The sequence below is a fragment of the Micromonospora sp. WMMD1120 genome, from assembly GCF_029626235.1.
GTDB lineage: Bacteria > Actinomycetota > Actinomycetes > Mycobacteriales > Micromonosporaceae > Micromonospora.
In genome coordinates, this window is record NZ_JARUBO010000005.1 from 4367314 (window position 1) to 4482656 (window position 115343).

The 115343-nt window shown below is 72.8% G+C and carries 98 protein-coding genes and 1 pseudogene (2 of these 99 only partly in view); 71 read left to right on the plus strand and 28 right to left on the minus strand.

All coding sequences use genetic code 11. The features are described 5' to 3' along the window. Positions 1–529, minus strand: partial view of an aldo/keto reductase gene (locus O7634_RS20475; protein WP_278151727.1) — the 5' portion only. 455 nt of this gene lie to the left of the window's left edge; the window shows 529 of its 984 coding nt (coding positions 1–529); it begins with the start codon at positions 527–529; its stop codon lies off the left edge, out of view. An 83-nt stretch (positions 530–612) separates the two neighbouring features. On the opposite strand from O7634_RS20475, the gene O7634_RS20480 reads away from it, so the two are divergent. Beyond that, complete coding sequence (locus O7634_RS20480) at positions 613–1407, plus strand: trans-aconitate 2-methyltransferase (RefSeq protein WP_278151728.1); 795 nt, start codon at positions 613–615, stop codon at positions 1405–1407. Beyond that, positions 1404–2429 carry an adenosine deaminase gene (locus O7634_RS20485; protein ID WP_278151729.1) on the plus strand — a complete coding sequence of 342 codons (1026 nt, stop codon included), beginning with the start codon at positions 1404–1406 and terminating at the stop codon, positions 2427–2429. Before O7634_RS20480 ends, O7634_RS20485 begins: the two co-directional genes overlap by 4 nt. 248 nt (positions 2430–2677) lie before the next feature. On the opposite strand, the gene O7634_RS20490 is transcribed toward O7634_RS20485, so the two are convergent. Further along, positions 2678–4081 carry a HAMP domain-containing sensor histidine kinase gene (locus O7634_RS20490; protein ID WP_278151730.1) on the minus strand — a complete coding sequence of 468 codons (1404 nt, stop codon included), beginning with the start codon at positions 4079–4081 and terminating at the stop codon, positions 2678–2680. A 29-nt stretch (positions 4082–4110) separates the two neighbouring features. Next, complete coding sequence (locus O7634_RS20495; protein ID WP_203151090.1) at positions 4111–4800, minus strand: response regulator transcription factor; 690 nt, start codon at positions 4798–4800, stop codon at positions 4111–4113. A gap of 73 nt (positions 4801–4873) precedes the next feature. Here O7634_RS20495 and O7634_RS20500 point away from each other — a divergent pair, with 73 nt between their 5' ends. Beyond that, positions 4874–5794, plus strand: coding sequence for an ADP-ribosylglycohydrolase family protein (locus O7634_RS20500; protein WP_278151731.1), 921 nt, complete (start codon positions 4874–4876; stop codon positions 5792–5794). A 97-nt stretch (positions 5795–5891) separates the two neighbouring features. On the opposite strand, the gene O7634_RS20505 is transcribed toward O7634_RS20500, so the two are convergent. Then, entirely contained in the window at positions 5892–6902 is a 1011-nt protein-coding gene (locus O7634_RS20505) for a DUF1775 domain-containing protein (RefSeq protein WP_278151732.1), read from the minus strand. 188 nt (positions 6903–7090) lie between these two features. On the opposite strand from O7634_RS20505, the gene thrS reads away from it, so the two are divergent. Then, on the plus strand, positions 7091–9100 hold the full coding sequence (gene thrS, locus O7634_RS20510) for a threonine--tRNA ligase (protein WP_278151733.1): 2010 nt from the start codon (positions 7091–7093) through the stop codon (positions 9098–9100). Between the two features lie 245 nt (positions 9101–9345). Here thrS and O7634_RS20515 read toward each other — a convergent pair whose 3' ends face one another. Continuing rightward, the gene (locus tag O7634_RS20515; RefSeq protein WP_278151734.1) at positions 9346–10074 is read right to left on the minus strand and encodes a D-Ala-D-Ala carboxypeptidase family metallohydrolase; all 729 of its coding nucleotides are present in this window, start codon (positions 10072–10074) and stop codon (positions 9346–9348) included. A 173-nt stretch (positions 10075–10247) separates the two neighbouring features. Here O7634_RS20515 and O7634_RS20520 point away from each other — a divergent pair, with 173 nt between their 5' ends. Both O7634_RS20520 and O7634_RS20525 read left to right on the plus strand, forming a co-directional pair. Then, a complete protein-coding gene (locus O7634_RS20520; protein WP_278154030.1) occupies positions 10248–10760 on the plus strand; it encodes an HIT domain-containing protein in 513 nt (170 codons plus the stop codon). A gap of 240 nt (positions 10761–11000) precedes the next feature. Beyond that, entirely contained in the window at positions 11001–12056 is a 1056-nt protein-coding gene (locus tag O7634_RS20525) for an aldo/keto reductase (protein WP_278151735.1), read from the plus strand. 532 nt (positions 12057–12588) lie between these two features. Here the strand turns inward: O7634_RS20525 and O7634_RS20530 are convergent. Continuing rightward, complete coding sequence (locus O7634_RS20530) at positions 12589–14745, minus strand: elongation factor G-like protein EF-G2 (RefSeq protein WP_278151736.1); 2157 nt, start codon at positions 14743–14745, stop codon at positions 12589–12591. A 252-nt stretch (positions 14746–14997) separates the two neighbouring features. Between O7634_RS20530 and pgsA the strand changes: the two genes are divergently transcribed. From pgsA to O7634_RS20575, 9 genes are all read left to right on the plus strand, one after another. After that, complete coding sequence (pgsA, locus tag O7634_RS20535) at positions 14998–15627, plus strand: phosphatidylinositol phosphate synthase (RefSeq protein WP_278151737.1); 630 nt, start codon at positions 14998–15000, stop codon at positions 15625–15627. A 46-nt stretch (positions 15628–15673) separates the two neighbouring features. Then, positions 15674–16606 carry a phosphatidylinositol mannoside acyltransferase gene (locus O7634_RS20540; protein WP_278151738.1) on the plus strand — a complete coding sequence of 311 codons (933 nt, stop codon included), beginning with the start codon at positions 15674–15676 and terminating at the stop codon, positions 16604–16606. Positions 16607–16622: 16 nt separating this feature from the next. Continuing rightward, positions 16623–17783 carry a glycosyltransferase family 4 protein gene (locus O7634_RS20545; protein WP_278151739.1) on the plus strand — a complete coding sequence of 387 codons (1161 nt, stop codon included), beginning with the start codon at positions 16623–16625 and terminating at the stop codon, positions 17781–17783. Positions 17784–17867: 84 nt separating this feature from the next. Then, positions 17868–18371 carry a hypothetical protein gene (locus O7634_RS20550; RefSeq protein WP_278151740.1) on the plus strand — a complete coding sequence of 168 codons (504 nt, stop codon included), beginning with the start codon at positions 17868–17870 and terminating at the stop codon, positions 18369–18371. 139 nt (positions 18372–18510) lie between these two features. Beyond that, on the plus strand, positions 18511–19428 hold the full coding sequence (gene pdxS, locus O7634_RS20555) for a pyridoxal 5'-phosphate synthase lyase subunit PdxS (RefSeq protein WP_278151741.1): 918 nt from the start codon (positions 18511–18513) through the stop codon (positions 19426–19428). Continuing rightward, a complete protein-coding gene (pdxT, locus tag O7634_RS20560) occupies positions 19425–20051 on the plus strand; it encodes a pyridoxal 5'-phosphate synthase glutaminase subunit PdxT (protein ID WP_278151742.1) in 627 nt (208 codons plus the stop codon). The genes pdxS and pdxT overlap by 4 nt, the downstream gene beginning before the upstream one ends. A 242-nt stretch (positions 20052–20293) precedes the next feature. Continuing rightward, positions 20294–21046 carry a YebC/PmpR family DNA-binding transcriptional regulator gene (locus O7634_RS20565; RefSeq protein WP_278151743.1) on the plus strand — a complete coding sequence of 251 codons (753 nt, stop codon included), beginning with the start codon at positions 20294–20296 and terminating at the stop codon, positions 21044–21046. A 656-nt stretch (positions 21047–21702) separates the two neighbouring features. Further along, complete coding sequence (locus O7634_RS20570) at positions 21703–22440, plus strand: GntR family transcriptional regulator (RefSeq protein WP_278151744.1); 738 nt, start codon at positions 21703–21705, stop codon at positions 22438–22440. A 37-nt stretch (positions 22441–22477) separates the two neighbouring features. Next, positions 22478–23098, plus strand: coding sequence for a DUF402 domain-containing protein (locus tag O7634_RS20575; RefSeq protein ID WP_278151745.1), 621 nt, complete (start codon positions 22478–22480; stop codon positions 23096–23098). A 67-nt stretch (positions 23099–23165) separates the two neighbouring features. Here the strand turns inward: O7634_RS20575 and O7634_RS20580 are convergent, their stop codons facing one another. The 7 genes from O7634_RS20580 to O7634_RS20610 all read right to left on the minus strand — a co-directional run bounded on the left by O7634_RS20580 (position 23166) and on the right by O7634_RS20610 (position 29303). Then, positions 23166–24227, minus strand: coding sequence for an ABC transporter permease (locus O7634_RS20580; RefSeq protein ID WP_278151746.1), 1062 nt, complete (start codon positions 24225–24227; stop codon positions 23166–23168). Next, on the minus strand, positions 24224–25117 hold the full coding sequence (locus O7634_RS20585; RefSeq protein ID WP_278151747.1) for an ATP-binding cassette domain-containing protein: 894 nt from the start codon (positions 25115–25117) through the stop codon (positions 24224–24226). The genes O7634_RS20580 and O7634_RS20585 overlap by 4 nt, the downstream gene beginning before the upstream one ends. A gap of 81 nt (positions 25118–25198) precedes the next feature. Next, positions 25199–25888 (minus strand): response regulator transcription factor, encoded by a 690-nt coding sequence (locus O7634_RS20590; RefSeq protein WP_278154031.1) that lies wholly within the window; start codon positions 25886–25888, stop codon positions 25199–25201. Positions 25889–25908: 20 nt separating this feature from the next. After that, on the minus strand, positions 25909–27249 hold the full coding sequence (locus O7634_RS20595; protein WP_278151748.1) for a sensor histidine kinase: 1341 nt from the start codon (positions 27247–27249) through the stop codon (positions 25909–25911). An 83-nt stretch (positions 27250–27332) separates the two neighbouring features. Continuing rightward, a complete protein-coding gene (locus O7634_RS20600) occupies positions 27333–28283 on the minus strand; it encodes a permease prefix domain 1-containing protein (protein WP_278151749.1) in 951 nt (316 codons plus the stop codon). Continuing rightward, positions 28280–28621 carry a PadR family transcriptional regulator gene (locus tag O7634_RS20605; RefSeq protein ID WP_278151750.1) on the minus strand — a complete coding sequence of 114 codons (342 nt, stop codon included), beginning with the start codon at positions 28619–28621 and terminating at the stop codon, positions 28280–28282. Before O7634_RS20605 ends, O7634_RS20600 begins: the two co-directional genes overlap by 4 nt. Before the next feature lie 115 nt (positions 28622–28736). Next, positions 28737–29303 carry a hypothetical protein gene (locus O7634_RS20610; RefSeq protein ID WP_278151751.1) on the minus strand — a complete coding sequence of 189 codons (567 nt, stop codon included), beginning with the start codon at positions 29301–29303 and terminating at the stop codon, positions 28737–28739. Between the two features lie 112 nt (positions 29304–29415). Here O7634_RS20610 and O7634_RS20615 point away from each other — a divergent pair, with 112 nt between their 5' ends. After that, on the plus strand, positions 29416–30795 hold the full coding sequence (locus O7634_RS20615) for a serine/threonine-protein kinase (RefSeq protein WP_278151752.1): 1380 nt from the start codon (positions 29416–29418) through the stop codon (positions 30793–30795). A gap of 24 nt (positions 30796–30819) precedes the next feature. Here O7634_RS20615 and O7634_RS20620 read toward each other — a convergent pair whose 3' ends face one another. From O7634_RS20620 to O7634_RS20630, 3 genes are all read right to left on the minus strand, one after another. Then, positions 30820–31374 carry a hypothetical protein gene (locus O7634_RS20620; protein WP_278151753.1) on the minus strand — a complete coding sequence of 185 codons (555 nt, stop codon included), beginning with the start codon at positions 31372–31374 and terminating at the stop codon, positions 30820–30822. A 41-nt stretch (positions 31375–31415) separates the two neighbouring features. Beyond that, positions 31416–31961, minus strand: a complete 546-nt coding sequence (locus tag O7634_RS20625; protein ID WP_278151754.1) for an RNA polymerase sigma factor — start codon at positions 31959–31961, stop codon at positions 31416–31418. Positions 31962–32049: 88 nt separating this feature from the next. Continuing rightward, complete coding sequence (locus tag O7634_RS20630; RefSeq protein ID WP_278151755.1) at positions 32050–32670, minus strand: L-threonylcarbamoyladenylate synthase; 621 nt, start codon at positions 32668–32670, stop codon at positions 32050–32052. A 147-nt stretch (positions 32671–32817) separates the two neighbouring features. Here O7634_RS20630 and dnaE point away from each other — a divergent pair, with 147 nt between their 5' ends. Continuing rightward, positions 32818–36348: a DNA polymerase III subunit alpha gene (dnaE, locus tag O7634_RS20635; RefSeq protein ID WP_278151756.1), complete on the plus strand. Its 3531-nt coding sequence runs from the start codon at positions 32818–32820 to the stop codon at positions 36346–36348. Between the two features lie 52 nt (positions 36349–36400). Here the strand turns inward: dnaE and abc-f are convergent, their stop codons facing one another. Continuing rightward, on the minus strand, positions 36401–38038 hold the full coding sequence (abc-f, locus tag O7634_RS20640; protein WP_278151757.1) for a ribosomal protection-like ABC-F family protein: 1638 nt from the start codon (positions 38036–38038) through the stop codon (positions 36401–36403). 367 nt (positions 38039–38405) lie between these two features. Continuing rightward, entirely contained in the window at positions 38406–39200 is a 795-nt protein-coding gene (locus O7634_RS20645) for an NAD-dependent protein deacylase (protein ID WP_278151758.1), read from the minus strand. Between the two features lie 61 nt (positions 39201–39261). Here O7634_RS20645 and O7634_RS20650 point away from each other — a divergent pair, with 61 nt between their 5' ends. Continuing rightward, the gene (locus O7634_RS20650) at positions 39262–39714 is read left to right on the plus strand and encodes a hypothetical protein (RefSeq protein ID WP_278151759.1); all 453 of its coding nucleotides are present in this window, start codon (positions 39262–39264) and stop codon (positions 39712–39714) included. On the opposite strand, the gene O7634_RS20655 is transcribed toward O7634_RS20650, so the two are convergent. Further along, positions 39711–40709, minus strand: a complete 999-nt coding sequence (locus O7634_RS20655; RefSeq protein WP_278151760.1) for a helix-turn-helix domain-containing protein — start codon at positions 40707–40709, stop codon at positions 39711–39713. The genes O7634_RS20650 and O7634_RS20655 overlap by 4 nt on opposite strands. A gap of 154 nt (positions 40710–40863) precedes the next feature. Beyond that, entirely contained in the window at positions 40864–43836 is a 2973-nt protein-coding gene (gene fxsT / locus O7634_RS20660) for an FxSxx-COOH system tetratricopeptide repeat protein (RefSeq protein ID WP_278151761.1), read from the minus strand. 118 nt (positions 43837–43954) lie between these two features. Between fxsT and O7634_RS20665 the strand changes: the two genes are divergently transcribed. From O7634_RS20665 to O7634_RS20680, 4 genes are all read left to right on the plus strand, one after another. Beyond that, on the plus strand, positions 43955–46105 hold the full coding sequence (locus tag O7634_RS20665) for an FUSC family protein (RefSeq protein WP_278151762.1): 2151 nt from the start codon (positions 43955–43957) through the stop codon (positions 46103–46105). An 81-nt stretch (positions 46106–46186) separates the two neighbouring features. Beyond that, the gene (locus O7634_RS20670; RefSeq protein ID WP_278151763.1) at positions 46187–46798 is read left to right on the plus strand and encodes a permease-like cell division protein FtsX; all 612 of its coding nucleotides are present in this window, start codon (positions 46187–46189) and stop codon (positions 46796–46798) included. Further along, on the plus strand, positions 46798–47334 hold the full coding sequence (locus O7634_RS20675; protein ID WP_278151764.1) for a SigE family RNA polymerase sigma factor: 537 nt from the start codon (positions 46798–46800) through the stop codon (positions 47332–47334). The genes O7634_RS20670 and O7634_RS20675 overlap by 1 nt, the downstream gene beginning before the upstream one ends. Positions 47335–47395: 61 nt before the next feature. Then, the gene (locus tag O7634_RS20680; RefSeq protein WP_278151765.1) at positions 47396–48433 is read left to right on the plus strand and encodes an aminotransferase class V-fold PLP-dependent enzyme; all 1038 of its coding nucleotides are present in this window, start codon (positions 47396–47398) and stop codon (positions 48431–48433) included. A 49-nt stretch (positions 48434–48482) separates the two neighbouring features. Here O7634_RS20680 and O7634_RS20685 read toward each other — a convergent pair whose 3' ends face one another. After that, positions 48483–49655 carry an acyl-CoA dehydrogenase family protein gene (locus tag O7634_RS20685; protein ID WP_278151766.1) on the minus strand — a complete coding sequence of 391 codons (1173 nt, stop codon included), beginning with the start codon at positions 49653–49655 and terminating at the stop codon, positions 48483–48485. A 95-nt stretch (positions 49656–49750) separates the two neighbouring features. On the opposite strand from O7634_RS20685, the gene O7634_RS20690 reads away from it, so the two are divergent. From O7634_RS20690 to O7634_RS20700, 3 genes are all read left to right on the plus strand, one after another. Then, the gene (locus O7634_RS20690) at positions 49751–50407 is read left to right on the plus strand and encodes a TetR/AcrR family transcriptional regulator C-terminal domain-containing protein (protein WP_278151767.1); all 657 of its coding nucleotides are present in this window, start codon (positions 49751–49753) and stop codon (positions 50405–50407) included. Between the two features lie 51 nt (positions 50408–50458). Beyond that, on the plus strand, positions 50459–51913 hold the full coding sequence (locus tag O7634_RS20695; RefSeq protein ID WP_278151768.1) for an aldehyde dehydrogenase family protein: 1455 nt from the start codon (positions 50459–50461) through the stop codon (positions 51911–51913). A gap of 98 nt (positions 51914–52011) precedes the next feature. Further along, entirely contained in the window at positions 52012–53049 is a 1038-nt protein-coding gene (locus O7634_RS20700) for a zinc-binding dehydrogenase (protein WP_278154032.1), read from the plus strand. A gap of 217 nt (positions 53050–53266) precedes the next feature. On the opposite strand, the gene O7634_RS20705 is transcribed toward O7634_RS20700, so the two are convergent. Then, positions 53267–54124 (minus strand): SPFH domain-containing protein, encoded by an 858-nt coding sequence (locus tag O7634_RS20705; protein WP_278151769.1) that lies wholly within the window; start codon positions 54122–54124, stop codon positions 53267–53269. A gap of 154 nt (positions 54125–54278) precedes the next feature. On the opposite strand from O7634_RS20705, the gene O7634_RS20710 reads away from it, so the two are divergent. The 3 genes from O7634_RS20710 to O7634_RS20720 all read left to right on the plus strand — a co-directional run bounded on the left by O7634_RS20710 (position 54279) and on the right by O7634_RS20720 (position 57208). After that, complete coding sequence (locus O7634_RS20710; protein ID WP_278151770.1) at positions 54279–54938, plus strand: transcriptional regulator; 660 nt, start codon at positions 54279–54281, stop codon at positions 54936–54938. An 81-nt stretch (positions 54939–55019) separates the two neighbouring features. Then, positions 55020–56588, plus strand: a complete 1569-nt coding sequence (locus O7634_RS20715) for an MFS transporter (RefSeq protein ID WP_278151771.1) — start codon at positions 55020–55022, stop codon at positions 56586–56588. Positions 56589–56599: 11 nt separating this feature from the next. After that, positions 56600–57208, plus strand: a complete 609-nt coding sequence (locus O7634_RS20720) for a TetR/AcrR family transcriptional regulator (protein WP_278151772.1) — start codon at positions 56600–56602, stop codon at positions 57206–57208. A 276-nt stretch (positions 57209–57484) separates the two neighbouring features. On the opposite strand, the gene O7634_RS20725 is transcribed toward O7634_RS20720, so the two are convergent. Beyond that, on the minus strand, positions 57485–59404 hold the full coding sequence (locus tag O7634_RS20725) for a helix-turn-helix domain-containing protein (RefSeq protein WP_278151773.1): 1920 nt from the start codon (positions 59402–59404) through the stop codon (positions 57485–57487). A gap of 14 nt (positions 59405–59418) precedes the next feature. Continuing rightward, positions 59419–60201, minus strand: coding sequence for a 3-hydroxybutyrate dehydrogenase (locus O7634_RS20730; protein ID WP_278151774.1), 783 nt, complete (start codon positions 60199–60201; stop codon positions 59419–59421). A gap of 453 nt (positions 60202–60654) precedes the next feature. On the opposite strand from O7634_RS20730, the gene O7634_RS20735 reads away from it, so the two are divergent. From O7634_RS20735 to O7634_RS20775, 9 genes are all read left to right on the plus strand, one after another. Next, on the plus strand, positions 60655–62061 hold the full coding sequence (locus O7634_RS20735) for an IS4 family transposase (RefSeq protein ID WP_278150502.1): 1407 nt from the start codon (positions 60655–60657) through the stop codon (positions 62059–62061). 373 nt (positions 62062–62434) lie between these two features. Next, the gene (ruvC, locus tag O7634_RS20740; protein ID WP_278151775.1) at positions 62435–62962 is read left to right on the plus strand and encodes a crossover junction endodeoxyribonuclease RuvC; all 528 of its coding nucleotides are present in this window, start codon (positions 62435–62437) and stop codon (positions 62960–62962) included. Then, positions 62959–63561 (plus strand): Holliday junction branch migration protein RuvA, encoded by a 603-nt coding sequence (gene ruvA / locus O7634_RS20745; RefSeq protein ID WP_278151776.1) that lies wholly within the window; start codon positions 62959–62961, stop codon positions 63559–63561. Before ruvC ends, ruvA begins: the two co-directional genes overlap by 4 nt. A gap of 146 nt (positions 63562–63707) precedes the next feature. Next, on the plus strand, positions 63708–64775 hold the full coding sequence (gene ruvB / locus O7634_RS20750; protein WP_278151777.1) for a Holliday junction branch migration DNA helicase RuvB: 1068 nt from the start codon (positions 63708–63710) through the stop codon (positions 64773–64775). A 121-nt stretch (positions 64776–64896) separates the two neighbouring features. After that, complete coding sequence (yajC, locus tag O7634_RS20755; protein WP_278151778.1) at positions 64897–65253, plus strand: preprotein translocase subunit YajC; 357 nt, start codon at positions 64897–64899, stop codon at positions 65251–65253. 265 nt (positions 65254–65518) lie between these two features. Further along, positions 65519–67417 (plus strand): protein translocase subunit SecD, encoded by a 1899-nt coding sequence (gene secD, locus O7634_RS20760; protein WP_278151779.1) that lies wholly within the window; start codon positions 65519–65521, stop codon positions 67415–67417. 1 nt (position 67418) lies between these two features. Beyond that, positions 67419–68612, plus strand: a complete 1194-nt coding sequence (gene secF / locus O7634_RS20765) for a protein translocase subunit SecF (RefSeq protein ID WP_278151780.1) — start codon at positions 67419–67421, stop codon at positions 68610–68612. 89 nt (positions 68613–68701) lie between these two features. Further along, positions 68702–69268, plus strand: coding sequence for an adenine phosphoribosyltransferase (locus O7634_RS20770; protein ID WP_278151781.1), 567 nt, complete (start codon positions 68702–68704; stop codon positions 69266–69268). A gap of 169 nt (positions 69269–69437) precedes the next feature. Beyond that, complete coding sequence (locus O7634_RS20775; protein WP_278151782.1) at positions 69438–71957, plus strand: bifunctional (p)ppGpp synthetase/guanosine-3',5'-bis(diphosphate) 3'-pyrophosphohydrolase; 2520 nt, start codon at positions 69438–69440, stop codon at positions 71955–71957. A 117-nt stretch (positions 71958–72074) separates the two neighbouring features. Here O7634_RS20775 and O7634_RS20780 read toward each other — a convergent pair whose 3' ends face one another. Next, positions 72075–72911 carry a peptidylprolyl isomerase gene (locus O7634_RS20780; protein ID WP_278151783.1) on the minus strand — a complete coding sequence of 279 codons (837 nt, stop codon included), beginning with the start codon at positions 72909–72911 and terminating at the stop codon, positions 72075–72077. Between the two features lie 60 nt (positions 72912–72971). Beyond that, positions 72972–73850, minus strand: a complete 879-nt coding sequence (locus O7634_RS20785; protein ID WP_278151784.1) for a peptidylprolyl isomerase — start codon at positions 73848–73850, stop codon at positions 72972–72974. A gap of 272 nt (positions 73851–74122) precedes the next feature. On the opposite strand from O7634_RS20785, the gene O7634_RS20790 reads away from it, so the two are divergent. From O7634_RS20790 to O7634_RS20805, 4 genes are all read left to right on the plus strand, one after another. Further along, complete coding sequence (locus O7634_RS20790; RefSeq protein ID WP_278151785.1) at positions 74123–74833, plus strand: MBL fold metallo-hydrolase; 711 nt, start codon at positions 74123–74125, stop codon at positions 74831–74833. 74 nt (positions 74834–74907) lie between these two features. Continuing rightward, a complete protein-coding gene (gene hisS / locus O7634_RS20795; protein ID WP_278151786.1) occupies positions 74908–76236 on the plus strand; it encodes a histidine--tRNA ligase in 1329 nt (442 codons plus the stop codon). Positions 76237–76325: 89 nt separating this feature from the next. After that, positions 76326–77249, plus strand: a complete 924-nt coding sequence (locus O7634_RS20800) for an acyl-ACP desaturase (protein WP_278154033.1) — start codon at positions 76326–76328, stop codon at positions 77247–77249. Between the two features lie 698 nt (positions 77250–77947). Continuing rightward, positions 77948–78994 carry a S1 family peptidase gene (locus O7634_RS20805; RefSeq protein WP_278151787.1) on the plus strand — a complete coding sequence of 349 codons (1047 nt, stop codon included), beginning with the start codon at positions 77948–77950 and terminating at the stop codon, positions 78992–78994. Positions 78995–79056: 62 nt separating this feature from the next. Here the strand turns inward: O7634_RS20805 and O7634_RS20810 are convergent, their stop codons facing one another. Next, positions 79057–79776, minus strand: coding sequence for a DUF998 domain-containing protein (locus O7634_RS20810; protein ID WP_278151788.1), 720 nt, complete (start codon positions 79774–79776; stop codon positions 79057–79059). A 154-nt stretch (positions 79777–79930) separates the two neighbouring features. Between O7634_RS20810 and aspS the strand changes: the two genes are divergently transcribed. The 26 genes from aspS to O7634_RS20940 all read left to right on the plus strand — a co-directional run bounded on the left by aspS (position 79931) and on the right by O7634_RS20940 (position 111516). Continuing rightward, positions 79931–81754, plus strand: a complete 1824-nt coding sequence (gene aspS, locus O7634_RS20815) for an aspartate--tRNA ligase (RefSeq protein WP_278151789.1) — start codon at positions 79931–79933, stop codon at positions 81752–81754. Positions 81755–81838: 84 nt separating this feature from the next. Next, positions 81839–82651, plus strand: coding sequence for a sugar nucleotide-binding protein (locus O7634_RS20820; protein WP_278151790.1), 813 nt, complete (start codon positions 81839–81841; stop codon positions 82649–82651). A 71-nt stretch (positions 82652–82722) separates the two neighbouring features. After that, the gene (locus O7634_RS20825; protein WP_278151791.1) at positions 82723–83331 is read left to right on the plus strand and encodes a helix-turn-helix domain-containing protein; all 609 of its coding nucleotides are present in this window, start codon (positions 82723–82725) and stop codon (positions 83329–83331) included. Beyond that, the gene (locus tag O7634_RS20830) at positions 83328–84620 is read left to right on the plus strand and encodes an MFS transporter (protein WP_278151792.1); all 1293 of its coding nucleotides are present in this window, start codon (positions 83328–83330) and stop codon (positions 84618–84620) included. Before O7634_RS20825 ends, O7634_RS20830 begins: the two co-directional genes overlap by 4 nt. 134 nt (positions 84621–84754) lie before the next feature. After that, positions 84755–84967, plus strand: a complete 213-nt coding sequence (locus tag O7634_RS20835; RefSeq protein WP_278151793.1) for a hypothetical protein — start codon at positions 84755–84757, stop codon at positions 84965–84967. A gap of 74 nt (positions 84968–85041) precedes the next feature. Next, positions 85042–86580 carry a replication-associated recombination protein A gene (locus O7634_RS20840; protein WP_347404275.1) on the plus strand — a complete coding sequence of 513 codons (1539 nt, stop codon included), beginning with the start codon at positions 85042–85044 and terminating at the stop codon, positions 86578–86580. A gap of 2504 nt (positions 86581–89084) precedes the next feature. Next, entirely contained in the window at positions 89085–89780 is a 696-nt protein-coding gene (locus tag O7634_RS20845; RefSeq protein ID WP_278154034.1) for a hypothetical protein, read from the plus strand. A gap of 157 nt (positions 89781–89937) precedes the next feature. Continuing rightward, positions 89938–90402, plus strand: coding sequence for a DUF948 domain-containing protein (locus tag O7634_RS20850; RefSeq protein ID WP_278151794.1), 465 nt, complete (start codon positions 89938–89940; stop codon positions 90400–90402). 25 nt (positions 90403–90427) lie between these two features. After that, positions 90428–90733 carry a hypothetical protein gene (locus O7634_RS20855; protein WP_238648898.1) on the plus strand — a complete coding sequence of 102 codons (306 nt, stop codon included), beginning with the start codon at positions 90428–90430 and terminating at the stop codon, positions 90731–90733. Then, the gene (gene alaS, locus O7634_RS20860) at positions 90730–93408 is read left to right on the plus strand and encodes an alanine--tRNA ligase (protein ID WP_278151795.1); all 2679 of its coding nucleotides are present in this window, start codon (positions 90730–90732) and stop codon (positions 93406–93408) included. Before O7634_RS20855 ends, alaS begins: the two co-directional genes overlap by 4 nt. 72 nt (positions 93409–93480) lie before the next feature. Beyond that, complete coding sequence (gene ruvX, locus O7634_RS20865; protein ID WP_278151796.1) at positions 93481–93939, plus strand: Holliday junction resolvase RuvX; 459 nt, start codon at positions 93481–93483, stop codon at positions 93937–93939. Continuing rightward, entirely contained in the window at positions 93939–95135 is a 1197-nt protein-coding gene (gene mltG, locus O7634_RS20870) for an endolytic transglycosylase MltG (protein WP_278151797.1), read from the plus strand. The genes ruvX and mltG overlap by 1 nt, the downstream gene beginning before the upstream one ends. Next, positions 95135–95962, plus strand: coding sequence for a shikimate dehydrogenase (locus O7634_RS20875; RefSeq protein ID WP_278151798.1), 828 nt, complete (start codon positions 95135–95137; stop codon positions 95960–95962). The genes mltG and O7634_RS20875 overlap by 1 nt, the downstream gene beginning before the upstream one ends. A gap of 245 nt (positions 95963–96207) precedes the next feature. Continuing rightward, positions 96208–97908, plus strand: a complete 1701-nt coding sequence (locus O7634_RS20880; protein WP_278151799.1) for a glycosyl hydrolase — start codon at positions 96208–96210, stop codon at positions 97906–97908. 222 nt (positions 97909–98130) lie between these two features. Continuing rightward, entirely contained in the window at positions 98131–100068 is a 1938-nt protein-coding gene (locus O7634_RS20885; protein WP_278151800.1) for a hypothetical protein, read from the plus strand. A 134-nt stretch (positions 100069–100202) separates the two neighbouring features. Further along, positions 100203–100718, plus strand: a complete 516-nt coding sequence (locus tag O7634_RS20890) for a DapH/DapD/GlmU-related protein (RefSeq protein WP_278151801.1) — start codon at positions 100203–100205, stop codon at positions 100716–100718. Then, positions 100711–102312 carry a lipopolysaccharide biosynthesis protein gene (locus O7634_RS20895; protein WP_278151802.1) on the plus strand — a complete coding sequence of 534 codons (1602 nt, stop codon included), beginning with the start codon at positions 100711–100713 and terminating at the stop codon, positions 102310–102312. Before O7634_RS20890 ends, O7634_RS20895 begins: the two co-directional genes overlap by 8 nt. 2 nt (positions 102313–102314) lie before the next feature. Continuing rightward, positions 102315–103679 carry an O-antigen ligase family protein gene (locus O7634_RS20900; protein ID WP_278151803.1) on the plus strand — a complete coding sequence of 455 codons (1365 nt, stop codon included), beginning with the start codon at positions 102315–102317 and terminating at the stop codon, positions 103677–103679. Further along, positions 103676–105280, plus strand: a complete 1605-nt coding sequence (locus O7634_RS20905) for a polysaccharide biosynthesis C-terminal domain-containing protein (RefSeq protein ID WP_278151804.1) — start codon at positions 103676–103678, stop codon at positions 105278–105280. The genes O7634_RS20900 and O7634_RS20905 overlap by 4 nt, the downstream gene beginning before the upstream one ends. A gap of 8 nt (positions 105281–105288) precedes the next feature. Beyond that, positions 105289–106191 carry a sulfotransferase domain-containing protein gene (locus tag O7634_RS20910; RefSeq protein WP_278151805.1) on the plus strand — a complete coding sequence of 301 codons (903 nt, stop codon included), beginning with the start codon at positions 105289–105291 and terminating at the stop codon, positions 106189–106191. Continuing rightward, positions 106188–107450 (plus strand): hypothetical protein, encoded by a 1263-nt coding sequence (locus tag O7634_RS20915; RefSeq protein ID WP_278151806.1) that lies wholly within the window; start codon positions 106188–106190, stop codon positions 107448–107450. Before O7634_RS20910 ends, O7634_RS20915 begins: the two co-directional genes overlap by 4 nt. 202 nt (positions 107451–107652) lie before the next feature. Beyond that, positions 107653–108144: a UDP-N-acetylglucosamine--LPS N-acetylglucosamine transferase gene (locus O7634_RS20920; RefSeq protein ID WP_278151807.1), complete on the plus strand. Its 492-nt coding sequence runs from the start codon at positions 107653–107655 to the stop codon at positions 108142–108144. Next, entirely contained in the window at positions 108141–108809 is a 669-nt protein-coding gene (locus O7634_RS20925) for a glycosyltransferase (RefSeq protein WP_278151808.1), read from the plus strand. The genes O7634_RS20920 and O7634_RS20925 overlap by 4 nt, the downstream gene beginning before the upstream one ends. After that, a complete protein-coding gene (locus O7634_RS20930; RefSeq protein WP_278151809.1) occupies positions 108806–109729 on the plus strand; it encodes a glycosyltransferase family 2 protein in 924 nt (307 codons plus the stop codon). The genes O7634_RS20925 and O7634_RS20930 overlap by 4 nt, the downstream gene beginning before the upstream one ends. A 105-nt stretch (positions 109730–109834) precedes the next feature. Beyond that, entirely contained in the window at positions 109835–111013 is a 1179-nt protein-coding gene (aroC, locus tag O7634_RS20935) for a chorismate synthase (protein ID WP_278151810.1), read from the plus strand. Continuing rightward, a complete protein-coding gene (locus tag O7634_RS20940) occupies positions 111013–111516 on the plus strand; it encodes a shikimate kinase (protein WP_278151811.1) in 504 nt (167 codons plus the stop codon). The genes aroC and O7634_RS20940 overlap by 1 nt, the downstream gene beginning before the upstream one ends. Positions 111517–111612: 96 nt before the next feature. Here O7634_RS20940 and O7634_RS20945 read toward each other — a convergent pair whose 3' ends face one another. Then, entirely contained in the window at positions 111613–112341 is a 729-nt protein-coding gene (locus O7634_RS20945) for an alpha/beta hydrolase (RefSeq protein ID WP_278151812.1), read from the minus strand. 79 nt (positions 112342–112420) lie between these two features. Between O7634_RS20945 and O7634_RS20950 the strand changes: the two are divergent. The 4 genes and pseudogenes from O7634_RS20950 to efp form a co-directional block, all read left to right on the plus strand. Continuing rightward, positions 112421–113418 (plus strand): annotated as a pseudogene (locus O7634_RS20950) (YafY family protein). A 10-nt stretch (positions 113419–113428) separates the two neighbouring features. Then, positions 113429–114505, plus strand: coding sequence for a 3-dehydroquinate synthase (gene aroB / locus O7634_RS20955; RefSeq protein WP_278151813.1), 1077 nt, complete (start codon positions 113429–113431; stop codon positions 114503–114505). Further along, positions 114505–114930 (plus strand): type II 3-dehydroquinate dehydratase, encoded by a 426-nt coding sequence (gene aroQ, locus O7634_RS20960; protein ID WP_278151814.1) that lies wholly within the window; start codon positions 114505–114507, stop codon positions 114928–114930. Before aroB ends, aroQ begins: the two co-directional genes overlap by 1 nt. A gap of 86 nt (positions 114931–115016) precedes the next feature. Continuing rightward, a protein-coding gene (gene efp, locus O7634_RS20965) for an elongation factor P (RefSeq protein WP_203150565.1) crosses the window boundary here: on the plus strand, positions 115017–115343 show its 5' portion. The gene runs 231 nt beyond the window's last position; 327 of the gene's 558 nt are visible here — the first part of the coding sequence; its start codon is at positions 115017–115019; its stop codon lies beyond the right edge, outside the window.

Below are 115343 nucleotides of genomic sequence, written 5' to 3' on the forward strand. Positions count from 1 at the left end.
CGTTCAGGATGATCTGGACACTTGCCACCCCGGGCCGGGCGATGGCGGTGAGGGCCTGGTCGCAGGTCTCGACGCTGACCCCGTACCCGGCGATGGCCTTCTCCGCGACCAGGGTGTCCAGGGCGTCGAAGACCTCGTCGGAGGAGAAGACCTCGGTGGGCGGGCAGTGCAGCTGGACCAGGTCCAGGGTGTCCATCCCCAGGTTGGCCCGGGACCGGTCGGTCCACTGCCGGAAGTTCGCCAGTGTGTACGCCTCCGGTCGCTGCTCGACGCGGCGCCCCATCTTGGTGGCGACGGTCAGCCCCGCGTCGGGCCGGGTGCGCAGGAAGCGGCCGATGAGCTGCTCGCTGCGGCCGTCGCCGTACACGTCGGCGGTGTCGAGGAAGGTGACCCCGGCGTCCACGGCGGCGGCGAGCACCGCCATCGCGTCGGTTTCGCTGACGGTGCCCCAGTCGGCGCCGAGTTGCCACGCGCCCAGGCCGACCGCGCCAACGGTCCGACCGAGCCGGTTGAAGCTGCGCTGTTCCATGGCCCCGAGCCTAGTGACCGGGTTGCCGCCGGGCCAGGCGAGCCGTACCGTAACAGTACGTACGTACGGTTTGGGAGGCGATCATGTGGGACCCGACGACCTACCTCCGCTTCGGCGACGAGCGGTCCCGACCGTTCCACGACCTCGTCGCCCGCGTCCCGGCCGAGCGGCCCCGGGCCGTGGTCGACCTCGGCTGCGGCCCCGGCCAGCTCACCGCCACCCTGGCCGAACGCTGGCCGGCGAGCAGAGTACGCGGCCTCGACTCGGCGCCCGAGATGATCGAGCGGGCCAGGGCGCTCGGCGCTCCCGTCGACTTCTCGGTCGCCGACCTGCGCGACTGGCGTCCGACCGGGGACGAGGACGTTGTCATCAGCAACGCCGCGCTCCAGTGGGTCCCCGGCCACCAGGCGTTGCTGCGCCGCTGGGCCGCCGAGCTGCCCGCAGGGGCGTGGCTCGCCGTCCAGGTCCCCGGCAACTTCGACGCGCCGTCACACCGCGCGCTGCGCGCTGTCGCCGAGCGGCCGGCCTGGCGCTCCGACGTCGCCCCGCTGCTGCGCGCGGAACCGGTCGACGACCCCACCGACTACGCGGAACTGCTGACCGCCGCCGGCTGCGCGGTGGACGCCTGGGAGACTACCTACGTGCACCTGCTCCCGGCTCGACCTGCCGCCGAGCACCCGGTGCTGGCCTGGATGGACGGCACCGCGCTGCGCCCGGTCCGGGCCGCGCTGGACGCCGCCGGCTGGCACGCCTTCCGGGCCGAGCTGGGGGTACGCCTCGCCACCGCCTACCCGGCGCGGCGGGGTCAGGTGGCCTTCCCGTTCCGCCGCGTCTTCGTCGTCGCCCACACCGGCGGCCCCGTACAGGAGAACAAGTGACCGACCTTTCCGCCTTCATCGCCGGCCTGCCCAAGGTGGAGCTGCACGTGCACCACGTCGGCTCCGCCTCGCCCCGGATCGTCGCCGAGCTGGCGGCCCGGCACGAGGGCCGCACTCCGGTGCCCGCCGACCCGGAGGCGCTCGCCGACTACTTCGAGTTCCGCGACTTCGCGCACTTCATCGAGGTCTACCTGAGCGTGGTGGACCTCATCCGCGACCCGGAGGACGTCTGGCTGCTCACCCACGAGGTGGCCCGGGAGCTGGCCCGTCAGCAGGTCCGGTACGCGGAGCTGACCATCACCCCGTACTCGCACGTCAGTCGGGGCATTCCCGCGCCCGCGTTCTGCGAGGCCATCGAGGACGCCCGCAAGCGGGCCCTTGCCGACTTCGGCCTGGACCTGCGCTGGTGCTTCGACATCCCGGGCGAGGCCGGTCTGCCCGCCGCCGAGGAGACGCTGCGCATCGCCCTGGACGAGCGCCCGGACGGGCTGGTCAGCTTCGGCCTCGGCGGTCCGGAGATCGGCGTGCCCCGGCCGCAGTTCCGGCCCTACTTCGACCAGGCGCGCGCCGCCGGCCTGCGCTCGGTACCACACGCGGGGGAGACCACCGGGCCGCAGACGATCTGGGACGCCATCAACGAGCTGGGCGCCGAGCGGATCGGGCACGGCATCTCGGCCGCGCAGGACCCGGAACTGCTCGCGTACCTGGCCGAGCGGCGGATCGGGATGGAGGTCTGCCCGACGTCGAACGTCCGGACCCGGGCCGTGGCCGACCTGGACCAGCACCCGCTGCCCCGGCTGGTCGAGGCCGGACTTCTGGTCACCATCAACTCCGACGACCCGCCGATGTTCGGCACCACCCTCAACGACGAGTACGCGGTGGCGGCCCGCCTGCTCGGCGCCGGTCCCGAGGGCCTGGCCGGGCTGGCCCGTAACGCGGTGACCGCGTCCTTCCTCGACGCCGCCGGCAAGCAGCGCATCACTGCCGAGATCGACGCGTACCTCGCCGGCGCCGCGCACTGAGCCGGTCGGCCGAATCGGGAGAGCGGGGCGGGAGAGCGGGGCGCGCGGCGGGAGCGTGGGTGTGGGGGGACCTGAAACTCCCGCCGCGCGCGCGACTCCACCGGCATTGGACGCGTGCGGCGCCCGGCCGGTAGAACTGGTGGGTTCGCGCTGTGATCCTGTCAGTCCGCCGCCGGTCCGAGGCCGTCGTTAACCCTGATCTAAGGAAGACTTGCGCCGGCCCACAACCGGCGGGTTGGTCGGGCCGGTCAGTCGTCGGTCGGGCGCTGGCGCGGCCAGCGGCGACCGTTGGCCTTCGTCTCCCGGGCCTCGCGGGCCATGCGGCCGACCAACCCGAAGCGACTGACCTGCCGGGGCGTCGCCTCCGGGTCGGCGAGCAGCATCACCACGCTCGCGCCGCCCAGCCGCGCCCGGTCGATGCTCACCGAGCCGTTCGCCTGCAACGCCACCCGTTTGGCGATGTCCAGCCCGAGCCCGGTCGAGCCCTGGTCGCTGGCCCCCCGGCGCAGCGCCCGGTCCGGGTTGGCGATGCCGGGACCGGCGTCGTCGACCCGGATCGCCACGTACCCGTCGCGCCGGGAGACCGCCACCTCGAACGCGGTGCCCTGCGGGGTGTAGCGGAAGACGTTGCCGATCACCGCGTCCAGCGCGGCGGCCAGCTCGGCGCGTGGCACCGGAGCGGGAATGCGCAGCTGCGCGCCGATCACCCGCTGCGGCCGGTTCTGGTCGCCGGCAAGCGCCGCCCAGAACACCATCCGGTCCCGGACCACCTCGCTGACGTCGCACATCGCCGGTCCGGCCTCGTGCGCCACCGCCTTGCGGGTGGTCTTGATCAGCACGTCGATCTCGCCCTCCAGGGTGACGATCGCCTGCCGGATCCGCCGGATGCCCCGCAACCGGTCCAACTCCGCCGGGCTGAACGAGCCCACGCTGGTGTCGTCGGACTCCAACGCCTCCGCGTCCAGCCGCAGCACCGTCAACGGGGTACGCAGCCGGTGCGACAGGTCCGCCACCAGCTCCCGTTCGTCGGTGCGGGCCGCGTCCAGCCGGTCGGCCATCCGGTTGAAGGCGTGCCCGGCCTCGGCCAGCTCGCGGGGACCGGTCGGCTCGACGCGTACCCCCAGATCGCCGTCGCCGACGGCGAGCGCGGCCTGCACGAGACCCCGGGTCGCGTCCACCGCGCGGGCCGCCACCCGGTCGACCACCAGCACGGCCGCGCCGGCCATCGCCGCACCGACCGCGAACAGCAGCAGCCAGGTGCCGCCACCGCCCTCGCCGAGCGCCGAATCCGGCAGGAACACCTCGACCACCGCCGTCCGGTCACCGAGGACGACCGGGTCGAGCCGGAGCACGCCGCCGTCCACGTCGACGATGAGCGACCGCTTGTCGGCGCGGGCCCGGTCCAGGTCGTCGCCGCCGGCCCGACCGGTCGACTCGTCCAGCCCCAACCCGTGCACCACGGTCCGGGTGTCGGACCCCTCGGCGCTGGCCACCACCGCCCGTTCGACGACCGCCGGGTCGGTGCTCACCGCCAACGCGCCGGTCACCAGCGCGCTGCGCCGGGCCGCGTCGGCGATCGCCTCGTCCCGGCTCTGCTCGCGCAGGCTGAGGCCGAGGGGGATGAGGAAGGCGAGCGCGACGAGACTGGACATGCCGGCCGTGAGCAAGGCCAGCGCCGTCCTCAGTCCGGTGCCACCAGCCGGAAACCGACCCCCCGCACGGTGCGCAGGTAGCGCGGCTTCGCCGCGGACTCGCCCATCTTTCTGCGGAGCCAGTACAGGTGAACGTCGATGGTCTGATCCTCGCCGACCGATGGCTGACGCCATACCTCCTCCAAGAGTTCCCGGCGGGACACCACCCGCCCCGGTCGTGCGGCGAGATACGCCAGCAGGTCGAATTCCTTGCGGGTCAGCGCCAGGGGCTCCCCGTCGAGATGGGCGCTGCGCTCGCCGACGTCCACCCGGAGCCCGCCGACGCTGTGCACGGCGGGCTGCACGGTCCGACTGGCCCGGCCGGCCCGGCGCAGCACAGTGGTGATCCGCGCGTCCAGGTGCGCCCCGGTGAACGGCTTGACCATGTAGTCGTCGGCGCCGGCGCGCAGCAGCTTGACCACCGACTGCTCGTCGTCCCGGGCGGTGGCGATGATGATCGGCACGTCGGTGATGCCACGCAGCATCCGCAGCGCGTCCGAGCCGTCCAGGTCGGGCAGGCCGAGGTCCAGCACCACCAGGTCAGGTGTCTCCGCGGCCACCCGACGCAGCGCGTCCAACGCCGTACCCACGGCGTGCACGGCGTGCCCCCGGTCGGTGAGGGACCGCAGCATCGCGCCGCGTACGACGTGATCGTCTTCGACCAGGAGCACGGAGGCCACGACAAGACCGTACTTGGCCTGGCAAGTTGATCGCGTTGCGACGTGCCTGGGGACGGGGCAAGCTGGTACGACGATGTCGTTCACCCTGTTCGCCGACTCCCGCCTGGCCCTCGCCCGGGACAGCCTCGCCGGTCTCTCCACCGGCGACGCGCTCGGTGAGCGGTACGCCGGGTCGGTGCCGGCCCCGGTGGATCTCGGCGCCGACGCGCTACCGCCGGCGCCCTGGGAGTGGACCGACGACACCGAGATGGCCTGCTCGGTCCTCGCCGAGCTGGCCGACTCCGGCGCCGTCAACCGGGACCGGCTGGCCCTGGCCTTCGCCTCCCGGTGCAGCCCGCGTCGCGGCTATGGAGCAGGTGCGGTGCTGATCCTGCGGCTGATCCGTAGCGGCACCCCGTGGCCGCTGGCCGCCGCCTCCGCCTTCGACGGCCAGGGCTCCTGCGGCAACGGGGCGGCGATGCGGGTGGGCCCGCTCGGCGCGTACTTCGCCGACTCGACCACGCGCGCCGCCGCGCAGGCCCGCGCCTCGGCCGAGGTGACGCACGCGCATCCCGAGGGCATCGCCGGCGCGGTCGCGGTGGCCGTCGCCGCCGCGCTGGCCGCCCGCGCCCGCCTGGACGGGCACCGGCCGGCTCCGGACCGGCTGCTCGCCGGGATCGCCGCCGCGCTGGACCCGGGCACCGAGGTGCACCGTGGCGTGCACCGGGCGGCCGGGCTGCTCGGCCGGCCGCTGCCCCGGGTGGTGGCGGACCTCGGCAACGGCTCCCGGGTGACCGCCCAGGACACCGTCGGGTTCACCCTCTGGGTGGCGGCCACCCACCTCGACGACTACCCGGCGGCGATCCAGACCTGCCTGCGGGCCGGCGGGGACGTGGACACCACGGCGGCCATCGCCGGGGCGGTGGTCGCCGCGTACACGGGTGTCGGCACCCGCGGCGGCGTGCCCGAGGCGTGGCTGTCCGCCCGCGAGCCGCTACCCGCCTGGGCGCCCTGACCGGTCCGGCCGGCCCCCGGCGTTGATCAACTCGGCTTCCTGGAAGTCGGGCCCTCCGCGCCGAATGGATGCCGCACCTTCCAGAAGCCCGAGTCGATCATCGAGTAGCGGCCACCGGTTCGGCCGGCGTCGTGGACTGGGCGGCCTTCGTCGGGCTCTCGGCGGCCTTCGTCGGGCTTCCGGCGGGCTCTGCCGGGCTCTCGGCGGCCTTCGTCGGGCTCTCGGCGGCCTTCGTCGGGCCCTCCGTTCGGCCGGTCACCTCGGCCAGGGTGGCGGGCCTGTCGGTGGCGCCGGTGACCTCGGCGAGCGCCGCGGCCTCGTTCGGGTCACGTCGACGCAACCGGCTGACCAGCCAACCGATGGCCGCGCCACCGCCCAGCCCGGCGAGCAGGCCGGCGGCCAGCAGCCCGTCGGCGTTCCCGGACTCCTCGCCGCCGCCGTCCGCACGGCCGGCCGGATCGCCGTTGCCGCCGTTGCCGCCGTCGCCGTTGCCGCCGGCGGGCGCGCCGCCGGCCGGCGCCCCGGCGGCCGGAGCGCCGTGACCGCCGCCGTGTGCGGCCGGTCCGGCGGCGCCCGGGGCCGCCGGCAGCAGGGTGAGCGCCGGCGCCCGGCGCGCCCCGCTGGCGTCCGCCCACCGGACGACGGTGCCGTCGGCGTACGTCTGCACGACCTCGAAGGTGAGCCGCTCCACCTGCGGCAGCGGCCCCATGGACAGCGGCAACCGGGCCGGGCCGGGGCCGATGTCGCCCACCCGGACCCAGGTCACCGCGGTGGTCACCGTGCTCACCCCGGAGGAGTGCAGGCCGGCCACCGGCTTGTCCAGCTCACGGGAGCTGATCCGGGGCGCCCACCCGTCCACCGACATCGGGTAGACCTCGGCGATCGGCGCGCCGGCCGGCAGCCTGATCTCCACCTGGGTGGTCTTCGTGCCGGGTCGATCCTCGGCGACGGTGAACTCCAGCCGTACGGCGTCGCCCTGCCTCGCCTCGCTCGGCGTGGTCGTCACGTCCGCGTGCGCCGTCCCGGGCCAGAGCAGCAACCCGACGGCGGTCAGCGCGGTCACCGCCGCGATCCGCCGTCGGCGCTCGCCGCCGTGCGTGCTCCCCATGTCGTGCCCCCATCCGTGTCCGCGCGGCCGGCACCGGTTTCCGGCCACACCCTCTAGTTCGGCTGTACGGCGGGAAAGGTTCAACGCGGCCGGTAGGAAGGTGCCCTTCCGGACCCCGGGTGGGTGGCCCGATAGCATCGGCAGGGGCCGAGGATCGGCGCCGTTTCGTACCGCTTGGAGGAGTCACCGTGTCCGCACCCCGTACCCCCGCCGTGGCCGACCCCGTCGTCGTCGCCGCCGGGACGACGGCGGCCGACGCGGTGGCCGCGGCCGGACTGCCCGCGAACGGCCCCAAGGCGATCGTCGTGGTCCGCGACCCGCAGGGCCAGCTCCGTGACCTGGACTGGACGCCCGCCGAGGAGACCGTTGTCGAGCCGGTCAGCCTGGACTCGCCGGACGGGCTCAACGTGCTGCGGCACTCCACCGCGCACGTGCTGGCGCAGGCCGTGCAGGACGTCTTCCCCGAGGCGAAGCTCGGCATCGGGCCGCCGATCGAGAACGGCTTCTACTACGACTTCGCTGTCGACAAGCCGTTCCAGCCCGACGACCTCAGCAAGCTCGAGAAGCGCATGCAGGAGATCGTCAAGTCCGGGCAGCGGTTCCGTCGTCGCCGCTTCGGCAGCCTGGACGAGGCCCGCTCCGAGCTGGCCGACGAGCCCTTCAAGCTGGAGTTGATCGAGGTCAAGGGCGAGGGCCTGGACACCGACGAGGTGATGGAGGTGGGCGGCGGCGAGCTGACCATCTACGACAACCTCGACGCCAAGGAGGACAAGGTCTGCTGGTCGGACCTGTGCCGCGGGCCGCACCTGCCGACCACCCGCCTGATCGGCGCGTTCAAGCTGATGCGCTCGGCCGCCGCCTACTGGCGGGGGTCGGAGAAGAACCCGCAACTCCAGCGGGTGTACGGCACCGCGTGGCCGACCCGCGACGAGCTGAAGGCGTACCTGAAGCTGTTGGAGGAGGCCGCCCGGCGCGACCACCGCAAGCTCGGCGCGGACCTCGACCTGTTCAGCTTCCCCGACGAGATCGGCTCCGGCCTGGCGGTCTTCCACCCCAAGGGCGGCATCATCCGCCGGGAGATGGAGCACTACTCGCGGCGGCGGCACGAGGAGGCGGGGTACGAGTTCGTCAACACCCCGCACATCTCCAAGGCGCAGCTCTTCCACACCTCCGGTCACCTGCCGTACTACGCGGACACCATGTTCCCGCCGATGCAGTTGGAGGGCGCTGACTACTACCTCAAGGCGATGAACTGCCCGATGCACAACCTGATCTTCAGGTCGCGCGGGCGGTCGTACCGTGAGCTGCCGCTGCGGATGTTCGAGTTCGGCACCGTCTACCGGTACGAGAAGTCCGGCGTGGTGCACGGCCTGACCCGGGTCCGGGGCCTGACCCAGGACGACTCGCACATCTACTGCACCCGCGAGCAGATGGCCGGTGAGCTGTCCGCGCTGCTCAGCTTCGTGCTGGACCTGCTGCGCGACTACGGGCTGGACGACTTCTACCTGGAGCTGTCGACCCGGGACGACTCGCCCAAGTTCATCGGGGCCGACGAGGACTGGGCGGAGGCCACCGAGGCGCTGCGCACCGCCGCCGAGACCTCCGGCCTGGAGCTGGTGCCCGACCCGGGCGGCGCGGCGTTCTACGGGCCGAAGATCTCCGTGCAGGCGCGCGACGCGATCGGCCGGACCTGGCAGATGTCCACCATCCAGGTCGACTTCAACCAGCCGGAGCGGTTCGGGTTGGAGTACCAGGCCGCCGACGGCAGCCGGCAGCGCCCCGTGATGATCCACCGCGCGCTGTTCGGGTCGATCGAGCGGTTCTTCGGGGTGCTCACCGAGCACTACGCGGGCGCGTTCCCGGCCTGGCTGGCGCCGGTGCAGGTGGTGGGCATCCCGATCCGCGAGGACCACACCGACTACCTGCACGGCTTCGTGGCGGCGCTGCGCGCCGAGGGCATCCGGGCGCAGGTGGACGCGGGTGACGACCGGATGCAGAAGAAGATCCGTACGGCGCAGCAGCAGAAGATCCCGTTCATGGTGATCGCCGGTGACGACGACGTGGCCGCCGGCACGGTGTCCTTCCGCTACCGGGACGGCTCGCAGCGCAACGGCGTGCCGGTCGCCGAGGCGGTGACCCACGTGCTCGACGTGGTCAGCTCCCGGACCAACATCGGCCCGTCCGCCGCCGCGGAGTAGACACCCGACGCGCCCGGCGTGCGCCCGCCCGGCGTGCGGCGTGCGCCCGCCCGGCGTGCGTTCGCGCCCGGCACGATCGTGCTCGATCCATGAAGTAGTGGCCTCCCCGTCGGGGGAGGCCACTACTTCCATGTTCGTGCGCGATCTTCGTGCGTAAGTCCGCCTGCCGCCTGCCGCCTACGGGCCGGGTGTCGCCTGCGGGCCGGGTGTCGCCTGCGGGCCGGGTGTCGCCCGCCGGTCGGGGGTCAGATGCCGCAGTTCGGCGCGGACCAGCCGCCGACCGCCGCGACGTGGGTGTGGTCGTTGTGGTCCGGGTAGCCGGGGCCGAGGATCTGCCCGAAGCCGTGGTTGCGGGCCTGCTGCGCGAGTCGGCAGAGCGACGGTGAGCCGGTCAGGTCCACGCCGTCGCCGTACAGGTGCCGGCTGTTCGACGCCCCACCGACCGCGCTGTTGCAGGCGTAGCTGCGGAAGCCGCTGCTGATCGAGATGGCCACGTCGCCCAAGGCGTGTCGCATGGCCTGGAGCTTCCACATCGAGACCAGCGCGTTGGCCCGTGCCGTGCTCGCCGAGACCGCGCCGCCGGACCAGTCGCCGTTGCACTTGTTCAACTCGGCGTAGCTGAAGTTGGCCGGGGTGCAGTCGTTGTCCTGGAGCGCGTAGAGGCGGTTGAATGTCTGCGGGCCGGCGATGCCGTCGGCGGGCAGCCCGTACGCCTGCTGGAAGCGGATCACCGCCGACCGGGTGGCGGGGCCGAACGCGCCGTCGATCCCCAGCACCGCGCCGTAGCCGGGGTAGCCGGCGACCCGGATCTGGAGTTGCCGGACGTCCTCGCCGGATGCCCCCTGGGACAGGGTCCGTCCCCAGGTGTAGCAGCCGTCCGCCTGTGCCGCGCCGGCGGTGAGGGTGACGCCGACCACTGTGGTGGTGGCGGTCAGCGCAAGTGCCGCGAGGAACCTGCCGAGCCGTCGGATCATCTCGCCCTCCATATGGAAGCTCGTGGATGCATGGAATCTTCAAGCCTTGGAATTGATCCGTCAAGAACTTGCATCCATGGGTTTTTCGTGCCGGTGGGGTGTCGCGGCCCGCCCGGCCGGCTCCGTAGGATCGGCTCGTGACAGGGGCGGATCGGCACACGGACAGCGGCGGCATGGCGGACGGTCTGGATCGGCTCTGGACGCCGCACCGGATGACCTACATCTCCGGCGAGGACCGCCCGGCCGAGGGCTACGAGAAGCCCACCGGCTGCCCCTTCTGCCGGGCGCCGAAGCTGCCGCCGGAGGAGAGCCTGGTGGTGGCCCGGGGCGAGCACGTCTTCGTGGTGCTCAATCTTTATCCGTACAATCCGGGTCATTTGCTGGTCTGCCCCTACCGGCACGTGGCCGACTACACCGACCTGGACGTGCCGGAGACCACCGAGCTGGCGTCGTACACCCAGACGGCCATGCGGGTGATCCGCAAGGTCAGCAACGCGCACGGCTTCAACCTGGGGATGAACCAGGGCGGGGTGGCCGGCGCCGGCATCGCCGCGCACCTGCACCAGCACGTCGTTCCGCGCTGGGGTGGCGACGCGAACTTCATGCCGGTGATCGGCCGCACGAAGGTCCTGCCGCAGCTCCTGCACGACACCCGCGACCTGCTCGCCCGCACCTGGCCGTCCTGACCGCCGGGCGGGCGGTCGCGGCGCGGCGTCCGCGTCGGTCCGGCTGGTCGGCCGGCAGCGGGTCAGCTCCCGGTGGCGCGCCGAAGAACGACGCGTCGGCGTCGTCGGCCGGTTCGACGGACGCCCGCGCCCGCCGTCGCCTGGCGTCTCCATGCCGTACGGCACCTGCCGCCACGTGCCGCGTCACCACCTCCCGTCGATCCGCTACGCCCCGACCGGTCCAGGTGGCACGATCGGCCGATGGCAGTCACGACACGGATGTTGGGGCGCAGCGGAATCGAGGTCAGCGCCCTCGGCATGGGGTGCTGGGCGATCAGCGGGCCCTGGGCGGAGGGCGGCCAGCCACTCGGTTGGGGTGCTGTCGACGACGACGAGTCGGTGCGGGCCGTACGGCGCGCGCTCGACCTCGGTATCACCCTCTTCGACACCGCCGACACGTACGGGGCCGGACACGGTGAGCGGGTGCTCGGCCGGGCGCTCGCCGGCCGCCGGGACCACGCCGTGATCGCCACCAAGTGGGGTTACACCTTCGACGAGGCCAGTCGCCAGGCCACCGGCGAGGACGCCTCACCCGGGTACCTGCGGCGGGCCGTGACCGCCTCGCTGCGCCGGCTGGGCACCGACCGGATCGACCTCTACCAGCTACACCTGGCCGACCTGCCGGTGCCGAGGGCGCAGGCGCTCATCGGAACCTGCGAGGACCTGGTCGCCGAGGGCCTGATCCGCGGGTACGGGTGGAGCACCGACCGTCCCGACCGGGCCGCCGCGTTCGGGCACGCCACCAACGCGACAGCCGTCCAGCACACCCTGTCGGTGCTGCGCGACGCCCCCGACCTGCTCGCCATCTGCGACAAGTACGACCTGGCCAGCGTCAACCGGGAACCGCTCGCCATGGGGCTGCTCACCGGCAAGTACTCGGCCGGCTCGACACTGCCCCGCGACGACGTACGCGGGTCGACACCGGGATGGTTGGAGTGGTTCCGGGGCGGCCGGCCGGCGCCGGAGTGGCTGCGCCGGGTCGGTGCCGTCCGGGCCGCCCTCACCGCCGACGGGCGCACCCTCGCCCAGGGCGCGTTGGGCTGGATCTGGGCGCGCAGCGGTCGTACCGTCCCGATCCCGGGCTGCCGGACCGTCGCCCAGGTCGAGGAGAACGCCGGGGCGCTACGCCGAGGCCCGCTCCCAGCGGACCAGTTCGTCGAGGTGGAACGCCAACTGGCCGCCCTCCGTACGGCGGCCCTGCGCGACGCCGACCGCCCGCACTGGCCCCGCCCCACCACCCCCACAGTCCACCCCTGACAACCCGCCCGCCCCTCGCCCGCCCCTCGCCCGCCCCTCGCCCCGGCACCCCTCACCCCGGCACCCCTCGCCCCGCCGATCTTGCACTTACTGTCGCGACATAAGCCGCAGGAGCGACATAAGGGCGACCGAAAGTGCAAGATCGCGAAGGTGGGAGGCCCATCGCGCCCCCCGGGTCATCTCCAGCGCGCCGTGCCCGACCACCCAGCCCCAGCGCGCTCTCCCCAACCCACCCCGCCCGTTCCGCCGCGCCCCGGGCCGCCGAGTCCCAACGATCTTGCACTTTGTGTCGCGGCATATGCCTCGGAGGGGGCATAACGCCGACACAATGTGCAAGATCGCCGGGCCGGGTTGGGGCCGAGGGCCGAGGGCCGAGGGCCGGGCCGGGCCGGGTTGGGGCCGAGGGCCGGGGGCCGGGGGCCGGGTCGGGGGCCGGGCCGGGCCGGGTTGGGCCGAGGGCCGGGCTGGGCGGGCCGGGCCGGGGCGGGGCGGGGCGGGGCGGGGCGGGGAGGAAAGGGGGCAGGGGCCTCGGTCAGGGGGACTGTTCTTTGCGAACCTGGTCGGCGAGGTGGGTGGGCATGGGGTCGTGGCGGACGAAGTGGCGGCGGAAGGTGCCGGTGCCGGCCGTCATCGAGCGCAGCTCGACGGCGTAGCGGAGCAGTTCGGTGGCGGGCACCTCGGCGCGTACGAGGGTACGGCCCTCGGTGTCCGGGTCCGGCTCGGTGCCGAGGACCCGGCCGCGCCGGCCGGACAGGTCGCCGAGCACGGTGCCCACGGAGCCGTCCGGCACCCGGATGGTGACCTCGTCGATCGGCTCGAGCAGGACGGGCTGAGCGCGTTCGGCGGCGTCGCGCAGCGCCAGCGCGCCGGCGGTCTGGAAGGCCGCGTCGGAGGAGTCGACGCTGTGGGCCTTCCCGTCGACGAGGGTCACCCGCAGGTCCACGACGGGGTGGCCGGCGACCAGGCCACGGGCGAGTTGGGCGCGGACGCCCTTCTCCACCGACGGGATGTAGTTGTGCGGCACCGCGCCGCCGACGACCCGGTCGGCGAACTCGAAACCGCTGCCTCGGGGCAGGGGCTCGACCTCGATGTCGCAGACCGCGTACTGGCCGTGGCCGCCGGACTGCTTGACGTGCCGGCCGTGCCCGCGCGCGGGGGCGGTCAGCGTCTCGCGCAGCGACACCCGCACCGGCTCGGTGTCCAGCTCGACGCCGCCGGCGCGCAGCCGGTCGAGCACCACGTCCGCGTGTGCCTCGCCCATGCACCAGAGCACCAGTTGGTGGGTCTCCGGGTTGCGTTCCAGCCGCAGCGTCGGGTCACCGGCGACCAGGCGGGCGAGGTTGCGGGCCAGGGCGTCCTCGTCGGCGCGGCTGCGGGCGACGATCGCCACCGGCAGCAGCGGCTCGGGCATCTCCCAGGGGGCGATCAGCAGCGGGTCGCTCTTGGCCGAGATGGTGTCGCCGGTCTCGGCGCTGCCCGACTTGGTGATGGCGCAGATGTCGCCGGCCGCGCAGAGTGGCACCTCGCGCAGTGTGGCGCCGAGCGGGGTGTAGATGTGTCCGACCCGCTCGTCGGCGTCGTGGTCGGGGTGCCCGCGTTCGGCCATGCCGTGCCCGGAGATGTGCACCGTCTGGTCGGGGCGCAGCGTGCCGGAGAAGACCCGGACCAGGGAGACCCGCCCGACGTGGCGGTCGACGGTGGTCTTGACGACCTCGGCGACGAGCGGGCCGTCCGGGTCGCAGGTCAACGGCGGCCGGGGTGAGCCGTCCACGCCGGTCACCGCCGGCAGATCGTGCTCCGGGGGCGACGGGAACGCGGCGGTCAGCACCTCCAGCAGCACGTCCAGGCCGACGCCGGTCGCCGCGCAGACCGGCACCACCGGGTAGAAGTGGCCCCGGGCGACGGCCTTCTCCAGGTCGTCGATGAGCACCTCGGTGCTGATCTCCTCGCCGTCGAGGTAGCGATCCATCAGGGTCTCGTCCTCGCTCTCGGCGATGATCCCCTCGATCAGCTCGTTGCGGGACTCGTCGATGGCCGGCTGGTGTTCCGGGTCGGGGTCGCGGACGTCGGCCGGGAGCCCGGCGCTGTAGTCGAAGACCCGGCGGGTGATCAGACCGAGCAATCCCTCGGTGGACACCCCGTCGTCGCCGAGCATCGGCAGGTAGAGGGGCATCACGTTGTCGCCGAAGAGGCGCTGGCAGAGCGCCACCGTCTCGTCGACGTCGGCGCGGGGCTGGTCCAGTCGGGCCACCGCTACCGCCCGGGGCATGTCGACGGCGGCGCACTCCTCCCACAGCGCCACGGTGGCGGCGTCCATGCCACCGGCGGCGGAGACGACGAACAGCGCGGCGTCGGCGGCCCGCAACCCGGCGCGCAGCTCGCCGACGAAGTCGGCGTAGCCGGGGGTGTCCAGCAGGTTGACCTTGATGCCGTTGTGCAGCAGCGGTGCGCAGGACAGACTCACCGAGCGCTGCTGGCGTACCGCCGCGGGGTCGTGGTCGCCGACGGTCGTGCCGTCGGCGACGGTGCCGGCGCGGCTGATCGTGCCGGTCGCCGCGAGCAGGGCCTCGACGAGCGTCGTCTTGCCCGCGCCGGAGTGCCCGACGAGCACCACGTTGCGGATCCGCTCGGGCTCGGTCACCACCGGCGTGCCGCCGGCGGAACCCTTCTCCTGACTTTTCTGCGCCATCGGGCGCACCTCCCTCGGCCGGTGGTGGGTGGCGACCGCCGCGCGACAGGGAAGCGGCCCGGGGCGAGTGCGCGGCGCTATCCTCCGGTGGTCTGCTGTCCAGCGGGAACGGGACGGGCGGTCGGGTGAGCTGGCTCACCCTCCCGGCTCGATCTCACACCCGTTGCCGGACCGGCACAAGCCTTTCCCGGGCGGGTCGGCGGGACCGGCCGTATCGCCGGACCTGGGCGGACCGTTACTGTGGGGACCGCCATGGCGAAGATCTTCCAAGTGTCGGCCCGCGCGGGGATGACCCGCGTCGTCGAGCCGATCGCCCGCGCCCTGCTGCGCGCGGGCGTCACCCCCAATGCCGTCACCGTCGCGGGCACCGTCGGTGTGCTCGTCGGCGCTCTCGGCTTCGGTGCCCGCGGCCACCTGGTCGCCGGCGCGTTGATCGTGACAGTGTTCGCGCTCACCGACCTGCTCGACGGGACGATGGCCCGGATGAGCGGCGGCTCGACCCGGTTCGGCGCGTTCCTCGATTCGAGCATGGACCGGGTCGCCGACAGCGCTGTCTTCGGCGCTGTCGCGTACTGGTTGGCGACGCGGGGTGATCACTCCGGCGTCGCGGCGGCGCTGCTCTGCCTGGCCGCCGGTGGCCTGGTCTCCTACGTGAAGGCCCGCGCCGAGGGGCTCGGCATGACCTGCAACGTGGGCATCGCCGAGCGCACCGAACGCCTGCTGATCGTGGGCGTCGGCGGGATCCTCACCGGCGTCGGTGTCCGGCCGGCCCTGGAGATCGCGCTCTGGCTGCTCGCTGCGGTGTCGATCTTCACGGTGGGGCAGCGGGTGACGCACGTCTACCGCCAGGCTCAGCAGCTCCAGCCGGACGGCCGGGCGTGAGCGGGGCGTCGGCGACCCGGCGTCGGCCGACCGGCGGCCGAGCCGCGTGAACCTCACCGAGCTGGGCTTCGTCGCCGGCTGGCGGGTCGTCCGCGCGCTACCCCGGCCGCTGGTGGCCGCGGCGTTCCGGGCGGGCGCGGACCGCGCCCACCGACGCGGCGACGGGGGTACGGCGCGACTGCGCGCCAACCTGCGCCGGGTGGTCGGCCCGGACCTGCCCGAGGCCGAGCTGGACGATCTCGTCAAACGTGGGCTGCGCTCGTACGCCCGGTACTGGATGGAGGCGTTCCGGCTGCCCGCGTTGAGCCGGGAGCAGATCCTGTCCGGGTTCCGGCTCGACGGCGCGGAGCTGCTGGCCGCCGACGTGGCGGCCGGCCGGGGCGCGGTGGTGGCCCTGCCGCACTCCGCCAACTGGGACGCGGCCGGCGCCTGGGTGGCGGCCACCGGCTGGCCGATCACCACGGTGATGGAGCGACTCAAGCCGGAGGGCGTCTACGAGCGGTTCATCGCCTTCCGCGAGGGCCTGGGAATGGAGATCCTGCCGACCCACGGTGGCCCCCGTCCGGCGTTCGAGGTGCTGCTGGACCGGGTCCGCGCGGGTGCGGTGGTGCCGCTGCTGGCCGACCGCGACCTCTCCGCCCGGGGGGTCGAGGTGAACTTCTTCGGTGGCCGGACCCGGATGCCCGCCGGGCCGGCGTTGCTCGCGCTGCACACCGGCGCGCCGCTCTACGTGGCCTCGATGTGGTACGAGGCGGACGCGGCCTGCGCGTCGCTGTCCGGCCCGCTGCCGGTGCCGGGGCCCGAGACGGGGCCGCTGGACCAGCGGGTCCGGTCGCTGACCCAGATGATCGCCGACCGTCTGGCGGCGGGCATCGCCCGGCATCCGGAAGACTGGCACATGTTGCAGCGGATGTGGCTGGACCAGGGCAGGGCGGGGGAGGGCGCGGCGCTGCCCTCGTCGGCCCCCGGTCCGGCCTGAGGAGGTGGGCTGACGCATGCGGATCGGCATCGTGTGCCCGTACTCCTTCGACGTTCCGGGTGGGGTGCAGAACCACGTCGTGGATCTCGCCGAGGCGTTGATCGCGCTCGGCCACGAGGTCAGCGTGCTCGCACCCGCCGACGAGGACGCGGCGCTGCCGGAGTACGTGGTGTCCGCCGGCCGGGCCGTGCCGCTGCCGTACAACGGTTCGGTGGCGCGGATCGCGTTCGGCCCGGTGTCGACCGCCCGGGTCCGTCGGTGGATCACCAATGGTGACTTCGACGTGCTGCACGTGCACGAGCCGTTGACGTTGAGCCTGTCGCTGCTGGCGGTGCTCTCCGCGCGGGGACCGGTGGTGGCCACGTTCCACACCGCGATGACCCGGTCGCGGGTGCTGGCGGCGGCGCAGGGCGTGCTCCAGATCGTGTTGGAGCGGATCACCGCCCGGATCGCGGTCAGCGCGCTGGCCCGCAAGGTGCAGGTGGAGCACATGGACGGCGGCGCGGTGGAGATCCCCAACGGGGTGGCGGTGGCCAAGTTCGCCGACGCCGAGCCGTTGCCGGGGTGGCCGGGGGAGTGCGCGGTGGGCAGCGGGGGCACGCTGGGCTTCCTGGGCCGGTTCACCGAGGCGCGCAAGGGTTTCCCGGTGTTGCGCGACGCGTTCGTGGCGTTGGCCGCCACCCGACCCGGGCTGCGGTTGCTGGTGGCCGGGCCGGGGGACCCCGACGACCTGTACGGGCAGTTCCCCGCCGACCTGCACGAGCGGGTGACGTTCCTCGGTCTGGTCAGCGAGCCGGACAAGGCGCGGATGTTGCGCAGTGTGCACCTCTACGTGGCGCCGAACACGGGTGGCGAGTCGTTCGGGATGATCCTCACCGAGGCGCTGGCCGCGGGTACGACGGTGGTCGCCAGTGACCTGGACGCGTTCCGGCGGGTCCTCGACGGCGGGCGCGCCGGTCGGCTGTTCCGCACCGGCGATCCGGTGGGGTTGCGCGACGCCCTGGCCGAGCTGTTGGACGATCCGGCGGCACGGGCGACGCTGAGTGCCTGCGGTGACCAGGTGGTGGCGAATTTCGACTGGCCGGTGGTTGCTCGCCGCGTTCTGGAGGTATACGCAGCGGCGATCGAGGCGACCGACGGGCGGGTCATCGACCAGGAGTGGGTGGGGTTGGGCTGAGCCGGGTGTGACGGACGGCGCGGATGTGACCCGGGTGACCGGTCGGGCCGCGCCCAATCTCGGACGAAACGGAGCAGCACTACGATGCCGCACATGTGGTGGGTGGTGGCCGCGAGCGTGCTCGTGGGGCTGGTCGCGGCGTACCTCATCTGGACCGCCGGCCGGGTGGAGCGCCTGCAGGGCCGCGCGGAGCTGGCGGCGCGGGCCCTCGACGCCCACCTGCTGCGCCGGGCGGCGGCCGCCGCGGTGCTGGCCGAGCGGCGTTTCGGCGTCGAGCTGTACGCGGCGGCCCGGATCGCCCTGGACGCCGGCCCGGACGAGCGGGAGGCGGCGGAGAACGACCTCACCCGGCAGCTGCGCGGGGTCCAGCTCGACCCGAACGATCCGGACAGCGCGGCGGTCATCGCCGCCAGTCGCCGGCTCGCGCTGTCCCGGCAGGTGCACACGGACCTGGTCCGGGACGCCCGCTCGGCGCGCAGCCGGCCACTGGTGCGGCTGTTGCGGATGGGGCGGGGCCGGGAGTGGCCACGCTACTTCGACATCGACGATCCGACGCTGATCGTGCCGGCGGACGTGCCCGCCGCCTGAGCCACCGGGTGGCCGGCGGGTCGGTGACCACTGCCACAGCGCAGGCCACCGGGGGTCTGATTGGCTGTCGGTGCGGTGTTGTCCCGCGCGTAGCATTTTCGCTGCCACCCCCCGGAGCGCGTCCAAGGAGCGATGAATCGTGCCCGACAACACCGCCTCGACCGCTGCTACCGCCCCCGTCGTCGGCACCGCCCGCGTGAAGCGTGGCATGGCCGAGATGCTCAAGGGCGGCGTGATCATGGATGTGGTCAACGCCGAGCAGGCCAAGATCGCTGAGGACGCCGGCGCGGTGGCCGTTATGGCGCTGGAGCGGGTGCCCGCCGACATCCGCGCCCAGGGCGGCGTGTCCCGGATGAGCGACCCCGACATGATCGACGGGATCATCAGCGCGGTCTCCATCCCGGTGATGGCCAAGGCCCGCATCGGTCACTTCGTGGAAGCCCGGATCCTCCAGTCGCTCGGCGTGGACTACGTCGACGAGTCCGAGGTGCTGACCCCGGCCGACTACGCGAACCACATCGACAAGTGGGCGTTCACGGTGCCCTTCGTGTGCGGCGCGACGAACCTGGGCGAGGCGCTGCGCCGGATCACCGAGGGCGCGGCGATGATCCGTTCCAAGGGCGAGGCCGGCACCGGCGACGTCTCCAACGCCACCACCCACATGCGCCGGATCCGGCAGGAGATCCGCCGGCTGTCCGCGCTGCCGGCCGACGAGCTGTACGTCGCCGCCAAGGAGTTGCAGGCCCCGTACGAGCTGGTCAAGGAGGTCGCCGAGAGCGGCAAGCTGCCGGTGGTGCTGTTCACCGCCGGTGGGATCGCCACCCCGGCCGACGCCGCGATGATGATGCAGCTCGGCGCGGAGGGGGTCTTCGTCGGCTCCGGCATCTTCAAGTCGGGCAACCCCGCCCAGCGGGCCGCCGCGATCGTCAAGGCCACCACCTTCCACGACGACCCGGACGTGCTGGCCAAGGTCTCCCGTGGTCTCGGCGAGGCGATGGTCGGCATCAACGTGGACGAGATCCCGCAGCCGCACCGGCTGGCCGAGCGCGGCTGGTGAGCGGGCCCGACGTGGCGGGCGGCGGCGCGCCGGTGATCGGTGTGCTCGCGCTCCAGGGGGACGTCCGCGAGCACCTGGCCGCGCTGACCGCGGCGGGCGCGGACGCCCGCCCGGTCCGCCGTCCGCGGGAGTTGGACGCGGTGCACGGTCTCGTCATCCCGGGTGGCGAGTCCACCACCATCAGCAAGCTCGTCGACATCTTCGAGCTGCGCGAGCCGATCGACAAGCGGATCGCCGACGGCATGCCGGTGTACGGGTCGTGCGCCGGCATGATCATGCTGGCGACCGAGGTGCTCGACGGGCGTCCCGACCAGCGGGGCTTCTCCGGCATCGAGATGACCGTCCGGCGCAACGCGTTCGGCCGGCAGGTCGACTCGTTCGAGGCGCCGGTGACCATCGCCGGGGTGCCGGGCGGGGCGTTCCACGCGGTGTTCATCCGCGCGCCGTGGGTCGAGCGGGTCGGCGCCGGCGTCGAGGTGATCGGCACTGTCACCGGTGGTCCGGCCGCCGACCGGGTCGTGGCGGTCCGGCAGGGCAATCTGGTGGCCACCTCGTTCCACCCGGAGTTGACCGGTGACCTGCGCGTGCACGCGTACTTCGTGGACCTGGTCCGGAACCGGTAACCGAAGCCGTACATCTGTGGGGTTGTGCACCTTTGGTCCCGCTGTGCGGAGCCACCGTGCCGTGACCGCGCGCGGTGGCTGACAGCGACCCGGGGGTCGCCGGTAGGATTGCGGGGATTCGGCAGGGCCAGCTGCCCGCCACGGCCTCCACCAGAGCTGACCGGCGCCTCCGCGTGCGCCGTCGGAAGCGGGGCGTGGGCGGGGCGGTCGATGCAGACGGCGGGTAGCAACGGAGGTAGGAGATGTCCGGCCACTCAAAGTGGGCGACGACCAAGCACAAGAAGGCCGTCATCGACGCCAAGCGCGGCAAGATGTTCGCCAAGCTGATCAAGAACGTCGAGGTGGCCGCACGCACCGGTGGCGGCGACCCCTCCGGCAACCCGACGCTGTTCGACGCCATCCAGAAGGCGAAGAAGAGCTCGGTGCCGAACGACAACATCGACCGCGCCGTCAAGCGCGGCTCCGGCCTGGAGGCCGGCGGTGCCGACTGGCAGACGATCATGTATGAGGGGTACGGCCCGAACGGCGTGGCCATGCTCATCGAGTGCCTCACCGACAACCGCAACCGGGCGGCGACCGAGGTGCGCACGGCGCTGACCCGCAACGGCGGCTCGCTCGCCGACGCCGGGTCGGTGTCCTACATGTTCTCCCGCAAGGGCGTGGTGATCGTCCCCAAGGAGGGCACCACCGAGGACGACGTGATGATGGCCGTCCTGGACGCGGGCGCCGAAGAGGTCAACGACATCGGTGAGGCGTACGAGGTGGTCTCCGAGCCGACCGACCTGATCGGGGTGCGCACGGCGTTGCAGGACGCCGGCATCGAGTACGAGTCGGCGGAGTCGTCCCTGATCCCCAGCGTCAACGTGCCGCTTGACGAAGAGGGCGCGCGGAAGATCTTCAAGCTGATCGACGTCCTGGAGGACTGCGACGACGTGCAGAACGTCTACGCCAACTTCGACGTCAGCGACGACGTGATGGCGGCGGTCGACGCCTGAGCGTGCGAGGGGCCGCGGGGGCGGCGGGCTTCAAGAGCGGTGACGGAGAGGGCTGGCGTAGGCCCCCTCCGTTTCTGCATCAGAGCGTGTTCCCGCGTTGAGCCTCCTCGGCCCTGCGCCTCTCTCTCCATCTGTTCAGGTGATCACTGGCCTCCACCAGGCGAGGGCATGATCCGTCGGGTGTGCACCTCGGGCAGACGTTGCGATGGTGAAAATCGATGACGTAACCAGCCATGGTGACGAGAACGGGGGTTCGGGTCGCGGCTCCTCAGGCATCATGGCGGTTGTCCCGCTGGTTGCGGAGCTTCGCGGCCTGGCGCTTCGGTTCCGTGCCCTGCCCGGGTCGCTGAACCGAGCGGTACGCGCCTGTCCGGCCCGGAAAGCTCGTCGTCTCGACGATGTCGGTCGGTTTCTCTGGCCTCCTGCTGAACCACGTCCAACGACGCACACAAGCCTCCCTGGCGTTAGGGGACCGACACGAGTGCCTACCCCTAGATCACTCTCTGTGTCGATCCCGCTGCCACCGTAAAACCTGTCCAGGCAGCCTGTCTAGACAGGTGTCGGCGTGTCGTGGCGCGGGAAGAGGCCCCAGGAAGATCGGTAGTACGGTGACGGACGTGCCCACCCCGCGCCAGCGACCCCGTCGATATCGACAGGTGGCCGAGGAGCTACGCCACCGCATCGCGGCCGGCGCGATTGCGGCTGGCTCGCTGCTGCCGAGTGAATCAGCGTTGATGGCTGAGTTCTCAGTCGCACGCGGAACCGTGCGTGAAGCTCTGGCGCTGCTGCGCACTGAAGGCTTGGTCATGACGGAGGTGGGACGAGGCACCTACGTACGCCCGATCGTGCCGGTACGTCGGTTGGCCTCGGAGCGCTACCGCAAGGAGCTTGAGCAGGTCCGCTCCGGCGAGCTGGGAACGTCCTTCACTGCGGATCAGCAGGTCGAGTGGTCCGCTTACAGCCTCGACAAGGACTTCCGCGAGGTCCCGGCCTCGGATGCGGTAGCCGAACTGTTCGGTGTCGAGCCAGGGACGATGATCCTGGAACGGCACTTTCTCTTCCGCGCGCATGGCGTACCGCAGCAGATGTCCGTCTCGCGTCTGCTGCTGGAGATGGTCGCCGGCACGCCGGTAGCGGACCCTGACAACGAGCCCTGGCCCGGTGGCAACACGTCGCAGCTCTACAGCCTCGGGCACACCATCACCAGCATTCGTGAACGTCCACGGTGGAGGATGCCGACGGCTGACGAGACCGAGGCGTTGCGCATCCCGGGCGGAGTGCCGGTAGTCGTCATCACGAGGCAGACGTACGTCGGCGACTGGGTGGCTGAGGTGGCGCACATCGTGATGCGGGCGGACCGGGTTGAGCTGGACTATCTGCTCGACCTCACCTGAGCCGTCAGGCCCGGTGGCAGCGGGACAGGAGGCTGACGTGGTGGTGGATCGGTTCGCGCCGGGGGACGTGGTCGTCCGGCGTGAGGTGTTGCGCGGCGAGGTGTGGTTCGGCTGTCCGACGATCTGCGTGTGGGACACACCCGATCTGCTCGCCCTCTACCTACCGCAGGGGGCCGAGTTCGGCTTCCCGCCCACGGGGGTGTTCCCGTGCGGGCGGCACCCGTGGCAGACCGCCGGGCATCGCGCCTGGTCCGGGCACGGCAAGCTGATGCTGCACCGTCCCGGCGAGGCGCACTCGATCGACGTGTTCTGGGCCGGCCCGGAGCGCGAGTTCGCCGGGTGGTACCTCAACCTCCAGGACCCGTTGCGGCGTACCCCGATCGGGGTGGACACCCTGGACCACGAGCTGGACCTGTGGTGGGGCGCGGACGCCGAGCGGTACGTCTGGAAGGACGTGGAGCTGTTCGCCCAGCGCCTGGTCGAGGGGCGCTACCCGGGGATGGAGGACGCCATCCGGGCCGAGGGTGACCGGGTCGCCGCGCTCCTGGACCGGGGTGAGCGCTGGTGGGACCCCGGGTGGGCGCGGTGGCGGCCCGACCCGGCGTGGACGGCGCCGAGGCTGCCCGCCGGCTGGGACCGGGTGCCCCCGGCCCGCTGATCCGCGCCGTCGTCAGGGCGTCGGCGTCCGTCGGGGACACCGACGCCCGCGTGGGACGCGCCTCGGCTCAGCCGATCGTCTCCCGCTCCCGCCAGGCTGTGCGCAGTGAGGTCCGTCCGTTGGTGCGCAGCAGCGACCCCTCGTACACCCGGGCGCCGGAGAGCAGGAACGCGGCGGTGGCCAGCAGCAGGATGACGAGCGAGACGATCGGCTCCCACCCGGCGGCGTCGCCGGTGAACAGCCGCAACGGCATCGCCGTGGACGACGAGAACGGCAGGTAGGACAGCACCCGCATCGCCGTGGCGTTGTCGTTGAGGAAGATCACCGCGAAGAACGGCAGCATGACGGCGAGCTGCACCGGCGTCGACACGGCGGCAATGTCCTCCTGCCGGTTCGCCAGCGAGCCGGCGGCTGCCCACATGGCGGCGAGCAGCACGAAACCGACGACGAAGAACGGCACGAACCAGCCGATCGCCGGGGCGAGCAGGCCGAGCAGTTCGCCGGTGTCGCCGAGCTGGAGCCCGAGGACCGCCACCACAGCGATCAACGCGATCTGTCCGAACGCCAGGATGGCCCCGGCCACCACCTTCCCGCCCAACAGGGCCCGCACCGGCACGGCGGCGACCAGGATCTCCACGATCCGGGTCTGCTTCTCCTCGATGACGCTCTGCGCGATCTGCACCCCGAACGTCTGCGAGGTGATGAAGAAGACGAACGCGAAGACGAACGGCACCAGGAACGCGACCACCGGCTCGACGGCGTCCGGGTCGAGCAGGCGTACGGCCGGTTGGGTGCTCAGCGCGCGTACCACGTCGTCGGGGGCGTCGTCCATGGCCAGCACCGCCGGGCCGGAGACCACGGCGGCGTCCACGTCGTCGTCGCGGACGGCCTGTTCGGCGGCCCGGTCGTCGGGCACGATCCGGACCTCCAGCCCGGCGGCGCGCAGCGGCCCGGCCGCGCTCTCGGTCACCGCGACGGTGGACGGCCCGCCGGAGAACAACGGCGGCAGGATGGTTGCCGCGGCGGCGATCAGCAGGAAGAACAGCGTGCCGAACAGGAACGTCCGGTCACGCAGCTTGACCCGGATCTCGCGTTCGGCGACCAACCGGGTGGCCTGGGTGACGTTCACTGGGTGACCTCTCGGAAGATCTCGGTGAGCGAGGGGCGGACCGGGCGGAAGGCACGGACCGGGCCGCGCGCGAGGGCCGCCTGCAGGACGGGCTGTTCGTCGGCGCCGGCCGGCAGGTCGAAGATGACCCGCGCGCCGTCCAGCTCGACCACCGTCACCCCGGGCTGGTCGCGGACCCAACCGGCGTCGGTGCCCACCACCAGCTCGTAGCGGGGCACCGTGTACGACTCGCGTAGCTGCTGGCGGCTTCCGGCGGCCCGGATCACGCCATCGTTGATGATCACCAGGTCGTCGCAGAGGCGTTCCACGACGTCGAGCTGGTGGCTGGAGAAGAGCACCGGCGTGCCGGCCGCGGCCCGTTCCCGCAGCACGCCGACGACGGTGTCCACCGCCAGCGGGTCGAGCCCGGAGAACGGCTCGTCGAGCACCAGCACCTCGGGATCGTGCACCAGCGCGGCGGCGATCTGCGCCCGCTGCTGGTTGCCCAGCGACAGCGTCTCCAGCAGGTCGTCGCCGCGCTCACCGAGCCCGACCCGCTCCAACAGCGCGTCGGTGGCGCGCCGGGCCGCGGCGGCGTCCAACCCGTGCAGCCGGCCCAGGTAGATCACCTGCTCCCGGGGGGTCATCTTGGGATAGAGCCCGCGCTCCTCCGGCATGTAACCGAAGCGCCGACGGTCCTGGCGGGTCAGCCTGGCGCCGCCCCAGCTCACCTCGCCGGCGTCGGGGGCGAGCACACCCAGGATGATCCGCATGGTGGTGGTCTTACCGGCGCCGTTGGCGCCCACGAAACCGGTCATCCGGCCGGCGGCCACCTCGAAGGACACGTTCCGGAGCACCTGCCGGCCGCCGAAACCGCGGTCGACGCCGTCGAGGCGAAGCGTTCTGGTCACCGGTCCACGCTAGATCGAAAACGACGCGCCGCCGTCCGCCGGTCGGCGGACCGGGCAGGTCCACCTCGCGACGGACGCCGCTCATCCGCCGGGTCGGACCACCCCGTTCTCGTACGCGAACACCACCGCCTGCACCCGGTCGCGCAGGCCGAGCTTGGCCAGCACCCGGCTCACGTGTGTCTTCACCGTCGCCTCGCCCAGGTGGATGCTCGCGGCGATCTCCGCGTTGCTCGACCCGCCGGCGAGCAGGACCAGCACCTCCCGTTCCCGCGGGGTCAGCTCGGCCAGCGCGGCGTCGGCGTGCCGGCCGAGATGGGCGGTCCCCGCCGGGTCACCGGGGCGGGCGAACGTGGAGATCACCCGGCGGGTGATCTCCGGCGCGAGCAGCCCGTCGCCCCGGGCCAGCACCCGGATCGCCTCGATCAGCTCCTCCGGGGTGCCGTTCTTGAGCAGGAATCCGCTGGCCCCGGCCCGCAGCGCGGCGAACAGGTAGTCGTCGCGGTCGAAGGTGGTGAGGATCAGCACCGCGGGCGCCCCGGGCCCGTCGGCGACGATCTGCCGGGTGGCCTCCAGGCCGTCCATCCCGGGCATCTCCACATCCATGAGTACGACGTCGGGGCGGGTGACCCGGGTCATCCCGACCGCCCGTTCACCGTCGGCGGCCTCGCCGACCACCTCGATGTCGTCCTCCACCTCCAGGATGACCCGGAAGCCGGTGCGGACGAGGTGCTGGTCGTCGGCGAGCAGCACCCGGATCGTCCGGCCCGGCACCGGGTCGGCTGGCGCCCCGTTCACGCCGAACGCTCCACGCCGGCGGGCGCGCGGTGCCGGTCGACCGCGCCCGGCTGCGCACCGACCGGCGGTTCCGCCGACGCTGCCAGCGGGAAGCGGGCGCGCGCCCGCCAGCCGCCGCCCGCCCTCGGCCCGGCCTCCAGGTCACCGCCGTGAGCGGTGACCCGTTCCCGCATCCCGATCAGACCCAATCCGGCGCTGGAGATCCGGCCGCCCGCACGTCCGTCGTCGCTCACGTCGACCTCCAGTTCCCGGGCCAGGTAGCGGACCCGTACGTCCACCACTGTGGCGTTGGCGTGCTTGAGGGTGTTGGTCACCGCCTCCTGGGTCACCCGGTAGGCCGCCTGCGAGACCGATTCGGGCAGCGGAACCGGATCGCCGTACACCCCGAGGGTGGCCGTCAGCCCGGCGGCGCGGGCCCGCTCGACCAGCTCGTCGATCCGCTCCACGCCGCCGCCGCCGGCCGCCGGCGTGGCCTCGGCGTCGGCGGAGGTGCGCAGCACGCCGAGCATCCGGCGCAGCTCGTCGACGGCGGTGCGGGCGCTCTGCTCGATCGCGCTGAGCGCGGTGCGGGCCTTGCCGGGGTCGCGGTCGAACACCCGGCGGCAGGCGGATGCCTGCACCCCCATCACGGACACGTGGTGGGCGACCACGTCGTGCAGCTCCCGGGCGATCCGGACCCGTTCGCCGAGCACCGCCCGTTCCCGGGCCTCGGCCTGCGACCGGCGCAGCTCCGCGGCCTGCTCGCGGAGCTCGTGTTCGCGTCGCGCGGCCACCCACGACGTCTCGCCGAAGAAGTACGCGAACCCGAAGAACAGACCGTTGACCAGCACGCCGCTGACCATCGCGGCGACCACCGGCGGCACCGGCCCGACCGCGTCATCGAAGGTGCCGGGTGTGATGTTGTCGAGCGTCACGCTGTAGGAGACGCCCAGCCAGACGAACATCGTGACGATCACGCCGATCCGGAGCCGACGGGCGAGCCGACGGTCGGTGCTCCAGGCGCCCACAGTGTAGATGGTGGTGAACAGCGCCCCCGAGGAGATCTGGTGTTCGGGGGCGGACCGGGCCTGCGCGGCGATGTACGCCACCGAGACGATCAGCAGGGTCGCCGCCGGGAAGCGCCGCCGCCAGATCAGCGGCACTGTCACGGCGACGGTCCAGAACAGCTGCTCCAGCCCGGAGGGCGGCGGACCCAGCAGGAACATCCCGGCGCTGCGGGCCAGGGTGAGGCTGACCACCGCCAGCCCGGTCACCGCCAGCCCGATCCAGAGATCGATCCGGCGCTGCTCCGCCGTCGGACCCGGGCGACGCCATTCCTCTCGTGCTGCCTCGGTCATCCGGGAACGATGCCACGTCGTCCACCGGCAGCGCCACGCGGCCCGACGCGGGGTACGCGCCGGGCCGCCGTCTCGGGTGTCGCTCACGCCGCCGTCTGCTGGCGGGTCTTCCGGGCGGTGTCGATCAGGTCCCACACCACGATCGCGGCAGTGCCGAGCGCGATGGCCAGCCCGAGCGACTCCCGGTTCTCTGCCTCCGCCAACCAGCTCAGACGCTCGCCGAGGGCCGGGTTGAGCAGTCGGTCGGCGGCCGCCAGCCAGGCCAGCGGCACCGCGAACGCCAGGTTGAGCAGGGCCTTGACGCCGAACAGGCGCCAGGTCCAGCGGCCGGTCCGGTACTTGACGATCTCGAAGACGACGCTGGCGACCAGCACCGCGATCAGCGCCGGCAGCCAGAACGACCACAGGGCCGGGTCGAGCACCGGGATGTTCGCGCCGTCGTCGCCCTCGACCCAGGAGTGGTAGTGCTGCACCAGCGCGTACGCGATGGTCAGCACCAGCATGATCACCGACGCGATGGTGTCGGCGAGCGGGATGCCCCGGCGGACCGGGGCGTCGGGCAGTTGGTCGACGGTCCACTCGGGCAGGTCCACGGTCGTCTGGGTGCGCTCGATGACGGCGAAGGTCACTGTCAGCCAGAAGGCGATCTGCACGGCCACCTGCATGGCGGCGACGATGCCGGGCCCGATGCCGCCGAAGCCCTTGCCCTCGGTCGCCTCGACGATGGTGACGATCGTGCCGACGAGCGCCGGGATGAAGCTGAGCAGCAGCTTCAGCAGGCGCAGCCACACCAGGTAGTAGGTCGGGCCGATGAGCTGGAGCCGGCGGTCGGCGTACCGGGCGGCGAGCAGGTCGGGGTTGCCCAGCTCGGTGAGCACCGCCCGCTCGGCGGTGGCCGGGTCCGTGCCGCCGTCGGTGCGGCCCTCGATCATGTCCTCGATCGAGGCGCGCAGCTCGGTGGCGATCTCCTCGCGCCGCTGGGTCGGCACCGAGCGCAGGGTCGCGGCGAGATAGCGGTCGGTCAGGGTGTTCATCGGTCCACTCCTTGGATCAGCCCGGTGATCGAGGTCTGCACGGCGGCGAGGTCGTCCAGCAGCCGGCCCAGCATCGACTCGCCCTCGTCGCTGGTCCGGTAGAACTTGCGCGGTCGGCTCTCCTCGGTGTTCCACTCGCTGGTCAGCAGGCCCTGGTCCTCCAGGCGGCGCAGCAGCGGGTAGAGCGTGTTGGCGTCGACCGGAAAGCCGTGGTCGGTGAGCCGTTGCAGCAGTGCGTAGCCGTAGTCCGGTCGCCGCAGCGCGACCAGGCTGGCCACCACGACGGTGCCTCGACGCAGCTCCTGTAGGTGCGTCTTCAGAACGTCCTCGCTAACCATGCGTCACACCATACTGTGTGGCACACACTGTTGTCCACACTGGCTTCATCGTGTGCGACGCGACAATGTGAACGGGGCGCCCGGGAAGCCCTCGGGCGCCCCGCATCGGCGCTGCTCAGCAGGACGCGCCCTGCCGGAAGTTCCGCTCCACGAAATCCGCCGGTCCAACCTGGAAGTAGCCCACTCCGGCCCGGATCGGGTGCCCGGTGAACAGCTCCACCCGCGAGCCGACCCGGACCAGGTACGCCTCGGCGTCGCCCGCGTTGTTACTGATCAGCGCGCCCCGGGGCCCGTAGATCGCCTCCAACTCGTCGAAGGTCATGCCGACGGCGGCGCCGGCGGGGGAGTACGGCGGCGCGGTGGCCGTACCGACCTCCACCAGGCGGCCGTCCCGGAAGGCGAGCAGCACCACGCCGGCCCAGGGCCCGGTCGCGCCGGCGTGCACCACGCCGCCGCACGCCGACACGGTCCAGTCGATGTGCCCGGCCGCGGTGAGCGCGGCCAGGCTGGCGCCGATCCGGTACACGCCGGCGCCGCCGACGCTGAGCAACCGCGGGTGGTGGTGTCCGGCGGTCGGCGCGACGCCGCCGGGAGCGGCCGCCGCCGGGCCGGCGACGACGGCCGGGCCGAGCGTGCCGAGCGCCAGCAGCGCGGTGGTGAGGATGATCGGGGTACGTCTCATCGTGGGCTCCTTCGGTGACGGGTCTCCTGCCCTGTTAGTCACCGCGCCGGAGCCGACGGTTCGCGTCCGATCCGGTCTACTGTGCAGAGAAACGCCGGTCGGGGGTGACACCGTGACGGCTCCGCTGCGGATCGGGCCGTACGCCGTCGAGCGACTGCTCGGCGTCGGTTCGTTCGCGACGGTCTGGCTGGGCCGCGACGCGACGCTCGACGCGTACGTGGCGATCAAGGTGCTGGCCGAGAACTGGAGCCACGACCTGCGGGTCCGGGAACGCTTCCTGGACGAGGCCCGGCTGCTGCGCCGGCTGGAGCACGAGCGGCTGATCCGGGTGCACACCGTCGGCGAGCTGCCCGACGGCCGCCCGTACGCGGTCCTGGCCTGGGCCGACCGGGGCAGCCTGCGCGACCGCCTGGCCGTCGGCGAGATCCCCCCGCACGCGGCGCTGCGGCTGCTCGGCGAGGTCTGCGCCGGGGTCGCCGTGCTGCACCGCCACGGCGTCGTGCACCGCGACCTCACCCCCGGCAACATCCTGTTCCGCTCCACCGGCCCGGACACCGAACGGGTGCTGATCGCCGACCTCGGCCTGGCCAAGGCGCTCGCCGCCGCGTCCGGGCTGACCGCGCGGGCCGGCACCCCCGGGTACATGGCGCCGGAACAGGACGACCCGGGCGCCGTGGTCGACACCCGCGCCGACGTCTACGGGCTCGGTCGGCTCGGCATCCGCCTGCTGGCCACCACGCCGCCGACCGACGCCGGACCGCCGCCACGGCCCGCGCGGATCCGGCTCCGCCACGGCGTGCCGGCGGCGGTCGGAGCGGTGCTCGCCCGGGCCACCGCGTACCACCCGGCCGACCGTTACCCGGACGCCTCGGCGCTGCGCCACGCGCTGACCCGCGCCAGCGCCCCGCAGGGGCGGACGCCCGGTCCGCCGCCGGTCCGCCGCCGGCACGGGTGGCGGCTGGCCGGGGCCGCCGTCGCGACAGTCGTCGCTGTCGGTCAGGTGGCCGCCGAACCCGGTGGCGCGGGGTCGGGTCGGCCGGCCGTCGGCACGTACACGACCGGGCCGTTGACAGTGCTGCTGCCAGCCGGCTGGTCGGCCGCGGGCAGCACCTGGGCGGGCCTGTTCGACGCCGGCGGCGAACCGGAGCCGGCGCTGGTGATGTCGCCGCGACCCCGCCGCTGGGCCGCCGACCCCCGACTTCCCGGCGCGTTCGTCGGGCTCTCCACCGCCACGGCGGCCCGCACCACGCCGGCCGGTTTCCTCGCCGAGCGGGCGCACGGCGACTGCGCGGCCGCCCCGGCCCGCACCACGAGACAGGCCGGCGTCGAGTGGACGGTGGTCGCGTACCGCTGCGACCGGGGCCGGCCGCGCATCGTCGAGTCCGCCGGCCTGCCTCCCGGCCGCGGCGCCCTGGTGTACGTGCAGATCACGCCCCCGGACGACAACACCCGGTTCGTGGACACCCTGTTGGCCGGCGTGCGGGTGCGGTGACGGCCGGCGGAGGCCGTCGCGCGCCTAGCGGACCACGACCGTGATCGTGTACGTGCGCTCGTCCTTGGGGATCATGACGTCGACGGTGCCGGGCCGGAGGAACCGGACGTCCACCACACCGGCCTCGTAGTGCTGCGCGACCAGCTCCGGCCGGTCCACGGTGACCAGGCCGGGCCCGATGCCCTGGATGCGCAGCACCGCGCCGGTGGCGACACAGAGCGAGCGCAGCAGCTCCAGCTCGGTGTCGGCCACCGGCAGGTCGTAGCGGACCGCCCCCAGGCAACTGCTGGTCGGCGTGGACGGCGCCGGGGTCGGTCGCGGCGGCGTACCCCGGGTTCTGGTCGGCGCGGGCGGTGCCGGCAGCCCGGCGGCCGGCGGCGGTCGGGTGGGCGGCCGGCTGGTGTCGGGTGTCACCGACGGCGTGGGCGGGGTCGGCGACGGAGACGGCGACGCCGACGGGGTCGGGGCGCCTGGCTGTGCGGGCAGCGGCGCGACCGCGTCGGCGCCGCAGGCGGTGACCGCCACGCCGGCCACGAAGACGATGGCGACCCGTCCGACCGCCCGACGCCACCGGATCATCCAGGCCCCTTCCCGGTCATCGCCGCCGCCGTCGCTCCGACTCAGCCGCTGTCGCCGCCGAGTCGTTGCCGGACCTGCCGTCGGGCCAGGTGCAGCCGGGACTTCACGGTGCCCACCGGCACGTCGAGCGCCGCTGCGATCTCGGGATAGCTCAGCCCGAGCACGTCGCGCAGGGCCACCACCTCGGCGAGGTCGGGATGGACCGCGTCGAAGGCGTCGAGCAGATCGAGCCGGGTGCCCGCGACCACGCTCGTGCGGCGCGGGTCGGCCCGTTCGGGCACCGGCACGCCCTCGGCCTCCAGGCGGCAGCGGCGGCGCAGCGTCCGGTACGTGCTGCGGGCCCGGTTGGCGGCCAGCCGGTGCAGCCAGGTGGGGAACGACGAGCGCCAGTCGAACCGGTCGATGCCGCGGGCGAGCGCCAGCAGCGTGTCCTGGCAGGCCTCCTCGGCGTCCTCCCGGTTGGGCAGGAACCGGGCGCACAGCCGCAGCACCTGCGGGCGGACCGCGACCAGCAGGGCGTCCAGCGCCGCCGGGTCGCCGCGTGCGGCGGACCGGGCCAGCGCGTCGATGTCGTCCGCGTCGGGCATGCCGGATGTCCAATGCTCGCCGGTGCCGATCCCCGAGCGTACGACCGGCGACGGCGACGCGGCCCCCTTCGGTCCGGGACCCGACGCGCTACTCGAAGCGGGACACGTCCCCGGCGCCCCGGCGCAGGATCTCCGGCTCCGGGCCGGACAGGTCGATCACCGTCGTCGGCTCCATGCCGCACTCACCGGCGTCCAGCACCGCGTCGAGCTGGTGGTCCAGCCGTTCCTTGATCTCCCACCCCTGGGTCATCGGCTCGTCCTCGCCGGGCAGCGTCAGGGTGCTGGACACCAGCGGCTCGCCCAGCTCGGCCAGCAGCGCCTGGGTGACGGTGTGCCGGGGGACCCGGACGCCGACGGTGCGCTTGCGCGGGTGCTGCATCCGGCGCGGCACCTCCCGGGTGGCCGGCAGGATGAAGGTGTAACTGCCCGGGGTGGACGCCTTCACCAGCCGGAAGACCGAGTTGCTGATCCGGACGAACTGGCCGAGCTGGGCGAAGTCGCGGCAGACGAGCGTGAAGTGGTGCTTGTCGTCGAGGTGGCGGATCTGACGGATCCGGTCCAGCCCGTCCTGGTTGCCCAACCGGACGCCGAGGGCGTAGCAGGAGTCGGTCGGGTAGGCGACCAGCCCACCGTCCCGGATCAGGTCCGCCACCTGGTGGACGACCCGGGGCTGCGGGTTGTCCGGGTGGACGTCGTAGTACCTCGCCATCCCGCGAGCCTAGGCGCACTCGGCGGCGTCGCCGAGACGAGGGCCACGGCCGTCGGCGCGGACGGTGGAGCCGTCGAGATCACCTCGGTAGGGTAGGTGCCGGTCGGCTCCGACCAACAAGATCCACACAGCCGGGGGGCGCCAGGCATGGCTGATTCGTTCGCGCATCTGCACGTACACACCGAGTACTCGATGCTCGACGGAGCGGCCCGTCTCAAGGACCTGTTCGCCGAGGCCAAGCGGCTCGGCATGCCCGCCGTGGCGATCACCGACCACGGCAACATGCACGGCGCTAACGACTTCTACAACCAGGCGATGGCCGCCGGGGTCACCCCGATCCTGGGCGTCGAGGCGTACGTGGCGCCGGAGTCGCGCTATCACAAGGCGCGGGTCAAGTGGGGTCGGCCGGAGCAGAAGAGTGACGACGTCTCCGGTAACGGCGCGATCACCCACAAGACCATGTGGGCGCGCGACGCCCGGGGGCTGAAGAACCTCTTCACCCTCAACTCGCGCGCCTCGATGGAGGGGCACTACGTCAAGTGGCCCCGGATGGACATGGAGCTGATCGCCGAGCACGCCGAGGGCATCATGGCCACCACCGGCTGCCCGTCCGGCGCGGTGCAGACCCGGCTGCGGCTGGGCCAGTTCGACGAGGCCCTGAAGGTCGCCGCCAGCTACCAGGACATCTTCGGCAAGGACAACTACTTCCTGGAGATCATGGACCACGGGCTCTCCATCGAGCGCCGGGTCCGCGACGGGCTCACCGAGATCGCCCGCAAGCTGGACATCCCGCCGGTGGTCACCAACGACTCGCACTACACCCACGAGGCCCAGGCCACCGCCCACGATGTGCTGCTCTGCGTGCAGACCGGCAGCAACATCGACGACCCCAACCGGTTCCGGTTCGAGGGCGGCGGTTACTTCATCAAGAGCGCCGACCAGATGCGCGCCGTGGACTCGTCCGAGCTGTGGCAGGAGGGCTGCCGCAACACCCTGCTGGTCGCCGAGAAGGTCGACCCGAAGGGCATGTTCGAGTTCCGCAACCTGATGCCGCGCTTCCCGGTGCCCGACGGCGAGACCGAGGAGTCCTGGTTCCGCAAGGAGACGTTCGCCGGGCTGGCCCGCCGCTACCCGAACGGCATCCCCGAGGGCCACGTCGTCCAGGCCGAGTACGAGCTGGGCGTGATCAACCAGATGGGCTTCCCGTCCTACTTCCTCGTGGTCGCCGACTTCATCCAGTGGGCGAAGAGCCAGGGCATCGCTGTGGGTCCGGGCCGTGGCTCGGCCGCCGGCTCGCTCGTCGCGTACGCGCTGGGCATCACCGACCTGGACCCGATCCCGCACGGGCTGATCTTCGAGCGGTTCCTCAACCCCGAGCGGGTCTCGATGCCGGATGTCGACATCGACTTCGACGAGCGTCGGCGCGGTGAGGTGATCAAGTACGTCACCGACAAGTGGGGTGAGGACAAGGTCGCCCAGATCGCCACCTTCGGCACGATCAAGGCGAAGGCCGCGATCAAGGACTCGGCCCGGGTCCTCGGCTTCCCGTACGCGGTCGGCGACCGGATCACCAAGGCGATGCCGCCCGCCGTGATGGGCAAGGACATCCCGCTCACCGGCATCTTCGACAACAAGCACCCCCGCTACGCCGAGGCCGGCGAGATCCGGGGCCTGTACGAGTCCGACCCCGACGTCCGCAAGGTGATCGACACCGCCCGGGGCATTGAGGGGCTGATCCGGCAGACCGGTGTGCACGCCGCCGGCGTCATCATGTCCGCCGAGCCGATCATCGAGCACATCCCGCTGATGCGCCGCGACGCCGACGGGGCCATCATCACGCAGTTCGACTACCCGACGTGCGAGTCGCTCGGGCTGCTGAAGATGGACTTCCTCGGCCTGCGCAACCTGACGATCATCGACGACGCGGTCAAGAACATCGAGCTCAACCACGATCTCAAGCTCGACCTGCTGGCGCTGCCGCTGGACGACAAGGCCGCGTACGAGCTGCTGGCCCGCGGTGACACCCTGGGCGTGTTCCAGCTCGACGGCGGGCCGATGCGGTCGCTGCTGCGGCTGATGAAGCCGGACAACTTCGAGGACATCTCCGCCGTGCTGGCGCTGTACCGGCCCGGCCCGATGGGCGTCGACTCGCACACCAACTACGCGCTGCGCAAGAACGGCCTCCAGGAGATCACTCCGATCCACCCGGAGCTGGAGGAGCCGCTGCGGGAGATCCTGGCCCCCACCTACGGTCTGATCGTCTACCAGGAGCAGGTGCAGCGCGCCGCGCAGATCCTCGCCGGCTACAGCCTCGGCCAGGCGGACCTGCTGCGCCGGGCGATGGGTAAGAAGAAGAAGGAGATCCTCGACAAGGAGTTCATCCCGTTCCGGGACGGCTGCCGCGAGCGCGGCTACTCCGACGAGGCCATCCAGGCGGTGTGGGACGTCCTGGTGCCGTTCGCCGGCTACGCGTTCAACAAGGCGCACTCCGCCGCGTACGGCCTGGTCTCCTACTGGACCGCCTACCTCAAGGCGCACTATCCGGCCGAGTACATGGCCGGGCTGCTGACCAGCGTCGGTGACGACAAGGACAAGATGGCGCTCTACCTGTCCGAGTGTCGTCGGATGCGCATCCAGGTGCTGCCGCCGGATGTGAACACCTCGGCCGGGCCGTTCACCCCGGTCGGCAGGGACATCCGGTTCGGCCTCGCCGCGGTGCGCAACGTCGGCGCGAACGTTGTCGCCTCGATCATGCGCTGCCGGGAGGAGAAGGGCGACTACACCGACTTCTACGACTTCCTGTCCAAGGTGGACGCGGTGGTCTGCAACAAGAAGACGATCGAATCGCTGATCAAGGCGGGCGCGTTCGACTCGATGACGCACCCCCGCAAGGGCCTGCTCGCGGTGCACGCCGACGCCATCGACGCGTACGCCGACGTCAAGCGCAAGGAGGCCGTCGGCCAGTACGACCTGTTCGGCGCCGGCTTCGGCGACGCCGACACCGGCAGCACGACGGTGATGCCGGTGATCGGCGACAGCGAGTGGGACAAGCGCGACAAGCTCGCCTTCGAGCGGGAGATGCTCGGCCTGTACGTCTCCGACCACCCGCTGTTCGGCCTGGAGCACATCCTCAACGCGGCGGCCGACACCACCATCGCCGCGCTGGCCGAGGAGGGCGGGGTGCCCGACGGTGCGGTGGTCACCCTCGCCGGCATCCTCTCCGGGGTGCAGCGCCGGGTCACCAAGCAGGGCCGGGCCTGGGCCTCGGCCACCCTGGAGGACCTGGCCGGCGGGGTGGAGACGCTGTTCTTCCCCAACACCTACGAGGTGATCGGGCAGTACATCGCCGAGGACGCCATCGTGGTGGTCAAGGGACGGGTGGACCGCCGCGACGACACCCCACGGATCATGGCGATGGACATGTCCATGCCGGACGTCAGCACCAGCGCCACCAACAAGCCGGTCACCCTCACCATTCCGGTGCACCGCTGCACGCCACCGCTGGTGGAGCGACTCAAGGAGACGCTGGTGCTGCACCCCGGCGACACCGAGGTGCACGTCAAGCTGCTCAACGGCGGCCGTACCACCACCCTGCGGCTGGGCCCGTTCCGGGTGGCGGCGACGACCGCGTTGATGGGTGACCTGAAGAGCGTGCTCGGCCCGGCCAACGTCAGCTGACCGGGCGGCGGTCCGGCCGGCGTCGTCGCCGGCCGGGCCGCGCCCGCCGGTCTCAGCCCCGGTCGGGGGCCGCGATCTCGCGGAGCTGGCCGTCGGCCAGTCGCAGCCAGCGCCGCACGCCGATCTCTGCCAGGAACCGTTCGTCGTGGCTGACCACGACGAACGCCCCCTGGTACGCGGTCAGCGCGCTCTCCAGTTGGGCGACGCTCACCAGGTCCAGGTTGTTCGTCGGCTCGTCGAGCAGCAGCAGTTGCGGCGCCGGCTCCGCGCAGAGCACACACGCCAGGGTGGCGCGCAGCCGCTCACCGCCGGAGAGCACCCCGACGGGCAGGTTCACCCGGGCGCCCCGGAACAGGAACCGGGCGAGCAGGTTCATCCGCCGGGCGTCCGGCAGGCTCGGCGCGTACGCGGCGAAGTTCTCCGCCACCGTGCGGTCGAGGTCCAGCAGGTCCAGCCGCTGCGACAGGTACGCGATCCGCCCGTCGGCCCGCCTGATGTCACCGCCGGCCGGTTCGAGGTCGCCGTTGACCAGGCGCAGCAGGGTCGACTTGCCGACGCCGTTCGCCCCGACCAGCGCGATCCGCTCCGGACCCCGGATCACCAGGTCGGCGCCGTCGCCGCCGAACAGCTCCCGGTCGTCGAAGCGGGCCCGCATCCCCGTACCGGCGAAGACCGTCCGTCCGGCCGGGACAGTGGTGTCCGGCAGGTCCACGACGATCCGGTCGTCCTCGCGGACGGCCCGGCCGGCCTCGTCCAGCCGGGCCTTGGCCTGCCCGAGCCGGCCGGCGTGCGTCTCCTGGGCCTTGCCCGCCGACTCCTGCGCACTGCGCTTCAACCCGCCGGCCACGATCCGGGCCAGCCCGGCGTTCTTCAGGTTCTTCGAGGCGTTGCTGGCCCGCCGGTCGGCCCGCTCCCGGGCCTGCTGCATCTCCCGCTTCTCCCGCTTGACCTCCTGCTCGGCGTTGCGCAGGTTGCTCTCGGCCACCTCCCGCGCCGCCTGCACCGCCTCGGTGTACGCGGTGAAGTTGCCCCCGTACCAGCGGATCTCGCCCCGGTCCAGCTCGGCGATGCGGTCCATCCGGTCCAGCAGCTCCCGGTCGTGGCTGACCAGCAGCAGGCACCCGGACCAGTCGGTCAGCACGTCGTACAGCTTGTGCCGGGCGGCGAGGTCGAGGTTGTTGGTCGGCTCGTCGAGCAGCAGCACGTCGGGTCGGCGCAGCAGTTGCGCCGCCAGGCCGAGAGAGACCACCTGGCCGCCGCTGAGGGTGTGCAGCCGCCGGTCGAGCGACAGCTCGCCCAGGCCGAGTCGGTTCAACTCGGAGCGGGTGCGCTCCTCGATGTCCCAGTCGTCGCCGATGGTGGCGAAGTGTTCCTCGCTGGCGTCGCCGGCCTCGATGGCGTGCAGCGCCGCGATCCGTTCGGCGACGCCCAGCACCTGCGCCACGCTCAGGTCGCCGGCCAGCGGCAGCGTCTGCGGCAGGTAGCCGAGCACCCCGTCGACGGTGACGCTGCCACCGCTGGGCCGCAGCTCACCGGCGATCAGCCGGAGCAGGGTGCTCTTGCCGGCGCCGTTGGGCGCGACCAGGCCGGTGCGGCCGCCCGGCACGGTGAAGGACAGTTCGGAGAAGACCGGGGTGTCGTCCGGCCAGGAGAAGGACAGGTTCGAGCAGACGATGAAAGCGTCAGACATGCGAGTGACCTCGAAAGATGGGTGGGCGCGCCGAGGCCCGCCCGACAGAGCGGGGACTGGTGGAACGACGAGGGGGCCACGACGGCAGCGCTCGACGCGCCGAACCGTGGCCGAACATGTCCGGTCTCACCCGGAGATGTCGTCGTCACCCGCCATGTCTGGTCTCCCTGGTCCTACCGCTGACCCAACGCCGCAAGTCTAACAACGGATCTTTCCCGCGCCACCGGGTTCCCCTCGCCCATCCCCCGTCGATCTTGCACTTGTGGTTGCCAAAATGTCCACTCTTGAATGCATTCTTCCCAGCAGAAAGTGCAAGATCGCGAGGGTGGGGGGTGACAGGTTCCCGGACCTGCCGACCGTCACCTGATCACGCGGTGTGCCCGTCCGGCCCCCAGGCAGCCGCGACCAGGGCCGGAAGCACCTGCGCCGCGGTGCCGCGCAGGTTGACCGCGCAGACCGCGTCCAGCGCTGTCGGCTCCGGGTTGACCTGCAGGACCGTCGCGCCCGCGCGGGCCGCGATCCGGGGGATCTCCGCCGCCGGATAGACCACGCCGGAGGTGCCCACGGCCAGCAGCAGCTCGCAGGAGGTGGCGGCGTCGACAGCGGCGGTCAGTGCCGCCTCCGGCAGCCCTTCGCCGAACCACACCACACCGGGTCGGACGAGGGCCGCGCAGGACGCGCAGCGGGGCGGGGGAATCCGCCGGCCCTCCGGCGACCCGATCACCTCGTCGTCCGGCGGCTCCGGAAGGGCGGCCGGATGGGCGGGCACGCCGACGCAGCGGGGCGCGAAGAGGCTGCCGTGCAGGTGGATCGCCGTCCGGCTGCCGGCGCGTTCGTGCAGGTCGTCCACATTCTGGGTGATGACGGTGCTGGCGGGAACGCGAGCCTCGATGGCGGCGACAGCGAGGTGCCCGGCGTTGGGCCGCGCCCGGCGTACCCGGGCGCGGCGCCACTCGTACCAGCCCCAGACCAGGTCCGGATCGGCGTGGAACGCCTCCGGCGTGGCGAGCTGCTGGGCGTCGAATCGTGCCCACAGGCCGGTGAGGTCGTCCCGGAAGGTGGGCACCCCGCTCTCGGCCGAGATGCCCGCGCCGGTGCAGACGACGATCCGGCGGGCGGCACGCAGAAGTGGGGCGACGCGTTCCACGAACTCCTGTTCCACAGAGTCGGATCCTGCCAGTCGGGATCGACCGCCGGCGTGCGGCACCTGGAAGGATTGGCCGGTGACGTGCGACGTGTGTGGTCACGAGATGCGCCGCAAGCCGGTGTCGGCACCGCCGACGGACGGGGCCGTGCCGGTCCGGGAGCGGTGGTTCTGCCGGTGGTGCTACGCGTGGACCGAGCTCGGGCACGATCCGGGCGAGATCGCGCGGCCGCAGTACGAGCCGATGACCCGCCGCTGGGAGCGGGCGCGGTCACCGGAGCTGCCCGAGGACGTGGGGCATGCCTACGACGTGGCGTACGCCCACGAGGGTGTCGGGGCGACCCTGTGCGGCATCCGGGACGACAGTGTGTCCGCCTCGCCGTACCCGTGGGTGCCGTCCCGGCCCGACACCTGCCCGGCCTGTCGGGACGTCGCGACGGTCATCGACGGGCGCTGGCCCGTGGAGATGCGCGGCAGCGGGAAGCGGATACACCCCGCGCCGCCCACCGTCTCCCGCTGGCCGCCCTTCTAGCGCCGGTCGTGGCGGCGCGCGGGGCCGCTGTCCCGGAACGCGCGGGGAGACATCCCGAACCGGGCCGTGAAGACCCTGCTGAAGTGTGCCGGGGTGGAGAACCCCCAGCGGGCGGCGATGGTGTGCACGGGTCGCTCCCGGTGCAGGGGATCGCGCAGGTCCCGGGCGCAGCGGTCGAGGCGGCTCAACCGGATGACCTCGGCGACGGATTGGCCCTCGGCCTCGAAGGCCCGGTGCAGGCTGCGCAGCGACACGTGGTGCGCGGCGGCGATCAGGCTCGGCGAGAGGTCCGGGTCGCCGAGGTGGTCGTCGATGAACGCCCTGACCCGCATGCGCAGGCTGTGGCCGCGTACCTCCTGGGGTAGCGCGTCGGTGAGGTCCAGATGCTGGGCCACGGCGGCGGCGAGCAGGTCGCGGACGACGGTGCCCAGGAACGGGGCGTCGCCGTCCTGGTACTGCTCCGGGTGGGTCATGACCTGGTGGACGAACTGGTGGACCAGCGCGCCCATCCCCTCGGTGGCGGAGATGGTCGTGCCGAGAAGCTGCGCGATCTTCCTGGGCGGCGCCGGTATGAGGTGGTGCGGCACGAGGACGGTCAGGGTGGTCAACAGACTCTCCTGTGGTGACCGCCCCCGATGCGACGACTGGTGCGGGCGTGACGTGTCGACGATGGCGAAGTGCCCCGGCGTCAGGGCGCTCGTGCGTCGCTCCTGCTCCAGGCCACCGTGCCCGGACAGCGGCAGCGCGAACTGGTACATCTCCGGGTCGCCCCGACGGATGAAGGTGCCGGTCCGCTGCATGTCCAGCGAGGGATAGCGCCAGGTGGACAGCACGACCTCGCCGAGGTTGATGACCTTCGCCCGGGCGCGGAAGTCCGCCGCGTGGTCACTGTGGACCCGCATCGGGACGGACTCCCGTGCGATCAGGTCGTGCCAGAAGCCGAACCGCTCCTCCTCGGGGACCTCTGTGGTGTCCGCCGAGCCCACGGTGAGCACTTTTCTCCTCGATCCCTGGTCGGTGGGGGTGCTGGCCGAGGCGGCACCGCAAGCCCGAGCCTACAAGATCACTTAACGATCGGTCACCTCCTGCCGGTGATGGTGGCCCTCGACGGAGCGGATCGGCCGAGCCACCGATCCCGCAGCGACAGGGTCAGCGCTTCTTCCGCCTGCTGCTCGACGGGCCCCCGCGACCGCCCATGTGCCGCCTGATCTCGTTGAGCAGCTCCTGTGTCTGTCGGGTCCGTCGATCGTCCGACCCGAACAACCGTTTCTCCACGTCGAGCTTCGCGCTGATCTGCTTGCGGGCGGCCAGCACCGCCCCGCGTCGCAGCAAAGTACGCGCCAGGTCGCCGCGGGTTCGCAGGGTGTCGGGGTGATCGGGACCGAGGATCCGGAGCTGGTCCGCGAGAAGGGCCTCGAAGCCGACGATGGCGGTCTGGTGGTCGCCGATCTCACCGGTCAACCTGGCGACGTTGCTGCGGATCCTCAGTGTGTCGGGGTGGTCGGGGCCGAGGATGCGCAGGTGGTCGGTGAGGAGGTCCTCGAAGCCGGCGATGGCGGTGTGCCGGTCGCCCGCCTCGCCCTTCCAGCCGGCGATGTTGGAGCGGATCCTCAGGGTGTCGGGGTGCTCCGGGCCGAGGATGCGCAGGTGCTCGCCGAGGACCGCCTCGAAGCCGCGGATGGCGGTGTGCCGGTCCCCGGCCTCGCCCTTCCACCGGGCGAGGTTGGCCCGGGCGCCGAGCGTGCCGGGATGGTCGGGGCCCAGGATGCGTAGGTAGTCGGCCAGGAGCGTTTCGAAGTCGGCGATGGCGGTGGCGTGGTCGCCGGTTTCGCCCTGCCAGCCGGCGAGGTTGCCGCGCATGCTGAGGGTCTCGGGGTGCTCGGGGCCCAGGATGCGCACATGGTCGGCGACGAGCTCCTCGAAGCCGGCGATGGCGGTGACGTGGTCGCCGGCCTCGCCCTTCCACTTGGCGATGTTGGCACGGCTGGTCAGGGTGTTGCGGTGGTCGGGGCCGAGGATGCGGAGCTGGTCGGCGAGGAGCTCCTGGTAGGCGGCGATGGCGGCACTGTGGTTGCCGGCGTCACCGAGGTTCCCGGCGATATGGCTGCGGATGACGAGCGTGTCGCGGTGGTCCGCGCCGAGAACCTCGACACGGCGGGCGAGGACATCGGTGGCCCGTTCGATGCTCTCGGCCAGCCTGCCCAGTCCGCTGATGACGACCGCGTAGTCACTGGCGGAGCGCAGCGTGGCCGGATCATCGGGGCCGAGCGTCCGCTGCCGGCGGGCGAGGGTGTCCTCGGTCAGGGCGAGGGCCTCCCGGTCGCGCCCCTGGTAGTGGTAGGCGTGCGCGAGTTCGGTGGCCGCCGCGAGCGTGTGCCGGTCATCGGGCCCCAGCCGCTGCCGCCACCGGTCGTGCAGAAGGCGGGCGAGGCGGAAACCGGCGTCGGTGTTGCCGCTGAAGAGCAGGTAGAGCATCGAGTCGCAGGCCAGGCCGCGGACCCGCTGGTCGTCGGTCCCATCCAGGTCGAGGGCCAACAGGTGCGGCATGAGCTGGGCCCACGCCGGCCACGTGGACGCCGACGCCGGATCGCCGGGATGAGCGGCGGCCACCAGGCCACCCGCCTGACGACGCAGGTCGTCGCGGCCGGTCGCGTCGAGCTGACTGAGGACGAGGGTCTGCACCAGGCGGTGGACCTGGATGCCGCGCTGGGACAGGCGTACGAGGTCACCGAGCTGCGTCGCGGTCCGGTACAGCCGCATCGGGCTCGCCACCACCGGCCGCAGTGACTCCGCGACGGCTTCGGGAGCCGTGCCGAGCAGCGTCATCGGGATCGGCTCGGGCGCGAGGACGCAACAGAGGCGGAGCAGGTCCAGAGCTTCGCCGTGCGCGGCGAGTCCGTTGATCGAGACGCGCAGGGCGGCGGCGAGGGAGCGCGGGTAGGACGGCGGCAGGCCCTCGTTGAGCACCTCGTCGGCATCGGTGTCCAGCATCTCCAGGTACAGCTTCGCCGGCATGGTGGACAGCACGGTGGCTGCCTGCACCAGGGCCAGCGGAAGGTCGCCCAGCCTGTCGGCGACCAGATCGGCGTCCTCGGCCGACAACTCCCGCACCCGGTTGCGCAGGAGCGTCACCGACTCCCGCCGGGTCAGCAGCTCCAGGTGCACCCTGGCGAACTCCGACCAGTCGCGGGACCGCGACGTGATGAGGACGTGGCCGACGCCGGCTTCCACGCCGGGCTGGACGACCTCGGCGGTCTCGGCGTTGTCGAACACCAGCAGCCACCGCCTCGGTTGCCGGAGGTGTCGCCGGAGCGCGGCGAGCGCTCCCGCCTCGTCGTGCTCGACGATCAGCCCCAGCTCGGCGGCGAGCGCGGTGAGCTGGGCCGGCACCAGTTGGGGGTCCTCGGCGTTGATCCAGGCCACGAGGTCGTACTGGGCGGCGAACCGGTGGACGTACTCCATCGCCACCTGGGTCTTGCCGACCCCGCCGAGCGGAACCCCGGACTGGACCACCACGGGTCGTCCCGGCCGGAGTTCGCGACGGACGGCGTCGATGTCCCGGTCCCGGCCGACGAAGGCCGCGTTGCGGCGCGGAACCTGCCACAGCGTGGGTTGGTGACCGCCCGGCAGCCGCGGAGCGTCGGCCGTCGATCGCTGCCGGGGGATCGGTGCGCCGGGAAAATCAGGCTCGGTCACCGGCCGGGGCACGCCGCGCACCGCGTTGATCAGCACTCGGTGCGCGTCCTCCGCCGACAGGTCCGCCAGGCTGGGAGCGATCAGCGCGCGGAGCACCGGCGGAAGCGTGACGTCCCCGAGGCGCAGCGGAACCAGCCGGCCCTGCCGGTCGCGCCCGGACATGATCGCCGTCCACTCGTCGGTGGTGAAGCGCTGGTGCTCGAAGTACGCCTCGGAGAAGAGCGCGACCATCCGGTCCGCCCGCTCCAACGCCTGGTTGATGCGGAGCACCGAGTTGTCGCCGGCGGCCCAGTCCCACAGGTCCAGCTCGACCACGTACCCTGCCTGTTCGAGCTGCCAGGCCACCCACTCGGCCCACGCCCGGTCCGGGCCGGCATAGGAGATGAACAGCTTCTCCCCGGTCGTGGCACTGGCGTCTGTTGTCACGCCAACAGACCTACCACAACACGATCAGCTAACCCATCGGTAAACCGTGGCCCCGTCGGGCACGCCGGGGAGAATGGCAACCGGGGCGGGGAGCGGCGACGACTGCGGGGGAGCACGCGTGCGCGGAACCAGCGCCCTGGGCCGGCTGCGCCAGCGTGACCCGGAGTACGCGATCCTGCGCCGCGCCGCCCGGCTGACCTTCGTCGCCTCCGTCGTCTTCTACGTCGGCCGTTACGGCCTGGGAAGCACCACGCTCGCCACGTACGGCCTGTTCGGCACGATCGCCGCCGGGGCGTTCGCCCAGCTGCCCGGTCCCGCGCCGCAGCGGGCGCGAATCCTCGTCCTGGCGCTGCCGGCGGTCTGGGCGCTGATCGCCGCTGGCGCATTGCTGGCGTGGAGCACCTGGGCCGCCGCCGGTGGGATGCTCGTCATCGGCTTCGTCGTGGCGTTCGCCGGGGTGGGCAACCCGCGGCTGGTGGGCTTGGCGAGCGCCTTCCAGCTCTTCTACATCCTGGCGTCCTTCCCGCCGTACCAGCCGGGCAGCCTGCCCCAACGGCTGGGCGGCGTCACCCTCGCCATCGCGCTGGTCGCCGTCGCCGAGGTGGTTCTGTGGCCCGATCCGGTTCCGGTGTCGTACCGGCGGCGGCTGGCCGAGGCGTCGGACGGCGTCGGGGCGTACCTGCACGACGCCGCCGCCGCGCTGACCGACCCGCACACCGCTCCGGGTGGTCGCGGTCCGCGGCGTCAGCGGGCGTACGACCTGGTCGCGGCGCTGGATCTGACCCGTACCCCGTCGGGGTGGTCGCCGACCGCGGCGGGCGCCCGGGACCGGTCGTTGCGGATCTGCGCCGCCGCGCTACACCAGGCGCTGGCCGAGGCCGACCGGTTGGCGGCGGACCTGCCGCCGCGACCACTCCCGGACCCGGCGGCGGCGCGGCTGCTCCGCCTCGGCGCCGAGACGACCCGCGCCGCCGGGCACAGCCTGTCGGCCGGTACGCCGCCGGCCGACCTCGGCGCCCTGGACGCCGCGATTCGGCGGGCCGAGGCGTCGTACCGGGTAGTGGCGGGCGACCCCAGGGACCCGCCGGACGTAGCCCGGTTCTGCCGGGACGCGACGGCGCTGGCCCTCGCCGACCAGGTGCGGATCTTCGCGGTGGCCGCCCGGGTGGCCACCGGGGCGCGCCCGGACGGCACGGACGCCGGCGGCGGCCTGTTCGAGTACGCGCGGCACCGACCGTGGACGCTGTACTGGCGGCAGTACCGGGCCCACGTGGCACCCCGCTCGGCCCATCTGCACAGCTCGTTACGGCTGGCCGTGGCGCTCGCCGTCGCCCGGGTCGCCGCCGGGGTGCTGCAGCTGACCCACGGCTTCTGGGTGCTGCTGGCCACCCTCACCGTCCTGCGCACCTCGGCGGCCGACACCCGGACCGCGCTGCGACCGGCGGTGCTGGGCACCGTCGCGGGCGCGATCGTCAGCGGCGTGGTGATGCTCGCCGTCGACCAGCCGGTCGTGTACGCGGTCGTCCTGCCGGTGACCCTGATGCTGGCCTTCGGCGTCGGACGCCTGCTCGGCCCGGTGTGGCAGCAGGCGTTGTTCACGGTGCTGCTGACCGTCGTCTTCGCCCAGCTCAACCCCGAGGGGTGGCGGCTCGCCGAGGCCCGCCTGGTGGACGTGCTGTTCGGCGCGGTGATCGGCGTGCTCGCCGGAGTGGCGATCTGGCCGAGGGGCGCGGGCCACGACCTGCGGCACAACGCGCCCCGCTATCTGGCGGCCAACGCGGACGCGGTCGAGCGGACCGTCCAAGCGGTGCTCGGTGACGCGCCAGCACCGCAGCGGGCCCTCGCTCGGGTCCGGCGTCGAATGGTTCTCATCGACTCCTCGTACTGTCAGTACCACTCGGAGCGGCACGACCCGCGCCGGCAGCAGGTCGACTGGGATGCCGTGCTGAGCGCCGGGCACCACGTGGTGGCGGGAGCCGAGTCGCTGCTGCGCCGTAACCCGCCCGGCTGCCTCGCCGGCTGGCCGGAGGCGGCGGCGCTGCTGCGGGACACCGCCGGGCGGCTGCGTTCGGCGTACGACGACCTGGCCGACGCGGTGGCCCACGACCGCGCCGCCGGGCCGTTCCCGGCCCCGACCACGTGCGTGGAGGAGGTGGACCGGATCCGCCCGCTGCTGGGCGGGGCCGACCCCCGCGCGGTGCGGCACCTGGTGGAGGTCGACCGGTGGCTCGCCGGCCTGGCCGCCGCTCTCGCCCGGACACACACCTGATTCCCGTCCGATGTGACCGATCCGGTGCGCCAACCAGTCAGCACAGGTGAGAGTCCACCGGACCCGGGAGGAAAAACAGACATGGACCAGAACCTGCGGGTGCTCTTCGACCGCGCTATGGCCGACGAGCCCGAGCCGCCCGCCGTCGACCTGGCCGGCGAGGCGATGGCCGCCGGCACCGGGCTACGTCGACGGCGACAGCGGTTCGTGGCGGCGGGCGCGGCGGCGGTGGCCGCCATCGCGGCGGCGGGGGCGCTGAACGTGGCGACACCGCAGCGTCACGACGTGCCGCCGCCGACCGAGGTGCCGGCGGCCTTCGGCATGCTCGTGAACCGGGCGTGCGAGTTCCCCGCCCGGGAGATCGCCACGCACGCGTCGGTCTTCCTGACCCGCGAGATCAGCGACCAGCAGCGCACCGCCCTGGACCACGCGTTGGAGGCCGATCCGGCGGTCGCGACAGTGGTGTACGAGAGCCGGGAGGAGGCCCTGGCCCGGTTCCGGACGATGTACCGGGACGCCCCGGATCTCGTCGCCGCCGTCCGGGCCGAGCAGATGCCGGAGTCGTTCCGGGTCACGCTGACCGGACGGTCGGAGTACGCGGAGCTGGCCGGCCGGGTCGAACCCCTGCCCGGGGTCGACCAGATGTACGGCATCGACTGCCCGGCCGGCACGAACGCCTCGGTGGTCGACTGATGGCATCGGTGCGTTGGGGCGCGGCCCGGCGGCGGGAGCACGCGGCCCGGCAGGCGGAGTTCACCGCGTTCGTCGAGGCCACCGCGCCGGGACTGCGCCGCACCGCGTACCTGCTGTGCCGGGACTGGCACCTGGCCCAGGACCTCACCCAGACCACCTTCGCGCGGATGTACGCGAGCTGGGGCCGGATCCGGCACACCACGAACCCGCAGGCGTACAGCTGTCGCGTCCTGATGAACGTGGTCTTCGACCAGAACAGGCGGCGCAGCGCCGCCGAGGTGGTGCTCGCCGAGCTGCCGGAGGCGGCGCAGCACCGCTCCGACGACACCACCGAGCTGCACGTCGCCCTGCTCCAGGCGCTGGCCACCCTGCCGCTGCGGGACCAGGCCATCGTGGTGCTGCGGCACTGGGAGGACCAGAGCGTCGAGACGGTGGCCAGCGCCCTCGGTGTCTCGGTGTCGGTGGTGAAGATGCGCAACGCCCGCGCGTTGACGAAGCTGCGGGCGCTGCTCGGCCGGGACTTCGTCCGGATCTGACAGGCCGCCGATCGCCGATTGGCAGTGCCCGTCGCCCGTCGGCCGACCTACCGTCGAGGTCATGGAGATCGAGCAGGCGCAGCAGTTGTGGAAGCCCGAGCCCGGCTGGTTGAACACCGCCTCGTACGGGTTGCCGCCGGAGCCGGCGTGGACGGCGTTGCAGGAGGCGCTGGGTCAGTGGCGGGTGGGCAGCACCTCGTGGGAGGGCTGGGGCGACTCGGTGCAGCGTTCCCGTACGGCGTTCGCTCGGCTGATCGGTGTGCCGGAGGGCGACGTGGCGGTCGGCGCGTCCGTCTCGCAGATGCTCGCGCCGGTGGCGGCGGCGCTGCCCAGCGGGGCGACGGTGGTGGCCCCGGACGTCGAGTTCACCTCCAACCTGTTTCCGTGGCTGGTGCAGGAGGAGCGCGGCGTCACGGTCCGCACCGTGTCGTTGGAGTCGCTCGTCGACGCCATCGACGCGGACACCGACGTGGTCGCGTTCAGCCTGGTGCAGTCGGCCGACGGCGCGGTCGCCAGGTACGACGAGATCGTGGCGGCCGCCCGCGCGTACGACGCGCTGGTGGTGGTGGACGCGACCCAGGCGTGCGGGTGGCTGCCGTTCGACGGCAGCCGGGCCGACGTGGTGACGGTGGGCGGCTACAAGTGGCTGATGAACCCGCGCGGAACCGCGTTCACCTACCTGGCGCCGGCGCTGCGGGAGCGGCTGCGCCCCGACGCCGCCGGCTGGTACGCGGGCCGCGACCCGCACGCCTCCTACTACGGCCCGCCGCTGCGGCTGGCCGACGACGCCCGCCGGTTCGACATCTCGCCGGCCTGGTTCAGCTGGGTGGGCGCGGCCCCGGCCCTGGAGTTGGTCGCCGAGATCGGCGTGCCGGCGATCCGGGCGCACGACGTGGCGCTGGCCAACCGGTTCCTGCGCGGGCTGGGCCGGCCGCCGGGGGAGAGCGCCATCGTCGCCGTGGACGTGCCGGACGCCGAGCGTCGCCTGGCGGCGGCCGGCATCCGGGCGGCGGTGCGCGCCGGACGGGTCCGCGCCTCCTTCCACGTCTACTCCACGGAGGCCGACGTGGACGCGGCCCTGGCGGCGCTGACCGACTGACCCGCCGCCGGTGACGGCCCGCCACGGCCGGCCGTCACCGGCTCGCGTTTCAGGCCAGGTGGCCGCCGATCTTCGTGTAGCCGCGCAGCAGGTCCCGCGAGATGATCAGGCGCTGCATCTCGTCGGTGCCCTCGAAGATGCGGTACAGCCGGACCTGCCGGTACCAGCGCTCGATGGGCAGCTCCCGGGTGTAGCCCATGCCGCCGTGGATCTGGAGCACCCGGTCGACGACCCGGTTGACCATGCCGGCGCCGTAGAGCTTGCCCATCGAGGAGGCGTGCCGGGGGTCGAGGCCCTGATCGACGGTCCAGGCCGAGCGGAGCACCAGCCAGCGGGCCGCCTCCAACTCGGTCTCCGAGTCGGCGATCATCCACTGGATGGCCTGGTTGGCGCCGATCTTCGTACCGAAGGTCTCCCGGGTGTTGGCGTGGTCGATGGCCATCTGGAGGGCCCGCTCGGCGATGCCGATGGCGTGCGACGGGATGGTGTAGCGGCCCTTGCCGATCCACTCCATGCCGAGGGTGAAGCCCTGCCCGATCTCGCCGAGGATGTTGCGGTGCGGCACGCGGACGCCGTCGAAGATGAGCGAGGCCGGCCCGCCCTCGCCCATCGTCTGGATGAACTCCGAGCGCCAACCCATCGAGCGGTCCACCAGGAACGCGGTGGCCCCACCGTTGCGGGCGCCCTTCTCCCGGTCGGTCACCGCGACCACGATGGCGAAGTCGGCGTCGTGCCCGCCGGTGATGAAGGTCTTCTCGCCGTCGAGGATCCAGTCGTCGCCGTCGCGGCGGGCGGAGAGCCGGATGTTCGCGGCGTCCGAGCCGGCGCCGGGCTCGGTGATCGCGAAACAGGAGCGCCGCTCGCCCTCGATCGTCGGTACGAGGAACTCCCGCTTCTGCTCCTCGGTGGCGTGGAACAGGATGTTGTCCGCCTCGCCGCCGAAGCGAAACGGCACGAACGTGCGGCCCAGCTCGGTCCAGATCAGCGACTGGAGCACCGCCGGCAGGTTCATCCCGCCGTACTCTTCCGGGGTGGCCAGGCCCCAGAAACCGAACTTGCGCGCCTTGAGCTGGAGTTCGCGCACCTCGGAGTGGTCCAGGCCCGGCTGGTGTGCCCGTACCCGGCGTAGCACCTCCGCCTCCAGCGGCAGCACCTCGCGCTGGATGAACGACCGGACGGTGTCCCGTACCGCCCGCTCCTCGTCGGTAAGGGAAAAGTCCACTGTGGTCCTCCTGCGTCGGGCTGCCGGACACCTTTAAACTAGCGCTGCAAGTTTTGCTTCGTCCAGACCCGAGCGCCGAGACCGCGAGGAGCGCAGTGCCCCGACCCAGTCAGCCCCGGCTCACCCGGCAGCTCATCGTCGAGACGGCCACCGCGCTCATCGACGCCGAGGGGCTGCCGGCGTTCTCCACCCGCCGGCTCGCCGCCGAGCTGGGCGTGCGCGGGCCGTCGCTCTACAACCACTTCGCCACCAAGGACGAGATCCTGGACGCGGTCGCCGACTCGGTCACCGGCGCCGTCGACACCAGCGGCTTCGCCAGCCGGGACTGGGTGACCGCCCTGCGGGACTGGGCCTGGTCGTACCGGCGGGCGCTCACCGCGCACCCGAACATCGTGCCGTACCTGGCGCAGGGGCCCGGTCGGCGACCGGCGGCGCTGGCCATGGCCGACGCGGTCTACGGCGGGCTGGTCCGCGCCGGCTGGCCGCCCGCGCGCGCCACCCACATCGGCGCGGCGCTGCGCTACTTCGTCGCCGGGTCGGCGCTCGGCTCGTTCGCCCGTGGCTTCGTCGAGGACCCCGAGCTGTACGCCGCACACTACCCGCACCTGCGGCAGGCGCACCGGCTCGCCGAACACCAGCAGAGCGTCGACGAGGGCGCCTTCGCCCTCGGACTGGACGCGCTGCTGCACGGCCTGGCCGCCGAGTACGCCCGCAGCGTCGACGCTGTGGAGTCCGCCCGGCCCACGGGGTAGCGTCCAAACTCCCAGTGCTAGTTTCCTCGCCCCCACCCCCGAAGGGACGACATGGACCTCGCCGCCCCGCCGTCGCAGCTGCCCGACGCCCTGCGCCTCCGGCGCCACCTGCACGTCGGCGGCGGGTGGACGTCTCCCGCCGCCGACGACCTGATCGACGTGGAGAACCCGAGCACGGGCGAGCTGGTCGGGCACGTGCCGGCCGGCACCCCGGCGGACGTGGACCGGGCGGTGGCCGCCGCCCGCGCCGCGTTCCCCGCCTGGTCGGCCGCCACACCCGCCGAGCGGTCCGCGCACCTGGACCGCCTGCACACCGCGCTCGCCAGCCGAGCCGACGACCTCGCGCGCACCATCGCCGTCGAGATGGGCGCGCCGCTGAAGCTCGCCACCCGGGTGCAGGTCGGGTTGCCGCTGACGGTGCTGCGTGACCACGTCGCGCTGGCCGCCCGCCCGCCGGTGGAGGAGACCATCGGCAACTCGCTCGTGGTCCGCGAGCCGGTCGGTGTGGTCGGCGCGATCACCCCGTGGAACTACCCGCTGCACCAGGTGCTGGCGAAGCTGGCCCCGGCGCTGGCCGCCGGCTGCACCGTGGTGCTCAAGCCCAGCGAGCTGACCCCGCTGACCGCGTACCTGCTCTTCGACGCGGTCGCCGAGGCCGGGCTGCCGCCGGGGGTGCTCAACCTGGTCACCGGCACCGGACCGGTGGTCGGCGAGGCCCTCGCCGGGCACCCCGACGTCGACGTGGTGTCGTTCACCGGATCCACCGCCACCGGCGCCCGGATCATGCGCCTCGCCGCCGACCGGATCGCCCGGGTCGCCCTGGAGTTGGGCGGCAAGTCGGCGAACGTGATCCTTCCCGACGCCGACCTGTCCACCGCGGTCAAGGTGGGGGTCGGCAACGCGCTGCTCAACTCCGGCCAGACCTGCACGGCGTGGACCAGGATGCTGGTGCACCGTGACCGCTACGCCGAGGCCCTCGACCTGGTCGCCGCGGCAGTGGCGGGTTACCGGCTCGGCGACCCGTTCGACACGGCCACCCGGCTCGGCCCACTGGTCTCCGCCGCCCAGGCCGAGCGGGTCCGCGGGCACATCGACCGTGCTCTCGCCGACGGCGCCCGGCTGCTCACCGGCGGTCCGGACGCCCCGGTGCCCGCCACCGGCCACTTCGTCGCCCCGACCGTCTTCGCCGACGTGCACCCGGACAGCGCCCTCGCGCAGGAGGAGGTCTTCGGGCCGGTGCTCGCCGTCATCCCGTTCACCGACACCGACGAGGCGGTAACTATCGCCAACAACTCCCGGTACGGGCTGGCCGGCGCGGTCTGGTCCGCCGACACCGACGCCGCCCTCGCCGTCGCCCGGCGGCTGCGTACCGGCGCCGTGGACATCAACGGCGCGCCGTTCAACCCGCTCGCCCCGTTCGGCGGCTACAAACAGTCCGGCCTGGGCCGGGAGTTGGGCGTGCACGGTCTGGCCGAGTTCTGCGAGCTGAAGGCGATCCAGCGGTGACCGGCCCGGAGCCGGTGTCCGCGGCGGCGGGTGGCGCGCGGTCGGTGTCCGAGCCGGTCACCGTCCGCGCGCTCGTCGCGCGCGCGTCCGACGCCGCGCTGCGAATCGAGCGGGTACGCCTGCCCGCTCCCGGCCCCGGCGAGGTGCGGGTGACGATCAGCGCCGCCGGGGTCTGCCACTCGGATCTGTCGATGGCCAACGGCACCCTCGCCGCGCGGTTCCCGCTGGTGCTCGGGCACGAGGCGACCGGGCTGGTGGCCGAGGCCGGGCCGGGCGTGGACCTCGCCGTCGGCACCCCGGTGGTGCTCAACTGGGCGCCCGCCTGCCGGGCCTGCTGGTGGTGCCGACGCGGCGAGCCGTGGCTCTGCGCCGCCACCACCGCCCCGACGGTGCCGCGCGGCGAGACCGAGGACGGCGTACCGCTGCACGTGACCCTCGGCCTGGGCGCGCTCGCCGAGGCCGTGGTGGTGCCGCGGCGCGCCGTCATCCCGATCCCCGTCGGGCTGCCCGTGGACCAGGCGGCGCTGCTCGGCTGCGCCGTGCTCACCGGCATCGGCGCGGTCCGCAACACCGCCCGGGTGGCGCCCGGCGAGTCCGTCGCCGTCGTCGGGCTCGGTGGGGTCGGCCTCGCCGTGCTCACCGCCGCCCGTCGGGCCGGCGCCACCACGATCCTGGCCGTCGACGTCGCCGAGGCCAAGCGCGACCTGGCCCTCGCCGCCGGTGCGACCGACTTCCTGCTCGCCGACGACCGGCTCTCCAAGGAGGTACGGGCGCGCACCGAGAGCCGCGGCGTCGACCACGCCTTCGAGTGCGTCGGTCGCGCCGCCACCATCCGCGCCGCCTGGCGGCTCACCCGGCGCGGGGGAGCGGTGACGGTGGTCGGCATGGGCGGCAAGGACGACATGCTCAGCCTCGGCGCGCTGGACATCTTCCACTCCGCCCGTACGCTGCGCTCCTCGGTGTACGGCTCGTCCGACCCCGACCGGGAGGTGCCGGCGCTGGCTGCCGAACTCGCCGACGGTGCGCTGGATCTGCGGCTTCTGGTCAGCGGCACGATCCCGCTGGAGGAGGCGCCCGTGGCCTTCGACCGCCTCGCGCGAGGCGAGGGCGCCCGCTGGGTGGTCACCCTGGACTGAGCACCCCCCGCCCGCGCGGCCCTCGCCCCTAGTCCCGCGCCCTCGCCCTCTCTCTCGCGCCGATTTCGCGCCCTCTCTCCCTCGCCGATCTTGCACTTTCGGATGTCGGTATGGGAGGGAGTGCCCTTCTTGTCCGGACAGAAAGTGCAAGATCGCGGGGCGCGGGGAGCGGGGCGTGGGGCGCGGGGCGGTTCGCGGCGGTGGGGCCCGGGGCGGGTTACTTGCCGGTGACGATGCCCGGGTTGATGCAGAGTCCCGGGTTCGCGCCGTTCTTCTCGGCGATCTCCAGGCAGCGGGTCACCTTGTCCACCTTGGCGTTGGTCTCGGTGATCTGCTTGGAGATCTCGGCGTTCTTGCGGTCCTGCTCAAGGTTGCGGGTCTGCGCCAGCTTGTCCTGGAATGCCTTGATATTGCCCTCGGTCTTGTCGTCGTGGTTCACCCGGGTGATGGTCACCGAGAGGATGTCGACGTCGGCGGCGAGGCGGGACTCCGCGCTGGTCTTGATGTTCGCCGCGAACGGCTTCAGGTCGACGTTGAGGTCGCCGGTCCGGGCGTCGATCTTCTCCAGCGGGTTGTACGCGGCGAAGGCGTCGTTGACGGCGCTGTCCAACTGCACGCCCACCCGCTGGCCCCGGAAGCTCTCGAAGTCACCCTTGTAGTCCATGAACTGCTTGGGCGCGTTCTCCGGTCGGACCTGCCACTCGACGAGCACCTCGACGCAGGCGTCGGCCAGCGTGCCGGTGCGCACCCGTACGCAGTTGTCGCCGCCGATGTGGTCGTACTTCTGTCGACCGGCGTCCCACTCGCCGACCTTCTGCCACGGGGCCACCCACTTGAGGCCCGAGCCGGTCACCTTGCCGGTGGGCTTGCCGAAGCTGGTGACGATGCCGACCGAGCGGATGGGCACCGAGTGGGCGCTGGAGGCGACGCCGACCAGGACGGTGAGCACGAGGAGGGCGAGTGCCGCGAGACCGGCCGTCCGCTTCACCGGCCGCGCGGGGCTGACGAGGGCGAGGACGGCGCTGATCGCCAGGGCGACGGCGAACACGATCGCCATGGTGAAGCCGACGGGCATGGGGTGGGGCCTTCCGCTGAGCTGTGTGGATCATCAACCGTAGGAGATCCGGTCAACTCGACGGCGGGCGGTGGTGACAACCGCGCCGGCGCATCCACCGCGCGTCGTTTGAGCGAACCCTCGGGTAGGGAACGTCTACCTGGGGGTGCGTCTGGTGCTTACCGATCCGATGCCGGCCGAGGCCGTGCAGATCGCGCACAAGCAACTCTCGCTGGCGGCCGAGGACCTGGACGCCAACGCGGTCGCCTCGCTGCTGCTGGAGTTGGCCGAGACGTGGGGTGTGCCGGCGCTGTGGGAGCAGGTCTGCCGTCCGCTGCTGGAGCGGCCGCCGGGGGGTGCCGCGACCGGGCACGCCCTCGTCGAGGGGGTCCGGGTCGGGTTCGACGCGTACCGTCGGGAGCCGGGCCGGTCGCTGCCGACCGGCGGGTTGCTGCTGGCCGGGGCCGAGCGGGACGCGCCGGGCCTCGGTCTGCTCGCGCTCGCCGCCGCGCTGCGCGGTCAGGGCAGGGGCTGCCTGAACCTCGGGCCCGCGCTGCCCTGGTCCGCGCTGACCAGCGCGGCGCGCCGGGCGCGGCCGCGCACCGTCGTGCTCTGGGCACAGACGCCGGTCACCGCCCGCGCGCACCGCCTGGTGCGCTTCGCCCGGGACTTCCCGGCGGTTCGGGTGTACGGCGCGGGGCCGGGCTGGGTCGACCCGCTCGCCCCACCGACGACCCGGCTGGACACGCTGCCGGAGGCGGTCACCGCCTGCCTGACCGCCGCGCCGACACGTGACTCCCGCCACATTCGATACGGATCGGTGCCGTATCGTTAATGCGACCCGTAGGCTGACCGCGGTTACGAGTCTGATGCGTATCGTATTGCGCGGCCAGTCACAGCATGGGGGAACACCGGCATGGAGCTGCACGACAACACCGGACACCCGAGGAGGTGGGCGATCCTGGGGGTGCTGGTGATCAGCCTCCTCGTGGTCGTCCTCGACAACACGATCCTCAACGTCGCACTGCGCACCCTGGCGGACCCGGTGCACGGCCTCGGCGCGAGCCAGGGCGAGCTGGAGTGGGCCATCAACTCCTACACGCTCGTCTTCGCCGGGCTGCTGTTCACCTTCGGCGTGCTCGGCGACCGGGCCGGCCGCAAGCGCTTCCTGATGATCGGCCTGGCGGTCTTCGGCCTGGCGTCGCTGCTCTCCGCGTACGCGCAGAGCCCCGGCCAACTCATCGCGGCCCGCGCCCTGATGGGGGTCGGCGGCGCGGCCATCATGCCGGTCACCCTGTCGATCATCTCCAACGTCTTCGACCCGCGGGAGCGCGGCCGGGCCATCGGTGTCTGGGCCGGCGCTGTCGGTCTCGCCGTGGCGATCGGCCCGATCCTCGGCGGCGCGCTGCTGGAGCACTTCTGGTGGGGCTCGGTCTTCCTGATCAACGTGCCGGTGGTCGTCGCCGGCGTGATCCTGGTGGCGCTGCTGGTCCCCGAGTCGCGTGACCCGCGGCCCGGCCGCGTCGACGCGCTCGGTGTCGTGCTCTCGGTCGTCGGCCTGGTCGCCCTCTCCTACGGCATCATCGACGGCGGCGAGCACGGCTTCGACCGTCCGGTGGCCTGGGGTTCGATTCTGGTCGGCCTCGCGGTGCTGGCCTGGTTCGTGCGGCACGAGCGGCGCAGCGACCACCCGTCGCTGGACGTCCGGCTGTTCCGGGTGCCCCGCTTCGCCGCGCCGGTCGCCATCGTCGGCCTGGTGTTCTTCGCCGCCATGGGCTCGATGTTCTTCGGCTCGTTCTACCTGCAACTGGTGCGCGGCTACAGCCCGTTGCAGACCGGTCTGCTCTTCCTGCCCTTCGCCGGCGCCCAGCTCATCTTCGCGCCGCGCAGCGCCGCGATGGTCCGCCGGTACGGCGGGAAGGCCGTCGCTACCGTCGGGCTGGCGCTGACAGTGGTGTCGCTCGCCGCCTTCGTCTTCATCGGCGCGAGCACCCCGATCTGGATCGTGCTGCTGGTCTTCCTCATCCAGGGCGCCGGGATGGCCAACATCATGCCGCCGGCCACCGAGTCGATCATGTCGGCGCTGCCCCGGGAGAAGGCCGGCGTGGGTTCGGCGGTCAGCAACACCATCCGCCAGGTGGCCGGCGCGCTCGGCGTGGCCGTCCTGGGCTCGGTGCTCTCCGCGGTCTACCGCAGCGACATCAGCGACGCGTTGACCGGCCTGCCCAACCAGGCCCGGGACGCCGCCAACGAGTCGATCTCCGGGGCGTACGCGGCGGCGGGCCAGCTCGGCCCGGCGGCGCCGACGCTGATCTCGGCGGCCAACGACGCGTTCGTGACCGCGATGCACTGGGCGGCCGGGCTCTCCGGGATCATCGCCGCGCTCGGGATCATCGTGGTGCTGCGCTGGATGCCGGGCCGGGAGGCCACGAACCTCGGCCCGGCCGCTCCGGCGGCCGAGCCCGAGTTGGCCGGCACGGCATAGGTTCGGGGAGAATGTCGGACATGACGTCCACTGCTGATGCTCCGCGGTCGCCCGGTCGACCGCGGAGCATCCGCGCCGATGAGGCCATCATCGAGGCCACCCTCGACCTGCTCGCCGAGGGCAGCACCATCGAGGCGCTCTCGATCGAGGCGATCGCCGCCCGCGCCGGTGTCGGCAAGGCCACCATCTACCGCCGGTGGGCCGGCAAGGACGCGTTGCTCCTGGACGCGCTGCGGCGGCTCAAGGGCGTTCTGGCGCAGCCGGCCGGTCACTCCGTCCGCGACGATCTGGTGTTGCTCGTCGGCGCGATCGGCAAGAACCATGACCCCCGGGCCGCGAAGATCATGCCCTGCCTGGTGCCGGCGGTGAACCGCAGCTCGGACCAGTTCCAGCTCTACCAGAACATCATCGCCCCCCGGCGGCAGCTGATGCGCGAGGTGCTGCGGCGCGGCATCGCCGAGGGGGCGCTGCGGGCCGACATCGACGTCGAGGTGACGATGGCGCTGCTCACCGGGCCGATGCTGATCCAGCGGGTGCTCCAGTGGAACCCGGACCTGGACGAGCGGACCCTGCCCGAGCGTGTCGTCGACGCCGTGCTGGAGGGCATCCGCGCCCGCTGAGCCGGCGCGCCGGGCCGGCACGGTCGCTGCCGCGGCCCGCCGGCCTGGGGCGGCGTGGTCGCTGCCGCGGCCCGCCGGCCTGGGGCGGCGTGGTCGCTGCCGCGGCCCGCCGGCCTGGGGCGGCGTGGTCGCTGCCGCGGCCCGCCGGCCTGGGGCGGCGTGGTCGCTGCCGCGGCCCGCCGGCCTGGGGCGGCGTGGTGGGGCGCGGCCCGCCGGCCTGGGTGGCCTGGTCGGGCGCGGCCCGCCGGCCCCGGGGGTGCCCCTGGTCGGGCGCGGTCAGCCGGCCGGCGTCCGCAGCCGGTGCAGGCGTAGCGCGAGCTGCACCTCCAGGGCCCGCTCGGGTCGTTGCCAGTCGGCGCCGAGCAGCTGCCCGACCCGTTCCAGGCGCTGGGTGACGGTGTTGACGTGCACGTGCAACTGCTCCGCGGCGCGGGCGAGACTGCCACCCACCCCGAAGTACGCCTCCAGCGTCTTGACCAGCGCCGTGCCACGCCGGGCGTCGTAGTCGACCACCGGCCCGACGGTGGTCCGCAGAAAGTCGGTGACGTCCTTCTCGCCCCGGTCGCCGACGGTGCCCAGCAGCAGCCCGACGAAGCCCAGCTCTCCCGTGCTCGCGCCCTGACCGGCGCGGCCCAGCGCGCCCAGCGCCGTCAGGCACCGGTCCGCCTCCTGGAAGGTCCTGGCCAGCGTCGCCGGCGTCGCCGACGGGCCGCTCGCCCCGGCGGTCACCGGCCGGCCGGTCGCCCGGGACAGATCCCGGGCCACCGCGCGGGCACTGCCCCCGGCATCGGTGCCCGGCAGCATCAGCACCACCCGACCGTCGCGCGCCGCGGCCAGCCCGCCACGCGACGAGGCGTACGTGGTGGCCCAGGAGAGCACCCGCTGCCGGGCCGAGCCGGTCGCGGCGATCGCGTCGTCGCCCACCGCCACCAGCACGTGCGGCGCGTCCAGGTCGACGCCGAGCCGGCGCGCCCGGCTGCGTAGCGCGTCGGTGTCGCGCAGCGGACGGGCGATCAGATCGTCCAGCAGCTCGCCGCGGACCCGACCCTCCGCCTCGGCGACGGTGCGGCGGAACAGCAGCAGCAGCGCGGTCACCAACGCGGCCCGCTCCAGGATGCGCTGGTCGGCGTCGACCAGCTCGTCGTCCGGGCGCAACACCAGGGCGCCCAGGTTCTCCGTGCCCGCCACCACCGCGGCGTACCAGAGCGGACCCCGACGTACGCTGCGCCCCTCGGTCCGGGACGCGGCCACCGCCTCCACGATGTCCGTCCGGTCCGGCTCGTCGATCTCGCCCACCCGGGCCAGCAGCCGGCCCTCGGCGTCGAGCGCCAGCAGCGCGCCGCCCAGCACCTCGGTCACCGCCGCCGCCACGTCCTCCACCCCGCCGCCACGCAGCACCAGCGCGGTCATCCGGTCGTGCGCCGCCGCGGCGCGCTCCACCGAGGTGCTGTGCGCCCGGATGGTGGTGTTCGCCGCGGACAGCTCCGCCAGCGCCGAGCGGGTCTCGGTCAACAGCCGGGCGGTGTCGATAGCCACCGCGGCGTGCGCCGCGAGCGACACCAGCAGGGCCACCTCCTCCCGGACGAACGGCCGGGCCGAACGATTGGCCGCGTAGAGCACCCCGATGGAGGTGGAGCCGAGTCGCAGCGGCACCCCGAGGATCGCCACCAGACCCTCCTCACCGACCCCGGCGTCGATCTCGCCGGTGTGGTGGAACCGCGCGTCCTCGCCGTAGTTGGCGGTCACGTACGGGGCGCCGGACTGGGCCACCAGGCCGCCGAGGCCGGCGCCCATCGGCAGGCGCAGCCGCTGGAAGCGGGCCGACACCGACCCGTCGGTCACCCGCATGTACGTGTCGCCGCGCTCGTCGTCGTTGAGCGTCATGTAGGCCACGTCCGCGCCGAGCAGGTGCCGGGCCCGGTGCACGATCGCCCGCAGCACGTCGTCCAGGTCGCGGAGCCCGGCCAGGTCGCTCACCGTGTCGTACAGGCCGGACAGCTCGGTCTCGCGCCGGCGGCGGCGCTCGAGCAGCGCGCGGACCCGCAACGCCACGGACCTGGCCTGCTCCAGCTCGGCCAGCCGGTCCGGTGGGAGCCCGGCGGCCCGCGCGGCCACGAGCGGGCCCTCGAACTCGACCGCCGCGGCCTCACGGGCGAGCAGCTCCAGGAACTCCACCGGCGATGACATGGTCGACATTGTGCGCGGGCCCACTAGTTGGCCGTCCAGCCCCCGTCGAGCGCGATCGACGCGCCGCTGATGAACGCCGCTGGCGGCGAGCAGAGGTACGCCACCAGCTCGGCGACCTCGGCCGGCTCGATCAGCCGCTTGATCGCGGCCCGGGCCAGCATGATCTTCTCGACCACCTCGGTCTCGTCGATGCCGTGCGTGGCCGCCTGGTCGGCGATCTGGCTCTCCACCAGCGCGGTCCGCACGTACGCCGGGTTGATGCAGTTGGCGGTGACCCCGTGCGCGGCGCCCTCCAGGGCGACCACCTTGGACAACCCCTCCAGGGCGTGTTTGGCCGAGACGTAGGCCGCCTTGTACGGCGAGGCGCGTACGCCGTGCACCGAGGAGATGTTGACGATTCGCCCCCAGCCCCGGTCGTACATGTGCGGCAGGGCCCGGCGGATCAGCAGGAACGGCGCCTGCACCATCACCCGCTGGATGTACTCGAACCGCTCGACCGGGAAGTCCTGCACCGGCGCGACATGCTGGAGGCCCGCGTTGTTCACCACGATGTCCACGTCCATGTCGAGCTGCTCCACCGCCGCGGCGTCGGACAGGTCGACGCCCTCGGCCCGGCCCCCGGCCTCGGCGGCCACCTCCTTGGCGGCCTCCAGGTTGCGGTCCAGCACGAGCACCGTGGCGCCGGCCGCGCCCAACCGCAGGGCGCACGCCCGCCCGATGCCGCTGCCGCCACCGGTGACCAGGGCGGTCCGACCGGCGAGGTCGACCTGTACGACGTGGGGGACCGCCACGGGTTCTGCCGTCATGGCGCAAGAAGTTACGAGCTGTGTGCTTCCCGGCACATGGGCCGGCGACACATACTCCGACCCGAAGCTGTGTGGCCCGCGCCGCCTCCGCCGACGACGACCGCCCGCGCCTTCCGGTCGCCAGCCCCTGTAGCCGATCCCCTGCCCCGCAACGCCTGTCGCGCTGCGGGCCCTGGCCCGCGCCGCTCTGGCCCGCGCCGCTCTGGCCCGCGCCGCTCTGGCCCGCGCCGCTCTGGCCCGCGCCGCTCTGGCCCGCGCCGCTCTGGCCCGCGCCGCTCTGGCCTGCGCCGCCTTCGTGCCCTGCGCCGCCTTCGCCGCAAGATCGCGCAACATCCATGATGTCAACGCCGTTGCGTTTGGCGATCGGGGCTTGAGTCAAGGCTTTGAAGACGCGAACGGGACTTCTGATAGATCAGCTTGTGTCGAGCAAGGTGATCGTTGTCAGGAGTCCCGTTGCAGGAGAAGTCTGTCATCAGCCGGTCGTTCGGGGTGGCCGGGGGTGTGTACGCGCCCGGTCATCTGGGTGAGTTGACGCAGATCATCGATTTTGACCTGGTAGACGCGGTGTTGGAGGAGACCGGGACACGGGAGAAGCGGCTGCGGCTGCTGCCGTCTCGGGTCGTGGTGTATTTCGTCCTCGCGCTCGCTCTGTTCGAGCGCTGTTCCTATCTGGCGACCTGGGGGAAGCTGACCGCCGCCCTGACGGACCTGCGCCTGACGCGCCCGAGCGTCTCCTCACTTGCCCGCGCCCGCCGCCGGATCGGAGCGGCGCCGCTACGGCGGCTGTTCGAGACGTTGGCTGGTGTCGTCGGCCTGCCCAGCCAGCCCGGCGTGTTCTACCGGGGCCTGCGCACCGTAGCCATCGACGGCACTCACCTGCACGTGCCCGACCGGGAACAGGTCACCTGGCGCTACCGCAAACGGGTAGGAGACCGGCGGGAGTTCGGCTACCCGCTGCTGCGACTGCTCGTGGTGATCGAGTGCGGGACCCGCGCCCTGCTCGCCGCGGACTTCGGCCCCGATGCAGGAGGCGAACTGCCCTATGCCCACCGCCTGGTAGGCGCACTGGACCGCGCGATGCTGCTGCTGGCCGACGCCGGCTTCGACGCCGCGCGATTCCTGCACGACGTGGCCGCCACCGGCGCGCAGTTCCTCGTCCGCTCCACCGCCTGCCGCCGCCCGACCATCGCGCAACGCCTGCCCGATGGCTCCTACCTGACCCGCATCGGCTACGGCACCCTACCCGCCCTCATCCTGATACGAGTCATCGAAGCGCAGGTCACCATCACCCTGGCCGACGGCACGGTGCGCCGCGAGCAGTGGCGCCTGATCACCAGCCTGACCGATCACGCCCGCTACCCCGCCCGAGAACTCATCAACCTCTACCACGAACGCTGGCAGGCCGAGACCACCTACTACTCGATCAAAGCCACCATGCTCAACGGCCGCGTCCTGCGCTCTCACAGCATCCCCGGCATCGAGCAAGAGGTATATGCCCTCCTCACCACCTACCAAGCCCTCATCCGCGCCGCCGCAGACGCCGCGTCAACCCAACCGGGCCTGGACATGGACCGGCTCAGCTTCACCATCCTCATCGACACCGCCGTCAACACGATCACCACCGCCAGCGCGATCCACCCCGACGGCCCCGCCGATCTCCTCGGCGCGATAGGCCAGGCCGCGCTGGCCAACCTCCTACCCACACAGCGCCGCCCCCGCGTCAAAGCCCGCACCCGCAAGAACCCGACCAGCAAGTACGGCCCGAACACGCGACAACACCCCCCAACCGCACAGACCTACAGCTTCCACGCCGACATCACAGTCTTCGAGAAAGGACTTGCCTCCCGCTCACAGCGCTAAACGCAACGGCGTTGTCCATGATGTAGTGGCTTCCTGCGCTGCGTGGCCACTGCATCCTGGATCGAGCGTGATCTTGCCGGCGTCCGCCGTGCCGAATCCGTCCTTGGTCGGTCGGGGATCGTGTTCGGCGTCAAGATCCGCGCAATAACAGGGACGTTGCTGTCTCCCGCGAGTCGGAGGCAGCAACATCCGGGGAACTGCGGAGACCGGGGCGCCGGGCGCGGGGCATCGGGGACGGGCGCGGGGCACCGAGACGGGCGGCGCGGGCCCGGGCGGCGCGGGCGCGGGGTGGGCGTGTCCCGTGTGGGCGGGGGGATGAGGGCCGGTTAGGGTGTCGAACACACGTACTGCTGACGGCTGGGGAGGGGGCGGCGTGCGCGTGCTCGGTGTCGACCCGGGGTTGACCCGCTGCGGGGTGGGCGTGGTCGAGGGTGTGCCGGGGCGGCCCTGCACCCTGATCGCCTACTACGTGGTCTACACCGATCCGGCGGACGACCTCGCCCTGCGCCTGCTGCACCTGGACCGGTCGCTCACCGACCTGGTCGCCGAGCACCAACCGCAGAGCGTGGCCGTCGAGCGGGTGTTCAGCCAGCACAACGTCCGGACGGTGATGGGCACCGCGCAGGCCAGCGGCGTCGCCGTGCTGGCCGGGGCGCGCGCCGGGTTGCCCGTGCAGACGTACACCCCGAGCGAGGTGAAGGCGGCCGTGACCGGGTCGGGTCAGGCCGACAAGGCGCAGATGACAGCGATGGTGACCCGGCTGCTGCGACTGGCCGAGCCGCCGAAGCCGGCCGACGCCGCCGACGCGCTGGCGCTGGCCATCTGCCATGTCTGGCGCGGCGGGACCCGCTCCAAGCTGGCCGCCGCGGCCGACCGGGCACGACGAGGAGGAGCACGATGATCGCCAGTGTGCGCGGCACGGTGACCGCGACAGGTCCGGACCAGGCCGTGATCGAGGTCGGTGGGGTCGGCCTCGCCGTGCACTGCGCCCCGGGCACCCTCGCGGAGCTGCGGGTCGGCCAGGTCGCCCGGCTCGCCACCAGCCTGATCGTGCGGGAGGATTCGCTGACCCTCTACGGGTTCGCGGACGACGACGCCAAGGCGCTGTTCGAGCTGCTCCAGACGGCCAGCGGCGTCGGTCCGCGACTGGCCCAGGCGGTGCTGGCGGTGCACACCCCGGACGCGGTCCGCAAGGCGATCGCCAACGCCGACACGGCGGCGCTGACCCGGGTCCCGGGAATCGGTAAGAAGGGCGCGGAACGCCTGGTGCTGGAGTTGCGCGACCGGATCGGCCCGGTGCCGATCGGTGTCGACGGTGTGGGCGGGGTGACCGGCGGCAACTGGCCGGACCAGGTGCGGCAGGCGCTGGTCGGGCTGGGCTGGACGGCCGCCCAGGCCGACCAGGCGGTGGCCGCCGTGGCGGAGACGATCGACGGTGCCACGCCACCGGTGCCGGTCCTGCTCAAGCAGGCCATCCGACTGCTCGGCCGGACCCGATGACCGCCCGGCCGCGAGCGAAGGTGGCACGGTGAGCGCGAGGAGTGAGCCGGGTTTGCGAGCCCCGCAGTCGCGATCGAAGGTGGCACGGTGAGCGCGAGGAGTGAGCCGGGTTTGCGAGCCCCGCAGTCGCGAGCGAAGGAAGCGCAGTGAGCGAGACCGACGGGCTCGTCTCGGCGTACGTCAGCGACGCCGACCGGGACGCGGAGGCCACGGTACGGCCGAGACGGCTGTCCGAGTTCGTCGCCCAGGACCGGGTGCGCGACCAGCTCGACCTGTTGTTGCAGGGTGCGATGCGGCGGGGGTCGCCTCCGGATCACATCCTGCTCTCCGGTCCGCCCGGGCTGGGAAAGACGAGTCTGGCGAACATCGTCGCCGCCGAGTTGGGCTCGGGCATCCGGGTGACCAGCGGCCCGGCGATCGAGCGCTCCGGCGACCTGGCGGCGATTCTGACCAGTCTCGCCGAGGGTGACGTGCTCTTCATCGACGAGATCCACCGTATCGCGCGGCCGGCCGAGGAGCTGCTCTACAGCGCGATGGAGGACTTCCGGGTCGACGTGGTGGTCGGCAAGGGTCCGGGGGCGACGGCGATCCCGCTGGACGTCGAGCCGTTCACGCTGGTCGGCGCGACGACCCGGTCGGGCCTGTTGACCGGACCGATGCGGGACCGGTTCGGCTTCGTGGCGCATCTCGACTTCTACGCCCCGGCGGATCTGGAGACGCTGCTGCACCGCTCGGCGCGGATTCTCGGTGTGCCGATCACCCCGGACGGCGCGACCGAGATCGCCGGTCGGTCGCGGGGCACGCCGCGGATCGCGAACCGCCTGCTGCGCCGGGTCCGCGACTACGCCGAGGTCCGCGCCGACGGGGTGGTCGACCGCGACACCGCCCGCGCGGCCCTGATCGTGTACGACGTGGACGCGCTCGGTCTGGACCGGTTGGACCGGGCCGTGCTGACCGCGCTCGTCGACTCGTTCCGGGGCGGGCCGGTCGGGCTGTCCACCCTCGCGGTGGCGGTGGGCGAGCAACCGGACACGGTCGAGGAGGTCTGCGAGCCGTTCCTGGTCCGGGCTGGTCTGTTGGCACGTACGCCCCGGGGTCGGGTGGCCACCGAGGCCGCCTGGCGGCATCTGGGTCGTACTCCACCAAATGGTACATTTGGTGCGGATAGTCAGGCGCTGCCCGATCTGTTCTCCTTGGATACCGAACAGCCGTGATGTGAACGTGATCTGTGCCGCATTCGGTGTTCTCAGGTGCAGGGTTTAGACTTCGCCGCGGTCTGTACAGGACGTGAGAATCCGCCTCCGCTCCGGCACCCCCGGTGCCGGCAGGTGGCCAATGGGAAGGTCAGTAACCGTGCATTACGCAGCATCGGGCGGCGGGGCCGGCGGTTTCACGCCGATCCTGATGATCGCCCTGCTCTTCGGCGTCATGTATTTCATGATGATCCGGCCGCAGCAGAAGCGCCGTCGTGAGGCGGAGGCCATGCAGTCCAACCTCGGCCCCGGCGACGAGGTCGTGACGATCGGCGGGCTCTACGGCACGGTCACCGGCGTCGAGGACGAGACCGTCCTGCTCGAGGTCGCCCCGGGCGTGCAGACCCGCTACGCCCGCCCGGCCATCGCCCGGGTGGTCACCCGCGCGGAGCTGCCGAGCGAGCCGGTCACCGAGGACGCGGACACCGCGAAGGACTGACCGTCCCCCCCGGGGATGGTGGCCGGTCCGCCGGCCTCCGGGGTCGCCGCGCCGACGGGGCAGCGGACGAGACGTGAAAACTGGATAGTTGGGTCGACGTCGGGCGTCGACACGTTCCCGTGACCGTCGGCGATCCGCGCCGGGGTGCCCGGTCCTCGTGTCGGCCACTCGTCGGCTCAAGGCAGACCCCGTCGGGCGGGACCACCGGCCCGACACCGCCGTCGCTACGCAGAGCGGCGCGACCGTACAGGGAGACAGGACAGCCGTGGCACCACCTCAGGGACAGATGCGCCCCGGGCGGCAGCTCGCCGTGCTCGGGTTCATCTTCGTGGTCCTCTATCTTCTGGTGTTCTTCGCCGGCACCAACGGCAGCCTGAAGGACCGGCTCGAGCCCAAGCTCGGCCTGGACCTGATCGGCGGCACCCGGCTGACGCTGGAGGCGACCAACTCCGTCGACGGCAGGCCGCCGACCGCGGAGAACCTCGAGGAGGCCCGGCAGATCATCGAGAGCCGGGTCAACGGGCTCGGTGTTGCCGAGGCCGAGGTGGTCACCGAGGGCAACCGGAACATCGTCATCTCCCTGCCCGGTGAGAACCGGGACATCGACGAGGTGGGCAGCGCGGCCGAGCTGCGCTTCCGCAAGGTGCTCAAGGCCGCGGACGGCAGCGGGACCGTCGCCGCACCGCCGGCCGCCACGCCGACCCCGTCCGGCGCCGCGACCCCGACCCCGACCGGTGGCGCCACGCCCACCCCGACCGGCAGCCCGTCGCCGAAGGTGACCTCGTCGCCGAGCGGTGGTCAGGGCGGCATGGCGCCCGCGTCGCCGAGCGCCACCCCGACGCCGCCGGCGTCCGCGTCGGCCACCCCGAGCGCCACCGCCAGCGCCGAGCCGGTTCCGGCCAGCGTCGAGGAGCAGCGCAAGGCCATCGAGCAGAAGGTCGGCGCCGCCGCCTGGCAGGCCGCCAGCGGGCTGCAGGCCCCGGCCGACCTGACCGCCGACCCGTCGCTGGGCGACAAGCTCAAGCCGTTCGGCACGCTGACGCCGCAGGAGGTCGCGGTGCTGCCGGCCCAGATGCAGTTCAACGTGCCGACGATCGGCTGCGCGCAGCTCGACAAGCGCCCGCCGGCCTCGATCTCCGACCCGAAGCAGCAGGTCGTCGCCTGCGAGGACGGCGCCTCGAAGTACCTCCTCGACCAGGCCAAGGTCGAGGGCACCGACGTGGGCGACGCCGACGCGGTGCTCGACCAGACCAACTCCTGGGTCGTCAGTCTGGACTTCACCGGCGAGGGCCAGGGCAAGTGGACGGCCCTGACCCGGGAGGCGTTCAACAACGAGGGTCAGGCCTGCGACGCGACAGCGCTGGGCCAGGACGGCAAGTGCCGGGTGGCCGTCGTGCTGGACAACGAGATCGTCTCCTCCCCGGAGATCCAGGGCGTGCTGACCGGCAACTCCCAGATCACCGGTAACTTCAACCAGAAGGACGCCAGCGCGCTCGCCGGCCAGCTGCGCTACGGCGCGCTGCCGGTGACCTTCGAGCCGCAGGAGCAGCAGAACGTCACCGCGACGCTGGGTGCCAGCCACCTGCGTGCCGGTCTGCTCGCGGCCGGGATCGGCATGCTGCTGGTCATCATCTACTCGTTCTTCTACTACCGGCTGCTCGGCTCGGTCATCTTCCTGAGCCTCATCCTCTCCGCGCTGCTGGTCTTCGGCGCGCTGGTGGTGCTCGGCCGGCAGATCGGCTTCACGCTCACCCTCGCCGGCATCGCCGGCATGATCGTCTCACTCGGTGTGGCGGCGGACTCGTTCGTCATCTACTTCGAACGGTTGAAGGACGAGATCCGGGAGGGGCGCAGCCCGCGTAGCGCCGTGCCCCGGGCCTGGATCCGGGCCCGCCGGACGATCATCTCGGCCAACGCGATCACCCTGCTCTCCGCGGTGGTGCTCTACGTGGTCTCGGTCGGCACGGTGAAGGGCTTCGCGTTCGCCCTGGGCCTGGCCACAGTGCTCGACCTGGTCGTGGTCTTCCTCTTCCGGCACCCGATCATGACGATGTTCGCCCGGACCCGGGCGTTCCTGTCCCCGCGGGTCAGCGGGTTGGGCCGGGCGTTGCCCGCCCGGACCCAGCCGACCCAGCCCCGCAACCCGCGCGCCAAGGAGGCCTGAGATGGCGAGAAACGGTTTGGCGAGCCGTCTCTACAACGGCGAGGCCGGCCTCAACATCGTCGGCCGGCGCAAGCTCTGGTTCAGCGTCGCCGGGCTCCTGGTCCTGATCGCGATCCTCAGCTTCTCGATCCGCGGCTTCAGCCTGGGCATCGAGTTCGCCGGTGGCAACTCGTTCCAGGTGCCGGCGAGCGTCGGCACCCTGGACGACGCCGAGCGGGAGGTCGACGCGGCCCTCGCCGCCCAGAACACCGGCACCGAGGTGGTGACGGCGCAGAAGGTCGGCGGCCCCGGTGGTGACTCCTACGAGCTGCGTACCGGGCAGTTGAGCGCCGAGCAGGCCAACGCGGTCAAGGCGCAGATCGCCGAGGACCTGGGCATCAACGCCGACCAGATCAGCGGCAACCAGGTCAGCGAGGCGTGGGGTAGCCAGGTCACCGAGCGCGCCCTGCTCGGTCTGGTCATCTTCGTCGCGCTGGTGATGGTCTACCTGATCCTGCGCTTCGAGTGGCGGATGGCGGTCGCCGCCGTCGCCTCGCTGATCATGAACCTGGTTCTCACCGCCGGCATCTACTCGCTGGTCGGCTTCGAGGTCACCCCGTCGACGATCATCGGCTTCCTCACCATCCTGGGCTTCGCGCTCTACGACGTGGTGGTGGTCTTCGACAAGGTGCAGGAGAACACCCGGGGCATCACCGCCAACAACAACCAGACGTACGGCGAGGCGGCCAACCTGGCCGTCAACCAGAGCCTGATGCGGTCGCTGAACACCTCGGTGGTGGCCCTGCTGCCGGTCGGTGGCCTGCTCTTCATCGGTGCCGGCCTGCTCGGCGCGGGCACGCTGAAGGACCTCGGCCTGGTGCTGTTCGTCGGTATGGCGGTGGCGTTCCTGACCTCCATCCTGGTGGCCACGCCGCTGCTGGCCCTGCTGAAGAACTACGACCCGCGGATCCAGGCGCACAACAAGCGCGTCCTGGCCCGGCGGGGCGCGGTCAGTCGGGGCGAGGTCCCCGCGAAGGGCGCCGCGAGCCCGGCCCCTGCGGCCGCTGCCGACGAGCCGGTCGACCCGGACGCCGCCGCGCTGGCCGGCGCCGCTCCCAAGGTGGGCGCGCGCCCGGCCGGTAAGCGCCCGACCGGCGCGCGGGGCGGTCGCCCGGGTGGCGGCGGCAACCGGCCCGGTGGCGCCAAGCGGCGCTGACCCGGAACGAACCATCCGGACGGCGTCCGGCATGCTGTCAGAGCAGCACTGCCGGACGCCGTTCGTCGTCGAAGGGGAGCGAGACAGCCGTGACGGAGACCCACAGCACCGCCGCGCGGGGAGACAGCGGCCCGGAGGCCGCCCGACTGGTCGCCAGCCGGGTGCTGGACGTGCCCGACTTCCCCAAGCCCGGTGTCCTGTTCAAGGACCTGATGCCGCTCTTCGCCGACGCCAAGGTCTTCCGTGAGGTGATCGACGGGATCGTCGCGTACCACGGGCGGGACACCTTCGACGTGGTGGTGGGCATCGAGGCGCGCGGGTTCGTGGTGGCGGCGGCCATCGCGTACGCGGCCGAGGTGGGCGTGGTGCCGGTGCGCAAGGCCGGCAAGCTGCCCCGCCCCGCGCACTCGGTCTCCTACGCGCTGGAGTACGGCGAGGCCACCCTCGAGGTGCACGAGGACGCCTTCACCGCCGGGCACCGGGTGCTGGTGGTCGACGACGTGCTGGCCACCGGGGGCACCGCCGAGGCGACGCTGGACCTGGTCGAGCGGGCCGGCGGCACTGTCACCGGTTTCACGGTCCTGCTGGAGCTGGGCTTCCTGGGTGGGCGTGAGCGACTGGCCCCGCGTCCCGTCCATGCCCTGCTGACTGTTTGATCCCCGGCCCGTCGGTCGGAGTCGGCGCCGACCGTCCGGCGGAGCGGCAGCGGACCGTGCGTGCGGGTAGCATTGCCCTTTGCTGACGTCGGCGTGACCCGTCCGGCGGCGCGAGACCAGGCCGGCCGAGCTTCGGCTGGCGTGTTTCCGGCGAGCGGTGAGGAGGCCGGTGTCCCACGATGTCGTCCCTCCGGCGGAGGGCACGGTGCACCCGACAGGCGACGCTGACAGCTCGGTGAGCGACCGGACAGGCGACGCGCCGGCCCGGGTGACGGGCACCGGCACCGGCTCCACCGCAGCCCCGGGCGAGGGCGCGCAGCGCCCGACCGGCGGCGCGGCGCGCACGGAGGCGTCGCCGGGGCTCGACGGGTCCGGGTCGTTCCCGACCGACGCCGGCATCGACCCGTCGCCGAGCGGTGGGTTCGGGCTGTCCAGCGCGCCCACCGGCCGGCGGGTCCGGGCCCGGTTGGCCCGTTTCAACGCGCCCTGGCAGACCTCACAGGTCAGCGAGGTGCTGGAGCCGCTGATCGCGAGCCACCGGGACAACCACCCCAAGGCCGACGCCCGGCTGCTCCAGCGCGCCTTCGACACGGCCGCGCGGTGGCACTCCGGGCAGTACCGCAAGTCCGGCGACCCCTACATCACCCACCCCCTGGCCGTGGCCACGATCCTGGGCAACCTGGGGATGGACACCACGACGCTGGTCGCGGCGCTGCTGCACGACACGATCGAGGACACCGAATACTCGCTCGACCAGATGCGGGCCGACTTCGGTGGCGAGGTCGCCCTGCTGGTCGACGGCGTCACCAAGCTCGACAAGGTCAAGCTGGGCGACGCGGCCAAGGCTGAGACGATCCGCAAGATGGTCGTCGCGATGGCGAAGGACCCGCGGGTCCTGGTGATCAAGCTCGCCGACCGGCTGCACAACATGCGCACCCTGACCTTCCTGCCCCGCCCCAAGCAGGAGCAGAAGGCGAAGGAGACGCTGGAGATCCTGGCGCCGCTGGCGCACCGGCTCGGGATGAACACGATCAAGTGGGAGTTGGAGGACCTCTCCTTCGGCACCCTGTTCCCGAAGCGCTACGAGGAGATCAACCGGCTGATCGGTGAGCACCAGCCGCAGCGCGAGGCGCTTCTGCGGCAGGTGACGCAGAAGGTGCAGACGGACCTGAAGGCCGCCAAGATCAAGGCGGAGACCACCGGGCGGCCGAAGCACCTCTACTCGATCTACCAGAAGATGATCGTGCGGGGTCGCGACTTCAACGACATCTACGACCTGGTCGGGGTGCGCATCCTGGTCGACACGGTGCGGGACTGCTACGCGGCGCTGGGCGTGATCCACGCCAACTGGCAGCCGGTGCCGGGCCGGTTCAAGGACTACATCGCGATGCCCAAGTTCAACATGTACCAGTCGTTGCACACGACTGTCATCGGGCCCACCGGCAAGCCGGTGGAGATGCAGATCCGCACGTACGCGATGCACCGCACCGCGGAGTTCGGCATCGCCGCGCACTGGAAGTACAAGGAGCACAAGGGCACCCAGATCGTCGGCCCGCCGGCGCACATCGACGAGATGACCTGGCTGCGGCAGTTGCTGGACTGGCAGCGGGAGGCGGCCGACCCGAGCGAGTTCCTGGACGCGCTGCGCTTCGACCTGTCCAGCCAGGAGGTGTACGTCTTCACCCCCAAGGGTGACGTCATCCCGCTGCCGACCGGTTCGACGCCCGTCGACTTCGCGTACGCGGTGCACACCGAGGTCGGGCACAAGTGCATCGGCGCGCGGGTCAACGGCAAGCTGGTGCCGCTGGAGTCGACGCTGTCCAACGGCGACGTGATCGAGATCTTCACGTCGAAGTCCGAGACGGCCGGCCCGACACAGGACTGGCTGGGCTTCGTCAAGAGCCCGCGCGCCCGCACCAAGATCCGCCAGTACTTCAACAAGGAGCGGCGCGAGGAGGCGATCGAGGCCGGCAAGGACGCGATCGTCAAGGCGATGCGCAAACAGGGCATGCCGTTGCAGCGGATGCTCACCTCCGACGCGCTGATGTCGATCGCGCGGGACCTGCACCTGGCGGACGTGGCGTCGCTCTACGCGGCGGTCGGCGACAGCCAGGTCTCCGCGCAGTCGGTGGTGCAGAAGCTGATGGCCGCGTACGGCGGCGAGGAGGGCGCGGCGGAGGACATCGCCGAGACCGCCGTCGCCACCCGGCCGCCGCGCAGCCGGCAGAGCAGCAGCGACCCGGGCGTCGTCGTCCGGGGCGTCAGCGACGTCTGGATCAAGTTGGCGCGCTGCTGCACCCCGGTCCCACCGGATTCGGTGTTCGGCTTCGTCACCCGCTCCGGCGGGGTCAGCGTGCACCGCGACGACTGCGCCAACGCCGAGGACCTGCGGGCCCAGGCCGAGCGGGTGGTCGAGGTGAGTTGGAAGCTCACGTCCGCGTCCACGTTCCTGGTCGCCATCCAGGTCGAGGCCCTGGACCGGCACAAGCTGCTGGCCGACGTCACCCGGGTGCTCTCCGACGAGCGGGTCAACATCCTCTCCGCCACCGTCACCACCACCCGCGACCGGGTCGCGGTGAGCCGGTTCAGCTTCGAGATGGCCGACCCGAAGCACCTGGGCCACCTGCTGGCAACGGTCCGCAAGGTCGACGGCGTCTTCGACGCCTACCGGGTCACCTCGGGCGCCTGAGGCCGTCCCCACCGGAAACCGCCTGAGGCCGTCCACCGGACACCACCCGGGGGCGTACCCCGGAAACAACAGCGCCCGCCGGCTCAGCCGGCGGGCGCCCGTCGTGCGCGCGGGAGGTCAGCCCTGCGGGTTGCTCATCGTGAGGTCCTTGATGATGACCTCCTTCTTGGGATGGCCACCGCCGGGCTGCGGGGCGAAAGCCCCGTCGTCGCCGGCCTTGGCCACGTCCTTGACGATGTCCAGACCGCCGGTGACGGTGCCCAGCACCGTGTACGCCGGGTCCAGCGGCGAGTCGCCGTAGACGATGAAGAACTGGCTGCCGGTGCTGCCCGGCTGGCCGTTGTTGGCCATCGCGATGACACCCTCCGGGTACGGCGGGCGCTTGTCGGTGGGCAGGTTCTCCTCCGCCAGGCGGTAGCTCGGGCCGCCCTGGCCGTCGGTGGGACGCCACCCGTTGCCGGTGGCGCTGGGGTCACCGCACTGCAACACCTTGATGCCCTCGGTCACCATCCGGTGGCACTTGCTGTTGTCGAAGAAGTTCTTCTCGGCGAGGTAGGTGAAGCTGCCCGCCGTGCACGGCACCAGCGACCTGTCGACCTTGGCGGTGATCGGACCGAGGTTGGTGTCGATCGTCATGGTCTGCACGCCCTTGTTGGACTGCTCGTTGCTCGGCACCCCGACGTCCTTGATCTGCGGGGGCCGCTGGTCCGTGGGCAGCGTGGTGTACGCGCACTCGGACGCCCCGGCCGCCGCCGTGGTGGTGTCGGGTTTGTCGTCGTCGCCGAGGGACATCGCCAGCCAGACGGTGCCGGCGACCACCAGCACCAGCGCGGCACCCGCGCTGATGATCGCCGTCGTCTGCCGGCGCTTGCGGGCCTTGGCCGCGCGCTCGGCCATCTCCTTCTCGAGCCGGGCGCGGGCCGCCGCGCGCTGCCGCTCTCTGGTGGACGTCACGCCTGGATCCTCCTGGCTGTCTGCTGCTGAGTGCCGCTTCGGGTGGGTGGGAGCGCCCGGTCAGCCGGCGCTCGGGCTGCTGGCCGGGGCGCCGGAGGCCGACGGCGCGGGCGCCGCGCCGGTGACCGGCTCACCGACCGTCAGGCTCTGGATCGTCACGTCGGTGCTGGGCTTGACCTTGGCCCCCGTGCCATTGTCCACGGTCGGGAGGGCGCCGATCTTCTCCACCACGTCCAGGCCGCCGGTCACCCGGCCGATCACCGGGTACTTGGGGTCGGCGGTGGTGAAGTCCTTGAAGAAGATCAGGAACTGGCTGCCGTTGCTGCCCGGCGGGTTCGAGATCATCGTCACCGTGCCCTTGGGGTACGTCGGCGGCTGACCGGCGGCCGGGCTGGCCGACGGGGACGGCGCGGTCGGCACCTCCTCGTCGTAGAACGAGTAGGTCGGGCCGCCCAGACCGGTGCCGCTGGGGTCGCCGCAGCGCAGCGCGCCCTCGGTGGTGATCTCGTGGCACTTCGTGTTGTCGTAGAACGACCGGCTCGCCAGGTGCGCGATGCTCGCGGCGGCGCACGGGGAGTTGGTCAGGTTCAGCTCCGCGGTGATCGGGCCGCCCTGGTTCGTGGTGACGGTCATCGCCCGGGTGCCGTCGGTGGGCAGGTCCTTGCTCGCGGGCGTGCCGACGTCCTTGAGGTTGGTGTTGGCCGTCGCGTCCTGCGGCGTCCAGAGGCAGGTCTCCTCGGCCGCCGTGTTCTGCTTCGGGTCCGAGTCGAACGCCCCGAGCGCCCACGCCGAGCCCGCCACGACCAGGACGAGGATCAGGGCCGCGCCGACGCCGGCCTGGATCTGCCGGCGGCGCCGCGTGGCGGCCGCCCGGCGAGCCATCTGCCGGTCGAGCTTGGCCCGCGCCAGTTTGCGCTGCCGGTCCCTGCTGGAAGCCACCCGTGCTCCCCTTTCCGCTACCTGGTCGTCGCCGGCGGCCGGTCGCCCCGGCCCGTCCGGGCGTCACGTGTGCCGCGCCACATGCCCGCCAGAGTGTACGGCTAGTGACTGGGAATGTGGTGTACGAGGTCCACCCCGTCCCGAGCAGCGCTTATCGGGAGGTGTCACTGTGTCGCCCGGGGCGTGCGGGACGGGACGGCGCAAAACCCGCGGGGGCCGCCCGTTAGGCTGCTGGACAGGACGACAGCAGCTCGACGGAGAGGACAGCGCCCGTGCTCGTGGCCGGCTTTCCCGCGGACGCCTTCGGCACCAACTGCTACGTGGTCGCCACCGCGCCGGGGGAGCAGTGCGTGGTGGTCGACCCCGGCATCGGGGTGCTCGGCCAGCTCGACGCGCTGCTCGCCGAGCACCGCCTGCATCCGGCCGCCGTGCTGCTCACCCACGGCCACCTCGACCACACCTTCTCGGTCGCGCCGGTCTGCGGCGCGCGCGGCATCACCGCCTACGTGCACCCCGGCGACCGGGAGATGCTGGCCGACCCGTCCAAGGGCCTCTCGGCCGATCTGACGGCGCTCTTCGGTGGTCGGCTCAGCTACACCGAGCCGGAGGACGTGGCGGCGTTGACCGACGGCGCGACGCTCACCCTCGCCGGCCTGGAGATCACCGTCGACCACGCCCCGGGCCATACCGGCGGGTCGGTGCTGTTCCGCCTGCCGGGCGCGGGGTCCGACTGGGAGGCCGACGAGCTGTGCCTCTCCGGTGACGTCCTCTTCGCCGGGTCCATCGGCCGCACCGACCTGCCGGGCGGCAGCATGCCGGCCATGCTGACCAGCCTGCGCGACAAGATCCTCCCGTTGGCCGACGACACCGTCGTGCTACCGGGCCACGGCCCGGCCACCACCATCGGCCGCGAGCGCGCCAGCAACCCGTACCTCATCGAGGTGGCTGGCACGACGCCGGCCGCGCCCACCCGGGGCCTCTAGATCGTCGTCCGCGCCCTGCGCGCGGACCCTCGACACCGCCGCGCCACCGGCGCGGAACCGCAAGGAGTACGCCGATGAGCAAGCCCACGCCCATCTCCGGCTTCCCGGAGTGGACCCCCGGCCAGCGGATGATCGAGCAGTTCGTGCTCGACAAGATCCGGGCCACCTTCGAGCTGTACGGCTTCGCCCCGCTGGAGACCCGCGCCGTGGAGCCGCTGGACCAGTTGCTGCGCAAGGGCGAGACCTCGAAGGAGGTCTACGTGATCCGCCGGCTGCACGCCGACGCCGAGGGCGGCGGTGGGGACGACCAGTTGGGCCTGCACTTCGACCTGACAGTGCCGTTCGCCCGGTACGTGCTGGAGAACGCCGGCAAGCTGAGCTTCCCGTTCCGCCGCTACCAGATCCAGAAGGTCTGGCGCGGTGAGCGACCGCAGGAGGGCCGCTACCGGGAGTTCGTCCAGGCCGACATCGACATCGTCGACCGGGACACGCTGGCCGCGCACCACGAGGCGGAGATGCCGCTGGTCATCGGCGACGCGCTGCGCTCGCTGCCGATCCCGCCGGTGACCATCCAGGTCAACAACCGCAAGATCTGGGAGGGCTTCTTCCGGGGTATCGGGGTGACCGACCCGGAGGCCGCGCTGCGCGCCGTCGACAAGCTCGACAAGATCGGCCCGGCGAAGGTGACCGACCTGCTGGCGCAGACCGCCGGCGCCACCGAGGCGCAGGCCAAGGCATGCCTGGCGCTGGCCGAGATCTCCGCCCCGGACGACTCGTTCGCCGACGCCGTCCGGGCGCTCGGGGTGAGCGACCCGCTGCTCGACGAGGGCATCGAGGAACTGGTCCGGGTGGTGCGGACCGCCGCCGAGCACGCGCCCGGCCTCTGCGTTGCGGACCTGCGCATCGCGCGCGGCCTGGACTACTACACCGGCACCGTCTACGAGACCCAGCTGCGCGGTTACGAGCGGTTCGGGTCCATCTGCTCCGGCGGCCGGTACGACAACCTGGCCAGCGCCGGAGCCGTCTCGTACCCCGGGGTGGGGATCTCGATCGGGGTGACCCGGCTGCTCGGGCTGCTCTTCGGCGCGGGGGAGCTGTCGGTCTCGCGGCAGGTGCCGACCGCCGTGCTCGTCGCGGTGACCAGCGAGGAGCAGCGGACCGCGAGCAACCGGGTGGCCGAGGCGTTGCGGCGACGCGGCGTGCCGACCGAGGTGTCGCCGAGCGCGGCGAAGTTCGGCAAGCAGATCCGCTACGCCGAGCGGCGCGGCATCCCGTACGTGTGGTTCCCGGGCGTCGACGGCGGGTCGGACGAGGTGAAGGACATCCGCTCCGGTGAGCAGGTCACGGCCGGCGCGCAGGACTGGATGCCACCGGTGGCGGACCTCAAACCAGCTGTTGGTTGAGCGTCTCCGCTGGCGTTAACGGCCGTTGGGACCTACGGTAGCGTAAGTTACGCCACCGTAGGGAGCATTCCGTGACCGTCAGCACCACAATGAGTCAGACCGCACTGCTCGTCGAGTTGGAGCCGGTCGTCGCTCGCAACCTCGACCGCCATCTGGGGTTGGCGAAGGAGTGGTTCCCGCACGAGTACGTGCCGTGGAGCGAGGGACGCACCTTCGACGGGCCGCTCGGCGGCGAGGCGTGGTCGCCGACCGACTCCACGATCCCGGACGTGGCCCGCACCGCGCTGATCGTGAACCTGCTGACCGAGGACAACCTGCCCTCGTACCACCACGAGATCGCCACCCTCTTCGGCCGGGACGGCGCCTGGGGCACCTGGGTGCACCGCTGGACCGCCGAGGAGGGGCGGCACGGTGTCGCCATCCGCGACTACCTGACCGTCACCCGGGCGGTCGACCCGGTGGCGCTGGAGCGCGCCCGGATGACGCACATGTCGGAGGGCTACACCAACGCCCACGGCGACGAGGTGCTGCACTCGCTGGCGTACGTCTCGTTCCAGGAGCTGGCCACCCGGATCTCGCACCGCAACACCGGCAAGGCCACCGGCGACCCGGTCTGCGAGGCGCTGCTGGCCCGGGTGGCCGCCGACGAGAACCTGCACATGGTCTTCTACCGCAACCTGCTCGCCGCCGCCTTCGAGCTGGCCCCCAGCCAGGCCATGCGGGCCGTGGCCGACGTGGTGGCCGACTTCCAGATGCCGGGCAACGGCATCGAGGGCTTCGCCCGTAAGTCGGTGGCGATCGCCCTGGCCGGCATCTACGACCTGCGTCAGCACCGCGACGAGGTGTTGCAGCCGGTGCTGCGGCAGTGGGACGTCTTCAACGTGACCGGACTCGACGCCGACGGCGAGGCGGCCCAGGAGCAGTTGGCCGCCCACCTGGCGACCCTGGACCGTGCCGCGAGCCGCTTCGAGGAAAAGCGCGACGCCAGAAACGCCCGCCTGTCCCAACGCTGACCCACCCCACCCCGCCCCACCCGGCCCCGCCCGGCCCCACCTCGCCCGGCCCCACCCCGCCCGGCCCCACCCCGCCCGGCCCCACCTCGCCCGGCCCCACCCCGCCCGGCCCCACCCCGCCCGGCCCCACCTCGCCCGGCCCCACCCCGCCCGCCCGGCCCCGCCCGGCCCCGCCCGCCCGGCCCCGCCCGGTTGATCATGAAGTTATTGCCACTCGCGTCGGCGTGTCGTGGCGATAACTTCATGATCAACGGGGTCAAGGTCAGGGGCGGGGGCGGGGGCGGGGGTGGGGGGCAGGGGGAGGGGGTTTTCGTTTGTTGTTACTCAGGGTGACGGGTGGCGCGTCGGGTTGTGGGGTTCCGGCGGGCATAACGGGAAGCGGATGCGCTCCGTGGCGCCCCGTGCCGGCTTGGTGTCCGCCGTCGTGTCTCCGGACGCGTCGCGGCGCGTCACGCACCCCCCATCTCATCGATTCCGGTGAACATAACGTGTGACGGTGGTTGTACGCCAGCGAGTCTGCGGTGTTGCGGCACTGCTCGGCTCGCGATCGACGAACACGGGCGAATCCAAGGCTTGTCAATGATCTTAAGGATGTGAATACTTCAGTTCACTCGGCCGGTTTCCCCAGATCGGCCGGGTTGCCCTCGGGTCAGCCGCCCTCCGGCCAGACCCGCTCCCCCGCCCAGGAGGTTTGTTACATGCGACCCACGAGGTCCTCATTCCGTGTTGCGGCCACAGTTGCCGTCTCCGGAAGCCTGGTCGTCGGCACGCTGATCGGCGCGCCCGCCCAGGCCGCCCCGGCCGCCTCACCCGACGCCGCCGCGGCCATCTCCGCCGAACTCGGCGACCGCTCCGCCGGCTCGTACATCGACGCCAGCGGCAGGTCCGTCGTCACGGTGACCGACGCCGCTGCCGCCAGCAAGGCGAGCAGGGCGGGCGCCACCGTCCGCTACGTCACCCGCGGCGCCGCGGAGCTCAACCGGGCCACCGCCGACCTGGAGCGTTCCGCCAAGATTCCGGGCACCGCCTGGTGGAGCGACCCGGTCACCAACCAGGTCGTCGTCTCGGTGGACAGCACCGTCACCGGGGCGAAGCTGGAGCGGGTCAAGGCCGCCGCCGCGCGGGCCAACGGCGCGGTCCGGGTCGAGGCGGAGGCCGGCGTGCTGAGCACCCGGATCTCCGGCGGCCAGGCCATCTACGCCGGTGGCGGCGGGCGCTGCTCGCTCGGCTTCAACGTGCGCAGCGGCAGCACCTACTCGTTCCTGACGGCCGGGCACTGCACCAACATCTCGGCCAGCTGGTACTCGAACTCCGCCCAGACCGCGCTGCTCGGCAGCCGTACCGGCACCAGCTTCCCGGGCAACGACTACGGCATCGTGCGGCACAACAACTCCGCCAACGCCGCCGGCAACGTCTACCTCTACAACGGCAGCTACCGGGACATCACCGGCGCTGGCAACGCGTCGGTCGGCCTGTCGGTGCAGCGCTCCGGCAGCACCACCGGCCTGCGCGGCGGCTCGGTGACCGCCACCAACGCCACTGTGAACTACGCCGAGGGCTCGGTCTCCGGCCTGATCCGCACCAACGTCTGCGCCGAGCCGGGCGACAGCGGCGGCTCGCTGTTCTCCGGCAGCACCGCGCTGGGTCTGACCTCCGGTGGTAGCGGCAACTGCCGCACCGGCGGCACGACCTTCTTCCAGCCGGTCACCGAGGCGCTCAGCCGTTACGGCGTCAGCGTCTTCTGATCGATCGACCGACCGCGGGCCGCCGGAGGAATCCGGCGGCCCGCGCCGCGTCTGCGGCAGGCTCAGGCGAGCCGGTCGGGCCCGTCCGCGGGCCGCAGGGGATCCGGGGGGACGACACCGGCGGTCGGTGACGCCGTGCCAAGCGTCGGCGCGCCGGACGCCGACCAGGCGAGGTGCGCCCGCCGGGCGGAGAGGACCGCCAGCAGGGGCCACAGCGAGACGGCCACCGCCGTCACCCGCTCGGCCAGCCCGGTACGGGACCCGCTGGTCACCTCGAACGCGCACCAGCCGAAGAGCGCGAGCAGCACCGCCGTTGCGCTCAGCGCCACCGCCCGGCGGAACGCCCACGGCGGCTCCGGCCGGGTCGGGTGTCTGCCGTGCTCGGCGCGCGGCAGCCGTAGCGCCGAGCCGGCCGGCCAGAGCACCAGGGCGAGCACCGCCACCGTCGCCGCGACGCCGTGACTGAGCGACCCGCCCACCGGCGGCCGGGGAAAGGCGACGAGCGCGATGGTCGCCACCCCGCCGACCGCGAGCAGGAATCGGCTGGGCAGCCCGGCCGCGTGCAGCACCGCGGCGACGGACAGGTAACAGCAGCCCAACAGCACCAGGGTCGCCACCATGATCCAGGCGTCGGTGGCGTCCTGCCCCGCCAGCTCGCTGATGGTGTCTCGGACCGGGTCGTACCCGACCGGCTGCCGGGATTCCGCCACCGTCCATCCGGCCACCAGCAACACGGGCGCGGCCGCCGCCGTGGCGACGGCCCAGTTCGGTACGGCGCGCATTTCGCCACGGTAACCGGCGTGGCCCGCGACCGGACCGGCTTCGGCGGCGCACCCCACCAGCGAATCGCGCCGGCCTGCCGGGTGCCCGGAGGCTAGGCGTTCACCCCTGACAGAATGCCGGTGAGGACTGTTCCACGATGAGGAGTTGCCAGCCGTGATCCGTACCCACAATGCCGGAAGCCTGCGCGCGGCGGACGCCGGCTCGACGGTGACGCTCGCCGGCTGGGTGGCCCGCCGGCGCGACCACGGCGGGGTCATCTTCGTCGACCTGCGCGACGGCTCCGGCGTCGTCCAGGTGGTGTTCCGCGAGGAGGACGCGCACGCGCTGCGCAACGAGTTCTGCGTGAAGGTCGTCGGCGAGGTGACCCGGCGGCCGGCCGGCAACGAGAACCCGGAGCTGCCCACCGGTGAGGTCGAGGTGACCGCCGCCGAGCTTGAGGTGCTCTCCGAGGCCGCTCCGCTGCCGCTGCCGGTGGACGACCAGATCGAGGCCGGTGACGACATCCGGCTGCGCTACCGCTACCTGGACCTGCGGCGCAGCGGTCCGGCCAAGGCGCTGCGGCTGCGCTCGCGGGCCAGCCAGCTCGCCCGGGGGGTGCTGCACGAGCGCGACTTCCTGGAGATCGAGACGCCGACCCTGACCCGCTCGACCCCGGAGGGCGCCCGCGACTTCCTGGTGCCGGTGCGTCTCCAGCCGGGCAGTTGGTACGCGCTGCCGCAGTCGCCGCAGCTGTTCAAGCAGCTGCTGATGGTCGGCGGGATGGAGCGGTATTACCAGATCGCCCGCTGCTACCGCGACGAGGACTTCCGGGCCGACCGGCAGCCGGAGTTCACCCAGCTCGACATCGAGATGTCCTTCGTGACCGAGGACGACGTGATCGACCTCGGCGAGGCGATCGTCTCGGCGCTCTGGAAGGACCTGGCCGGGCACGAGATCACCCGGCCGATCCCGCGGATCACCTGGCACGACGCGATGGCCCGGTACGGCTCGGACAAGCCGGACCTGCGCTACGGCGTGGAGCTGACCGAGCTGACCGACTACCTGCGCGGCACCGAGTTCCGGGTGTTCGCCGGCGCGATCGACGCGGGTGGCTACGTCGGGGCTGTGGTGATGCCGGGCGGCGCGGCGCAGAGCCGCAAGGAGCTGGACGGCTGGCAGGACTGGGCGAAGGCGCGCGGCGCGCGGGGCCTGGCGTACGTGGTGCTGGACGCCGAGACCGGCGAGGCGCGCGGGCCGGTCGCCAAGAACCTCTCCCCGGAGCACCTGGGTGGGCTCGCCGACGCGGTGGGCGCCAAGCCGGGCGACGCGGTCTTCTTCGCCGCCAGCGCGACCACCCGGGAGGCGCAGGAGCTGCTCGGCGCGGCCCGGGTCGAGATCGCCAGGCGGGCCGGCCTGGTCGACGAGAGCGCCTGGGCGTTCTGCTGGGTGGTCGACGCGCCGATGTTCGAGCCGGCCTCCGACCAGGAGAGCGGCCAGGCGGGTGGCTGGACGGCCGTGCACCACCCGTTCACCTCGCCCAACGCCGAGTGGGTGGACCGGTTCGAGGAGGCGCCCGACCGGGCCTTGGCGTACGCGTACGACATCGTCTGCAACGGCAACGAGATCGGCGGCGGGTCGATCCGTATCCACCGGGGTGACGTGCAGAAGCGGGTCTTCGACCTGCTCGGCATCTCCCCCGAGGAGGCGCAGGACAAGTTCGGCTTCCTGCTGGAGGCGTTCAAGTACGGCGCCCCGCCGCACGGCGGCATCGCCTTCGGCTGGGACCGGGTCTGCATGCTGCTCGCCGGCGCGGACTCGATCCGCGAGGTCATCGCCTTCCCGAAGACCCGCGGTGGCTTCGACCCACTGACCAGCGCCCCCACCCCGATCACCGCGCAGCAGCGCGCCGAGGCCGGCATCGACGCCAAGCCGAAGTCCGCCGCCACGGCCCACTCCGGCACGGCCGGCCCGGCGGCCCCGGTCGCCGACCCGGTCTGACGGTGCTTGGTTGATCAGGAGGTTCGCGTCATCATCGGTCCGCCGAATGACGCGAACCGCCTGATCGACGGGGGAGTGGGCCGGATGCGGGTGCTTGTGGTGGGTGGTAGCGGGCTGTTGGGGCTCGCGGTCTGCCGGCGGGCGGTGCGCGCCGACCTGTCGGTGGTGGGCACCTACCACACGCGCGGGATCGTGGAGCCCGGTGTGCGGGCGCGCCGGCTGGACGTGACCGACCGGGCCGCCGTGCGCGCGCTGGTCACCGAGGCGCGGCCGGACGCCGTGGTGAACACCCCCTACCGGTACGACGACTGGACGGTCACCGCCGACGGGGCCGCGCACGTCGCGCTCGCCGCCGCCGAGGTGGGCGCCCGGCTGGTGCACGTGTCCAGTGACGCGCTGCACGCGGGTCGTCCCACGCCGTACGCCGATGACGACCCGCCCACGCCGGTGCACGCGTACGGGGCCGCGAAGGCCGCCGCCGAGACGGCGGTGCGGGCGATCGACCCCGGTGCGGCGGTGGTGCGTACCTCGCTGATCCTGGGCGAGGGCAGCAAGCAGATCCAGCTCTGCCGGGACGCGCTCGCCGGCCGGGCGGTCCTGTTCAGCGACGAGCTGCGCTGTCCGGTCCACGTGGACGACCTCGCCGCCGCCATCCTGGAGCTGGTCGTCTCGTCGTACGCCGGTCTGCTCAACGTCGCCGGCCCGGACCCGGTGAGCCGGGCCGAGTTGGGCCTGCTGGTCGCCGAGTGGTTCGGCCTGGACCTGGCCGGGCTCAAGACCACCACCGGAGCCGCCGTGGGCCTGTCCCGCCCTCTGGACGTACGCCTGGACTCGGCCCGCGCCGCCGGCCTGCTGCGGACCCGGCTACGGGGCGTCCGCGAGTTCCTCACCCACTGACCGACACTCGAACGCACAATTCTTATGCATGACTCTTGTGCAGAGAAAATGTGCAGAGATAGTGTGCAACCATGGCTAGTGACGAGGCGACCCCGCGGCCGGCGCCGCGCGAGGTCCGAATCGACAAGCGGCAGGTCCGGGTGCTGGCGCACCCACTGCGGATGCGACTGCTCGGGGCGCTGCGGGTGAAGGGTCCGGCCACCGCCACCACGCTGGCCGAGCTGCTCGACACCAACACCGGCGCGACCAGTTACCACCTGCGCCAGCTCGCCGAGGTCGGGCTGGTGGTCGAGGACCCTGACCGGGGTGGCGGACGGCAGCGCTGGTGGCAGGCGGCGCACGACGTCACCAACTGGGAACCGACCGACTTCGACGACGACCCCGATGCCCGGGCCGCGATCGAGTGGATCCAGGGCGACCAGGTGCGCCTCCTCGTCGAGACCGCCGAACGCTGGTTCGCCACCCAGCACGAGTGGTCCCCGGCCTGGCGGGACGGCTTCGGCATGAGCGACATCTTCATGACCATCCCGCCGGCCCGGCTGGAGGAGCTCAAGACCGAGATGTGGCGGCTGCTGGAGCGCTACCACCGCGAGGCCGACGCCGCCGGCGCGGTCGATCCGGAGGCGAGGCCGGTCCAGGTCTTCATGGCCGCCTACCCGCTGCGTGAGGGCCTGCGATGAGCGCGCCGGGCGCGCTGACCGTCCGCCAGGTTCGGCGTCGCTACCTCACGCTCTACGGCCTGCGCTGGCTGCCGACGGGTCTGATGATCCCGGTGATGATCCTGCTGATGCAGGAGCGCGGCCTCTCGCTGCCGCAGATCGGCCTGGTGGGCACCGCCCAGGGGCTGCTGGTGCTGGCGCTGGAGCTGCCCACCGGTGGCCTCGCCGACGCGCTCGGCCGCCGGCCCGTGCTCATCGCCGCCGGGGTGCTCAACCTGGCCTCGTTGGCGCTGTTCGCGATGGCCGACTCGTTCGTGCTGTTCTTCGTTGTCTGGGCCCTGCAGGGGATCTACCGGGCGTTGGACAGCGGCCCGCTGGAGTCCTGGTACGTCGATGCCACGCTGGCCGCCGACCCGGACGCCGAGTACGAGCGCGGCCTCGGGCACGCCGGCACCGTCATCGGCGGTGCCATCGGCGCCGGCGCGCTGCTCAGCGGTGGCCTGGTCGCGCTCGGCCCGGTCGGGCCGGTCAGCGCGCTCACGCTGCCGGTGTTGGCCGCCATCCTCGCGCAGGCGGTCGCCCTGGTCGCGCTGCTCGTCCTGCTGGTCGAGCGACGACCCGCCACCGGACTGCCGGCGCTGCGGGCCTCGGTGGCGCAGGCGCCCGGGATGATCGGCCAGGCGGTCGGGTTGCTGCGCCGCTCACGGGTGCTGCTGGCCCTGGTCGCTGTGGAGCTGTTCTGGGGCTTCGGCATGGTCACCTTCGAGTCCCTGCTGCCGGTACGGCTCGCCGAGGTGGTCGGCGACCCGGAACGTGCCGCCGCGCTGCTCGGGCCGGCCAACTCGGCGGCCTGGATCGCGTCGGCGGCCGGCGCGGCGGTGACTCCGCTGCTGCTGCGCTGGTGCGGTGCCGCCCCCGGCGCGGCCCTGCTGCGCGTCCTGCAGGGGGTGACGGTGGTCGGCATGGGGCTGTTGGCCGGGCCGGTCGGCGTGCTGGTGGCCTACCTGGCCTGCTACGCCGTGCACGGCGCGTCCAACCCGCTGCACAGCGGGCTGTTGCACCGGCAGGTCGACGGGCCGTACCGGACCAGCGTGCTCTCCCTGAACTCGATGATGGCGCAGCCGGCCGGCGCGCTCGGTGGGGTGGTGTTGACGGCGCTCGCCGCCGCCACCAGCGTCGGCACCGCGATGGTGGTCGGCGCCGTGGTGTTGGCCGTGGCCGCCCCGCTTTACCTGCCCGCCTGGCTGGCCGGCCGTCGATCCGCCGCTCCCGTCGAGCCGGTCCCCGTACCCACCTCCGTCGACACCTGAGCGGAGCGCGCGGTCCCGCCCGGACGGGACCGCGCGCCCGCCTCGGATGGTGCGGTCCAGCGTGGAGATTGGCGGGTCGACCGATTGGGTACATCCCGCGCCGACCTACTGGGAACCCCCACCGGAGGACCGACATGTTCGCCATTCTCGCGGCCATCGTCTTTGGATTCGCCCTGCTGCTCGACCTGCTCGACACCGACTTCGGCGCACCGGACCTGTTCAACTGGAACACCCTCGTCCTCATCGGGCTGCTCCTGCTCTCGCTCTACCTGGCCGGCGTGGGCAGCGGTCCGCGTGGCGGTGGCGGCGGCCGCTGGTACCGGGGTCGGCGCCCCGGTCGCGGCTGACCGGAAGCGATCACCGGTGCCGGGCCCACGGCGCGATTCCGGCGTCATGGGCCCGGCCCGGTACTGTCTTCGTGATGGAGTCCGACGCCCTCTTCTCCCTCGGTGAACCCGCCGGGTCGCGCAGCGCGCCCGAGGGTCCCGCCGGTGTCGACGGCTTCACCGCGGTGGCCGACGACTCGCCGCTGCCGGTCCGGATGCGGCCGGTGACCCTCGACGAGCTGGTCGGGCAGGAGCACCTGCTCGCGCCGGGCGCCCCGCTGCGCCAGCTGGTCTCCGGCGGCGCGCCGATGTCGGTGATCCTCTGGGGGCCACCGGGCAGCGGCAAGACCACCATCGCGCACCTGGTCGCCGGGGCGACCGACCGACGCTTCGTCGCCATGTCGGCGCTCTCCGCCGGTGTGAAGGACGTGCGGGCGGTGATCGAGACGGCCCGCCGCCAGCGACGCTCGGGCGGCCCGCAGACCGTGCTCTTCATCGACGAGGTGCACCGGTTCAGCAAGACCCAGCAGGATTCGCTGCTCGCCGCCGTCGAGGACCGGACCGTCACGTTGCTGGCGGCGACCACCGAGAACCCGTACTTCTCGGTCATCTCACCGCTGCTGTCGCGGTGCGTGCTGCTCACCCTGCAACCCCTCGACGACGAGGCGGTGCGAGGTCTGCTGCGTCGCGCGGTCGCCGACAAGCGTGGCCTGGACGGCGCGCTGACCCTGACCGCCGAGGCCGAGGAGCACCTGGTCCGGCTGGCCGCCGGCGACGTCCGCAAGGCGCTGACCGCACTGGAGGCGGCGGCCGCCTCCGCCACGGCGCTCGGCGGCCGGCAGATCGACCTGGCCACCGCCGAACAGGCGGTCGACGTGGCGGCGGTGCGCTACGACCGCGACGGTGACGCCCACTACGACGTGGTCAGCGCCTTCATCAAGAGCATGCGCGGCTCGGACGTGGACGCCGCCGTGCACTGGCTGGCGCGCATGCTGGTCGCCGGTGAGGACGCCCGGTTCATCGCCCGCCGCCTGGTCATCTTCGCCAGCGAGGACGTCGGCATGGCCGACCCGACGGCCCTGTCCGTCGCGACGGCGGCGGCACACGCGGTCGAGTACGTCGGGCTGCCCGAGGCGCAGCTCAACCTGGCCCAGGCCGTGATCCACCTGGCCACCGCACCCAAGTCGAACTCGGCCACCACCGCCATCGGCGCCGCCATCGCCGACGTGCGGGCCGGTCGTGGTGGCGCGGTCCCGCGCGGGCTGCGCGACGCGCACTACGCCGGTGCCCGCGGGCTGGGCCACGGGACCGGCTACCGCTACCCGCACGACGACCCGCGCGGGGTGCTCACCCAGCAGTACGTCCCGGACGACCTGGTGGGCACCGACTACTACCAGCCCGGCCCGCACGGCGCGGAACGGTCGGTGGCCGCGCGGCTGCCGGTGCTGCGCCGGATCGTGCGTGGCCTGCCGGCACCGGTCACCCGAGCGCAGCAGCAGAGCAGCGAGCCGCCCGTAACGCCGCGGACGCCGCCGACGCCTACCGGCGAGGTGGACAGTCCGCCGACGGGAACGGGCGCCTCCGGCACGACGCAGGACAGCGGCACCGAGGCCGCAGGAGAGGGTCAACAGTGAGATCGCGTGGTGGGGACCGCCCGGACGAGGGCCCGGACGAGCGGCGTGATCCCCGCGCCAAGGCGCGCCGTTGGGGTCGCGGCCGGGCCGCCGAGCCCGAGCCGGAGGAGCCGGTCGCCGGCGAGGAGTTCGGCTGGATCGACGACCTGCGCTCGGCCAAGCAGCAACGCGGCGAGCTGGGCCCGGACGGGTCTCCGGCAGAGCCGAGCCGCCCGGCGCGGGCGACTCCACCGCCCGAACCGGCCGGGCCACGGATGGGTACGCCGGCCGGCCCGACCGGTGTGCGTGGACCTGGGCCGGACTCCCCGGTGCCGCCGGCCCCACGCCAGAGCGACCCGGGCGGGCCCGCCCGTCGGCCCGTCGACGGCCCCTGGCCGGGGGAGGCCCCGGCGGGCCGCCGCCCGGAGGACCGCCCGCCCGCCGCGCCGAACCCCGGCCCACCCACTCCGGGTTCCGCGCCGCGGCGCGGTGCGCCGCCCGTACCCGGGGCCCGTGCCGCCGTGCCGCCGTCGGCGGCCGGCGCCCGGCCGGCGGGGGGCGACCCGGCTGGTCCGCCGCGCCCGGCTCCCGACGCTCCGGTCGGCCCGCCCCGCGCTCGGGCCGTGGCGGCGCCACCCGGTGCCCCGGTCGGCCCACCGCCCTCCGGTGCCCCGGCTGGCCGCCATCCCGACGCCGTCGCGCCGGGCCCGCGCCCGGATGCCGCCGTCGCGCCCGGTCGCCGTCCGGACGCCGCCGTGCCCGGGGGGCACCCGGAGGGCGTGCCGCCGCTGCGCCGTCCGGACGCCGGCCCGGCCGGCCGGCGATCGGGCCCCGAGTTCGCCGAGCCCGGTCGTCGACCCGGCCCGGAGCACGCTGAGCCCGGTCGTCCCCTGCCGCCGCCCGGTGGCGTCGTCGCGGGTCGCCGGGCGGGCGGCCCGGCAACCGACCCCGTTCGGGTCGCTGGCCCAGCCGGTCCAGCCGGCTCGTCGCGCGTCGACGGGGGGCCGGCGGGTGCTGCTGCCGTGCCACCGGCGACGGAGGGCCTGCGGACCGACCCCGCCATCGACCATGACCCGCGTACCGCCCGGCGCCGTCCGGGCCCGGCCGACCCCGGCGCGCCGCAGCCCGCCGGGCGGCGAGCCGCCGAGCGCTCCCGCCCGGTCGGCGGCGGACGTCGCCACGCCGCGGAGCCGGACGAGCCGGTCGTGCCGCGCTCTGGCAACGCCCCGCCGGTGCCTCCCGCGGCCGGGGGGCACAGCGGTGCCACGCCGGTCGTGGGCCCGCCCGACGGCACCGGCCGCCGCCGCGTCGTCTCCGACGACCCGGAGCCCCGCACGCTCGCCGGTGGCCAGCCCCGCACCGACCGCCCGGAGCGGCCCGCCGACTGGCTGCGCCAGGCCGGGCGTCTGCCGCACACCGACCCGGGCCTGCCGACGGTCAACCGCCGGGGCGCCAACCCACCCGATGCGGGTCGCCGTCCGACGCCGCCCGCCGGTCCGGCCGAGTTGGCCGACGCGGCGTCCGGTCGACTCGGCGTGCCGGACCCGGCCGCCGAGCGCACCGCCGTCCGCCGACCCACGGGCCCACCCGTCGACCCGGGCGCGGACGCGCCGACCGGTCGTCGTGCCGCTGTCCCGCCGGCTGGTCCGGGCGCGGACGCACCGACCGGTCGTCGTGCCGCCCGGGCCGACGCTCCGGGCGGGACCGGAGAGCGGGCCCACAGCTATCCGCCGGACGAGCGGTCGGCCCGTGCCCGGGGCCCCGCCGACCCGACCGCACGGCGTGGTCGTGCGGTGGTCGGTCCCGGCCCGGACAACCCCTCCGCCGGCGATCCGACCGGCCGGCGGCGTCGTCCCGAGGCCGAGACCGGCCCCGACGGCACGGCCGGTCCGGCTCGCCCCGGGCTCGCGGGCGACCGTGGTGACGACCCCTCCCCGGGTGGGCGACCCGGTCCCGGCGCTCCGGCGCGCGGTGCCGCGCGCCCGGCCCCGCCCGGACGGGCCCGTCCCGTCCCGGGTGACGGGCCAGCCGTCGGGTCCGACGGCCCACCCCGTACCGGACCGGGTGTCGACCTGCCCCCGCGCGCGGCGACCCGTCCGGACGGCCCGGGTCGTGCGGCCGTGCCGCCGGGTGTGGACGGGCCCGCTCGTCCGGCTCGCGCCACCGTCCGTCCGCCCGGTGGTCCGCAGCCGCCCGCCGTCGACGCCCGGGTGAGCGGCGAGCCCGATGTCGCCGCCGGGCCTCCCGGACCGGTCCGTGGTGGCGCGCCAGTCGGTCGACCGACACCCGCCGACCGACCCGCCGGACGTGCTCTGCCTCCGCATCGCGAGCCCGGCCGCGGCGAGCCGGGCGGTGTCGCCGCCGTGCCGTCGCCCGGACGTGCCGGAGAGCCGGGTGGTGCCGCGCCCGTGCCGCCGCCCGGACGTGCCGGAGAGCCGGTCGGCGTGGCCCGTGCCGCCGCTGTGGTGCCGTCGGCGTCCGGCCCGGTGGACCGGCCGGTGCCGGAGCCCGTCGAGGAGCCCGCGCTGCGCGCCGCCGGCCAGGACCCGTCGGACGACGACGCCGCACCGGGCGCCCGGTCCGAGGCGCGTCGAGAGACGCGGGAACGACGCCGCCTGCGGGCGGCGGTGCTGGTGCTGGTCAGCGTCGTGTTGCTCGGCGCGGTGCCGCTCTTCTTCGGCATCCGGACGCTGAGCCGTGACCCGGTCTTCGACAACCTGGACCAGCTCGACGTACCCGCCTGGGCGGCTGCGAAGACTGTCGACGACGTCAGCGGCAGCCGCTGGTGTCTGCTCGACTGCCGGCTGCGTGAGCGCACGGTGACCTCGGAGAAGGCGCCGAAGGAGACGGCCCAGGTCTACGAGGACGCGCTGCGCCAGGACGGCTGGCGGCCGTGGCGGGTGAGCCGCTGCCCGGAGCAGCAGACGAAGGGCAGCTACACGTGCTGGCGTCGGGACGAGCTGACGCTCGACCTGTGGGTACGCGAACCGACCTGTCTGCCGCCACCGGTGGACGGCGAACCGGCGGTCCCGCCGGCCGAGGACGCGCCGCCCGCTGCGGCCGGGTGCACCGGCTCGTTGGTGTCGGTGAAGGTACGTAACGCGATCGACGACGAGCGGACCAGGCCGCAGCCGGCCACCGATCCGTCACTGACCGGCGAGGATCCGTTCCCGACGGTCAGCGCCGATCCGTTGGGTGAGCTGACACCCTCACCGTCGTGAGCCGGCCTCCATCACGGACGGTAGGGTCTGGGGCTGGCGGGCGCGTCCGCCAGCGGTGACGCCGGGCTCCCGGCGGCCGGTAGGGGTGCCATCGTTGTGCGTTCCGGGGACGTCGGGTCCTGCGGAACTCCGCTTGAGCTGGTTGAGGAGGACAGGCGTGGGCGACATTGGAGCGATCGCGGCGCTGATCGCGGCGAGCGCGTTCGCGGTGCTGGTGCTCATCCTGACGCTGCCCATCCTGCGGTTGCGGCACACGGTCGACGCCACCACTCGCATGATCAACGACCTCAACGACCGGACGGGGCCGCTGCTCGGCGACGTGAACACCACGGTGCGCAACGTCAACACCGCACTGGAGCAGGTGCAGACCTCGCTGGACGGTGTGAACCTCCAACTGGCGAAGGTCGACACGATGACCAGCCACGCGCAGAACGTCACCGCCAACATCGCCAACCTGGCCGCTGTCGTCTCGGCCGCCGCCGCCAACCCGCTGGTCAAGGTGGCGGCGTTCGGCTACAGCGTGCGCAAGGCCGCCGCTGGTCGGCGGCGCGCCGAGACCGAGCGTGAGGTGCGCGACACCATCAAGCAGCAGCGTCGGGCCGCGCGGCGCGGCGAGCGCTGATCGACGCACCGGGAGGCAGCGAGATATGAGGCGTTTGTTCTGGCTCGGTATCGGGGTGGCCGTCGGTGTGATCGTGGTCCGCAAGGCGACCCGGACCGCGCAGGCGTACACGCCGGCCGGTATCGCCAGCACGCTGACCGAATCCGCTGGCGGGCTGGTCGAGTCGCTGCGTAGCTTCGTGGAGGACGTCCGAGTCGGGATGGCCGAGCGCGAGCAGGAGATCCACCAGGCGTTCGCCCAGGGCGAGGCGTTCGACGATCAGTTCGCCGACCTGCGGGAAGACCCGCGGATCGGCGATCGAGACATCTTTCCGGAGGAACACCAGCGATGAAGACGGCGGAGATCAAGCGGCGGTACCTCGCGCACTTCGAGGCGAATGGTCACGCTGTGGTGCCGTCCGCTCCGCTGCCCGCCATCAGTGACCCGAACCTGCTGTTCGTCAACGCCGGCATGGTGCAGTTCGTGCCGTACTTCCTGGGTCAGCAGACGCCGGCGTACCAGCGGGCGGTCAGTGTCCAGAAGTGCCTGCGCACCCCGGACATCGACGAGGTCGGCAAGACCAGCCGGCACGGCACGTTCTTCCAGATGAACGGCAATTTCTCCTTCGGTGACTACTTCAAGGCCGGGGCGATTCCGCTGGCGTGGGAGTTGTCCACGAAGCCGATCGCCGAGGGCGGCTACGGGTTGGACCCGGAGCGGATCTGGCCGACGATCTACCTGGACGACGACGAGGCGTTCGAGATCTGGCGGTCGGTCGGTGTTCCGGCGGAGCGGATCGTGCGTCGGGGCAAGGCGGACAACTTCTGGTCGATGGGCATTCCCGGGCCGTGTGGTCCGTCGTCGGAGCTGTTCTACGACCGGGGTCCGGAATACGGCGCCGAGGGTGGTCCGGCGGTCGACGAGGACCGGTACATGGAGTACTGGAACCTCGTGTTCATGCAGTACGAGCGGGGTCCGGGCACGACCAAGGAGGACTACCCGATCCTGGGTGAGCTGCCGGCGAAGAACATCGACACCGGCATGGGCCTGGAGCGGATGGCCTCGATCCTGCAGGGCGTCGACAACCTCTACGAGATCGACGAGGTCCGGCCGATCCTGACCCGGGCGGCGGAGCTGACCGGGAAGCGCTACGGCGCGCACTCCGGGCACGTGGCGAGCGAGTCGCACCCGGACGACGTGCGACTGCGGGTGATCGCGGACCACGTGCGCACCGCGCTGATGTTGATCGGCGACGGGGTGACCCCGTCGAACGAGGGCCGCGGGTACGTGCTGCGCCGGATCATGCGTCGGGCGATCCGCTCGGTCCGGCTGCTGGGCTGGCAGGAGCCGGCGTTGCCCGAGTTGCTGCCGGTGGCGCGGGACTGCATGTCCCCGTCGTACCCGGAGTTGGCGAGCGACTTCGACCGGATCGCGGACTACGCGTACGCGGAGGAGGAGGCGTTCCTGTCCACCCTGCGGGCGGGCACGACGATCCTGGACACCGCGATCGCGGAGACCCGCTCGGCGGGTGGCACGTCGCTGTCCGGGGCGAAGGCGTTCCAGTTGCACGACACGTACGGCTTCCCGATCGACCTGACCCTGGAGATCGCCGCCGAGCAGGGCCTGAAGGTCGACGACGAGGGTTTCCGCCGGTTGATGGCCGACCAGCGCACCCGGGCGAAGGCCGACGCGCAGGCCCGCAAGACCGGCCACGTCGACCTGTCCGCGTACCGCTCGGTGCTGGACGCGGGTGGCCCGGTGACGTTCACCGGCTACAGCGAGGTGTCCCGCGAGTCGACGGTGCGGGCGCTTATCGGGGTGGACGGCCCGCGTCAGGCGGCGACCGAGGGCGACACCATCGAGCTGGTGCTCGACACCACCCCGTTCTACGCCGAGGGCGGTGGTCAGCAGCCCGACCAGGGCATGATCACGGTCGGTGGCGGTCAGGTCGAGGTGCTCGACGTGCAGCAGCCGGTGCCGGGCCTGATCGTGCACCGGGCCCGGGTGGTCCGTGGCGAGGTACGCACCGGTGAGGCCGGCTTCGCCGAGATCGACACGACCCGGCGTCGGGCGATCTCCCGGTCGCACACCGCCACCCACCTGGTGCACCAGACCATGCGCAACTTCCTCGGCGAGTCGGCCACGCAGGCGGGATCGCTGAACGCGCCCGGCCGGCTCCGGTTCGACTTCAACACCCCGACCGGGGTGTCGCCGAGCGTGCTGCGCGACGTGGAGCAGCAGGTCAACGAGGTGCTCCTGGCCGACCTGGAGGTGCACGCCTTCATCACCTCGCTGGACGAGGCGCGGCGGATCGGCGCGATGGCGCTCTTCGGCGAGAAGTACGGCGAGGAGGTGCGGGTCGTCGAGGTGGGCGACTACGCCCGGGAGCTGTGCGGCGGCACCCACGTGGCCCGCTCCGCCCAGCTCGGCCTGGTGAAGATCCTCTCCGAGTCGTCGATCGGCTCCGGTGTCCGCCGGGTCGAGGCGCTGGTCGGCATGGACGCCTTCGGCTTCCTGGCCCGCGAGCACCTGCTGGTCTCCCGGCTGGCGGAGCTGTACCGGGTGCCCAACGACCAGGTCGCCGACCGGGTGGAGCAGACCGTCACCCAGCTGCGCGACGCCGAGAAGGAGCTGGAGAAGCTGCGCGCCCAGCTGGTGCTGGGTGGCGCGGCGGCGCTCGCGGCGCAGGCCAGGGACGTGCGCGGGGTCGCGTACGTCGGCACCGAGGCGCCGGAGGGCGCGGCCGGCAACGACGTGCGCACCCTGGCGCAGGAGATCCGCGGCAAGATCGACCCGGCGCGGCCGGCGGTGGTCGCGGTGGCGGCCCGGTCCAACGGGAAGGCGTCGCTGGTGGTGGCCGTCAACGCGGCGGCCCGCAGCAGGGGCCTGGCGGCGTCGGATCTGGTGAAGGCGGCGTTCTCCGGGCGCGGCGGCGGCAGCCCCGACCTCGCCCAGGGCGGTGGTCTGCCCGCGACCGAGGCGCCGAACCTGCTGCTCACCGTCGAGAAGGCGATTACCGAGGCGTGATGGTCGATCACTGTCAGCCAGGGCGGGCCGTTCGGTCCGCCCTGGTTCGTACCCGCCCGGCGGTGACCGTCGGTGGCTGAGCTGACGCGTGGGGTGCGGCTCGGTGTGGACGTCGGTCAGGTGCGGGTGGGGGTCTCCCGGTCGGATCCGTCCGGGATCCTGGCAACGCCGCTGGTCACGCTGGCGCGCGACCTGACGGCGGCGCCGGACGCGGTGCCGAGCGATCTCGCCGAGTTGGCCGCGCTGGTGGCCGAGCACGAGGCCGTCGAGGTTGTCGTCGGTCTTCCGGTCAACCTCGCCGGCAAACTTGGCCCTGCGGCCGTCCAGGTGAAGGCGTACGCTGACCGACTGGTCGATGTGATAGCCCCTGTCCCGGTAACGCTCACTGACGAGAGGATGTCGACGGTGGTGGCTTCTCGTAGGCTTGCCGAGCGTGGCGTCCGAGGTAAACGTCAACGTGCGGTTGTCGATCAGGCGGCCGCGGTGGAGATTCTGCAGAGCTGGCTGGACGCGCAGCGGAGGCGGACGTAATGATCGACGATCTGGATCTTGGCTTTGACGAGCCGGAGCGAGGTGAGAAGGGGCGGCACCGGCGCGGCTTCCGCAACCGCAAGAGCGGGTCCGGCGGCGGCCGGGGCAAGACCGTCCTGGCTCTGCTGATGGCCCTGATCCTGTTGGGCGGCATCGGCGGCGGCGCGTTCTACGGCTTCGACCGCATCCAGAACTACTTCGTCACCCCCGACTACGACGGCTCCGGGGCCGGTGAGGTCACCGTCGAGATCAAGAACGGGGCGCTGCTCGCCGACATGGCCGACGCTCTCGTGGCCGCCGACGTGGTCAAGAGCCAGAAGGCGTTCGTCGAGGCCGCCGAGGCCAACTCGCGCAGCAAGAACATCCAGCCGGGCACGTACAAGCTGCGCAAGCAGATGAGCGCGGCGAACGCGGTGACCGCGATGCTGGACCTGAAGAACAAGATCGTCAACGGGATCACCATCCCCGAGGGCCGCACCAGCCTCAACATCTACAAGCTGCTCTCCGAGAAGACGAAGATCCCGGTCAAGGACTTCCAGGCCGCCGCGAAGAACCCCGCCGGGCTCGGCATCCCGGACTGGTGGTTCACGCGCGCCGACGGCAAGAAGTCGGTCAAGTCCGTCGAGGGTTTCCTCTTCCCGGACACCTACGAGATCCCGCCGAAGTCCACCGCGCAGAGCATCCTCAAGCTGATGGTGAACCGCTTCCTGTCGGTGACCGGCGAGATGACGTTCGCCGACCGGGTGCAGAAGGAGCGGGGTGGGGTCAGCCCGTACGAGGCGCTGATCGTGGCCTCCCTCGCTCAGGCCGAGGCGGGCAACAAGGACGACCTGGGCAAGGTCGCCCGGGTGGCCTACAACCGGGTGTACGGGGAGTTCCCGTGCAACTGCCTGGAGATGGACGTCACCGTCAACTACTACCTGGAGTCCATCGGCAAGCCGACGAAGACCTCGGCGCAGATGACCGCCTCCGAGCTGGACGACCCGAAGAACCCGTACAACCGCAAGCTCAAGGGCCTGGTCCCCACCCCGATCAACAACCCCGGCAAGGAAGCCCTGGAGGGGGCGATGGCGCCCCCGCCGGGCAAGTGGCTCTACTTCGTCGCGATCGACAAGCAGGGGCACTCCGCGTTCGCCGAGACCTACGAGGGTCACCAGCGCAACGAGGCCAGGGCCCGCGAGGCCGGCATCATCTGATGACGCCTCGACGGCGGGCCGCGGTGGTGGGCAAGCCGATCGCGCACTCGCTCTCCCCGGTGATCCACACCGCCGGCTACGCCGCCGCCGGGCTGACCGGCTGGTCGTACACCCGGATCGAGTGCGCGGCGGCGGAGCTGCCGGATCTGGTCGCCGGCCTGGGGCCGGAGTGGGCCGGGTTGTCGGTGACCATGCCGGGCAAGGAGGCGGCGCTCGCGGTGGCCGCGCAGGTCTCGCCGGTCGCCGCCGCCGTCGGCGCGGCCAACACGTTGGTACGCCGTCCGGACGGGTCCTGGTACGCGGACAACACCGACGTCGCCGGCATGGTGCGGGTGCTGACCGACGCCGGGGTGGCCCCCGCGGGGGCGGTGGCGGTGCTCGGGGCCGGTGGGACGGCCCGCGCCGCGCTCGCCGCCGCCGCGCAGCTCGGCTGCCCCTCCGTGACGGTGGTCGCCCGTCGCCGCGAGGCGGTCGACGACCTGCGGCCGGTGGTGGACGCGCTGGGTGTCACGCTGACCCCCGCCGACTGGGCCGACGCGCCCCGACCGCTCGCCGCCGCCGACGTGGTGATCTCCACGGTGCCCAGGGGCGTGGCCGACCCGTTGGCCGAGGCGGTGGCCTGGCGGCCGGGCGCGGTGTTCTTCGACGCCCTCTACGACCCGTGGCCGACCCCGCTGGCGGCCTCCGCCGTCGCGGCCGGCCTCCGGGTGGTGTCCGGTTTGGACCTTCTGCTGGCCCAGGCGGTCGGGCAGTTCGAGCAGTTCACCGGCGTGGCCGCGCCGACCGCGGCGATGGCCGCCGCGTTGACCGCCGCCCGCGCCGACTGACGGATCGAACAGTCGGGCGGTCCTCGGGCTCGCGCCGGGGGTCCCACCCGGCCATTGACGTCACGAGTGCCGCGCGGGCAGGGTGTGTGGCGGGTTTCGATCGGCCCGCAGCCAGGGCGTCCCGTCCCTGAGACGGTTTCTTAGCTGACGGTTAAGACGCGCTTACGGAAAACTGTCCTACCGGCCGCCTGTCCTGGTCATCGATACGCTGCTCACCGTTACGGACGCAGACACAGGGAGTTTCCTTGACCAGGCACGGACTGCACCGCATAACCCGGTTCCGCTCCGGACCCCGGCGCAAGGCGATCGCCATCGGCGTGATCGGTGGGTCGGTGGTGGCCGGCATCGTGGCGACCATGATGCCGCTGCTGGCCGACGACGACCTCTCGATCCGCGCGGCGGCGGACACCACCGCGACAGCGGTGCCGCAGGACGGCGACAACGCGGCCAAGACGACGCTCGCCACCTGCGCGACGCGCTGCGACGGCAACCCGCGTGGCGCCCGCACGGCGGTCATCGAGTTCGCGGTGACCACGGTGCCGGCCAACGCGGTGAACATCCGGGCGACGCTGCGGATGCACGCCTGGCAGCAGTTCGCCGCCACGGTGACCGCGCACGCCTCGCCGCTGAGCGCCCGGGAGGCGCGACCTCCGCTGGTGTCGCCCGGCGTCGTGCTGGACAGCATCGACCAGGTCGCCAAGGGCGTCAACGAGTGGGACGTCTCCAAGCTGGTCACCGGCAACGGCACCTGGACGGTCTCGCTGGCCCAGAGCGGTCTGGAGAGCCGGATCTACTGGGCGTCGGTGGAGAACCGCAACCCGGACCTGCGTCCCAGCCTGACGATCAGCTACGACCTCGGTTCCCGGCCGTCGCCGGTGACGCCCACCCGGCCGGCGCCGCCGCCGACGCCGAGCACGTCACCGACCACGTCGCCCACGCCGTCGCCGACCGTCGCGCCGACGCGGACGGCGTCCCCGAGCGCCAGCGCCACGCCGCCGGCCGGATGCGGTTCGGTCTCGGACAAGCTGGTGCCGTCCTGCGGCGCCTGGTGGGGCATGTACTCACCGGCCGGGGCGTCCGGCGGTTGGGACCACGGCAAGGCGGTCGCCGACGTGGAGGCGCAGGTCGGGCGGAAGTTCGACATCGTGCACCGCTACCACGACTTCTCCAACGCCGGCAGCAACGGCGCCTTCCCGGACGCGTACGAGGTGCAGCAGATGCGCGAGGGCCGGCTGATGTTCTTCGCCTGGGAGTCCCGCGACTTCTCCGCCGGCACCACCCTGAAGTGGTCGGACGTCTACAGCGGTCGGCTGGACAGCACCATCGACGCGGTCGCGGGCCGGATCCGGGCCACCGACACGCCGGTCTTCATGGGCTTCGACCACGAGCCCGAGGACGAGCCGAGCAAGGGCAGTGACGCCGACTTCGTGCGCGCCTGGCGCCACGTGCACGACCGGTTCGTCAGGGCCGGCGCCACCAACGCCGTCTGGGTCTGGACGATGATGGGCTGGTCCGGGCACTACTCGCGGTACGCCGGTCTGTACCCGGGCGACAAGTACGTCGACTGGGTGGGCTACGACCCGTACAACTTCCACGTCTGCAACGGCAGCACCGTGTGGAAGAGCCCGAGCACCACGATCGGTGGCTTCTACAAGTGGCTGGACGACAACGGCGTCGGCGCCGGCAAGCCGCGGATGCTCGCCGAGTTCGGCACCAACTTCGACGCCAAGGACCCGAGCGCCAAGCAGCGCTGGTTCCAGGACTTCCCGGCGGCGCTGAAGGCGCACCCGAAGATCAAGGCCGCGATCTACTTCAACTCGCCCGGCATGACCACCCGCACCTCGACCTGCGACATGACGATGAACCACGACGCCGCGGCGGTGGCCGGGTTCGCGCAGGCCGGTCGGGACCCCTACCTGCGGCAACCCACCGGGGGTAGCCGCTGACGATCGAAAAGTTCTGACGGCGCGGCGTTCGCCGGAGGTCGGCCGATCCGATCCTCCGGCGTTCTGTCGGCTTGCGGATTCATGCACCGCCCAATCGGCGGATTTTGCTTACCAGGCTGGACGAGGCACGCTACCTCGGGTTCTCATCCATCTTGGAGGCGCAGCGTGCCCAGACTCTCGCACTTGTGGCGTTCGGTAGGACGACGTCGTACTCGGGCGGGGGTGGTCGCGTTGGCGATCACCGCCGCGGTTCTGGGCGTACCCACGACCTCGTCGGCCGCGGTCGTGCCGGTCCCGGAGACGGCGACCCTGGTGTCGGCGAATCCCGCCGACGTCACGCCGCACGCCCGGGACGGCGAGACCCGCGCCTTCGCGCAGGTGGGCAACTCGGTCTTCGTCGGCGGCAGCTTCACCCAGCTCCGGCAGACCGCCACCTCCGCGTGGGTCACCCAGCGCTACCTCTTCGCGTACGACCGGACCACCGGGACCATGTCGACGACCTTCCTGCCGGTGCTCGACGGCGCGGTCAACACGCTGGTCGCCGGCCCGAACGGGACGCTGATCGTCGGCGGCGCGTTCAAGACCGTCAACGGGGTCTCCCGGAAGAACCTGGTGGCGCTGAACCCGTCGACCGGCGCGACCATCGACAGCTGGGTCGGGCGCTCCGACGGTGGCACGGTCCGTGACCTGGCCCTGCACGGCAACTGGCTGTACGTGGCCGGCGCGTTCAACTGGCTCAACGGCACCGCGCACGTCGGCCTCGGCCGGCTCAACGCGAGCACCGGCGCGATCGACCCGACGTTCGTCATCGACGCCACCGTCGGGCGGCACAACACCACGTCGTACGTCTGGACCATCGACGTCGCGCCCGACGGCAACACGCTCGTCGTCGGCGGCAATTTCATGCTCGTCAACGGTGTGTCGCGCAACCAGATCGCGTTGGTGGACGTCTCCGGGACCCCGACGTTGATCGACTGGAGCAGCGACAAGTTCGTCCCGCCGTGCGCGTCTCCGGCGACGTTCGTGCACTACGTGCAGGACGTGAAGTTCGGTGGTGACGGCAGCTGGTTCGTGGTGGGCACCAACGGTGGCGCCGGCTGGCCGGCCGCGTACTGCGACGCCCTGGTCCGCTTCGAGACGGCCGCGCGGGGCGGTGGCCAGCTCGGCACCTGGGTCGACTACACCGGCAACGACACCATCACCTCGGTCGAGGTGGCGGACAACGTGATCTACCTGGGCGGGCACTTCCGCTGGTTGAACAACCCGAACGCCAGCGACAACGCCGGTCCGGGCGCGATCGACCGGCTGGGCATCGCCGCGGTCACCCCGGCGACCGGCCTGCCGGTCAACTGGAACCCGCGGCGCAGCGGCAGCGCCTCGATGCCGGCGGGCACCTCGAGTTGGGGCTCCTCGGTGCCGGTGCTGTGGCGTGGCTCGGACGGCCTCTACTTCGGGCACAACTCCGACGGTATGGGCGAGGAGTACCACGGCCGGCTCGGCATGTTCCCGCTCGCCGGTGGTCGTACCTTCACGCCGAAGAACCCGCCCAGCGGCAGCACCGGCAACCTCTACCTGAGCACCGGCGCGGGCACGCTCGCCAGGGTGCCGTTCGACGGCGCCGCGCTGGGCACCCCGGAAACCGTCAGCCAGCCCGCGTACACGGCGGCCGGCGCGACCTGGCGGGTGGACGACCGGATCTACTGGTCGCACACGGTGGCGGGCACGCCCACCGGCAGTCGGATCGACGTGTCGCTCTTCAACGGCGGCGCGATCGGCACGCCGTGGGAGGCGTCCGGCTACAACGACTGGTTCAACCCGGCGGTGCTGACCGGCGCCTTCTATCTCGACGGTCGGCTCTACTACACCCGCACCGGCACCAACAACCTCTACTACCGCTACTTCGAGATCGACGGCAACTACCTCGGCGCCACCGAGTTCACGTTGCCGACCAGCGGCGTGACCTGGTCCGGCGTGCGTGGCATGGCCTGGGTGGACGGCAAGATCGTCTACGGTTTCACCGACGGCGCGCTGCGGAGCGTGGCGTTCGACCCGACGGCGGCGCCGAGCGTGGCGGTCAACGGCACCACGGCAGCGGTCATCGCCACGGCGACGCCCGAGTTGTCCTGGTCTACCCCATCGACCTTCTTCTCCGTACAGTAAGGGTCGACAGTTTGTAACGGAGCATCGGTAGATTGTTCACGTTGGGCCGGTGGCGGGTCCCACCGCCGCCGGCCCCGTGACGTGGGGGAGGGTCGTCGTTGCACGCCGCCGCTGGCATCCGAACGAGTCGCGCGGTGCGTCTGGTCTTCGCGGTCAAACGCCGCTGGTACCGCCTGCGCTACCGGCGGCTGACGCTCGGCCGGGACGTGGAGATCCGTGGTCGGATCCGATTGCGCCGTGGCGTACGGGTGACCATCGGTGACCGGACCCGGCTCAACAAGCTCGTCCGCTTCGCGGGCCCCGGCGAGGTTCACGTCGGAGCCGACTGCCTGCTCAACGCCACCTGGATCGGCACCTGGACGTCGGTCACGGTGGGGGACCGGTGCCTGCTGTCGGACTGCGAGCTGCTCGACAACGACTTCCACAACCTGCCCCCGGAGCAACGGCACGAACCGCCCGGCCCGCTCACCCGTGCTCCGATCGTCCTCGAGGAGAACGTCTGGGTCGGCGCGCACGCCCTTGTCCTCAAGGGCGTCCGGGTCGGTCGGGACAGCGTCGTGGGCGCGGCGACGGTGGTCCGCACGGACGTGCCACCCGGTGTGGTGGTCGTCGGTAATCCTCAACAGACGGTGAAGAAGTTCCATGACTGACGCAGCGCCCGGCACCTGGTCCACGGACGGCTCGTCGGCCGACTCCGCCCGCTCGGTGACACTGACCGACCTGCTGCGGGTGCCGATGCACCGGCTGCGTCTGGTGGCGGCGGCGGCCCTGGTCGGCCTGCTCGCCGCGCTCGGCTACGTGCTGCTGGTTCCGGCGGCGTTGACCGCGAGCGCCGTGGTCGCGGTCCGGCCGGTGGTGACCGACGCCTTCACCCCCAGCGGCGCGGGCGCCGACCGCGCGGTCAACATGAACGTGGAGAGCGGCATCGCCACCGGCACCGAGGTGGTGCAGCGACTCGCCAACGCGGCCGGCGCCGACCCGCGCAACGTCCGCGACGCGCTCGAGGTCGAGGTGCCCACCGGTGGGCAGATCCTGCGCTTCACCTACCAGGCGCGCGACGCGCAGCGGGCGGTGCAGAGCGCCAACATGGCCGCCGAGGCATACCTGAGCGTGCGACGGGCCATGTACGAGCAGCAGCGCGCCGAGATGCTGCGCTCCTACGACGCCAGCATCACCAAGGTCGCGGCGCAGCAGAGCGCGCTGCAGAAGCGGGCGAACAGCGCCAAGGACACCGCCGCCGGCGACGCGCTGGTGGCCGAGCTGGCCGGCATCAACAACCAGCTCACCCAACTCAACGCCGCCCGTACCGAGATCGCCGCCGTCGACGTCAACCCCGGTTGGGTCACCCAGAGCGCGGAGAAGGCGCTCGTCACCTCCGCCGGGCACCGACCGCTCTACCTGGTCGCCGGCCTGCTCGGCGGCGCGCTGATCGGTGTCGTGCTCGCGTACCTCTGGGAGTCGACCGACCGGCGGGTCCGCTCGGTGGCGGACGGCCGGGACGCCTCCGGGCTCCCGCTGCTCGGCACGGTGCGCCGCCCGGCGTTCCGGGGCAGCCCCCGGGCCGTCGACGCCGACGTCCGGTACGTGGCGATGGCGGTCGCCGAGCGGGTCCGCCCACCCGCCCGGGTCGCGCTCCTCACCGCGCGGGAGGACGCCACAGCGCTCACCGCGGGCCTCGCCGTCGCGCTCGCCGCCGACGGCCGGGAGGTTTTCGTCGCCGACGACAGCGGTCGGATCGAGCGGCTGCGCGCCAGCGTGCTCGCCGACCGGGGACGGTTGCCCATCGACCCGTCCCGGCCGCTGGTGCCCAAGCCCCGGCCGGCCGGCAGCGTGCCGACCGGCAGCGGCGGCGCCGACGGCACGCCCGCCCGCCGACCCTCACCGCACCCGCTCGGGGCCCGCCCGTCCACCGACCCGGACGCCACGCTGACGTTGCCCCGGGTGTCGTCCGCCCGCCCGGACAACAACGCGCGCGTCGTGGCCCCGGACGAGGTGGCGGTGGGCGTGGGCAGCGTCCGGTTCGGCACCTGGCGGCAGGGCGCGGACCACGGTCTGGTGCTGTTCAACGCCCCACCGGCGGAGTCCGACGAGCGCGGCGTGGCGGTCGCCCGGCAGGGCAGCGCGGTGGTGGTCGTCGAGCGGGACCGCACCCGCCAGAGCGACCTGCGACGCCTGGTCGAGCGGCTGCGCGCCGCCGGGGTCACCCCGCTGGGGTTCGTGCTCACCCGCAACGGCCGGGCCTGAGCGTGTCGGTCACCCGTGCCCCGGCCACCGAACCGCCACCCGGGGGCGTCCCGGCCGCGCCGACGCCCGCACCGCCCCCCGCACCGCCGCGACTGCCGCTCTGGCCGCTCGCGTTGATGTTCGGCCTGGTGCCGCTCTGGTGGCTGCTCGGGGCGTTCTACCTGGGTTGGCCGCTGCTGGGCGCGCTGCTGCTGGCGCTGCTGCTCACCCGCGGGCGGGTGCCGCTGCCGCCGGCGATCGGCATCTGGTTGCTGTTCCTCGGCATCGTGGTGGTCAGCGCCACCCAACTGGCGTCGCCCGCCTCGTTGCTCACGTTCGCCCTGCGCCTGGCCTTCTATCTGACCGCTCTGGTGGTCGGCGTCTACGTGTACGCCGCCGCCCGGGAACGTGCCAGCCTGGTGGCGGTGCTCACGCCGCTGTGCGCGTTCTGGTTCGGGCTGGTGGCGCTGGGCTGGCTCGGGGTGCTGGTGCCCCGGCTGGCCATGACGACCCCGATGGAGGTGCTGCTGCCCGGCGGGGTGGCCGGCACCCCGTTCATCAAGGACATGGTGCACCTCACCACCGCCGAATACAGCGACCGTTCGCTCAACCCGATCTACCGGCCGGCCGCGCCGTTCGCGTACACGAACAACTACGGCAGCGCGTACGCGATGGCACTGCCCTGCGTGGTGGCCTTCACGATGCTGCGTCGGCAGGGCATCCTGCGCTGGGCGCTGCTGGCGTCGCTGCCGTTGTCGCTCGCGCCGGCGTTCCTCACCCTCAACCGGGCGATGTTCCTCAGCCTCGGCGCCGGGCTGGCCGTGCTCGGGGTGCGGGCCAGCCTGCGCGGCAACGTGCGGGTGGCCGCTTCCATCGTCGGCGTTGTCGTGATCGGAGCGGTGGCGACGCTGTTCATCCCGATCGCCGACCTGATCAACAAGCGGGTCGACTCCAGCGACACCAACACCGACCGACTCTCGCTCTACACCGAGGTGATCCGTCGGGTGCAGGAGTCGCCGTGGCTGGGCTACGGCGCTCCGGTGAACGTCGACACCGTGTCGGCGGCGGCCCCCATCGGCACCCAGGGCCAGCTGTGGATGGTGCTGTTCAGCCACGGCGTACCGGCGCTGATCTGCTTCCTCGCCTGGTTCGTCGCCGCCGCGGTGATCTGCGCGCGGGCGACCTCGGCGGCCGGGCAGTGGCTGGCGGTGGTGCCGGTCGTCTGCCTGGTGCAGATCCCGTTCTACGGGATGGCCAACCAGAACCTGGCCGTCGCGTTCTTCGCTGTCGCCTTCGCGATGGCGCTCACCGAACGCGAGCGGCGGACCGGCGCGGTCGCGGCAGTGGCCCTGCCGCCGGCCGGGCGCGCCACAGCGGTGCCCGCGTGACCGCCGCCACCCGTCCGCCGGCCGGGGCCGAACCGGGCGGTCCGGCGACGCCGGAGGCCGCCGGTTCGGCCGAGACCCGGCGCAGCGCCCGCAGCGGGGTGGCCGGGCTGCTCGGCGCGGCCACCAGCGGCCTGTTCGGGTTCGTGCTGGCCGTGGTGATCACGCGGGGGTACGGCACATCCGGCGCGGGCGCGTTCTTCGCCGCGATCGGGGTGGTCACCGTCGCCACCGCGATCTGCACGCTCGGTGCGGAGACCGGTCTGATGTGGGCGCTGCCGCGGCGCGCCCTCGGGGTGCGCGGTGACGCGGCCCGGGTGCTCCCGGTGGCGCTGATCCCGCCGCTGGTGACCGCGCTGCTGGTCGCCGGCGCGGGGGCGCTGGCCGCCGACGCGCTCGCGCCCCGGCTGCTGGGCGACTCCCTCGCGAACGGCGACGCGCTGCTCACCGTCACGTTCGCCGCGGTGCCGGTGGTGGTCGTGATGACCCTGCTGCTGGCCGCCCTGCGCTGCGTGCGACCCATCCGGGCGTACGTCGGGGTGCAGTTCCTCCTGTTGCCGGTCGCCCGCCCGGTGCTGGTCGGCGCCGCCGCGCTGGCCGGCGGTGGGCTGCTCGCCGGCATGACCGGCTGGTTGGTGCCGGCGGCGTTGGCGCTGCTGGCCTGCCTCACGCTCGTCGCCGGGCCGCTCGGGGTGGGCCGGGGCGCGACGCTGCGACCCCACAGCGCCGACTGGTCGGCGTTCTGGCGCTTCGCTCTGCCCCGAGCCGCCTCGGCCGCCATCGACGCCGGCAACATGTGGGTGGGAGTGCTGCTCACCTCGGTGCTCGCCGGGCCGGCGGACGCCGGCGTGTTCGGCGCGGTCGGCCGTTACGTGCTGGCGGGCCAGTTGGCCATGCAGGGGTTGCGGGTGGCGGTGTCGCCGCAGCTGTCCCGGCTGCTGGGGCGCGGCGAACGGGCCGCCGCGGCGGCGGTGCACCGGCAGTTGACCAGGTGGGGGCTGGTGCTGTCCTGGCCGGTCTATCTGCTGCTGGCGGTGTTCGCGCTCGCCTTCCTCCAGCTCTTCGGGCCGGAGTTCACCGCCGGGGTGCCGGCGATGACCGTGCTCGCGGTGGCGATGCTTGTCAACACCGGCGTGGGCAACGTGCAGAGCCTGCTGCTGATGGGCGGGCGCAGCGGGCTGCACCTGGTGGCCACCGTGGCCGGGCTGACGGTGACCGTGTCGCTGGGTCTGTGGCTGATCCCCGAGCACGGGGCGACGGGAGCGGCGGTGGCCTGGGCGGTGGGCATCGCCACCGAGAACCTCACCGCCGCGACGTTCGCCCGCTCGGTGGTGCGGGAGCCGCTCGTCGACGTCGCGACGGCGCGCGCGGCGGCGGCCACCGTCGCCGGTGTGGGTCTGGCCGCCGGCGTCGGCGTGCTGGCCGGTGGTCGCGGGCTACCCGGTCTCGCGGTGGCGCTGGCCGTGCTGCTGGCCGGCTGCGTCGGCATGTTGACGTTGCCCCGGGTCCGTGCGGGCATCCGGGGCACCATGAGGCAGATCCGTGGGGGCACCGACGCGGCCGCGGCCGCCGAGCCCGCCACGGCATCGACGAGAGGCAGGTGAGGTCAGTCGTGGCGTCCATTCGTGACCGGGTCAAGCAGCTGGTCCCGACCCAGGTGACCACCCGGGTGAAGGAGTCGCTCGTCGACTACGGTGTGCGCACCAGTGATCGCCGGCCGCTGCCGGACTTCCTGATCATCGGCACCAAGCGGGGTGGTACGACCTCGCTGTGGAACTACCTCATCCAGCACCCGCTGGTGCCCCGGCTCTTCCCGGCGTGGAACACCAAGTCGGCGCACTACTTCGAGGAGCACTGGGGGCGCGGCGAGTCCTGGTACCGCTCGCACTTTCCGACCGAGCGGCAGCGGGAGGCCCTGGCCCGGCGGCACGGCGGGCCGGTGCGGGTCGGTGAGGCCGCCCCGCTCTACATGTTCCACCCGCTCGCGGCGCAGCGGGTCGCCGCGCTGATGCCGACGGTGAAGCTGATCGTGCTGCTGCGCGATCCGGTGGAGCGGGCGTACTCGCACTGGAAGGAGCGCCGCACCCACGGCATCGAGCCGTTGGACTTCGCCGCAGCGCTGGCGGCCGAGCCGGAGCGTACGGCGGGGGAGCGGGAGCGGTTGATCGCCGAGCCGGAGTCGTTCAGCGAGGCGTACGACTGGTACACGTACCGGGCGCGGGGGCGCTACCTGGAGCACCTGGAGCCGTGGCTGGAGCGTTTCGCCCGGGAGCAGATCCTCTTCCTGCCCAGCGAGGACCTCTACCGCGACGCGCGGGCCACCTACCGGCGCACCCTGGACTTCCTCGGGCTGCCGGCGTACGACCTGCCCGACTTCAAGGTCTACAACGACCGGCGGTCGGCGCCGCTGGACCCGGCCGTGCGTGCCGAGCTGACCGACTACTACCGGCCCCACAACGACGCGTTGCGTCAGCGGCTCGGGCTGGACCTCGACTGGGCGGACCGGGCGGCGTGACGACAGGGCTGCGCCCGGCCTCCGATCCGCGTTCCCGGGTGGACGGTCTGGGCTGGGTGAGCCGCGCGGTGTTCCCGGACGACCGGGTCGGGCTGAGCGTGGGCGGGGCGCCGCCGGCCGGACACCGGGCGGTGGCCCGGTACGCGGTGGTGCCGTCGGTGGCGCGGGCCCGGTTCCTGGTGCCGCTGGGCGCGCGCCGGGCCGGGGCGGCGTCCCTGCTGGCGTACAACGCCCTGCGTCCACCGAAGGTGCGGGCGCTGCGGGCGGTGCTGGGCGGGTTGGCCCGGTTCGGGCGGCTGGGGCTCGCGCCCTTCCCGACGCTCACCGTGTCGGTGCCCGTGGGCGCGCCGGCCGGGGAGCTGCTGTTGACCGAGCGGCTCTCGGCCGATCTGGGTGGGGCGCCGCTGCTGGCCGCGTGCGGGGTCCGCCCGCCCGATCCGAACGGCAAGCCCACACTTCAACTGTTCACCGCCGACGGTCGTCCACGCGGTTACGCGAAGATCGGTTGGAACGGGGCGACCCGCGCCCTGGTCGCGGCGGAGGCGGAGGCGCTGCGCTCACTGCGTACGGTGGGCGGTGTCGCCGACCACCCGACGCCGCCGAGGCTGCTCACCGAGACGTCGTGGGCCGGGCAGGTGGTGGCGGTGATCGAGCCGTTGCCGCCGGCGGTCCGGGGGGTGCCGGTGGACGACCCGCCGCGCGTCGCGGCGGTGCTCGCCGTCGCCCGGCGCGGCGGCCCGGCGGGTACGCCCCGACGACTGGCCGACTCGACGTTCCTGCGCCGGTTGGCCGACCAGGCCGGTCGGGCCGCCTCGGTCGAGCCGGCCGGCGCGCGGGCGGTCGCCGCGGTATCCGCGCTGGTCCGCCGGCATGGCGACACCACCGTGGAGTTCGGTCACTGGCATGGTGACTGGGTGCCCTGGAACCTGGGTTGGCACGCCGGTCGGTTGGTCGCCTGGGACTGGGAGCACAGCGGGCCGGACGTGCCGGTCGGCTTCGACCTGGCGCACGACGCGTTCCAGCGCGCCCTGGTGCTGCGCGGGGAGCCGGCCGACGTCGCGGCGGCGGCCGTGGACGTGCACCTGGACCGGCACGGCGACCGGCTCGGTCTCGACGCGGCGCGGCGTCGCCTGGTGGCCGACGCGTACCTGGTGGAGATGTGGTTGCGGACGTGGCGACTGGCCGACGCGGGGGCGGGCTGGAACCCGGCGCTGCATCCCGGACTCTTGGACGTCATCGAGAAAAGACATAGCGGTTGATCCGGAGGAATCTCGGCGTCGGGGGCGCGCCGTAGAGTGACGACAAAATAGCAGGTGGTGACGACGATCGATGGGCCTGGGCCGATCGGCGCGCCGGATCGTCCGGTGTGGAGATCGTCGGCTCGTCCGGTCGCGCTATTCAGCGGCCGGTGAACGTGTGATCTGCTTCTGCCTGGCATGGACGGAAACTCCAAGCGAACTTGTGGGGAGTCGCGTGGACACGAAGAACGACGACGGTGCGGCCCCGGTGCTGCTGCTGGTCGGCTCCAGCGGCGGCCACCTGGCCCAACTCCTGGCCCTGCGGCCCTGGTACGAACAGTGGCGACGTTGCTGGGTCACCTTCGACACCCCGGAGGCGGTGTCCCTGCTGGACGGTGAGGACCTGGTGCCGGCGCACCACCCGACCACCCGCAACGTGCCGAACCTGCTGCGCAACGCGCTGCTGGCCTGGCGGGTGCTGCGGGCGCGGCGGGTCGCCGCGGTGGTCACCACCGGCGCCGGCGTGGCCGTTCCGTTCGTGGTGCTGGCCCGGCTGCGGCGCATCCCGACCGTCTACATCGAGGTGTACGACCGGATCGACACCCCGACGTTGACCGCCCGGCTCTGTCGGCCGTTCCTCTCCGCGATGCTCGTGCAGTGGGACGAGCAGCGCCGGCAGTACCCCGAGGCGACAGTCGTCGGGACGCTGCTGTGAGCGGGGAGACGGGCACCGCCCGGCGTTCCCAGCCCTGGCCGGCCACCGGGGCGGGCCGCCTGCCCCGTCAGCGCGACAGCTCGGCGGTCGCCCAGCTCCGGGTGCTGGTCGCGGTCGGCACCGACAAGCACCGGTTCGACCGGCTCGTGGACTGGTTGGCGCAGTGGCACGCGCAGGCCACCGAACCGGTCGGGCTGACCCTGCAGCACGGGCACACGGCCGCGCCCGCGCTGCCCGGCGCGGTGCCGTTCCTCGGCCACGACGCGTTGCAGCAGGCGATGGCCGAGGCGGACCTGGTGGTCTGCCACGGTGGCCCGGCGACCATCCTGGAGGCCCGCCGGCACGGCCACCTGCCCATCGTGGTGCCCCGCGACCCGACCCGTGGGGAGCACGTCGACGATCACCAGCTCCTCTTCGCCCGCCGGCTCGGCGCCGCCGGGCTGGTGGTGCTCTGCGAGACCCGGGAGGCGCTCTACGACGCCCTGGCCGCCGGGTCGGCCGACCCGTCCCGGTACGCGGTGGCCGCCGACCCGCAGGCGCACGAGGCCCGACGGGCGGCGGTGGCCCGGGTCGGGCAGATCGTCGACGACCTGGTGGCCCGCTCCACCCCGCGCCCACGCCGGTGGCGGGCCTGGTCCCGCTCCGGAGCGAAGGAGACCCGATGACCCCGCAGCCGAGCGTCAGCGTCGTGGTGCCCACCCGGGACCGCCCCGAGCTGCTGCGGTCCGCGGTCCGCGCGATCCTGGCGCAGGAGTACCCGGGCCCGATCGAGGCGGTGGTGGTGTTCGACCAGTCCACCCCCGACGAGTCGCTGACCGAGTTGGGCGGCGGCCCGACCCGTACGGTGCGGGTGATCCGCAACGGGCGGACACCGGGGCTGGCCGGCGCGCGCAACAGCGGCACCGTCGCGGCCACGGGTGAGCTCGTCGCGTTCTGCGACGACGACGACGAGTGGCTGCCCGGCAAGCTGGCCGCCCAGGTCGACGCGCTGGCCGCCGAGCCCTCGGCCGAGTTCGTCTGCTGCGGCATCCGGGTGAGCTACGACGGGCACACCGTCGACCGGGTGCTGGAGAAGGACCGGATCACCCTGGACGACCTGCTGCGCGACCGGATGACCGAGCTGCACCCGTCGACATTCCTGATCCGCGCGAGCGCTTTGCGGGACGGGTTCGGGCTGGTCGACGAGGAGATCCCGGGCAGCTACGCGGAGGACTACGAGTTCCTGCTCCGGGCCGCCCGCAGCGCGCCGCTGATCAACCTGCGGACGCCGTCGGTGCTGGTGCGCTGGCACAAGCGGTCGTACTTCGCGCAGCGCTGGGACACCATCTCCGAGGCGTTGCAGTGGCTGCTGCGACGCTATCCGGAGTTCGCCGGCCAACCGGCGGGCGAGGCTCGGGTGGCCGGGCAGATCGCTTTCGCCCGCGCCGCCTCCGGCGACCGTCGGGGCGCGGTGCGCTGGGCCCGCCGTACGCTGCGGAGCAACCCCCGCGAGCCGCGCGCCTACCTCGCGCTCGCCGTCGCCGGCCGGGTGGTCCGGGCCGACGCGGTGCTGCGCACCCTGCACAAGCGGGGTCGGGGAATCTGACCGGCGGTCGCCGCCGCCGGCCGGTGTCCGGACGGCGGCGTCCGCTGGGCGGGACGCGGCGGGCAGTGTGTCGGGTCGATGGCGGGCCGTGACAGACTGTCCGCTGTGTTGCGTTGGTTGACTGCAGGTGAATCGCACGGCCCCGCCCTCGTCGCGATGCTGGAGGGGGTGCCGGCCGGCATCGAGGTGACCACCACCGAGATCGCCGACGAGCTGGCCCGTCGCCGGCTGGGCTACGGTCGCGGCGCCCGGATGTCGTTCGAGCGGGACGAGGTCGAGCTGCTGGGCGGGCTGCGGCACGGCGTCACCCTGGGCAGCCCGGTGGCGATCCGGGTGGGCAACTCCGAGTGGCCCAAGTGGCAGACCGTCATGGCCGCCGACCCGGTGGACGCCGACGAGCTGGCCCGGCAGGCCCGCAACGCCCCGCTGACCCGCCCCCGGCCGGGCCACGCCGACCTGGCCGGCATGCAGAAGTACGGCCACACCGACGCCCGGCCGATCCTGGAGCGCGCCAGCGCCCGGGAGACCGCCGCCCGCGTCGCCGTCGGCACCGTCGCCAAGGCGCTGATCCGGCAGGCGCTCGGCGTCGAGATCGTCTCGCACGTCATCGAGCTGGGTCCGGTGGCGGCCAAGCCCGGGCTGCGCCCGACCCCGTCCGACGCCGCCCGCATCGACGCCGACCCGCTGCGCTGCCTCGACCCGGAGGCCAGCGCCCTGATGGTCGCCGAGGTCGACGCCGCGAAGAAGGCCGCCGACACCCTGGGCGGCGTGGTCGAGGTGCTGGCGTACGGGGTGCCGCCCGGCCTGGGCAGCCACGTGCAGTGGGACCGCAAGCTCGACGCCCGGCTGGCCACCGCCCTGATGTCCATCCAGGCGATCAAGGGGGTGGAGATCGGCGACGGCTGGCAGCAGGCCCGCTCCCGTGGCTCCGAGGCGCACGACGAGATCATCCCGTCGGCCACCGGCGTCCGGCGGGTCACCGACCGGGCCGGCGGGCTGGAGGGTGGCATCACCACCGGCGAGCCGCTGCGGGTGCGCGCCGCGATGAAGCCGATCTCTTCGCTGAACCGGGCCCTCTCCACTGTGGACGTGGCCACCGGCGAGCCGGCCACCGCGATCAACCAGCGCTCCGACGTCTGCGCGGTGCCCGCCGCGGCGGTGGTCGCCGAGGCGATGGTGGCGCTGGTGCTCGCCGAGGCGGCCACCGAGAAGTTCGGCGGCGACTCGGTCGCCGAGATCCGCCGCAACCTGGCCGGCTACCTCGACGCGCTGGTCATTCGCTGATGGCGCCGGTCGTCGTGTTGGTCGGCGCGCCGGGCTGCGGCAAGACCACCGTCGGACGGGCCCTCGCCACCGCCCTCGGGGTGGAGTTCCGCGACACCGACATCGACATCGAGCAGATGGCCGGCAAGCCGATCCCGGAGATCTTCATCGACGAGGGCGAGGCGCACTTCCGTACCCTGGAGCGGGCTGCGGTGGCGGCGGCGCTGGCGGGCGGCAGCGGCGTGCTCGCCCTCGGCGGCGGCGCGGTGCTGGCCGAGGAGACGCGGGCCGCGCTCGTCGGGCACCGCGTGGTGCACCTCTCGGTCGAGCTGCCCGACGCGGTGAAGCGGGTCGGGCTCGGCGCCGGCCGGCCGCTGCTGGCGATCAACCCGAGGGCCACCCTCAAACACCTGCTGGACCAGCGCCGCCCCCTCTACGCGGAGGTGGCCACCGAGACGGTGGTCACCGACGGCCGCACCCCCGCAGAGGTCGTCGACGAGATCACCGCCCTCCTCCCGCGCTGACCCGCACCCACCCTTCCGCGCGATCTTGTAGTTTCTGCCCCGACACAACGGGGCATGTGCCGCATTACGGCAACCGGAACTGCAAGATCGCGGGTGTCAGGCTCGGGCGACCAGGTCGAGGACGTCGGCCAGCGCCTTCGGCTCGCTGAGCATCGGCCAGTGGCCGGTGGGCAACTCGTGCAACGGGCCGTCGGCCAGGCCGGTGAAGAACGGGTGCCGCTGGGCGATCATGTCGCGGACCACGGTGAGCGGGAAGGTGCTGGCCACCAGGGCGGTGGGCACCGGCCGGCCGCCGGCGCGTCGTACCGGATCGGTGGCGGTGCGCAGCGGCTGGGGCGTGCCGCGGGACCGCAGCAGCGCCAGCGTCGGCTCGTCCAGCCCGGCCAGGTTCGTCGGGTCGGCCGCCGGATCCCAGGCCGGCGGTGGCAGCAGGTGCCCGTCGCCGATCACGGCGCGCAGCCGCTGCTGTTCCTCGGGCGGCAGCGTGTCGAACTGCGCGGTGCCGTCCGGCAACGGCCCGCTCTCCACGTAGATGACCCGGGCGATCCGGTCCGGGACCCGGTCCGCCGCCTGGGCGACCGGCAGGCCGCCGCCGGAGTGACCCACCAGCAGGACGTCGCGGAGGTCCTCGACCTCGATCAGCCGCACGATGTCGGTGGTGTGGGTCTCCAGGCTCACCTGCGGCCCGGCCAGGTGGTCGCGCTCGGCCAGCCCGGTCAGCGTCATCGGGTACACCTCGTGGCCCTGCCCGCGCAGGGTGGCGGTCACGTCCCGCCACGCCCAGGCGCCCAGCCAGAAGCCCGGTACCAGCACGAAAGTCGCCATCGATCGCTCCTTCACTCGGTTCTGGACCGACCGTACGATCGAATCCGGGCAGTTTCCGCCCGGTTTGAAGGAGTGGCCCGTGTCACATCCCGCCGGTCGGTTGCTGGCCCTGCTCGAACTGCTGCAGACCCGGCACCGCTCGACCGCCACCGAACTCGCCGCCCACCTCGGCGTCGACGAGCGCACTGTGCGCCGCTACGTCACGGCCCTGGTCGAGGTGGGCATCCCGGTCACCGCCGACCGGGGCGCCACGGCGGTTACCGGCTACGCTCCGGCTACAAGCTGCCGCCGCTGATGCTCACCGACGACGAGGCGGTGGCAGTTCTGCTCGGCCCGATCGTGGCCGAGCGGGTCGGGCTCGCCACCGAGCAGCCGGCCACCGCCACCGCGCTCGCGAAGATCCGCCGGGTGCTGCCGGCGGCGCTGGCCGACCGGCTGGCCGCCGTCCAGGAGCACCTGGGCTTCACCCTGCGTCCCACCGCGAGAGAGCGCGGCCCGGCGTCGGGCACCCTGCTCGTCCTCGCCTCGGCCGCACACCACCGGCGGCGGGTGACGATGGACTACAGCTCCTGGCGGGGCGAGCGGTCGCACCGGGATCTCGACCCGTACGGGCTGGTCTTCCACGCCGGCCGGTGGTACGTCACCGGCCACGATCACCGCAGGGGAGAGGTACGCACCTTCCGGCTGGACCGGATCGACGCGGTGACCGCCGGTGGTGCGACGTTCGTCGTGCCGGACGGCTTCGACGCGGTGGCCTGGGTGACCCGGTCGTTGGCGACAGTGCCGTACCGGCACGAGGTGGAGGTGCTGCTGGAGACCGACCTGGTCGCCGCCCGTCGCCGGGTCCCGCCCAGCGTGGCCGAGCTGACCGCCGACGTCGACGGGGTGCTGCTGCGGGCCCGCGCGGAGAGCCTGCCCGGGATGGCCGTGCTGCTCGCCGGCCTCGGCTGCCCGTTCACGGTGCGGCAACCGGACGCGCTGCGTGCCGAGGTGGCCGCGCACGCCCGCCGGCTGGCGGACTGGGCGGTGCGGTCAGCAGGTGGACAGCCGCCCTCGCCGCGCCGTCCACTGGACTAGGCTGCCGGCGATGGACGAGGTGACCCGGATTCCGGTCGGCGGCGAGCGGCCGTACGACGTCTTGGTGGGGCGTGACCTGCTGGGCGCGCTGCCCGGCCTGTTGCCCGGCGCGACCCGGGCGGCGGTGCTGCACACGCCTCCGCTCAAGGCGCTCGCGGACGGGCTCGGCGAGCGGTTGCGCGCGGCCGGCGTCGAGCCGTCGCCGATCGAGGTGCCCGACGCCGAGTCGGGCAAGCACATCGACGTGGCCGCCGCCTGCTGGGACCGGCTGGGCGCGGCCGGCTTCACCCGTACCGACGCGGTGGTCGGCGTGGGTGGCGGCGCGGTGACCGACCTGGCCGGCTTCGTCGCGGCCTGCTGGCTGCGCGGGGTGCGCTGGGTGCCGGTGGCGACCTCGCTGCTGGGCATGGTGGACGCCGCGGTGGGCGGCAAGACCGGCATCAACACGGCCGCCGGCAAGAACCTGGTGGGCGCGTTCCACCCGCCGGTCGGCGTGCTGGCCGACCTGGCCACGCTGGACAGCCTGCCGGCGGTCGACCTGGCGGCCGGGTTGGCCGAGGTCGTCAAGTGCGGGTTCATCGCCGACCCGGCGATCCTGGACCTCGTCGAGCGCGATCCGGCCGCCGCCACCGACGCGCGTGGGCCGGTCAGCCGGGAGCTGATCGAGCGGGCGATCCGGGTGAAGGCCGACGTGGTCGCCGGCGACCTGCGCGAGTCGGGCGTGCGGGAGGTGCTCAACTACGGGCACACCCTGGCGCACGCCATCGAGCAGCGCGAGGGTTACCGCTGGCGGCACGGTCACGCCGTCTCCGTCGGCCTGGTGTACGCCGCCGCGCTGGCCCGGCTCGCCGGGCGGCTGGACGCGCCGACCGCCGACCGGCACCGCAGCACGTTGCGCGCGCTGGACCTCCCGGTGAGCTACCCCGCCGACGCGTGGCCCCAGCTGCTGGCCACCATGCGGGTGGACAAGAAGGCCCGGGGCAGCCGGCTGCGTTTCGTGGTGCTCGACGGTCTGGCCCGCCCGGCCATGCTGGAGGGCCCGGACGACGCGCTGCTCGAGGCGGCCTACCGCGAGGTGTGCGCCTGATGCGGGTCTACGTCCTGAACGGGCCGAACCTGGGCCGGCTGGGCACCCGGGAGCCCGAGGTGTACGGCGCGACCACCTACGCCGATCTGGTGGCGCTCTGCGAGGCCACGGGGCGGGAGCTGGGGCTGGAGGTGACGGTCCGGCAGACCGACGCCGAGCACGAGCTGCTGGGGTGGTTGCACGCGGCGGCGGACGAGGGCGCGGCGGTGGTGCTCAACCCGGCCGCCTGGTCGCACTACTCGTACGCGGTGCGCGACGCCTGCGCCATGCTGCGCGGGCCGCTGGTCGAGGTGCACCTGTCCAACATCCACGCCCGCGAGGAGTTCCGGCACCACTCGGTGGTGTCGGCGGTGGCGACCGGGGTGATCTGCGGCCTCGGCATCGACGGCTACCGTCTCGCCCTGCACCATCTGGCCACCCGCTGAGGGCCCGCCCCGAGCGGGGGCGGGCCGATTCGACGCAGCTTGTAGACTTGCCAGGTCTGTCCGCCAATTGATGATCAAGGCAGGAAATGGCCTCCACCAACGACCTCAAAAACGGCCTGGTACTCAACCTGGACGGCGAGCTCTGGTCCGTCGTCGAGTTCCAGCACGTCAAGCCCGGTAAGGGTGGCGCCTTCGTGCGCACCACGCTGAAGAACGTGCTGTCCGGGAAGGTGGTCGACAAGACCTTCAACGCGGGCACCAAGGTCGAGACCGCGACCGTGGACAAGCGCACCATGCAATACCTCTACGCCGACGGTGAAGATTTCGTCTTCATGGATCTGGAGACCTTCGACCAGATCACCGTCTCCGGCGGCACCGTCGGCGAGGCGGCCAACTACCTGCTGCCCGAGGCG

Bases quoted from the DNA above. Each gene is read 5' to 3' on its own strand.
- O7634_RS20480 (WP_278151728.1), top strand. From the start codon at position 613: ATGTGGGACCCGACGACCTACCTCCGCTTCGGCGACGAGCGGTCCCGA.
- O7634_RS20490 (WP_278151730.1), bottom strand. From the start codon at position 4,081: ATGTCCAGTCTCGTCGCGCTCGCCTTCCTCATCCCCCTCGGCCTCAGC.
- O7634_RS20500 (WP_278151731.1), top strand. From the start codon at position 4,874: ATGTCGTTCACCCTGTTCGCCGACTCCCGCCTGGCCCTCGCCCGGGAC.
- O7634_RS20505 (WP_278151732.1), bottom strand. From the start codon at position 6,902: ATGGGGAGCACGCACGGCGGCGAGCGCCGACGGCGGATCGCGGCGGTG.
- O7634_RS20515 (WP_278151734.1), bottom strand. From the start codon at position 10,074: ATGATCCGACGGCTCGGCAGGTTCCTCGCGGCACTTGCGCTGACCGCC.
- O7634_RS20520 (WP_278154030.1), top strand. From the start codon at position 10,248: ATGGCGGACGGTCTGGATCGGCTCTGGACGCCGCACCGGATGACCTAC.
- O7634_RS20525 (WP_278151735.1), top strand. From the start codon at position 11,001: ATGGCAGTCACGACACGGATGTTGGGGCGCAGCGGAATCGAGGTCAGC.
- O7634_RS20530 (WP_278151736.1), bottom strand. From the start codon at position 14,745: ATGGCGCAGAAAAGTCAGGAGAAGGGTTCCGCCGGCGGCACGCCGGTG.
- pgsA (WP_278151737.1), top strand. From the start codon at position 14,998: ATGGCGAAGATCTTCCAAGTGTCGGCCCGCGCGGGGATGACCCGCGTC.
- O7634_RS20545 (WP_278151739.1), top strand. From the start codon at position 16,623: ATGCGGATCGGCATCGTGTGCCCGTACTCCTTCGACGTTCCGGGTGGG.
- O7634_RS20550 (WP_278151740.1), top strand. From the start codon at position 17,868: ATGCCGCACATGTGGTGGGTGGTGGCCGCGAGCGTGCTCGTGGGGCTG.
- O7634_RS20565 (WP_278151743.1), top strand. From the start codon at position 20,294: ATGTCCGGCCACTCAAAGTGGGCGACGACCAAGCACAAGAAGGCCGTC.
- O7634_RS20595 (WP_278151748.1), bottom strand. From the start codon at position 27,249: ATGACCGAGGCAGCACGAGAGGAATGGCGTCGCCCGGGTCCGACGGCG.
- O7634_RS20600 (WP_278151749.1), bottom strand. From the start codon at position 28,283: ATGAACACCCTGACCGACCGCTATCTCGCCGCGACCCTGCGCTCGGTG.
- O7634_RS20605 (WP_278151750.1), bottom strand. From the start codon at position 28,621: ATGGTTAGCGAGGACGTTCTGAAGACGCACCTACAGGAGCTGCGTCGA.
- O7634_RS20610 (WP_278151751.1), bottom strand. From the start codon at position 29,303: ATGAGACGTACCCCGATCATCCTCACCACCGCGCTGCTGGCGCTCGGC.
- O7634_RS20620 (WP_278151753.1), bottom strand. From the start codon at position 31,374: ATGATCCGGTGGCGTCGGGCGGTCGGACGGGTCGCCATCGTCTTCGTG.
- O7634_RS20625 (WP_278151754.1), bottom strand. From the start codon at position 31,961: ATGCCCGACGCGGACGACATCGACGCGCTGGCCCGGTCCGCCGCACGC.
- O7634_RS20630 (WP_278151755.1), bottom strand. From the start codon at position 32,670: ATGGCGAGGTACTACGACGTCCACCCGGACAACCCGCAGCCCCGGGTC.
- dnaE (WP_278151756.1), top strand. From the start codon at position 32,818: ATGGCTGATTCGTTCGCGCATCTGCACGTACACACCGAGTACTCGATG.
- abc-f (WP_278151757.1), bottom strand. From the start codon at position 38,038: ATGTCTGACGCTTTCATCGTCTGCTCGAACCTGTCCTTCTCCTGGCCG.
- O7634_RS20670 (WP_278151763.1), top strand. From the start codon at position 46,187: ATGGACCAGAACCTGCGGGTGCTCTTCGACCGCGCTATGGCCGACGAG.
- O7634_RS20675 (WP_278151764.1), top strand. From the start codon at position 46,798: ATGGCATCGGTGCGTTGGGGCGCGGCCCGGCGGCGGGAGCACGCGGCC.
- O7634_RS20680 (WP_278151765.1), top strand. From the start codon at position 47,396: ATGGAGATCGAGCAGGCGCAGCAGTTGTGGAAGCCCGAGCCCGGCTGG.
- O7634_RS20695 (WP_278151768.1), top strand. From the start codon at position 50,459: ATGGACCTCGCCGCCCCGCCGTCGCAGCTGCCCGACGCCCTGCGCCTC.
- O7634_RS20705 (WP_278151769.1), bottom strand. From the start codon at position 54,124: ATGCCCGTCGGCTTCACCATGGCGATCGTGTTCGCCGTCGCCCTGGCG.
- O7634_RS20715 (WP_278151771.1), top strand. From the start codon at position 55,020: ATGGAGCTGCACGACAACACCGGACACCCGAGGAGGTGGGCGATCCTG.
- O7634_RS20720 (WP_278151772.1), top strand. From the start codon at position 56,600: ATGTCGGACATGACGTCCACTGCTGATGCTCCGCGGTCGCCCGGTCGA.
- O7634_RS20725 (WP_278151773.1), bottom strand. From the start codon at position 59,404: ATGTCGACCATGTCATCGCCGGTGGAGTTCCTGGAGCTGCTCGCCCGT.
- O7634_RS20730 (WP_278151774.1), bottom strand. From the start codon at position 60,201: ATGACGGCAGAACCCGTGGCGGTCCCCCACGTCGTACAGGTCGACCTC.
- ruvA (WP_278151776.1), top strand. From the start codon at position 62,959: ATGATCGCCAGTGTGCGCGGCACGGTGACCGCGACAGGTCCGGACCAG.
- yajC (WP_278151778.1), top strand. From the start codon at position 64,897: ATGGGAAGGTCAGTAACCGTGCATTACGCAGCATCGGGCGGCGGGGCC.
- secF (WP_278151780.1), top strand. From the start codon at position 67,419: ATGGCGAGAAACGGTTTGGCGAGCCGTCTCTACAACGGCGAGGCCGGC.
- hisS (WP_278151786.1), top strand. From the start codon at position 74,908: ATGAGCAAGCCCACGCCCATCTCCGGCTTCCCGGAGTGGACCCCCGGC.
- O7634_RS20800 (WP_278154033.1), top strand. From the start codon at position 76,326: ATGAGTCAGACCGCACTGCTCGTCGAGTTGGAGCCGGTCGTCGCTCGC.
- O7634_RS20805 (WP_278151787.1), top strand. From the start codon at position 77,948: ATGCGACCCACGAGGTCCTCATTCCGTGTTGCGGCCACAGTTGCCGTC.
- O7634_RS20810 (WP_278151788.1), bottom strand. From the start codon at position 79,776: ATGCGCGCCGTACCGAACTGGGCCGTCGCCACGGCGGCGGCCGCGCCC.
- O7634_RS20820 (WP_278151790.1), top strand. From the start codon at position 81,839: ATGCGGGTGCTTGTGGTGGGTGGTAGCGGGCTGTTGGGGCTCGCGGTC.
- O7634_RS20825 (WP_278151791.1), top strand. From the start codon at position 82,723: ATGGCTAGTGACGAGGCGACCCCGCGGCCGGCGCCGCGCGAGGTCCGA.
- O7634_RS20830 (WP_278151792.1), top strand. From the start codon at position 83,328: ATGAGCGCGCCGGGCGCGCTGACCGTCCGCCAGGTTCGGCGTCGCTAC.
- O7634_RS20835 (WP_278151793.1), top strand. From the start codon at position 84,755: ATGTTCGCCATTCTCGCGGCCATCGTCTTTGGATTCGCCCTGCTGCTC.
- O7634_RS20840 (WP_347404275.1), top strand. From the start codon at position 85,042: ATGGAGTCCGACGCCCTCTTCTCCCTCGGTGAACCCGCCGGGTCGCGC.
- O7634_RS20855 (WP_238648898.1), top strand. From the start codon at position 90,428: ATGAGGCGTTTGTTCTGGCTCGGTATCGGGGTGGCCGTCGGTGTGATC.
- alaS (WP_278151795.1), top strand. From the start codon at position 90,730: ATGAAGACGGCGGAGATCAAGCGGCGGTACCTCGCGCACTTCGAGGCG.
- mltG (WP_278151797.1), top strand. From the start codon at position 93,939: ATGATCGACGATCTGGATCTTGGCTTTGACGAGCCGGAGCGAGGTGAG.
- O7634_RS20875 (WP_278151798.1), top strand. From the start codon at position 95,135: ATGACGCCTCGACGGCGGGCCGCGGTGGTGGGCAAGCCGATCGCGCAC.
- O7634_RS20895 (WP_278151802.1), top strand. From the start codon at position 100,711: ATGACTGACGCAGCGCCCGGCACCTGGTCCACGGACGGCTCGTCGGCC.
- O7634_RS20930 (WP_278151809.1), top strand. From the start codon at position 108,806: ATGACCCCGCAGCCGAGCGTCAGCGTCGTGGTGCCCACCCGGGACCGC.
- O7634_RS20940 (WP_278151811.1), top strand. From the start codon at position 111,013: ATGGCGCCGGTCGTCGTGTTGGTCGGCGCGCCGGGCTGCGGCAAGACC.
- O7634_RS20945 (WP_278151812.1), bottom strand. From the start codon at position 112,341: ATGGCGACTTTCGTGCTGGTACCGGGCTTCTGGCTGGGCGCCTGGGCG.
- aroB (WP_278151813.1), top strand. From the start codon at position 113,429: ATGGACGAGGTGACCCGGATTCCGGTCGGCGGCGAGCGGCCGTACGAC.
- aroQ (WP_278151814.1), top strand. From the start codon at position 114,505: ATGCGGGTCTACGTCCTGAACGGGCCGAACCTGGGCCGGCTGGGCACC.